This window comes from Rhizobium sp. CNPSo 3670 (genome assembly GCF_057784555.1).
This window is the reverse complement of record NZ_JBXSOL010000004.1, coordinates 109756-221932: the sequence shown is the minus strand read 5'-3', so window position 1 is coordinate 221932 and position 112177 is coordinate 109756. Positions and strand designations below refer to the sequence as shown.

At 61.3% G+C, this 112177-nt stretch carries 105 protein-coding genes and 1 pseudogene (2 of these 106 running past the window's edge); 54 read left to right on the top strand and 52 right to left on the bottom strand.

Annotation, left to right across the window (positions count from 1 at the left end; all coding sequences use genetic code 11):
- Positions 1-438, top strand: the 3' portion of a protein-coding gene (locus AC13QO_RS05800; protein WP_488540126.1) for a ribonuclease H family protein. 90 nt of this gene lie to the left of the window's left edge; 438 of the gene's 528 nt are visible here — the last part of the coding sequence; its start codon lies beyond the left edge, outside the window; it ends in the stop codon at positions 436-438.
- Between the two features lie 172 nt (positions 439-610).
- Here the strand turns inward: AC13QO_RS05800 and AC13QO_RS05795 are convergent, their stop codons facing one another.
- Positions 611-1252, bottom strand: coding sequence for a GntR family transcriptional regulator (locus AC13QO_RS05795; RefSeq protein WP_488540125.1), 642 nt, complete (start codon positions 1250-1252; stop codon positions 611-613).
- Positions 1253-1427: 175 nt separating this feature from the next.
- Here AC13QO_RS05795 and AC13QO_RS05790 point away from each other — a divergent pair, with 175 nt between their 5' ends.
- From AC13QO_RS05790 to AC13QO_RS05760, 7 genes are all read left to right on the top strand, one after another.
- Entirely contained in the window at positions 1428-2852 is a 1425-nt protein-coding gene (locus AC13QO_RS05790; protein WP_488540124.1) for a M20 family metallopeptidase, read from the top strand.
- Positions 2845-4521, top strand: coding sequence for a M28 family metallopeptidase (locus AC13QO_RS05785; RefSeq protein WP_488540123.1), 1677 nt, complete (start codon positions 2845-2847; stop codon positions 4519-4521). The genes AC13QO_RS05790 and AC13QO_RS05785 overlap by 8 nt, the downstream gene beginning before the upstream one ends.
- A 58-nt stretch (positions 4522-4579) precedes the next feature.
- On the top strand, positions 4580-5434 hold the full coding sequence (locus tag AC13QO_RS05780; protein ID WP_488540122.1) for a transporter substrate-binding domain-containing protein: 855 nt from the start codon (positions 4580-4582) through the stop codon (positions 5432-5434).
- A gap of 81 nt (positions 5435-5515) precedes the next feature.
- Positions 5516-6238, top strand: a complete 723-nt coding sequence (locus tag AC13QO_RS05775; protein ID WP_488540121.1) for an ABC transporter permease — start codon at positions 5516-5518, stop codon at positions 6236-6238.
- A complete protein-coding gene (locus AC13QO_RS05770; RefSeq protein ID WP_488540120.1) occupies positions 6238-6978 on the top strand; it encodes an ABC transporter permease in 741 nt (246 codons plus the stop codon). The genes AC13QO_RS05775 and AC13QO_RS05770 overlap by 1 nt, the downstream gene beginning before the upstream one ends.
- Entirely contained in the window at positions 6975-7742 is a 768-nt protein-coding gene (locus AC13QO_RS05765; RefSeq protein ID WP_488540119.1) for an ABC transporter ATP-binding protein, read from the top strand. The genes AC13QO_RS05770 and AC13QO_RS05765 overlap by 4 nt, the downstream gene beginning before the upstream one ends.
- Before the next feature lie 33 nt (positions 7743-7775).
- Positions 7776-8633 carry a transporter substrate-binding domain-containing protein gene (locus tag AC13QO_RS05760; RefSeq protein ID WP_488540118.1) on the top strand — a complete coding sequence of 286 codons (858 nt, stop codon included), beginning with the start codon at positions 7776-7778 and terminating at the stop codon, positions 8631-8633.
- A 79-nt stretch (positions 8634-8712) separates the two neighbouring features.
- Here the strand turns inward: AC13QO_RS05760 and AC13QO_RS05755 are convergent, their stop codons facing one another.
- Positions 8713-11025, bottom strand: coding sequence for an NADP-dependent malic enzyme (locus tag AC13QO_RS05755; RefSeq protein ID WP_488540117.1), 2313 nt, complete (start codon positions 11023-11025; stop codon positions 8713-8715).
- A 225-nt stretch (positions 11026-11250) separates the two neighbouring features.
- Here AC13QO_RS05755 and AC13QO_RS05750 point away from each other — a divergent pair, with 225 nt between their 5' ends.
- The gene (locus tag AC13QO_RS05750; RefSeq protein ID WP_488540116.1) at positions 11251-12690 is read left to right on the top strand and encodes an FAD-binding oxidoreductase; all 1440 of its coding nucleotides are present in this window, start codon (positions 11251-11253) and stop codon (positions 12688-12690) included.
- A gap of 65 nt (positions 12691-12755) precedes the next feature.
- Here the strand turns inward: AC13QO_RS05750 and AC13QO_RS05745 are convergent, their stop codons facing one another.
- Together AC13QO_RS05745 and AC13QO_RS05740 are read right to left on the bottom strand one after the other, a co-directional pair.
- The gene (locus AC13QO_RS05745) at positions 12756-13505 is read right to left on the bottom strand and encodes a histidine phosphatase family protein (RefSeq protein ID WP_488540183.1); all 750 of its coding nucleotides are present in this window, start codon (positions 13503-13505) and stop codon (positions 12756-12758) included.
- A gap of 182 nt (positions 13506-13687) precedes the next feature.
- Positions 13688-14020: a hypothetical protein gene (locus tag AC13QO_RS05740; protein ID WP_085780089.1), complete on the bottom strand. Its 333-nt coding sequence runs from the start codon at positions 14018-14020 to the stop codon at positions 13688-13690.
- 267 nt (positions 14021-14287) lie between these two features.
- Between AC13QO_RS05740 and AC13QO_RS05735 the strand changes: the two genes are divergently transcribed.
- Positions 14288-15100, top strand: coding sequence for a UDP-2,3-diacylglucosamine diphosphatase (locus tag AC13QO_RS05735; RefSeq protein WP_488540115.1), 813 nt, complete (start codon positions 14288-14290; stop codon positions 15098-15100).
- Between the two features lie 165 nt (positions 15101-15265).
- On the top strand, positions 15266-16483 hold the full coding sequence (locus AC13QO_RS05730) for an MFS transporter (RefSeq protein WP_285193823.1): 1218 nt from the start codon (positions 15266-15268) through the stop codon (positions 16481-16483).
- On the opposite strand, the gene dgcA is transcribed toward AC13QO_RS05730, so the two are convergent.
- Positions 16435-17418, bottom strand: a complete 984-nt coding sequence (gene dgcA / locus AC13QO_RS05725) for an N-acetyl-D-Glu racemase DgcA (RefSeq protein ID WP_285193822.1) — start codon at positions 17416-17418, stop codon at positions 16435-16437. The two genes, AC13QO_RS05730 and dgcA, sit on opposite strands and share 49 nt — an antisense overlap.
- Before the next feature lie 97 nt (positions 17419-17515).
- Here dgcA and AC13QO_RS05720 point away from each other — a divergent pair, with 97 nt between their 5' ends.
- From AC13QO_RS05720 to AC13QO_RS05700, 5 genes are all read left to right on the top strand, one after another.
- Positions 17516-18685, top strand: a complete 1170-nt coding sequence (locus AC13QO_RS05720; RefSeq protein ID WP_285193821.1) for an MlaE family lipid ABC transporter permease subunit — start codon at positions 17516-17518, stop codon at positions 18683-18685.
- 1 nt (position 18686) lies between these two features.
- Positions 18687-19532, top strand: a complete 846-nt coding sequence (locus AC13QO_RS05715; RefSeq protein WP_085778360.1) for an ABC transporter ATP-binding protein — start codon at positions 18687-18689, stop codon at positions 19530-19532.
- Positions 19533-19540: 8 nt separating this feature from the next.
- Entirely contained in the window at positions 19541-20911 is a 1371-nt protein-coding gene (locus AC13QO_RS05710) for an MlaD family protein (protein WP_488540114.1), read from the top strand.
- Positions 20912-20936: 25 nt separating this feature from the next.
- On the top strand, positions 20937-21548 hold the full coding sequence (locus tag AC13QO_RS05705) for an ABC-type transport auxiliary lipoprotein family protein (protein ID WP_488540113.1): 612 nt from the start codon (positions 20937-20939) through the stop codon (positions 21546-21548).
- 148 nt (positions 21549-21696) lie between these two features.
- Entirely contained in the window at positions 21697-22950 is a 1254-nt protein-coding gene (locus AC13QO_RS05700) for a sensor domain-containing diguanylate cyclase (protein ID WP_488540112.1), read from the top strand.
- A 36-nt stretch (positions 22951-22986) separates the two neighbouring features.
- On the opposite strand, the gene AC13QO_RS05695 is transcribed toward AC13QO_RS05700, so the two are convergent.
- From AC13QO_RS05695 to AC13QO_RS05685, 3 genes are all read right to left on the bottom strand, one after another.
- Positions 22987-23862: a D-alanyl-D-alanine carboxypeptidase family protein gene (locus tag AC13QO_RS05695; protein ID WP_488540111.1), complete on the bottom strand. Its 876-nt coding sequence runs from the start codon at positions 23860-23862 to the stop codon at positions 22987-22989.
- Positions 23863-24145: 283 nt separating this feature from the next.
- Entirely contained in the window at positions 24146-24706 is a 561-nt protein-coding gene (locus AC13QO_RS05690) for a cysteine hydrolase family protein (RefSeq protein WP_488540110.1), read from the bottom strand.
- Positions 24707-24808: 102 nt separating this feature from the next.
- A complete protein-coding gene (locus tag AC13QO_RS05685) occupies positions 24809-31915 on the bottom strand; it encodes an apolipoprotein A-IV repeat region-like domain-containing protein (RefSeq protein ID WP_488540109.1) in 7107 nt (2368 codons plus the stop codon).
- A gap of 464 nt (positions 31916-32379) precedes the next feature.
- Here AC13QO_RS05685 and AC13QO_RS05680 point away from each other — a divergent pair, with 464 nt between their 5' ends.
- Positions 32380-32763: an Hpt domain-containing protein gene (locus tag AC13QO_RS05680; protein WP_488540108.1), complete on the top strand. Its 384-nt coding sequence runs from the start codon at positions 32380-32382 to the stop codon at positions 32761-32763.
- Between the two features lie 206 nt (positions 32764-32969).
- A complete protein-coding gene (locus tag AC13QO_RS05675; RefSeq protein ID WP_011425597.1) occupies positions 32970-33290 on the top strand; it encodes a 2Fe-2S iron-sulfur cluster-binding protein in 321 nt (106 codons plus the stop codon).
- A gap of 351 nt (positions 33291-33641) precedes the next feature.
- On the opposite strand, the gene AC13QO_RS05670 is transcribed toward AC13QO_RS05675, so the two are convergent.
- Positions 33642-34268 (bottom strand): DUF922 domain-containing Zn-dependent protease, encoded by a 627-nt coding sequence (locus tag AC13QO_RS05670; protein ID WP_488540107.1) that lies wholly within the window; start codon positions 34266-34268, stop codon positions 33642-33644.
- A 102-nt stretch (positions 34269-34370) separates the two neighbouring features.
- Between AC13QO_RS05670 and folP the strand changes: the two genes are divergently transcribed.
- The 3 genes from folP to folK are packed head-to-tail and all read left to right on the top strand — an operon-like array spanning position 34371 to position 36113.
- Complete coding sequence (gene folP, locus AC13QO_RS05665) at positions 34371-35240, top strand: dihydropteroate synthase (RefSeq protein ID WP_488540106.1); 870 nt, start codon at positions 34371-34373, stop codon at positions 35238-35240.
- The gene (gene folB / locus AC13QO_RS05660) at positions 35237-35602 is read left to right on the top strand and encodes a dihydroneopterin aldolase (RefSeq protein ID WP_008525873.1); all 366 of its coding nucleotides are present in this window, start codon (positions 35237-35239) and stop codon (positions 35600-35602) included. The genes folP and folB overlap by 4 nt, the downstream gene beginning before the upstream one ends.
- Positions 35595-36113: a 2-amino-4-hydroxy-6-hydroxymethyldihydropteridine diphosphokinase gene (folK, locus tag AC13QO_RS05655; protein ID WP_488540182.1), complete on the top strand. Its 519-nt coding sequence runs from the start codon at positions 35595-35597 to the stop codon at positions 36111-36113. The genes folB and folK overlap by 8 nt, the downstream gene beginning before the upstream one ends.
- A 66-nt stretch (positions 36114-36179) precedes the next feature.
- On the opposite strand, the gene AC13QO_RS05650 is transcribed toward folK, so the two are convergent.
- From AC13QO_RS05650 to AC13QO_RS05635, 4 genes are all read right to left on the bottom strand, one after another.
- On the bottom strand, positions 36180-36731 hold the full coding sequence (locus tag AC13QO_RS05650) for a hypothetical protein (protein WP_085778351.1): 552 nt from the start codon (positions 36729-36731) through the stop codon (positions 36180-36182).
- 209 nt (positions 36732-36940) lie between these two features.
- Positions 36941-38020 (bottom strand): YcjF family protein, encoded by a 1080-nt coding sequence (locus tag AC13QO_RS05645; protein WP_488540105.1) that lies wholly within the window; start codon positions 38018-38020, stop codon positions 36941-36943.
- Positions 38017-39492, bottom strand: a complete 1476-nt coding sequence (locus tag AC13QO_RS05640; protein WP_488540104.1) for a YcjX family GTP-binding protein — start codon at positions 39490-39492, stop codon at positions 38017-38019. The genes AC13QO_RS05645 and AC13QO_RS05640 overlap by 4 nt, the downstream gene beginning before the upstream one ends.
- Before the next feature lie 75 nt (positions 39493-39567).
- A complete protein-coding gene (locus AC13QO_RS05635; RefSeq protein WP_488540103.1) occupies positions 39568-40062 on the bottom strand; it encodes a SixA phosphatase family protein in 495 nt (164 codons plus the stop codon).
- Between the two features lie 275 nt (positions 40063-40337).
- Between AC13QO_RS05635 and dksA the strand changes: the two genes are divergently transcribed.
- Positions 40338-40757 (top strand): RNA polymerase-binding protein DksA, encoded by a 420-nt coding sequence (gene dksA, locus AC13QO_RS05630; RefSeq protein WP_008525884.1) that lies wholly within the window; start codon positions 40338-40340, stop codon positions 40755-40757.
- 91 nt (positions 40758-40848) lie between these two features.
- Here the strand turns inward: dksA and AC13QO_RS05625 are convergent, their stop codons facing one another.
- Together AC13QO_RS05625 and AC13QO_RS05620 are read right to left on the bottom strand one after the other, a co-directional pair.
- Positions 40849-41484 (bottom strand): DUF1062 domain-containing protein, encoded by a 636-nt coding sequence (locus tag AC13QO_RS05625; protein ID WP_488540181.1) that lies wholly within the window; start codon positions 41482-41484, stop codon positions 40849-40851.
- A gap of 382 nt (positions 41485-41866) precedes the next feature.
- Positions 41867-42886: a flagellar biosynthetic protein FliO gene (locus AC13QO_RS05620; RefSeq protein ID WP_488540102.1), complete on the bottom strand. Its 1020-nt coding sequence runs from the start codon at positions 42884-42886 to the stop codon at positions 41867-41869.
- 304 nt (positions 42887-43190) lie between these two features.
- Here AC13QO_RS05620 and cckA point away from each other — a divergent pair, with 304 nt between their 5' ends.
- Positions 43191-45791: a cell cycle histidine kinase CckA gene (cckA, locus tag AC13QO_RS05615; protein WP_488540101.1), complete on the top strand. Its 2601-nt coding sequence runs from the start codon at positions 43191-43193 to the stop codon at positions 45789-45791.
- A 270-nt stretch (positions 45792-46061) separates the two neighbouring features.
- Here cckA and AC13QO_RS05610 read toward each other — a convergent pair whose 3' ends face one another.
- Complete coding sequence (locus AC13QO_RS05610) at positions 46062-46988, bottom strand: pseudouridine-5'-phosphate glycosidase (protein ID WP_488540100.1); 927 nt, start codon at positions 46986-46988, stop codon at positions 46062-46064.
- Positions 46989-47077: 89 nt separating this feature from the next.
- Complete coding sequence (locus tag AC13QO_RS05605; RefSeq protein ID WP_285193804.1) at positions 47078-48022, bottom strand: carbohydrate kinase family protein; 945 nt, start codon at positions 48020-48022, stop codon at positions 47078-47080.
- A gap of 229 nt (positions 48023-48251) precedes the next feature.
- On the opposite strand from AC13QO_RS05605, the gene recA reads away from it, so the two are divergent.
- The 3 genes from recA to AC13QO_RS05590 all read left to right on the top strand — a co-directional run bounded on the left by recA (position 48252) and on the right by AC13QO_RS05590 (position 53140).
- Positions 48252-49340: a recombinase RecA gene (gene recA / locus AC13QO_RS05600; protein ID WP_085780083.1), complete on the top strand. Its 1089-nt coding sequence runs from the start codon at positions 48252-48254 to the stop codon at positions 49338-49340.
- Positions 49341-49495: 155 nt separating this feature from the next.
- Entirely contained in the window at positions 49496-52150 is a 2655-nt protein-coding gene (gene alaS / locus AC13QO_RS05595) for an alanine--tRNA ligase (protein ID WP_488540099.1), read from the top strand.
- 138 nt (positions 52151-52288) lie between these two features.
- Positions 52289-53140, top strand: a complete 852-nt coding sequence (locus AC13QO_RS05590) for an AraC family transcriptional regulator (RefSeq protein ID WP_488540098.1) — start codon at positions 52289-52291, stop codon at positions 53138-53140.
- A 47-nt stretch (positions 53141-53187) separates the two neighbouring features.
- Here AC13QO_RS05590 and AC13QO_RS05585 read toward each other — a convergent pair whose 3' ends face one another.
- The 3 genes from AC13QO_RS05585 to AC13QO_RS05575 all read right to left on the bottom strand — a co-directional run bounded on the left by AC13QO_RS05585 (position 53188) and on the right by AC13QO_RS05575 (position 55605).
- Positions 53188-53814 carry a glutathione S-transferase family protein gene (locus tag AC13QO_RS05585; protein WP_488540097.1) on the bottom strand — a complete coding sequence of 209 codons (627 nt, stop codon included), beginning with the start codon at positions 53812-53814 and terminating at the stop codon, positions 53188-53190.
- 67 nt (positions 53815-53881) lie between these two features.
- Positions 53882-54328 carry a GNAT family N-acetyltransferase gene (locus tag AC13QO_RS05580; protein WP_085778341.1) on the bottom strand — a complete coding sequence of 149 codons (447 nt, stop codon included), beginning with the start codon at positions 54326-54328 and terminating at the stop codon, positions 53882-53884.
- Positions 54329-54393: 65 nt separating this feature from the next.
- Complete coding sequence (locus tag AC13QO_RS05575; RefSeq protein WP_285193799.1) at positions 54394-55605, bottom strand: NADP-dependent isocitrate dehydrogenase; 1212 nt, start codon at positions 55603-55605, stop codon at positions 54394-54396.
- A 188-nt stretch (positions 55606-55793) separates the two neighbouring features.
- Between AC13QO_RS05575 and AC13QO_RS05570 the strand changes: the two genes are divergently transcribed.
- The 10 genes from AC13QO_RS05570 to AC13QO_RS05525 all read left to right on the top strand — a co-directional run bounded on the left by AC13QO_RS05570 (position 55794) and on the right by AC13QO_RS05525 (position 66207).
- Positions 55794-56336, top strand: a complete 543-nt coding sequence (locus tag AC13QO_RS05570) for a hypothetical protein (protein ID WP_488540096.1) — start codon at positions 55794-55796, stop codon at positions 56334-56336.
- 74 nt (positions 56337-56410) lie between these two features.
- On the top strand, positions 56411-58444 hold the full coding sequence (locus AC13QO_RS05565; protein ID WP_488540095.1) for an FUSC family protein: 2034 nt from the start codon (positions 56411-56413) through the stop codon (positions 58442-58444).
- Positions 58445-58448: 4 nt separating this feature from the next.
- Entirely contained in the window at positions 58449-59279 is an 831-nt protein-coding gene (locus AC13QO_RS05560; RefSeq protein WP_488540094.1) for an RNA methyltransferase, read from the top strand.
- A complete protein-coding gene (murI, locus tag AC13QO_RS05555; RefSeq protein ID WP_488540093.1) occupies positions 59260-60060 on the top strand; it encodes a glutamate racemase in 801 nt (266 codons plus the stop codon). Before AC13QO_RS05560 ends, murI begins: the two co-directional genes overlap by 20 nt.
- A 128-nt stretch (positions 60061-60188) precedes the next feature.
- Positions 60189-61700 (top strand): helicase HerA domain-containing protein, encoded by a 1512-nt coding sequence (locus tag AC13QO_RS05550; RefSeq protein ID WP_488540092.1) that lies wholly within the window; start codon positions 60189-60191, stop codon positions 61698-61700.
- A gap of 225 nt (positions 61701-61925) precedes the next feature.
- Complete coding sequence (rpsD, locus tag AC13QO_RS05545; protein WP_064685423.1) at positions 61926-62543, top strand: 30S ribosomal protein S4; 618 nt, start codon at positions 61926-61928, stop codon at positions 62541-62543.
- A 69-nt stretch (positions 62544-62612) separates the two neighbouring features.
- Positions 62613-63542, top strand: coding sequence for a glutaminase (locus tag AC13QO_RS05540; RefSeq protein WP_488540091.1), 930 nt, complete (start codon positions 62613-62615; stop codon positions 63540-63542).
- 58 nt (positions 63543-63600) lie between these two features.
- Entirely contained in the window at positions 63601-64473 is an 873-nt protein-coding gene (ttcA, locus tag AC13QO_RS05535; RefSeq protein ID WP_285193792.1) for a tRNA 2-thiocytidine(32) synthetase TtcA, read from the top strand.
- A gap of 48 nt (positions 64474-64521) precedes the next feature.
- Entirely contained in the window at positions 64522-65349 is an 828-nt protein-coding gene (locus AC13QO_RS05530; RefSeq protein ID WP_488540090.1) for an inositol monophosphatase family protein, read from the top strand.
- Between the two features lie 33 nt (positions 65350-65382).
- Positions 65383-66207, top strand: coding sequence for an inositol monophosphatase family protein (locus AC13QO_RS05525; protein ID WP_285193790.1), 825 nt, complete (start codon positions 65383-65385; stop codon positions 66205-66207).
- A gap of 43 nt (positions 66208-66250) precedes the next feature.
- Here the strand turns inward: AC13QO_RS05525 and AC13QO_RS05520 are convergent, their stop codons facing one another.
- The 5 genes from AC13QO_RS05520 to AC13QO_RS05500 form a co-directional block, all read right to left on the bottom strand.
- Entirely contained in the window at positions 66251-66724 is a 474-nt protein-coding gene (locus tag AC13QO_RS05520) for a GNAT family N-acetyltransferase (RefSeq protein ID WP_488540089.1), read from the bottom strand.
- A gap of 34 nt (positions 66725-66758) precedes the next feature.
- Positions 66759-68036: a multidrug effflux MFS transporter gene (locus AC13QO_RS05515; RefSeq protein ID WP_488540088.1), complete on the bottom strand. Its 1278-nt coding sequence runs from the start codon at positions 68034-68036 to the stop codon at positions 66759-66761.
- A gap of 35 nt (positions 68037-68071) precedes the next feature.
- A complete protein-coding gene (locus AC13QO_RS05510) occupies positions 68072-69277 on the bottom strand; it encodes a multidrug effflux MFS transporter (protein ID WP_097599235.1) in 1206 nt (401 codons plus the stop codon).
- Between the two features lie 137 nt (positions 69278-69414).
- Complete coding sequence (gene grxD, locus AC13QO_RS05505; protein WP_011425564.1) at positions 69415-69750, bottom strand: Grx4 family monothiol glutaredoxin; 336 nt, start codon at positions 69748-69750, stop codon at positions 69415-69417.
- A 170-nt stretch (positions 69751-69920) separates the two neighbouring features.
- The gene (locus tag AC13QO_RS05500) at positions 69921-70145 is read right to left on the bottom strand and encodes a hypothetical protein (protein WP_085778329.1); all 225 of its coding nucleotides are present in this window, start codon (positions 70143-70145) and stop codon (positions 69921-69923) included.
- A gap of 162 nt (positions 70146-70307) precedes the next feature.
- Between AC13QO_RS05500 and AC13QO_RS05495 the strand changes: the two genes are divergently transcribed.
- On the top strand, positions 70308-71498 hold the full coding sequence (locus AC13QO_RS05495; protein ID WP_488540087.1) for a hypothetical protein: 1191 nt from the start codon (positions 70308-70310) through the stop codon (positions 71496-71498).
- 90 nt (positions 71499-71588) lie between these two features.
- On the opposite strand, the gene AC13QO_RS05490 is transcribed toward AC13QO_RS05495, so the two are convergent.
- Genes AC13QO_RS05490 through AC13QO_RS05475 form a run of 4 tightly spaced genes read right to left on the bottom strand, consistent with a single transcriptional unit; the run spans position 71589 to position 74750 of the window.
- A complete protein-coding gene (locus AC13QO_RS05490; protein WP_488540086.1) occupies positions 71589-72269 on the bottom strand; it encodes a transporter substrate-binding domain-containing protein in 681 nt (226 codons plus the stop codon).
- Positions 72270-72281: 12 nt separating this feature from the next.
- Positions 72282-73046 carry a 4-hydroxy-2-oxoheptanedioate aldolase gene (hpaI, locus tag AC13QO_RS05485; protein ID WP_430959456.1) on the bottom strand — a complete coding sequence of 255 codons (765 nt, stop codon included), beginning with the start codon at positions 73044-73046 and terminating at the stop codon, positions 72282-72284.
- A 7-nt stretch (positions 73047-73053) separates the two neighbouring features.
- Complete coding sequence (hpaH, locus tag AC13QO_RS05480) at positions 73054-73836, bottom strand: 2-oxo-hept-4-ene-1,7-dioate hydratase (RefSeq protein WP_488540085.1); 783 nt, start codon at positions 73834-73836, stop codon at positions 73054-73056.
- A gap of 20 nt (positions 73837-73856) precedes the next feature.
- On the bottom strand, positions 73857-74750 hold the full coding sequence (locus tag AC13QO_RS05475) for an intradiol ring-cleavage dioxygenase (RefSeq protein WP_488540084.1): 894 nt from the start codon (positions 74748-74750) through the stop codon (positions 73857-73859).
- A 254-nt stretch (positions 74751-75004) separates the two neighbouring features.
- On the opposite strand from AC13QO_RS05475, the gene AC13QO_RS05470 reads away from it, so the two are divergent.
- From AC13QO_RS05470 to AC13QO_RS05425, 10 genes are read left to right on the top strand one after another with little or no spacing between them, the layout of a single operon-like run.
- Positions 75005-75739 (top strand): GntR family transcriptional regulator, encoded by a 735-nt coding sequence (locus AC13QO_RS05470; protein ID WP_488540180.1) that lies wholly within the window; start codon positions 75005-75007, stop codon positions 75737-75739.
- The gene (locus tag AC13QO_RS05465; RefSeq protein ID WP_488540083.1) at positions 75739-76560 is read left to right on the top strand and encodes a sugar phosphate isomerase/epimerase family protein; all 822 of its coding nucleotides are present in this window, start codon (positions 75739-75741) and stop codon (positions 76558-76560) included. Before AC13QO_RS05470 ends, AC13QO_RS05465 begins: the two co-directional genes overlap by 1 nt.
- 46 nt (positions 76561-76606) lie before the next feature.
- Entirely contained in the window at positions 76607-77275 is a 669-nt protein-coding gene (locus AC13QO_RS05460; RefSeq protein WP_097599244.1) for an amino acid ABC transporter permease, read from the top strand.
- A gap of 9 nt (positions 77276-77284) precedes the next feature.
- Positions 77285-77935, top strand: a complete 651-nt coding sequence (locus AC13QO_RS05455) for an amino acid ABC transporter permease (RefSeq protein WP_085778320.1) — start codon at positions 77285-77287, stop codon at positions 77933-77935.
- A 44-nt stretch (positions 77936-77979) separates the two neighbouring features.
- On the top strand, positions 77980-78804 hold the full coding sequence (locus AC13QO_RS05450; protein ID WP_488540082.1) for a transporter substrate-binding domain-containing protein: 825 nt from the start codon (positions 77980-77982) through the stop codon (positions 78802-78804).
- Positions 78805-78811: 7 nt separating this feature from the next.
- Complete coding sequence (locus tag AC13QO_RS05445) at positions 78812-79585, top strand: amino acid ABC transporter ATP-binding protein (RefSeq protein WP_285193776.1); 774 nt, start codon at positions 78812-78814, stop codon at positions 79583-79585.
- A gap of 18 nt (positions 79586-79603) precedes the next feature.
- A complete protein-coding gene (locus AC13QO_RS05440) occupies positions 79604-80464 on the top strand; it encodes a shikimate dehydrogenase (RefSeq protein WP_488540081.1) in 861 nt (286 codons plus the stop codon).
- 15 nt (positions 80465-80479) lie between these two features.
- Positions 80480-80848, top strand: a complete 369-nt coding sequence (locus AC13QO_RS05435; RefSeq protein WP_285193774.1) for a 5-carboxymethyl-2-hydroxymuconate Delta-isomerase — start codon at positions 80480-80482, stop codon at positions 80846-80848.
- Positions 80849-80879: 31 nt separating this feature from the next.
- Positions 80880-81329, top strand: coding sequence for a type II 3-dehydroquinate dehydratase (gene aroQ / locus AC13QO_RS05430; RefSeq protein ID WP_085778317.1), 450 nt, complete (start codon positions 80880-80882; stop codon positions 81327-81329).
- A gap of 3 nt (positions 81330-81332) precedes the next feature.
- Positions 81333-82370 carry a Gfo/Idh/MocA family protein gene (locus AC13QO_RS05425; protein WP_488540080.1) on the top strand — a complete coding sequence of 346 codons (1038 nt, stop codon included), beginning with the start codon at positions 81333-81335 and terminating at the stop codon, positions 82368-82370.
- Positions 82371-82624: 254 nt separating this feature from the next.
- Here AC13QO_RS05425 and AC13QO_RS05420 read toward each other — a convergent pair whose 3' ends face one another.
- From AC13QO_RS05420 to AC13QO_RS05405, 4 genes are all read right to left on the bottom strand, one after another.
- Complete coding sequence (locus tag AC13QO_RS05420; RefSeq protein ID WP_004676237.1) at positions 82625-82858, bottom strand: BolA/IbaG family iron-sulfur metabolism protein; 234 nt, start codon at positions 82856-82858, stop codon at positions 82625-82627.
- Positions 82859-82877: 19 nt separating this feature from the next.
- The gene (gene purL / locus AC13QO_RS05415) at positions 82878-85109 is read right to left on the bottom strand and encodes a phosphoribosylformylglycinamidine synthase subunit PurL (protein ID WP_085778315.1); all 2232 of its coding nucleotides are present in this window, start codon (positions 85107-85109) and stop codon (positions 82878-82880) included.
- 120 nt (positions 85110-85229) lie between these two features.
- Positions 85230-85808 carry an acyloxyacyl hydrolase gene (locus AC13QO_RS05410; protein ID WP_488540079.1) on the bottom strand — a complete coding sequence of 193 codons (579 nt, stop codon included), beginning with the start codon at positions 85806-85808 and terminating at the stop codon, positions 85230-85232.
- Between the two features lie 122 nt (positions 85809-85930).
- The gene (locus AC13QO_RS05405) at positions 85931-87349 is read right to left on the bottom strand and encodes an aminotransferase-like domain-containing protein (protein WP_488540078.1); all 1419 of its coding nucleotides are present in this window, start codon (positions 87347-87349) and stop codon (positions 85931-85933) included.
- A gap of 81 nt (positions 87350-87430) precedes the next feature.
- Here AC13QO_RS05405 and AC13QO_RS05400 point away from each other — a divergent pair, with 81 nt between their 5' ends.
- The gene (locus AC13QO_RS05400) at positions 87431-87685 is read left to right on the top strand and encodes a DUF1127 domain-containing protein (RefSeq protein WP_488540077.1); all 255 of its coding nucleotides are present in this window, start codon (positions 87431-87433) and stop codon (positions 87683-87685) included.
- A 21-nt stretch (positions 87686-87706) separates the two neighbouring features.
- Here the strand turns inward: AC13QO_RS05400 and AC13QO_RS05395 are convergent, their stop codons facing one another.
- From AC13QO_RS05395 to AC13QO_RS05365, 7 genes and pseudogenes are all read right to left on the bottom strand, one after another.
- The gene (locus AC13QO_RS05395) at positions 87707-88105 is read right to left on the bottom strand and encodes a hypothetical protein (protein WP_285193768.1); all 399 of its coding nucleotides are present in this window, start codon (positions 88103-88105) and stop codon (positions 87707-87709) included.
- 89 nt (positions 88106-88194) lie between these two features.
- Positions 88195-88866, bottom strand: a complete 672-nt coding sequence (gene purQ, locus AC13QO_RS05390) for a phosphoribosylformylglycinamidine synthase subunit PurQ (protein ID WP_183700288.1) — start codon at positions 88864-88866, stop codon at positions 88195-88197.
- A 16-nt stretch (positions 88867-88882) separates the two neighbouring features.
- Positions 88883-89416, bottom strand: a pseudogene (locus AC13QO_RS05385) (RNA 2'-phosphotransferase); the annotation flags it as partial.
- Between the two features lie 46 nt (positions 89417-89462).
- A complete protein-coding gene (purS, locus tag AC13QO_RS05380) occupies positions 89463-89705 on the bottom strand; it encodes a phosphoribosylformylglycinamidine synthase subunit PurS (protein WP_085778308.1) in 243 nt (80 codons plus the stop codon).
- A 34-nt stretch (positions 89706-89739) separates the two neighbouring features.
- Entirely contained in the window at positions 89740-90504 is a 765-nt protein-coding gene (gene purC, locus AC13QO_RS05375) for a phosphoribosylaminoimidazolesuccinocarboxamide synthase (RefSeq protein ID WP_085780082.1), read from the bottom strand.
- Between the two features lie 271 nt (positions 90505-90775).
- The gene (locus AC13QO_RS05370; protein ID WP_488540076.1) at positions 90776-93067 is read right to left on the bottom strand and encodes a putative bifunctional diguanylate cyclase/phosphodiesterase; all 2292 of its coding nucleotides are present in this window, start codon (positions 93065-93067) and stop codon (positions 90776-90778) included.
- Positions 93068-93161: 94 nt separating this feature from the next.
- Positions 93162-93716 carry an RBBP9/YdeN family alpha/beta hydrolase gene (locus tag AC13QO_RS05365; protein ID WP_085778306.1) on the bottom strand — a complete coding sequence of 185 codons (555 nt, stop codon included), beginning with the start codon at positions 93714-93716 and terminating at the stop codon, positions 93162-93164.
- 177 nt (positions 93717-93893) lie between these two features.
- Between AC13QO_RS05365 and AC13QO_RS05360 the strand changes: the two genes are divergently transcribed.
- Both AC13QO_RS05360 and AC13QO_RS05355 read left to right on the top strand, forming a co-directional pair.
- Positions 93894-94697: a DUF2189 domain-containing protein gene (locus AC13QO_RS05360; RefSeq protein WP_085778305.1), complete on the top strand. Its 804-nt coding sequence runs from the start codon at positions 93894-93896 to the stop codon at positions 94695-94697.
- A 110-nt stretch (positions 94698-94807) separates the two neighbouring features.
- Positions 94808-95290, top strand: coding sequence for a low affinity iron permease family protein (locus AC13QO_RS05355; protein ID WP_097599372.1), 483 nt, complete (start codon positions 94808-94810; stop codon positions 95288-95290).
- Positions 95291-95572: 282 nt separating this feature from the next.
- Here AC13QO_RS05355 and purB read toward each other — a convergent pair whose 3' ends face one another.
- The 5 genes from purB to AC13QO_RS05330 all read right to left on the bottom strand — a co-directional run bounded on the left by purB (position 95573) and on the right by AC13QO_RS05330 (position 100001).
- The gene (purB, locus tag AC13QO_RS05350; RefSeq protein WP_097599261.1) at positions 95573-96880 is read right to left on the bottom strand and encodes an adenylosuccinate lyase; all 1308 of its coding nucleotides are present in this window, start codon (positions 96878-96880) and stop codon (positions 95573-95575) included.
- Between the two features lie 72 nt (positions 96881-96952).
- A complete protein-coding gene (locus tag AC13QO_RS05345) occupies positions 96953-97438 on the bottom strand; it encodes a hypothetical protein (protein WP_285193762.1) in 486 nt (161 codons plus the stop codon).
- A 17-nt stretch (positions 97439-97455) separates the two neighbouring features.
- On the bottom strand, positions 97456-98181 hold the full coding sequence (locus tag AC13QO_RS05340) for a DUF2259 domain-containing protein (RefSeq protein ID WP_488540075.1): 726 nt from the start codon (positions 98179-98181) through the stop codon (positions 97456-97458).
- A complete protein-coding gene (gene rpe / locus AC13QO_RS05335; protein ID WP_285193760.1) occupies positions 98178-98855 on the bottom strand; it encodes a ribulose-phosphate 3-epimerase in 678 nt (225 codons plus the stop codon). The genes AC13QO_RS05340 and rpe overlap by 4 nt, the downstream gene beginning before the upstream one ends.
- 63 nt (positions 98856-98918) lie before the next feature.
- The gene (locus tag AC13QO_RS05330) at positions 98919-100001 is read right to left on the bottom strand and encodes an ABC transporter substrate-binding protein (RefSeq protein WP_285193759.1); all 1083 of its coding nucleotides are present in this window, start codon (positions 99999-100001) and stop codon (positions 98919-98921) included.
- Positions 100002-100278: 277 nt separating this feature from the next.
- Here AC13QO_RS05330 and AC13QO_RS05325 point away from each other — a divergent pair, with 277 nt between their 5' ends.
- Both AC13QO_RS05325 and AC13QO_RS05320 read left to right on the top strand, forming a co-directional pair.
- Positions 100279-100773: a flavin reductase gene (locus AC13QO_RS05325; RefSeq protein ID WP_085778299.1), complete on the top strand. Its 495-nt coding sequence runs from the start codon at positions 100279-100281 to the stop codon at positions 100771-100773.
- 27 nt (positions 100774-100800) lie between these two features.
- Entirely contained in the window at positions 100801-101121 is a 321-nt protein-coding gene (locus AC13QO_RS05320) for a TfoX/Sxy family protein (protein WP_064705086.1), read from the top strand.
- Here the strand turns inward: AC13QO_RS05320 and AC13QO_RS05315 are convergent.
- The 5 genes from AC13QO_RS05315 to AC13QO_RS05295 all read right to left on the bottom strand — a co-directional run bounded on the left by AC13QO_RS05315 (position 101091) and on the right by AC13QO_RS05295 (position 105911).
- Positions 101091-101531, bottom strand: a complete 441-nt coding sequence (locus AC13QO_RS05315; RefSeq protein ID WP_285193758.1) for an NUDIX domain-containing protein — start codon at positions 101529-101531, stop codon at positions 101091-101093. The genes AC13QO_RS05320 and AC13QO_RS05315 overlap by 31 nt on opposite strands.
- Positions 101532-101537: 6 nt before the next feature.
- Positions 101538-103037, bottom strand: coding sequence for a DEAD/DEAH box helicase (locus AC13QO_RS05310; protein ID WP_097599269.1), 1500 nt, complete (start codon positions 103035-103037; stop codon positions 101538-101540).
- 157 nt (positions 103038-103194) lie between these two features.
- Positions 103195-104508, bottom strand: a complete 1314-nt coding sequence (locus AC13QO_RS05305) for a peptidoglycan DD-metalloendopeptidase family protein (protein ID WP_488540074.1) — start codon at positions 104506-104508, stop codon at positions 103195-103197.
- Positions 104509-104613: 105 nt separating this feature from the next.
- The gene (locus AC13QO_RS05300) at positions 104614-105441 is read right to left on the bottom strand and encodes a ferritin-like domain-containing protein (RefSeq protein WP_097599271.1); all 828 of its coding nucleotides are present in this window, start codon (positions 105439-105441) and stop codon (positions 104614-104616) included.
- Positions 105438-105911: a peroxiredoxin gene (locus AC13QO_RS05295; protein ID WP_183700307.1), complete on the bottom strand. Its 474-nt coding sequence runs from the start codon at positions 105909-105911 to the stop codon at positions 105438-105440. Before AC13QO_RS05295 ends, AC13QO_RS05300 begins: the two co-directional genes overlap by 4 nt.
- 125 nt (positions 105912-106036) lie before the next feature.
- On the opposite strand from AC13QO_RS05295, the gene AC13QO_RS05290 reads away from it, so the two are divergent.
- Positions 106037-109435: a hypothetical protein gene (locus AC13QO_RS05290; RefSeq protein ID WP_488540073.1), complete on the top strand. Its 3399-nt coding sequence runs from the start codon at positions 106037-106039 to the stop codon at positions 109433-109435.
- Between the two features lie 13 nt (positions 109436-109448).
- Here AC13QO_RS05290 and AC13QO_RS05285 read toward each other — a convergent pair whose 3' ends face one another.
- Positions 109449-111110: an alpha-amylase family protein gene (locus AC13QO_RS05285; protein WP_085780080.1), complete on the bottom strand. Its 1662-nt coding sequence runs from the start codon at positions 111108-111110 to the stop codon at positions 109449-109451.
- Positions 111111-111292: 182 nt separating this feature from the next.
- Between AC13QO_RS05285 and AC13QO_RS05280 the strand changes: the two genes are divergently transcribed.
- The gene (locus tag AC13QO_RS05280) at positions 111293-111589 is read left to right on the top strand and encodes a hypothetical protein (protein WP_285193851.1); all 297 of its coding nucleotides are present in this window, start codon (positions 111293-111295) and stop codon (positions 111587-111589) included.
- A gap of 62 nt (positions 111590-111651) precedes the next feature.
- On the opposite strand, the gene tyrS is transcribed toward AC13QO_RS05280, so the two are convergent.
- Positions 111652-112177: the end of a tyrosine--tRNA ligase gene (gene tyrS, locus AC13QO_RS05275; protein WP_488540072.1), read on the bottom strand. Its footprint extends 731 nt past the window's final position; the window shows 526 of its 1257 coding nt (coding positions 732-1257); its start codon lies beyond the right edge, outside the window — the gene reads right to left on this strand; its stop codon occupies positions 111652-111654.

Genomic DNA, 112177 nt, shown 5'->3' with positions numbered 1-112177 from the left:
GACCCCGGTTCCGGGCACGGAGGCTGGGCCTTTGTCGCCTATCGCGATTCTGTGGAAATCGCGTCCAGCTTCGGCGGTGTGCGTGATTCCGCCAATAATTCGATGGAATTGACCGCCGTCTTGCAGGCAGTCATGTGGATCAATAGCGAAGCAACGGGCGAAGCCGCGACCATCTGGTCGGATTCGATCTATGCCGTCAAAGGCTGCAACGACAGGCGGCACATTTGGAAGAATAACGGCTGGAAGAAAAACAATCCGAATGGGAACGCCCGCAGCCGGGCGATCGCTAATGCGGAACTCTGGAAAGCGGTCGATCTTCAGCTATCCCGGAACGCCCTCGTAACCATTGCCTGGTGCAAGGGCCATTCCGCCATATCAGGCAACGAACGCGCGGATGAGCTTGCGGATGGAGGACGGCTGTCGATACGGGGCGCGTGATATGGGGATATCCACTGGCTGCGGATGCCTGGGATGGCACGGCGTCAAAACTCCACGCGGCGCCATTGCATCAGGGCACAAGGCCGCCGCCAGAGATGGCATAAATGCGCCCTTCAGCGATTTCCGGTTATGTCCAAGTTTCAGCATCAGCTAACGGCGTCATCGAGGCCGATCAGGCTTGAAGAATGTGCCTGCGCGTCAGCTCCATCAGACCATCGGTATCGCGTCGCTCTATCGCATCGACCATCTGCTGATGTTCGCGGCCGGATTGCTCGATGCGGGCGCGCGTTCGCCACTGCGACACCGGCGCGGAGGATGTCCGCTGCCGAATTTCCGTGATCAGTTCCACGAGTTCCTGGTTGCCTGCGAGAGCAAGCAGATGGCGGTGGAAGGCGAGATTGGCTTCGTAAAGTTCGAGCGTGGTGCCGTTCAACACCAGATCGTCGAATCGTGAAGCCAGAACCCGCAACTTCGCAATATCTGCCTCGCTCGCATTCGCGACGATACGGTCGCTGACGGCGACTTCGAGGATGACGCGAATGTCGCTGACCTCCCGGGCGCGGCGCCCGTCTTGCTTATGGACGTGGTAACCACGATTGGGGACATGCTCCACCAGTCGCTTCTGCACCAATCTGTCGAGAGCTCTGCGTACCTCGGGTCGCGTACAGTTATACCGCCTTTCGAGATCGATCTGCTTCAGCCAGGTTCCGGGCGGGAGACGGCCGGCAAGTATGTCCTGGAGGATCAGTTCGGTCACATCGGAGGTTTGCGGCTCTTGTGCTTGCGCCGTCGCTCCGCTTTCCAGCGAATTCATGCAATTCTCCCCAGCCCGATTTCGGCGATGACTATCATAGCTCTCCCTCGGCCAACAACGAGGCCGATTGACAGCGTCGAAAAATATTCCAGCTCATGGCTTGCGTGCCCGATTTAATTGGAGCATAAAATTGGCGCCAATTTGATTACCATTATGCGAGGCGGGTTGTAAATCCATGCAGAACTCCGATGCGGTCTGGGAAATCGTCGAGAGAAAGCGCGCGGCGTTCTTTGAGTTGAGTGACCGCATCTGGGATATTCCCGAGACCAATTACCTCGAACATCAATCTGCCGAAGAGCACGCCCGCATGCTGGAAAGAGAGGGCTTTCGTGTCGAGCGCGGCATTGCCGGGTTGCCGACGGCGGTCATGGGAGAGGCGGGCGAGGGTGGCCCGGTCATCGCAATCCTTGGCGAGTTCGATGCGCTGCCGGGATTGAGCCAGGAAGCCGGTATTGCCGAGCAGCGGCCCTTGGTCGACGGCGGCAATGGTCACGGCTGCGGCCATAATATGCTGGGCGCCGGATCCATGCTCGCTGCCGCTGCGATGAAGGATTTCCTTGCCGAAAGCGGCTTGATGGGAAGGGTGCGCTATTATGGCTGCCCCGCGGAGGAAGGCGGCTCTTCGAAGGGTTTCATGGTGCGCGCCGGCGTTTTCGACGACGTGGATATCGCGATCTCCTGGCATCCGGCAGCCTTTGCCGGCGTCAACAATCCCATCTCGCTCGCCTGCAATGAGATCAACTTCCATTTTTCGGGGCGGGCGTCGCATGCTTCCGCGACGCCGCATCTCGGCCGCAGCGCTCTCGATGCAGTGGAACTGATGAATGTAGGCGTCAATTATATGCGCGAGCACATGCCTTCCACCGCGCGTATCCACTATGCCATCACTGACGCGGGCGGTGGGGCGCCTAACGTCGTGCAGGCACGCGCGACGGTACGCTATCTCGTCCGTGCAAGGACCCTGCCGGAACTCCTGTCTCTGGTTGCCCGCGTCAAGAAAGTTGCCGAAGGTGCTGCCCTGATGACCGAGACGACGGTCCGGAGTGAAATTGTCAGCGGGGATGCCAATCTCGTTGGCAATACACCACTCGAAGAGTGCATGTTTGCCCATCTGCAGCGGCTTGGCCCACCAGTGTTTGACGATGCCGACCGAGAAACGGCCCGCAAGTTCCAGCAGACCTTCAACGCAGAGGATATCGCCGCGTCTTATGGTCGTTTCGGACTGAAACCGAAAGACGACCAGCCGCTCTGTGAGGAGATTTTTCCGTTGAATGCCGGTGACGGCACTCTGGTCGGCTCCACCGATGTCGGGACGGTCAGCTGGGTGGTGCCGACCGTGCAGATGCGAGGGGCTACCTACGCTGTCGGTACGCCCGGACACTCCTGGCAGCTGGTTGCGCAAGGGAAACTGCCGGCTGCCCACAAGGGAACCGAACACGCCGCCAAGGTGATGGCGAGCACGGCCGCCGATCTCATCGGTAACCCCGCATTGATCGAAGCTGCCAAGGCCGATCACAGGGCGCGTCTGGAGCGTACGCCTTTCGTCAATCCGATACCGGATGACGTTAAGCCGCCATTGCCGGAGAAGGCTGATGCCTAACCCCGACCTGCTGCCCGACCGTGAACGCCTGATGGCGCATATCCGCGAGTTTGCCCGTCGGGTGAAATTGTCCGGAACGCCGGAGGAGCTCGAGAGCTTTCATTATCTTCAGGCGCAGATGGAGAGCTACGGATACGGAACGCAGCTGCTGTCACATGATGCATTCATCAGCCTGCCCGGCCCGGCGAAGGTCGGGGTCGAAGGCGAAGACCTCCGTTGCATTACCCATTCGATGTCGGTTTCGACGGCTGCAGCGGGCATCAGCGGAGACCTTGAATATGTCGGCGACGGCAAGGGAGCCGATTTCGTCGGCAAGGACTTGGCCGGCAAGATCGTCCTGGTCGACGGGATTGCGACGGAGGAAGTCGCCGCGTTGGCAAGCGCGGCCGGCGCCCTCGGCGAAATCCATGTCAGCCCGAATGAGCATCTCTACGAAATGTGCGTGTCGCCGGTCTGGGGCAGCCCGTCGCAACACACGCGCGCCCATCTGCCGAAAACAGTGATCTGCACCATCGCGCGGGAAGATGGAGTGCGCCTGCGCGACTGGCTCGCGCGCGGCCAGAAGGTCCGTGCGACGCTCACGGCAGAGGTCGACACCGGCTGGCGCAGGACGCCGCTGCTTGTTGCAGAGCTTCAGCCGGCAGGCGAGGACAAACCGTTCGTACTGTTTTCGGGCCATCATGACACCTGGCATTTTGGCGTCATGGACAATGGCGGCGCGAACGCGACTATGCTGGAGGCGGCACGCTTGCTTGCCCTTCATGCGAGTGATTGGCGACGCGGCCTGCGCATCTGCTTCTGGTCAGGCCATTCGCAAGGTCGCTATTCCGGCTCGGCCTGGTATGCGGACGAATTTTTCGACGAGCTCGATCGCCGCTGCGCCGTGCATGTCAATGTCGATTCCACGGGCGGCGAGGGCGCAACCGTCCTCACCAATTCCGGTGTCATCGATGAGTTGAAGCCGCTGGCGCTTGAGGTGATCGAGAACGTCACCGGACAAAGGCATGCCGGCAGGCGGCATGGCAGAGCCGCGGATCATTCATTCTGGGGTGTCGGCATCCCCTCGATGTTCGGCAGCCTCAGCCATCAGCCGCCGGGGCCTGTCAAAACGCTGACAGCGCTCGGTTGGTGGTGGCACACGCCGCACGACACGGCAGAGCACATTGATCTTGAGAATCTGAGCCGGGACACGCTGATCGTGACGAAGACACTTTGGAGCCTGCTGACTTCGCCGGTCCTGCCACTTGACTATACCGTTTACGCCACCGCCCTCGGCGAACAACTCGCGCAACTGCAGGCTGAGCTTTCTGGGCGTATCGACATTTCGGCTCTCGCAAACGCAGTCGACGAGTTGGGGAGCTACGCGAAAGCCGTATTGGAGACGAAGGACCTGTCTCCGGCAAAGGCGGCGCGCGTCGACGCATCGCTGATGCGCGCCGGCCGCCATCTCGTGCCGCTGAACTATACGAGCGGCGAGCGCTTTCATCATGATTCCGCCCTCCCGCACCCGGCCTGGCCGTCACTTGAGGGGCTGCGAGCCTTGGCCGCGCAGCCCGTCGGATCGCCAGACATGCCTTTCTATGCTGTTCATGCCCGCCAGACGAGAAATCGCCTGGTCCATGCACTGAGGGAAGCCAACGCGGCTTTGTGCGCGGCCCTGGTGGACTGACGCAGCCATACTGCAGAACTAACAAGCGGCCATTTGGCCGCCAAAAGGGGAACAGAAAATGAAAAATGGAATTCTGCCTACCGTTTTGTTCGGCGCCATTGCCTTCCTGACTTCATTCGCTGCCGGCGCCAAGGACTGGACGCATGTCAAGGTCGGCATCGAAGGGGCTTTCCCGCCCTGGAACCTCATGGATTCCAGCGGCAAGCTGGCCGGCTTCGACGTCGACCTCATCAATGACCTGTGCAAACGCGCCAAAGCCGACTGCGAACTCATCGCAGGCGATTGGAATGCGATGATCCCCAGCCTCAATGCTGGAAAATTCGATCTGGTGATGACTCTCGGCATCAACGAGAAGCGGAAGCAGGTGGTCGATTTCACCGTGCCCTACGCGAGCGGGGTCGCGAGCTTCCTGCTTCTGAAGGACGGGCCGGTGTCCCCTCTGCCGATGGCCGGCGAGCGGCTGAATTTGAACGACAAGTCCAAGGCAGATCCGGTGATGGCCGCAATCGGCCAAGCCCTCAAAGGCAAGACCGTCGGCGTCGTCCAGTCGACCAGCCAGGAGCAGTTGATCAACGCCTATTTCGGCTCCGACGTAACAGTGCGCGCCTACAAGAATTCCGGCGAGCGCGACCTCGATCTGAAGGCCGGGCGCATCGATGCAGGCTTCGATAGCGGCGTTTATGAAACCTCCGTGCTCGGCAAGCCCGGCAATGACGATCTGATGATGTCCGGCCCGCTGGTGAAAGGCGCGATGTTGGCTACCGAAGTCGCACTCGGCATGCGCAAGGGCGAGACCGATCTGAAGGCCAAATTTGATGACGCAATCAGGCAAGCCGCCAAGGATGGCACGATCAGGCAGCTCTCGGAAAAATGGAGCAAGATCGACCTGACACCGACCTTTGACGCTCCCTAAGCGCCTTTTCGGTGCATCATGCTCAGCAGAGGCTATGACAATGTCAGTTGCTGCAAAAACATGCTCTTCCGGAGCAGCATCATGAGCCAGCCTGGTTTTTTTGAGCTTGCCGGCTTCGGTGCGGATGGCTGGGGCCATGCTCTTCTGGCCGGAGCCTGGATGACCATCCTTGTTGCAATCGCCGGCTATGCCGTCGGCGCCTGCATCGGGACCCTTGGGGCATGGGCCAAGATTGCCGGCAACGGTTTTGCTCGCGCGGCCGCCGATGCTTATACGACGGTGCTGCGGGGCATTCCCGATCTGCTGGTCATCTACCTCTTCTATTTCGGCGGCAGCGCCGTGGTTACGGCGGTCGGCCGGCTTTTCGGCGCCGAAGGTTTCCTCGGCTTTCCGGGCTTTCTTGCCGGCTCCCTCGCCGTGGGCGTCACCTCCGGCGCTCAGTTCACGGAAGTGCTGCGAGGTGGATTCAGGGCGGTCCATCCGGGTGAGATCGAGGCGGCTATTGCCTGCGGCATGCGGCGCTGGCTTCGCCTGCGGCGGATCGTTGCGCCGCTGACCCTGCGTCACGCGCTTCCCGGTCTCGGTAATGTCTGGCAGGTCGTCCTGAAGGAGTCGGCACTGGTATCGATCACCGGTGTTGCCGAACTCCTGCGCCAGGCGCAGGTCGGCGCTGGATCGACCGGGCTGCCATTCGATTTCTACCTGATGGCCGGCGCGATCTATCTGATGATCTCGACTGTTTCGAGCATCCTTCTCCAGCAGGCGGAGCGGCGCCTGTCGCGCGGCGTGGGGAGGAGCGGATGATGGATTGGCAGTTTCTCAACGAAACATTTGTGAGCCTGGTCGCCGCAATTCCGCTGACGATCGAGCTTGCCGTGACTTCGATCTGCCTTGGTGCCATTCTGGCCCTGTTGCTGGCGCTTGCCCGCCTCTCCGGCGTTGCCGCGCTCGATTGGTTCGCGCGGCTCTATGTCTTCATCTTCCGCGGCACGCCCCTGTTGGTGCAGATATTTCTTATCTATTACGGTCTCGGCCAGTTTCCAGCCGTGCGGCACAGCGTCTTCTGGCCGTTTCTCCGCGATCCTTACTGGTGCGCGGTGCTGGCGCTGACCTTGAATACAGCCGCCTACGCCAGCGAGATCATTCGCGGCGGCCTGCTCTCGGTACCACACGGTCAAATTGAGGCTGCCCGCGCTTGCGGCATGCATCGCTTCCTGTTGTTTCGCCGGATCGTCCTGCCGCTGGCAATCCGGCAGGCATTGCCCGGATACGGCAACGAGATGATATCGATGGTCAAGGCGACGTCACTTGCCTCGATCATTACGCTGATGGAGGTAACCGGAGTCGCCGCCAAGATCATCTCCGAGACCTACCGGGCAATCGAGGTCTTCGTCGTCTCCGGGGCCATCTACCTCGCCCTCAATTTCTTGCTGACGCGTCTCATTCAATTCGCCGAGTACAGACTTAGCTCGCATTTGCGCGCTCCCGGTCCCGTCAGCCGAGAGAGCAGCACCATAGCGACCCCTGCAGGAGAGCATCGATGACGGCCACACAAATCGCACTCAGCGTGCGCGACATGCACAAGAGCTTCGGACCTCTCCAGGTCATCAGAGGCATCTCGCTTGATGCTCTGGAAGGCGATGTCGTTTCCATTATCGGCTCGTCGGGTTCCGGGAAATCGACGTTCCTGCGTTGCATTAATCTGCTGGAAACGCCGGATTCGGGTGAAGTGACTGTCGCCGGCGAAACGATCTCGATGCAGCGCAACGCCGGCGGTGTGCATCGCCCGGCGGATCGAAAGCAGGTCGATCGTATCCGCTCTCGGCTCGGAATGGTGTTCCAGAGTTTCAATCTCTGGTCTCACAAGACGGTCCTCGAAAACCTTATCGAGGCACCGATCCATGTTCAGCGGCGTTCACGCGCCGAATGCATCGACGAAGCTGAAGCGTTGCTGGCCAAAGTCGGCATCGCCGATAAACGCAATTTCTATCCCGCTCATCTTTCCGGCGGTCAGCAGCAGCGCGCCGCCATTGCCCGCGCCCTCGCCATGCATCCAAAGGTGATGCTCTTCGATGAACCGACATCGGCGCTCGATCCGGAGCTTGTAGGAGAGGTCCTACGCGTCATGCGCGCCTTGGCGGAAGAAGGACGCACCATGCTGGTCGTCACACATGAGATGGGATTTGCGCGCGACGTTTCCAGCCGCGTCGTCTTTTTACACAAGGGCGTGGTCGAGGAAGAGGGCAAACCTCAGGATGTCTTCTCGAATTCGAAGTCGGAGCGCTTCCGCCAGTTCATCAATCAATAGTTCATCAAGCTCAATCAAGAAGGGGAACTTAGTATGAAATACCTGACCGCAATCATGGCCGCGATCACTATGGTCGCCAGCTTAGCCGTTTCGACGGCGGCACGCGCCGAGGAGAAGAACTGGACGCATGTGACGATTGCGACCGAGGGAGCGTTTCGGCCGTGGAACTTCACCAAGGCAGACGGTAGCCTTGACGGGTACGAAATCGAGCTGATCAAGTATTTTTGCGCTCATATGAAGGTCGAATGCACGACCGTGATCCAGCCTTTTGACGGCATGATCCCGGCTCTCAACGCTGGAAAGTTCGACGCAATCATTTCGGGGATGTCTGCAACCGCCAAGCGCGAGGAGGTCATTGCCTTCAGCGATTCCTACGGCACGACGGGTCAGACCTTTGCGACATTGAAAGACTCGCCGCTTGCCAATCTGCCTTTGAAGGGCGAGGTATTTTCGCTCGCCACCGATGAGGCCGGCGCTGTGGCCGCGCTGAAGCAGATCGAGCCGTTGCTCAAGGGTAAGACAATCGGCGTGCAGACTGCATCGATCGCCGCGACCTTCCTCGACAAATATTTGAAGGGCGTCGTTGATGTCCGTGAGTACAAGACGACCGAACAGCACGATCTCGATCTTAAGGCCGGTCGCGTCGACCTCGTCATGGCCTCCATGGCATATCTTTCGACAGCGGCGGCAAAGCCGGGCAACGAGGATTTGATCGTCACTGGCCCTCGTTTCCAGGGCGGCATGCTCGGCCGAGGCAGCTCAGTTGGTCTGCGTAAGGAGGATACGAAACTCAAAGCTATGTTCAACGATGCGATCGCAGCAGCCAAGGCAGACGGCACGATCGTCAAGCTATCGCAGAAGTGGTTCGGCTTCGACGTAACGCCGAGGTAAAACGCGGCTGGATGCCAGCACTTGCGAAATATCTCGGCGAGTGTTGGTTATCCGTGAATCTCCTGGTCGCAATGCCGGCTTATGCCGGCTGCGATGCCTCGACGACGGCGAGCGCTGCCATGTTGACGACGCCGCGCGAGGTGACAGAGGGCGCGAGGATGTGCGCGGGCATGGCGGCGCCGAGCAGAATCGGGCCAACATGCAGGCCGTCGGTCATCGACTTGACCACACCGAGCGTGATGTTGGCGGCGTCGAGGTTGGGGAAGACGAGCAGGTTTGCCTCGTCGTGCAGCGTGGTGTGCGGCATGACGCGCTTGCGCAGCGCTTCGGTGATCGCGCTCTCGCCGTGCATTTCGCCGTCGACTTCGAGATCCGGGGCAGCATCGCGCACGAGCTGCAGGGCATTGCGCATTTTCGTGGCGCTTTCGGATTCGCGTGAGCCGAAGTTGGAATGCGAGACGAGGGCGGCGCGCGGGGTGATGCCGAAGCGGCGGATTTCCTCGGCAGCCATGACAGTCGCCTCTGCGATCTCTTCGGCGCTCGGATTGAAGGTGACGTAGGTGTCCGTGAAGAAGGTGGCGCCGCGCTGTGAGATCATCAGGCTGAGGGCTGAGAAATCGCGGACATCCTTGCGCTTGCCGATGATCTGGCGCACGTCGCGCAGGTGTTTCTCGTAACGGCCTTCGAGGCCGCAGATCAGCGCATCGGCCTCGCCGCGCCTCAGCGCCAGCGCGCCGATGACGGTCGTGTTGGTGCGCACGATGGTGCGGGCGGCCTCGGGGATGACACCACGCCGGCCGACGAGCGAGAAATAGAGATCGACATATTCGCGGAAGCGCGGATCGTCTTCCGGATTGATGACTTCGAAATCCTGCAACGGCCGGATGCGCAGACCGTAGCGCTTGAGGCGTGTCTCGATGACCTGCGGGCGGCCGATCAGGATCGGTTTGGCCAAGCCTTCCTCAAGCAGCACCTGGGCGGCGCGCAGCACGCGCTCGTCCTCGCCTTCTGAGAATATGACGCGCTTGTGTTCGGCGGCCTTTGCCGCCGTGAAGATCGGCTTCATGACGAAGCCGGAACGGAAGACGAAACGGTTCAGCTGATCGAGATAGGCGTCGAAATCCTGGATCGGGCGGCGTGCGACGCCGCTCTGTTCGGCGGCCTTGGCGACGGCAGGGGCGATGCGCAGGATGAGGCGCGGATCGAAAGGGGAAGGGATCAGATAGTCGGCCCCGAAGACCGGGGTCTCGCCGGAATAGGCGCGCGCAGCGACGTCGGAGGGTTCTTCGCGGGCAAGCGCTGCGATGGCGCGCACGGCCGCCATCTTCATTTCCTCATTGATCGTCTCGGCGCCGCAATCGAGCGCGCCGCGGAAGATGTAGGGGAAGCAGAGGACGTTGTTGACCTGGTTGGCAAAGTCCGAGCGGCCGGTGCAGATCATCGCATCGGGACGGGCGGCGCGGGCGAGATCCGGCATGATCTCCGGAGTCGGATTGGCGAGCGCCATGATCAGCGGCTTGTCGGCCATTTGCGCCAGCAGCTCCGGTTTCAGGACGCCGGCGGCCGAGAGACCCAAGAAGACATCAGCGCCGCCGATATTTTCGGCGAGCGTGCGGGTGTCGCTCTTCTGGGCATAGACGGACTTCCATTCGTCCATCAGTTCGGTGCGGCCCTCATAGACGAGGCCTTCGATATCGTGGACCCAGATGTTTTCGCGCTTGGCGCCGAGGGTCACCAGCAAATTGAGGCAGGCAAGGGCGGCAGCACCCGCGCCCGAGGCAACGATCTTGACGTTCTCGATGGCTTTGCCGGCGAGTTCCAGCCCGTTCAGGATAGCGGCGGCGACAATGATCGCCGTGCCGTGCTGGTCGTCGTGGAAGACCGGGATCTTCATCTTCTCGCGCAGGCGCCGCTCGACCTCGAAACATTCCGGCGCCTTGATGTCTTCCAGGTTGATGCCGCCGAAGGTCGGCTCCAGCGATGAGACGGTCGAAACCATCTGCTCGACGCTCGCCGCATCGATCTCGATGTCGAAAACGTCGATGCCGGCGAATTTCTTGAAGAGCACGGCCTTGCCCTCCATGACAGGCTTGGAAGCGAGCGGGCCGATATTCCCGAGTCCGAGCACGGCGGTGCCGTTGGAAATGACGGCGACGAGATTGGCGCGCGAGGTATATTCGGCCGCCATTTCAGGGTTGTCACGGATGGCGAGGCAGGGAGCGGCAACGCCCGGCGAATAGGCAAGCGCCAGGTCGCGCTGGTTGCCGAGCGGCTTGGTCGCCTGGATCTCCAGCTTGCCGGGGCGGGGGTAGCGGTGGAAAAATAGCGCCTGTTCGTCGAGATCGCCGCCCGGTGCGTTCTTGTCCGTCTTGGATTTATCCTGGTGATCCATTGCCGCCTCCGTGCACGTCTTTTTCTGGAGTTCCCTCCATACATCAATCGGATACAGGCGACAGTATGGAAATGAGGGATGGGAGAAGTTTTCGCGAGACGGCGTTTCCTACTATGTCATGGGCAATCGCCGGTACTAATCCTTTTGGAAAACTTGTTTGACGCCTCGTGCGAGCGCAAGATGCGGCCCGCGACGGTGCGGGGCGCCGGTCGCATGGAGGAAATCATGGACAATTTGAACCTCACGACCCTGCAACGGGGTCAGACGACGGTCAACGACGTGGCCATGGATGCGTTTGCCGCCGGTTTTCGCGGCAGTCTCCTGACCAGCAAAGACATGAATTACGGCGAGGCGCGGGCGATCTGGAATGCGATGATCGATCGCCGGCCGGGTCTGATTGCGCGCTGCGCAGGGGCGGCTGATGTTGTGCGCGCAGTGCGCCTTGCACGCGATAACAATCTGCTGGTTTCAGTGCGCGGCGGCGGGCACGGCATTGCCGGCAACGCGGTCTGCGAAGGTGGTGTCGTCATTGATCTGTCGCCGATGAAGTCCGTGCGGGTCGATCCCGAGACGCGCCGGGCCAGGATCGAGCCGGGCGCGACGCTCGGCGACGTCGACAAGGAAACGCTGGCATTCGGACTGGTACTGCCAACCGGCATTAATTCCACGACCGGCATAGCCGGCCTGACGCTCGGCGGTGGTTTCGGCTGGCTCACGCGGAAATTCGGGCTGACCCTCGACAATCTGATTTCGGTCGATGTGGTGACGGCCAACGGCGAACTGGTGAAGGCGAGCGAGACGGAGCGGCCGGACCTGTTCTGGGCGCTGCGCGGCGGCGGCGGCAATTTCGGCGTCGTGACCTCCTTCGAATTCCAGCTCAACCCGCTCCAGCCCGAAGTTTTCGCCGGACTGGTCGTGCATCCCTTCGCCGATGCGGAAAACGTTCTCAGGGAATATCGCGAGGCGCTGGAAACAGCACCCGACGAGCTGACCTGCTGGGTGGTAATGCGCCAGGCGCCGCCGCTGCCGTTCCTGCCGGCCGATTGGCACGGCAAGGAAATCGTCGTGCTTGCTATGTGCTATTGCGGGGACATGGCGGCGGGCGAAAAGGCGGCGGCGAGGTTGCGCGGGATCGGAAAGCCGATCGCCGACATTGTCGGCCCGATGCCGTTCATCGGCTGGCAGCAGGCATTCGACCCGCTTCTAACGCCCGGCGCCCGTAACTATTGGAAGAGCCAGGATTTCGCCTCCCTTTCCGATGCGGCGATCGAGATTCTCATCAATGCCGTGCGGAAGCTGCCAGGGCCGGAATGCGAAATATTCATCGGCCATGTCGGCGGCGCCGCCGGCCGCGTGCCGACCGAAGCCACGGCATTTCCACAGCGCAGTTCGCATTTCGTCATGAATGTCCATGCACGCTGGCGGGAAACCGAGATGGACGGAAACTGCATCGGCTGGGCGCGCGAACTTTTCGAGGCAACCAAGCCGCATGCTGTGGGCACTGCCTACATCAACTTCATGCCTGAGGACGAGACCGACCGGGTCGAAATGGCCTACGGTGCTAATTATGCGCGCCTTTCGGAAATCAAGCTGCGCTATGATCCGAACAATTTGTTCCGGATGAATCAGAATGTGAAGCCGATGGCGGCGGTGCGAGCTGCTTGAATAGATGAAGCGTAGAAGACCCCGCCCAAAACCGCTCCCCACAAGGGTCCCTCGTGGGGAGCGGTTTACCCACCGCGCTTCGGCGTCATCGTCACGTCAGCGCCATAGGCATCGCGCAGCTTGTTCTCCTGTCCCGGCTGCCGGTCGGCGGCCTGGTGCAGCGGTATCGTGTCGTAGCCCTGCAAACGCGTTCCCTCGATCAGCGTAACGTCGGAATTCCCAGGATTGTCGGAGCGCTCGAACCAGTCGACGGAGTGGTGCAGGAGATTCATTTCGACCGCCCGGTTGGTGACGCCGTGGCCGACGATCGCGACGTTGTGGTCGCCGTTTTCGGCCTCGCGCATGACGGTCTGAAGGAAGAGACGCACCCGCTGCGCCACGTCCGCCCGGCTTTCGCCGTCCGGCGGCCGCGCATAGAACTTGCCGCTATTGTTGCGCAGCCTCGCCCATTTTTCGAACTCTTCGGGGAATTTCTGCTTCTGCTCGGCACGGTCGTAGATTTCGGTGAAGAGGCCGAAATCCTGCTCGCGCAGAAGATAATCTTCCCTGACATCGCCGACGAAGTTTTCCGGCAGCGCTTCGAGCAGCGCATCCTTGCTCTGGCGCGTGCGCAGAAAGGGCGAATACCAGATATGCAGCTTCTGGAATCCCTGGCTCGGCAGCCCTTTGAGGTACGAAGCGATGACAGCGCCTGCCTCAGCCGCCTGGCGATAGCCCCATTCAGTCAGCGGCACATTATGATCGCCGAATTGGCGGTAGGCCTGTTCGTTGATGTTGCCGAGGGATTCGCCGTGGCGAACGAGAAAGAGACGCATCGGCCATCCCGCTTTGTCGGACATGGAATCGTTGTCATCATGAACGCGCTCGATCGGCAGGGCAATATTGCCGGCCGAAAAGGGGCGTAGCGTCTGGTCGCCGCTTGCCCCCAATCCGCTTGGCCCGTCGATCTTGTTCACTCGGTTCCAAATCGAGAAGCGAGAGAGCGTCTTCCGGGCTATCAGCGGCCCTGGAAGATCTTGATGAGTTTTGGCGTAAACCGGTGAGCCTTGATGTCGAGCAGATCCTGATACGTAGCGCGACCGGAGATCGCGGCCGTCAGATATCGCTGGCAGGCGATCCTCGGAGCGTCATTGTCGGAGACGTTTGTCACGATCCCCGCGGCGCGCCGCGCATTTGCATCGAAATCCTTTGTGCACACTTTGACGAACTCGTTTCTCGCTCTCGCGCTGCCTTGAAGTAGCGTGACTGTCGCATCATAGTCCTGCTGCGTCGGTGCACAGCCGGCAAGCAGTGCCATAGAAATCATTATTGTCGCGGTTCGGGCGCGCATCATCAATATCCCCCAGGTTACGCCTTGATCGGCAGCTGCTGTAAATTTGATTCTCGGCATGCGGGAAAGATCCAGGACCTCGCGGCGAGAAATTAGGATAATCGGATTTCCGATATCGCTTGCGAGCTTCGATGGGATCTGCGTTTACCATCCAGACGGAACGGCGGGTTTGCAGGGCTTTTCCCCATCTTGTCATCTTCCTGAAACACGAGTCTGGTTTTGGAAGGCTAGATGAAAGATGGGGCACGAGCACTGTTCGTGACAGACATGATGGAACCCAGACATTTCCGCACGCTCTTCATTTCCGATGTGCATCTCGGCTCGAAGGCCGCGAAGGCTGATTTCCTGCTGGATTTCCTGCGCTACCACGAAGCCGATACGATCGTGCTCGTCGGCGACATCGTCGACGGCTGGCGCCTGAAGCGCAGCTGGTACTGGCCGCAGGTCTGCAACGACGTCGTCCAGAAACTGCTGCGTAAGGCGCGCAAGGGCACGCGCGTCGTCTACATCCCCGGCAATCACGACGAATTCTTGCGCGACTTCCCGGGCATGCATTTCGGCGGCATCGAGGTCGTCGAGCACATGATGCATGACGGCGCGGACGGCAAGAAATACCTGATCCTGCACGGCGACGAGTTCGACGTCGTTGTCCGCAACGCCCGCCTGCTCGCCTATCTCGGTGACTGGGCCTATGATACGGCAATCCGCATCAACATCTTGCTCGCCGCCGTACGCCGTCGCCTTGGCATGCCATATTGGTCGTTTTCCGCCTGGGCGAAGCTGCAGGTCAAGCATGCGGTCAATTTCATCGGCGAGTTCGAACGCGTCGTGGCTGAAGAGGCGCGCAAGAGCGGAGCCGACGGGGTGATCTGCGGCCACATCCACCACGCCGTCATCCAGGAGATGGACGGCATCCGTTACATCAACACTGGCGACTGGGTGGAAAGCTGCACAGCGGTTGCAGAGCATGAGGACGGCACGTTCGAACTGATCACCTGGCGAGCGCTTGCTAGCGCAGTGCCGGCGCTTACCGCAGTCGAGCGTCTCGAAGAGGCGGAACTCGCCGCGCAGGCAGCGTGATTTTACAGCCGGCGCAGTCGCGGCGGCTCGCCAGCAATTTAGCCGTTACCGCGAGGTAACAGGCCCAATTTATTTTCTAAAACGTTTCCGGACGGCTATTTCTCGCAATGGTCGCCCCCCGCGGTGGTGTGTTAGGAAAACATCTAGTTTCCTTCAGGTCCACCGATGATTCCCGCTCAACATTCTCCGGGTGAGGGAGCGCCGCCGCGCTTCCGGCTGCTCAGCGCGCTGTCCTATTGCGCGCCGCTGCTCGTCAATGGCGTCGTGCTGCCATTTTTCCCGGTCTGGCTGCAAACCCATAGTTTCAGTGACCGTGAAATCGGCATTATTCTCGCCATACCGATGGTGGTTCGAGTCTTGGTGGCACCTGTCGTCGCCATGGTGGCCGACCGCATGAAGGAGCGCGCCACCGTGCTGCTCTGGTCGGGTGGCCTGTCGCTGCTGACGGCGATCGCGCTTTACTGGACGACCAGCTTTTGGCCGGTGACAATCGTCTTCGCGCTGCAGGGCGCCACCTTTGCGCCCTATGTGCCCGTGGTCGAATCGATCGTCATTTCAGGCGTGCGCCGCTGGGGGCTCGATTATGGGTCGATGCGCGTATGGGGCTCGATTGCCTTCATCGTCTCGACGCTCCTCGGCGGTCAGCTGATCGGCCGGGGGGGCGGCGGCATGGTGCTCGTCGTCATGGTGTTCGGCTTCACGATGACGGTGGCGATGGCGATCTTCTGTCCGCGGATCGGGCCCACACGGCGGCGCGGCCAGCCGATCGACCTGCCGGCCGCCACCGGCAGCGGGTTGCGCGAGCCACATTTGCTGCTGCTCCTGATCGGAGTTGCCATCCAGCAGTCGAGCCACGCGGTGCTCAATGCTTTTTCCTCGATTTATTGGCATCAGCTCGGCTTTTCCGGCACCGAGGTCGGCTTGCTCTGGAGCGCCGGCGTTGCTTCGGAGGTGACGGTGTTCTTTCTGTCGAAGCGTCTCAATCGGCGCTTCAATGCCTGGACATTGATCCGCTTCGGCTGCGCCATCAGCGTCTGCCGCTGGATCCTGTTTCCCATGAATGCCGGCTTTGCCGGCTTCTTCCTGCTGCAATGTTTCCATGGCTTCACCTATGCCTTCGTGCATACCGGCGTGCAGCGGAGAATCGTGGCGACGGTGCAGGAAACGCAGGAGGCCTCGGCGCAGGGCGCCTATTTCTTCTATGTGGGCATGGCGATGGGGTTGATGACCATCGCTTCGGGCTACCTCTACGCCTGGCTCGGCCTTGTCAGCTATTACGTCATGGCGCTCGTCGCGCTTTCCGGCCTCGGGCTGGTCATCTCAGCCTACTATCTTCAGCCCCAGAGGGTGCTTTCCGGCGGAAAGACCAGGGAAGCGGCGTAGCGCAGGCCGGGTTGGCGGTCGCGGGCAAGCAGCAGCGGGCCGTCGAGATCGACGAAATCGGCATCCTGCGCGAGCAGCATGGCTGGCGCCATCGCAAGCGAAGTGCCGACCATGCAACCGATCATGATCGAAAAGCCGAGCCTCTCCGCTTCGGCCTTCATCGCCAAGGCCTCGGTGAGGCCGCCTGTCTTGTCGAGCTTGATATTGATCGCATCATAACGGTCGGCAAGGCTTGCGAGGTCTCCGGTGTGATGCACACTCTCGTCGGCGCAGACGAGCAGCGGGCGGCGGATTTCGGCAAGCAGCGCATCGCGGCCTGCCGGCAACGGTTGCTCGACGAGGGCAACGCCCGCCTCCGCGGCGATCTGCAGATGACGTTCCAGCACCGCCTCCGGCCAGCCCTCATTGGCGTCGAGAATGATCGCAGCATCGGGTGCGGCCGCGCGGACTGCGCGGATGCGGCTTTCATCGTCGCTGGTTCCCACCTTGACCTTGAGCAGAGCGCGACCGGCATGTTCGCGCGCCTGCGCGGCCATCACTTCCGGCTCGCCGAGCGAGATGGTGTAGGCTGTCGTGAGCGGTTTGAGCGCCGTGAGGCCGAGGCGGGCGGCGACCGTTTGGCCCGTCCGTTTTGCTTCGAGATCCCAGAGAGCGCAATCCACGGCGTTGCGTGCGGCACCCGGCGGCATCGCCGACAAGAGGTCGTCGCGCGAAATGCCGGATTCGATCAGCGGGCGCGCTGCCTCGATCTGGGCCAAGACGCTCTCCATGGTCTCGCCGTAGCGGCGGTAGGGCACGCATTCGCCGTGCCCTTGCGCGCATTCTTCCGTGACTTCGCAGCTAATGACCTCGGCCTTAGTCTTTGCGCCGCGCGAGATGGTGAAGGTCCCGGCAATCGGAAAGGAATTCATCTGGATATCGAGGGTGCGCGGCATTATTGCTATCCTGCGAGCATGGAAATTGGACGTTGCTTCTGTATATTGACGCGCCGGCGGCGATCCGCTTCGCGAGTCGGCAATGTCGCCGTAAGCCTTGAAAGACACAAGTATCTTGAACGCCGAGAATCGCAACGCCGCCTCACTGCAAGTGGACGACCGGCCAGATGGTTCGGGGCAGCATGTTCGTCTCAGCGGCAATTGGCGCAGCGCCTATGTGCATCTTGTGCTGCGCGACTTCGAAAAGCTTCGGCGAGAGAAGACCGGCAATCTGACGCTCGACCTCTCTGATATATCGGAGATCGATACCGCCGGCATCTGGCTTCTTTGCCGGCTAAAGAAGGAGGAGGAAGCAGCCGGGCGCACGGTGCGCTTCGTCGGCACCAATCCGCATATCGATGAAATGCTGGAGATGTTTTCCGAGGAACCGGCCAAACCGGAGCCGGAACAGAAGGAGAAGGTCTCGCTTGCCGCGCGCATCTTGGCGCCGATCGGCAAGATGACTTACGATATCTGGGATAATCTCGCTGCCTCGATGTATATCCTGGGTTCGGCGGTGCGCGGCGCTCAGATGAAGCTCGGCCGCGGCAGTGGCGTCTCGCCGGCCTCCATCGTCAACCAGATCGATCATATGGGGGTTCGCGCCGTTCCGATCATCCTGCTGATGTCGTTTCTGATCGGCGCGATCATCGCCCAGCAGGGCGCTTTCCAGCTGCGTTATTTCGGGGCGGAGGTTTTCGTCGTCGATCTGGTCGGCATTCTGCAGCTGCGCGAAATCGGCGTGCTGCTGACTTCGATCATGATCGCCGGGCGCTCCGGCAGCGCGATCACGGCTGAAATCGGCTCGATGAAGATGCGCGAGGAAATCGACGCGCTGAAGGTGATGGGGCTTAACCCGATCGGCGTATTGATCTTCCCGCGGCTGGTGGCGCTGACCATCGCGCTGCCGCTTTTGACGGTATTGGCGAATTTCGCTTCGCTGGCGGGGGCTGCGGTCGTCGCCTGGGGCTATTCCGGTATCACCTTCGCCAATTTCCTGGCGCGACTGCACGAGGCGATTACGCTGTCGACCGTGCTGTCGGGTATGATCAAGGCGCCATTCATGGCGCTCGTCATCGGCATCGTCGCCGCCGTCGAAGGGCTGAAGGTCGGTGGCAGTGCGGAGTCGCTCGGCCAGCACGTGACGGCCTCGGTGGTGAAGGCGATTTTCGTCGTCATCCTGATGGACGGGCTTTTTGCGATGTTCTATGCAGCAATCAACTTCTAGTATGGCGGGCAGGGTGGACGAGCAGCCGATCGAAAGCGAAGGACGGGGCAGGGATGTCGTGCTTTCGGCGCGCGACGTCACCGTCGCCTTTGGCTCCAAGGTGGTGCTCGACAAACTGAATCTCGATATTTATCGCGGTGAGATCCTCGGCTTCGTCGGTGCTTCGGGCACCGGCAAATCGGTGCTGATGCGAACGGTGCTGCGGCTGCTGCCGCGCCGCTCCGGCACGATCAAGATCCTGGGCCAGGACTTCGACGAGCTCAACGAGCCGCAGCGCAACGCGCTCGACATGCGGCTCGGCGTGCTCTTCCAGCAGGGCGCATTGTTTTCGTCGCTGACTGTCAAGGAAAACATCCAGGTGCCGATGCGCGAATATCTCGATCTGCCGCACTCGCTAATGGATGAGCTGGCGCATCTGAAGATTCGCATGGTGGGCCTCGCGGCCGATGCCGCCGACAAATACCCGTCCGAACTCTCAGGGGGCATGATCAAGCGCGCAGCTCTTGCCCGCGCGCTGGCGCTCGATCCGGAGCTCGTCTTCCTGGACGAGCCGACCTCCGGTCTCGACCCAATCGGCGCAGCCGAATTCGACGAACTGATCGCCAACCTGCGCGATAGTCTCGGACTGACCGTCTATATGGTGACGCACGATCTCGACAGCCTGTTTTCGGTTTGTGACCGTATTGCCGTGCTCGGAAAGAAGCGAGTAATGGTGGAAGGCACGATCGACGACATGCTGGCCTATGACGATCCGTGGGTGCAGGCCTATTTTAGAGGTAAGCGAGCACGGTCGATCGTGCCGCAGGACAATGGCGCGCGGCACGGCAACGGCAGCGGCGGGAAGTGACCGGATAGATGGAAACCAAAGCCAATTACACGATTGTCGGTTTTTTCACGGTGCTGGTGATCGCGGCCGCCTTCGGCTTCGTCTACTGGATGGCCGAATATGGCCGTGGCGGCCCGATGACGGAGCTGATCGTGCGTATTCCCGGCTCGGCGAACGGGCTCAGCGTCGGCTCGCCGGTGCGCTTCAACGGTATCCAGGTGGGCTCGGTGCAGACGCTGTCGATCGATGCCGACGATCCGCAATATTCGCTGGCCTTCACCCAGGTGCGCACGGACGCACCGATCTACCCTTCCACCAAGGCCGCGCTCGAAATTCAGGGCCTGACGGGGGCCGCCTATATCGAACTGTCGGGCGGCCGCAAGGGTGAGGAGAGTATCCTTAAACATGCGATCGAAAACGGCAAACGCGCCGTTATCGTCGCCGACCAGTCGAGCGTCACCAATCTCCTGGCGACCGCTGATAAGATCCTTGATCGCGCCAATGACGCGGTTGGCGAACTTCAGGGTTTCATCGAAGATTCGCGTGCTCCGCTGACCCAGACGTTCAAGAATGCCGAAACCTTTTCGGATGCGCTGGCCAAGAATTCCGGCAATATCGACGCCTTCCTGCAGAGCGTCGGTGAGCTCTCCAACACGGTGAAGGCGGTTTCCGGGCGTGTCGATTCGACGCTTCAGGCCGTGGAATCGCTGGTCAGGGCCGTCGACGCGCAGAAGGTCGACAATATCGTCTCCAATGCCGAGAAGATCACCGCCAATGTCGCCGATGCCTCAGGCGATCTCAAGGGCGCGATCAAGAAGTTCGACGAGACGGCCACCACCTTCAACGATTTCGGCAAGCAGGCGCAGGCAACGCTCGACCAGGTCGATACGCTCGTCGCGCAGATCGACCCGGCGAAGATCAAGGGTTCGGTCGACGATATTTCGCAAGCCACAAAGGATGCGCGTGCGGCAGTCGCCTCGATCCGCGACGTCGCCAATACGGTTTCGTTGCGCCAGAAAGATATCGACCAGACGATCCAGGACGTGTCGCAGCTTGCCAACAAGCTGAATTCGGCTTCGACACGCATCGACGGCATTCTCATCAAGGTCGATGCGCTGCTTGGAACCGACAACACGCAATCGCTGTTCGCCGAGGCGCGCGATACGCTGGAATCCTTCAAGAAGGTGGCCGATAATCTGAACTCGCGAATCGGTCCGATCGCCGATAATCTTCAGAAATTCTCGAGCGGCGGCTTGCGCGACGTGCAGACCCTCATCAACGACATGCGCGGAACCGTGAGCAATCTCAACGATACGATCAGCAACTTCGACCGCAATCCGCAACGCCTGATCTTCGGCGGGGACACGGTCAAACAGTATGACGGCCGGACGCGGCGTTAACAGGGAAAGTCAGGGGTAGCCCAGTATGGTCGCATCGCATCTGTTGTCGCGCCGTTCGTGGATCAGGGGAACGGCGATCGCGCTGCCGCTGACTGCGTTGATCCTGTCGGGCTGTGGCACTTCAGCCAAGAACGATACCTATGATCTCTCTGCGGCCGTCGATGGCGATGGACCTGCTGCCAAATCCCGCCAGATCCTGATTGCCGGCCCGACGGCACTCAGATCGCTCGACAGCGATCAGATCGTTATCCGCGTCTCGCCGTCGGAAATCCAGTATCTGTCGCGGGCGCAGTGGGGCGACAAGCTGCCGCGCATCGTGCAATCGAAACTGGTCGAGGCCTTCGAGAATTCCGGAAAGCTCGGCGGCGTCGGCATGCCGGGGCAGGGGTTGGCGATCGATTACCAGATCGTCACCGATATCCGCGCATTCGAAATCGACGCCTCGAGCGGCAACCAGGCGGTGGTCGAAATCTCCGCCAAGATTCTCAACGACCGAAACGGCTCGGTACGCGACCAGAAGGTGTTCCGCGCCATGACGCCGGCCGGCGGCGACAACGTGGGCTTCGTCAAGGGTCTCGACCGCGCCTTTTCGACGGTGGTGTCGGAGATCGTCGGCTGGACGCTGCGCGCAATCTGAGATTGCGTTTTCGCGGGTGCAGCTTGGAAATCAAGGGTTGCCGATACGGAAAAAATATTGGTGCCACGAGGTTGAGGCGTTCAACGTATTAAATTTATTCATGAATTTGTGGAAAGCGTCGTGTTAGCGCTGTCAGGAGGCATGCTGCATGGTGGTCGCACGAGTATTCGGAAAGTCGTCATCTGAAGCGGTTCAGCGAGAAAAGGAACGGCTGGCAGCGTTGCAGCAACTCGATCTGCTCGACACGCCCAAGGACGAAGGCTTCGAGCGAATCGTCCGCCTTATAAAGCAGGTATTTTCCGCCGACATCGGCATCGTGTCGCTGATCGATGCGCACCGGCAATGGTACAAGGCCTGTTCCGGCATGTCGGGCGACGAGGTCTCGCTCGAAGACACATTCTGCCGCTACGTGGTGGACTGTGACGAGCCTGTCATCGTTCCTGATGCCAGCAAGGATTTGCGCTTTGCAACGCATCCTGCTGTCACGGGCGCGGACCATATCCGCTTTTATGCCGGCGTTCCACTCAGAACGAAGGCCGGCCACATGATTGGAACCGTGTGCGCCATCGATCGCCGGCCCAGATCGTTCGGCAGCAAAGATCTTTGTATTCTCGAGGAATTGGCGGGAGCAGCGATGGACCGCCTCGAACTCATGCAGTCTGCCGCTACCGACAGCCTGACCGAGGCCATGACGCGGCGAGCTTTCAAGCAGGAAGCCGATCAGCTGATTTCCCTCGCGCTGCGGCATCAGCATGACCTGTCCTGCATCGTTTTCGACATCGATCATTTCAAGAAGGTGAACGATGGGTACGGGCATGCCGCAGGTGACGCGGTTCTCAAGTCGGTCGCATCGATCTGCAGGGCGACCCTTCGCGCCGGTGATTTGTTCGGCCGTATCGGGGGTGAGGAATTTGCCGTCGTTCTGCCGCATGTCGATCGGGAGAGAGCGGCCGCCGTCGCCGAAAAACTCAGAACCGCCATCGCCTCGCAGGTCATTTTCGGCGATCACGGCTCGCTGACCGTCACGGCAAGCCTCGGAACTTCGGCGCTATCTATCGTCAGCAGAGACATCGAAACACTGCTCGCTCAAGCTGATGCGGCGATGTATCAGGCAAAACAGGGCGGGCGCAATCGCTGCGTCTCATGGAGTTCCATTCACGCCGATCACGCCATTGGCGCGCGGCGGCGCGTGCTGAAGGCAGGTTCGATCCTATTTAACGACCGGCGCTCGACTATCGACTGCACCGTCAAATCGATCGGCGCGGAGAGCGCCGGTATTTCGGTTTCGAATACGGCGGGCATCCCCTCGGAATTCATTCTTGCCATCAAGGGCGAAGGTTTCGAAACCAATTGCCGAGTGATCGCGCAAGATCGGCAAAACCTGGAAGTGGCTTTTCGGTAGCAAAACGTGTCGCCATCCTTCAATGTCGCATGCCGGTTACTTCGTCGGCTGCGCATCCGTCATCGTCGCTGCAGGCTGGCTGCCTGGCGTGGCGGAGGCGGTGGCGGTGGGCGATGACGGCAGCGTGCTGTCGAGGAGGCTCGCCATCTTGTCGTCGCGCAGGCTTGCAGTCTTTTCACCCATTACGACGCCGACGACGCGGCGGCCATCTTTCAGCGCCGAGGTTACGACATTGTAGCCTGAGGCATCGGTATAGCCCGTCTTGATGCCATCGACGCCGTCATAGCGGTACATCAGATTGTTGTGGCCGCGCAGTTTCATGCCCCGGAACTTAAAGCCGCGCATGGAGAAGAGCTTGAACTCCTCGGGGAAGTCCCGCATCAGCGAGACGCCCAGGGTCGCCATATCACGCGCCGTGGTGACCTGCTCCGGATCAGGCAGGCCCGAAGGGTTCTTGAAAACCGTATCATTCATGCCGAGTTGGTGCGCCTTGTCGGTCATCGTTCTGGCGAAGGTCTGTTCGGAGCCGCTGAGATGTTCGGCGATCGCCACGGCAGAATCGTTGGCGGACAATACCACGATGCTTTCGACAGCTTCACGCAGCGTCACCTGGCGGCCGGCGCCAATAGCGAGTTTGAAGGGCTCCTTGCTCTCGGCATTTTCCGACATGGTGAGCTTCTGGTCCCAGCTGAGACGTCCCTCGTGCAGCGCCTCAAAGGCGAGATAAAGCGTCATCATCTTGGTCAGCGACGCGGGATAGTTGAGATCGTCCTGGTTGGAGGCTTCAAGGACCTGACCGGATTGCGCATCAATCACAAAGCTTGCCTGACCGGCCTCAGCCGAGATGAAAGCGCCCATCAGAAGGGTGGACGAAAGCGCGATGGCAAGAAGCCGGGATGTCGTCGTGGTCATCGGTATTGCTGTCTCTTTCGTTGCGCGGCCGAGGAGCCGTTGGCTTTAAACGCAAGCGGATCGAAAAAGTTTGTGACGGAATGAAGGAAGGCGGGCAATAAAAAAGGCCTATCCACAGATGATACCTTTTGTCTCGGCCCCTGGATATATGGCGACTGGGGCAGAGGCCGATCATGGTCGATACGGCTGCGAGGGATGTGCCTGAGATCTACTAGGCTTTGGTCGTCACGTTTAGGACCGAGCGCTTGCTTCCGATTTGATGTCAGGTGTTGTGGCCAGACCTTTATGAAAAGCAAATATCGACGGCGGGGCGGACCTTCACCGTCGCGTCGCCCGCATCGAAACCGTCAAGCGTTTCGTTGTGGTGGGCGACAATCTCGGAGAAGGTGAGGGTCGCCGTGTCGCCGGTTGTGTGGCCGTCGGCAACCAAGGTTACGTCATAGCCGAGCGAAACGGCCCGCCTGACGGTCGTGTCGACGCAGAATTGCGACATGCAGCCGCCGACTATGAGATGTGTAATCGAACGTTCTTGCAAGCGGTCGGCAAGATTGGTCCCGAAGAAGGAGTCGGCGCTTTTCTTGCGCACGACGATCTCACCTTTTTGCGGCGCAATCTCCCGACGCAGCGCCCATCCCGGCGTGCCCACGGCCAATCGATGACCGCTGTCGCCATCATACTGCACCAGCACGACCGGCACGCCGGCCTGTCGCGCTTTTTCCTTGAGCAACGCCAGCCGAGCAACGGTCTCATCAAGTGCGGAATCAACCTCGGCCTGGCGCTCCGGCGTTGCCTTTCCGAAGAGAATTGCGTTCTGTACGTCGATAATCAGAAGGGCCTTGGTCATTTCGTTCGCGGTTTCGGCTGGGGAGCAGATCATACCCCGTCATCAGTGAAAGCCGCCTGACACATGTTCAGACGGCTTCAGCTCCACGACATCGGCCAGACTCTATTTCAGCCTGCCCGCTGCGTGGGCGAGCATGGTGTAAACCTTGCCCGTATCCGACGTCAGATAGGACTGCGTGACTGTCTGGTTCGGGTCGGTGCGGGCGACGTCGGCGAGCAGCTTTTCGAAATCACCAATATAGCGATCGACGGCGGTTCGGAATTCCGGTTCGCGGTCGTATTTGCGCTTGATCTCGTCGAAGGTCTGCTGGCCTTTCAGCGTATAGAGGCGTCGGGTGAAGACGTCGCGCTCGCCGCGCTGGTAGCGGCGCCAGAGATCGACCGAGGCATCGTGATCGATGGCGCGGGCGATATCGACGGAGAGCGAATTCAGCGATTCCACGACATGGCGCGGATTGCGGCTGTCGTTGCTGCGTGCGGCCGGTGCGGCGGTTTCCGCAGAGCGGGCGGAAGCACGGGCCGGCGCTTGGTCCGCGGCCTCTTCACGGGATGCGCCCCGCAGAAGATCGCTAATCCAGCCGCCGCTTTCCCGGGCCGGTTCCTGGCGGCCCAATTCCTGGCGAGTGGGGGCTGGCTGCTGAGCGGCCCGCTGAGGAGCGGCGGCCGAAGCGGACGGCGTAATCGTTCCGCGCAGACCTGCCGCTTCGATCGGCGCAGGCGCTGCCGGCTGCGGCGGCTGGGCTGCGATCGGCTGAGCCGGGCGCGGAGCCGGCTGCGCCTGGGCAAGCGAGCGGGCGGCGGGTTCGGAGATTTCGAGCTGCTGGCTGGAGCGGCCGACAAGCTGCGAGATATCCTGCAGGGCCTTGATCTGTTCGGCGACGGCGCGGCGCATGGCCGAGGCGCTTTCCTTGGCTTCCTCGGGCAGGTCGAAGGCGCCGCGCTTCAGTTCGGCGCGGGTGGCGTCGAGCTCGTTGCGGATGTCGGCAGCGGAGCGGCGGATGTCCTCGGTAGCGCCGGAGAAGCGGCCGACGGCATCTTCGATCGCCTCGCGCAGCGATTCCCGCATGTGCTGGGCAGCACCGTCGGAGGCGCGGCCGGCTTCGCCGAGCATGCGCTCGACTTCCGACAAGGAGGCGGTGAGGCCGCCGCGAATGCGATTGGAGAGATCGCCGGAACGGCGTTCGACATTGGCGAAGGTGCTGTCGATCGTCGTATTGGCCTCGTCGCCGGCGCGGGTGATCGCCTCGCGCATCGTCTCGGCGGCCTCCTGAGCGCGCTTCTCGGTGTCCGTCAGAACGCGGCCAATATCGGCGAAGGAAGATTGTACGCCCTGGCGCAGGTTGCCGGTGACCTGGTTGGAGCGTTGCTCGGCCCGCTCGAACACTGTTTCGATCATGTCGCCGAGGCCACGCATGGTCTTTTCGATCTCATCGGAGCGCTGGACCAGGCTGACGGAGAGGGCCTGCAGCGCGCCTTCACGCTCCTCGAGCGTCGAGGCGAGGTTGGACTGGGCGGCACCCAGAAGCTGCGAGGCCTGGGTCAGAACCTTGGAATGTTCGTCGAAGCGGCCGATGATGCTGCCGACCTGGGCCAGCGTCTGGCCAGAGATGTCGGAGAGGCGGTCGACCTTGCCTTCGAGAAGCCTGGTCGATGCGTTGACCATTTCGGCCGCCTTCGTGGCGGAGTCGGCAAAGCGGGTCGTGGTTTCGCCGAGACGCCCGTCGACGCTCGTCAACTGTTCGGCGGCGCGGTTCATCATCATCGCCATCGCCGCGCTGCTTTCCGACATGCGCTGAACCAGGCCGTTGACGTTGCCGACCAAGCTATTCTCGATGGCGCTGACGGCGTTGGCGACATTCTCGGTGCGGGCGGCAACGGCGCTGGCGAGCGCTTCGTTCTCGGCGCGCAGACGGTCGGCGCTGAGATTGGCTGCGGCGGTAATGCGGGCAGCCGCCTGTTCGCCGGCATCGGTGTAGCGATCGATGATCGGGCGGGCGGTTTCGTCAAGGATGCGGGTCAATTCGACAGAGCGGCCTGACAGCATCGAATTGAGGTCGCGGGTGCGTTCCTCAAGCGTCGAGCGGATCGAGTTGCCGCGCGCTTCAAGCGCCCGGTCGACGTCGGAGAGAGAGGTATCGATCTCGCGGGCGCGCTCCTCGAGATTGGAGCGGATGGCGCTGCTGCGCGCTTCGAGCGCCCGCTCGACATCCGCCATGGTGGCGGAAATCTCGCTGCCGGCCCCCGACAGGGTCGTGCGGATGGCATTGCCGCGCGCCTCGAGAGACTGGCCGGCGTCCGACAGGGCCCTGGAAATGGCATTGACCTGCGTGCCGACAACGGTCTCCGCCTCGGCGACCTTGTTGACGATGGCATTGCCGGCTTCCGAGAAGGTCTGGGCGACGGCAGCGGCCTGGGTTGCCAGGCGGTTCTGAGCTTCGGCAACCCGCGTGACGATCTGCGAAGAGCGCTCATCCATGGTGCGGGTGAATTCGTCGCTTTTCGCATTGAGATCCTCGGCGAACTGCTGGCCGGTCTTGCCGAGCAGTTCCGTCGTTCTCGTCGCTTCGCCTTCCATTCCCTGGGCTGCTTCGGCCACCGCGCTGCGCAGCGTCGAGGCGAGGCCGGCGGCCTTGCCCTCGATGGTGCGGTTGACGGCGTCGAGGCCGACGGTTAACGCGCGATCCATAGTGGAGAGGCGTTCCTCGATGCGTGCGTTGCCGCGGTCCAGGGTTTCGCCGAGACTTGCCGTGCGGCCCTCGATGGCGCCTGCAAGCGTGGTCGTGCGGCTGTCCAACGTCTCGGCGAGATTGGCGGTGCGGCTGTCGATTGCCTGTGTAAGATTGGAAGCGCTGCCTTCGAGCGTCGCCGAGATGCGTCGGGTGGCGTCGTCACCGAGCGCGCCGAGGCGGGAAATGCCTTCGGCAAGCACGCCGGAGAGCTGGCTGCTGGCGGCTTCGACCTTTTCGGCAACGCCGCCGACGCCGTCGCGGATGCGGGTCTCGATCGCCGTAAGGCCGGCCTCCATACGAGAACCGGTTTCTTCAAGACGTCCCGCAAGGTTCTCAACCGACTGGTCGAGATGGGCGGAAAGGCCTTGGGCGGAGCTCGAAATCGTGTTCGCCGCCTCCTGGAAGCGGCCGGCGATCTGGCCGGCGCCGGCGCGCATGCGATCTTCCAATGTCTGGGCGCCGGCATCGATCGCCTGGCGGATCGAGGCTTCACGGTCTTCCAGCGACATTTCGAGCATGCTGACGCTCGTCGCCACCGAAGTGCCGATGCTGGTCGCCTGTTCAGTGAGCGTATCGCTGATCTGCGCATGCGCCTGGCTCAGCGACAGCTCGATGGCATTGCCGCGATCCTCAAGCGTCGTGCGGATGCGCTCATGGGCGGAAGCGAGCCCGCCTTCGATGCGCGCCGCGGCCTCCTCGGCCAGGCTCCCGAGCCGCGCATGGGCATCGCTGAGGCGGCCTTCGATGCGGCCGGTCAAGCCGCCGACGAGACCTTCAAAGCGAGCACCGCCCGCATCGAGAACCCCCGAAATCACCGCACTGTGCTCGGAGAGCGCGGATTCAAGCCGCCGCTGATTATCGGCATAGGCGTTATGGATGGCGTCCGTCTTGTCGGCAAAGGCGCCGGCGACGCGGGCCTCGGCGCTGGTGACAGCCTCCATGATTGCATTGCTGCGGGCTTCGAGGGCGCTGTCGAATCGGCTCTGGTTGTCATCGAGTGAAATAGCGAGCGCCATGGTCTTTTCGTCGAGCGCATCGGTGAGCCGATCATGGCTTGCCGTTACGGCACCGACGAGCGCGGCTGCGCGGTGTCCCAGGGCTTCCTCGAGGCGGATCTGCCCTTCGCTTAGCGAGGCGGCCAGCGCGCTGGCCTTCTGGTCGAGCACGCCATTCAGGCGTTCATGTGTGCCGGAGACCGCATTGGTGATCGCATCGGCGCCGGATGTCAGCGTCTCCTCGAGACGGCTCTGGCTCTCGTTCAGCGAAATGGCAAGGGCCATCGCCCGATCGTCGAGCGTCTCGGACAGGCGGTCATGGGTGGCGGAAACTGCATTGAGGAAGGATTCCGAGCGGCTCTCCAGCGTGTCCTGCAGACGGCTCTGGCCTTCGTTCAAGGAGGCGGTAAGTGCCGATGCCTTCTCCTCGAGGGTCGCGGCGATACGCTCATGCGTACCGGAGACGGCCTTGAGGAAAGCCTCGGAACGGGATTCCAGCGTGTCTTCGATCCGCGTCTGGTTCTCGTTGAGAGAGATTGCGAGCGCCATCGCCTTCTCGTCCAGCGTTTCCGACAGGCGGTCATGCGTGCCTGAAACGGCATTCAGCAGCGCCGCCGACCGGGTCTGCAGCGTGCCCTCGATGCGAGCCTGGCCTTCGGTCAGTGAGATGGCAAGCGCCATCGCCTTTTCATCGAGGGTCTCCGAGAGACGCTCATGAGTGCCGGATACGGCATTCAGCAGGGCAGCGGAGCGGGTTTCGAGCGTATCTTCGATACGTGCCTGAGTTTCGTTCAGCGAGTTGGCAAAAGCTGCCGCCTTACCTTGCAGCGTCTCGGCAAACCGGTCATGCGTGCCGGAGACGGCGTTCAGCAGGCCTGCGGAACCATTTTCGAGCGTTTCCTCGATGCGGGCCTGGCTCTCGTTCAAGGAAATAGCAAGCGCCATCGCCTTTTCATCAAGGGTCTCGGCAAGTCGGTCGCTCGTGCCGGACACGCTGTTCAACAAGGCTTCGGCGCGGGTTCCGAGCGCGTCCTCGATGCGGGCATGGCGCTCGTCGAGCGAGGTCGCCAGGGCCGCAGCCTTGGTATCCAGTGTTTCCGACAGCCGATCATGCGTGCCTGAGACGGCGTTGAGGAAGGCTGCGGAACGGGTCTCCAACGTGTCTTCGATGCGGCTCTGGCTCTCGTTCAAAGAGATGGCGAGCGCCATTGCCTTTTCGTCGAGCGTTTCGGAGAGGCGGTCATGCGTGCCGGAAACGGCGTTAAGCAGCGCCTCGGAGCGGGTTTCGAGCGTATCCTCAATGCGGGCCTGGCTCTCGTTCAAAGAGATGGCGAGCGCCATCGCCTTTTCGTCGAGCGTTTCCGCAAGACGGTCATGGGTGCCGGAAACCGCGTTGATAATGGCGTCGGAGCGGGTCGTCAGCGCTTCCTCGAAGCGGCCGTGATGGGTGGTCAGCGCATCGATCAGCGCTCCGCCGCGCTCCGCCATGACGCTGTCGATACGCTCATGGGCTGTGCCAACCGCGTCCCGGATTTCTGCTGCGCGCGCTGTCAATACGCTGGTGAGTTCCTCGGCGCGGCCGCCGAAGGCCGTCGTGACCTGCTCGGTGCCGGCGGCAACGGCGGCGGTCAAGTCGGCAGTGGTCGTGCGCAGCGTATCGCGGAATTCGGCTGAGCGGGCCTGAAGATTGTTGTGCAGGTCGGAGGTACCGGATGCCAGCGCCAGCGCGATGTCCGAGGTGGCGCTCTGCAGCGCCGAGGTCAGCTCGCCGGTGCGGCTGGTGAGTGCGGTGGTGATTTCTTCGGTGCGGCTATTGAGCGTGCTCTCCAGCACTTCATGGCCGGTTGCGAGCGCCGTCGCAAGCGCCAGCGACTGGTCGGTCATCGACGAGCCGAGCCGGTCGATATTGGAGCTCAAAATGCCCTCGATCGAATCCGAACCGCCGGTCAGCGTTTCGTTGATGCGGGCAAGGCTCTCCATCAGCTTGGTGTCGAGTGACCCGGTGCGCTTGTCGAAAGCGCTGGTGAATTCGGCAACACGCTCGTCGAAGGCGGTCGACAGCTGGGCAACGGTCGTCTGCAGGCGCTCTTCGAAGAAGCCGGAGCGCAGATCAAGATCCATGACGGCGTCGTCGGCGGTGCTCTGCAGGCTCTGGCGGAAGCTTGCGCCCTTCTCATCGAGCGCGCTGTTCAGCTTCGAGAGCACGTCGTCGAGCGTGCCGCTGATGGTGCGTTCGCCCGATGTCAGGCTCTCGTTGATCTCGCGGGTGCGGGCGATCAGGATTTCATTGAGCTGATGCGTGCGCTCGTTTAGCGCCGCGTTCAGCTTCTCGGTGCTGCTGTCCATGGTCGAGGCGCGCGTCTCGAACTGGCTGAGCAGTTTTTCGCCGTGTTCATTGAGGTTGACGGAGAGAGCCTCGAGGCGGTTGTCGAATTCGGTGGCGAGCGCAAAACCGGAGGCGTTGAGGGTCTGGAGCAGGCTGTCGGTCTTGGCGGCGAGCAGGCTGCCCATCGACTGCAGAGCGCTGTCCGATTTTTCCAGGATCGTCGCCGCGCGCGTGTCGATCAGCGAGGCGAAGGCTTCGCCCGACGTGGCGAGCCGCACGGCGATTTCTTCGGTCGCCAGCGACAGTTCTTCCTTCAGCTGGTCGTGGACGCTGCCGATCGAGGTGCGGATGCGGTCGGCATGGTTGACGATCGCCTCCCGCTCCGAACCGAGTTCATGGACGAGGCCGCGCACGCGCAACTCGTTGTCCGCATAGGAGCGTTCCAGCGCGTTGACCTCGGAATGGACCAGCGTTTCCAGCTCGGAAGCGCGCGCGATGGTGCGCTCGATGCCTTCGTTCATGGCCGAGACCTCGCGACGCACCGCCTGGCCAACGGTCATGATGCGTTCGGAGGCAATGGTTTCCGGCTCCGCCAGGCGCAAAGCCACCTCTGCCATGGAGCGGGCGGCGTTCCGCATGTCCTGAGCGCGGGAGATCATGATGGCGAAAGCATAGAACATCATCACCGGAATGATGATGCCGACGAGGCCGGCAATAACGCCGGGCAGGGCAACCAGATCGGCGATCGAGCGGATCTGCCAGATCTGCGGCGCATAAATCAGCGACATCAGGCCGAGGCCCGCCATGACCCAAAGCACGGAAAACAAGGTAGCGGTGCGCACTGCTGAGCGGCTGGAGGCGCCGTCGAAGGATTTTAGGATCGAGGCGGGCGTATTGCGGCTGGCATCATTGGCGGGCGCGAAGGCCGGCGCCCGGGAGGCCTGCTCGGCCCCGGCGCCGCGGCGGTTGCGGCGCTGCGCTTCTTCCGGGGCCTGCTGATTGCGCGCATTCGATGGATCAGACACATTTCCCTCCGGCGCCTGAGGCGCGTCGCCGCGGCGAGACGGCACGTTATCCTTGCCGAAGTCGATCTGGAGCGCCTCGTCCAACGCCTTGAACGCCTTGTCCTCGATCGACTCATTGTATTTGTTATTCGCCATTCGATTACGCCTCGTTACTGTCGGCCGGCCCGGGTAGTGCATCCCCGGTTTCCGCCTGCCCGGGAACAACTTTGCCGTTACGGCTCTCCATCCCAATCGCGGACGGATAAGCATGTCATTTCAGAGTAGATAGCCGCTTTTTCAAACGGAAGGTATCAAAACACTACCATTATCCACTCACTCGGCAAAGGCGCGTACCATAAACCCGCTCCACCAGTATCGTAGTGACACATCTGGGCTCAGCACACAATTAATGAAGGCTTGCGATTCACGACTTGTTAACTTGTTGTTAACACCTTTGAATCCGAAGCCCTGCTTAAAAACCAATAATTTAGGGATGTTTAACGGATGTTAACCATACGGTGAGATTTCGGTGCCCGATGTGCCGGAATTTAACGCGATGGCCACCCTCCTGACGCAGAACTGTAGCAAGTGCGGACGATGTGAGACGGGAGATGTGGCAAATGGCAGGCCAGCTGGCAGCATTGAAAATCGTATTCGAGGCGTCTGAGAATGGACAAGGGCCGTGCCCCTCGAAGGTACGGCCGATCGATCTCGTCCATCTCGCGAAACAGACAATGGGCGACAAGTCTCTGGAAATCGAAGTCCTTCAGATGTTTGCGCGCCAAGCGCGGGCGTGCCTCCAGGATATGGCAAGCGGCGAAACCGTGCGTGTCGGCGCGGCTGCGCACCGGCTGAAAGGTGCGGCGAGTTCGGTCGGCGCATTCCGCGTTTCGCAGACGGCTGAGGTCGTCGAGGAAACCGGCGGCGATGCCGGCGCAATGGCGGCGCTCGGCGCTGCCGTCCTCGACGCCGAGAATTTCATTCTCAAGCTCTGCCGCGGCTGACCTCCAACTCTTCTTTCGTTGATCGAACGGGGCCCGTTGTTTCATTGCGGAACCACGGGTCTTTTTGCGACGTCCCAGATGACGCTTTGAAGACGGCGGTCGAAGGCCCGATCTGCGAGGTTAGGGCGGATTTCCGAATGTTGACTGACGCGTCGATTTGTCGGAAGAAACTCCGCCCACCCATTTGAAGACCGGAAATAGTCCTGATGCCCAAACTTACCATCGTCGCCTTCGACGGTACGCGCTTCGACCTCGACGTCGACCAAGGCTCCACCGTGATGGAGAATGCCGTGCGCAACTCGGTGCCCGGCATCGAGGCAGAGTGCGGCGGTGCTTGCGCCTGCGCCACCTGTCACGTCTATGTTGACGAGGAATGGACGGAGAAGGTCGGCCAGCCGGAAGCGATGGAAGAGGATATGCTCGACTTCGCCTTCGACGTACGCCCGACCTCGCGGCTCTCCTGCCAGATCCGGATGAAGGCGGCCTATGACGGGCTTGTCGTGCACGTGCCCGAACGCCAGGCCTGAGATATCGCTGCCAGCACATTGTCCCGAAAATCGGAGTCCGATCTTCGGAGGCAAATATCCGCCAATCATAACCACAAAAAAGACGCCTCGCGCGCTGGTGCGAGCGAGGCGAGGCGGGCGCATTACCAACGGATGAGGGAGGAACATCCGCGGCTTCGGAACGCGCCAGGAGAACCCAGCGAGGAAAGTCCAGATGCCGTACCTGAACTTTCGAATGTGTTCATATTAACGCGTTCCGGTTGAGTCTGCCAGGATGAAAAATGACCATTAAAACGCTGGGAAAGGCGTAAGTTTCGCACAAGTTTCGTTGCGCAGCTAAGTTTTTCTGCTCGTCACCAGCTCGAAAAAGCCTTATTTTCCGCCGGCTCGACCGTTGATTCGATTTTTCAGCAATCTCAGCATGCGCTTCTGGAAGTTGACCGCCTCAACCCGGTCGAATCGCGCCTGCAGCCGATCGTGCTCCTCTATGCCGCGAGTTGATTCGTTGGAGACGAGCTCCTGCATGGCCTCGCAGCTGCGCTGCTGCGGCAATGCGCGGATGGCGCGCTCCATGGCGCGGGCCTGATCTCTGGCGATCTCGGCATGACGCTCCTCGTGGCGCTTGATGTCACTCGACAATGCGTCCCATATCATCGACAGCTCCTTGGTGGCGCCTCTGCGGCTGTTCCAGCGCGGCAGGATGATCTGGGTGTGAACCGTGACCTTGACATTGCCGACGCGGCATCGGCCGTCATCCTGGATGTAGGTGGCCTCGCCGCCGAAGCGAATCTTGGTGGCGCCGGGATGGCGTGCCGACGAACCGCTCGCCGTCGGGCCGCGGCGGCTGAGTTCCCGGTCTAGCTCATCGGCGGTTTTGCCGCGGATGTCGAAATAGGAATAACTTTTCGATGCGATCACTTCAGCTGCCGCTGGACTGCTGAGGGAAAGAGCAATGGAAAAGGCGACAGGAAGGCACATATAGCGCATTGCAAGCGGCATTCTGAACGCAACCCATGTTGAAATCGGCAGGAGCTTGGGGCATAGCCACCGTAAGCGCAATATCGGATGGCGGCTTTTTTCGTCATCAATAGGACAAGTCTGGTGACAGGGCTCGAAGGCAGTTTCTGGCGTGTCGGCCATGGCCGGGAAATCGAACTCGGCCGTCGTTCGGCGATCATGGCGATCATCAATGTGACGCCGGACTCCTTCTCCGACGGCGGACGTTTTGAAACCGTCGATGCCGCCGTCGAACACGCATTGCAGGCGGTCAGCGACGGTGCTGCGATCGTCGATATCGGTGGCGAATCGACTCGGCCGGGTGCGGCGTCGGTCAGCCCTTCGGAAGAGCAGGCGCGGGTGTTGCCCGTGATCGAGACGCTGCGCGGTCGTACCGAGGCGCTGATCTCGATCGATACGTACCGTGCCGAGACGGCGCGGCTGGCGGTCGGCGCCGGCGCCCATATTGTCAACGACGTCTTCGGACTACAGAAAGATGCAGGTATCGCGGATGTGGCCGCGGCCACCGGGGCGGGGCTCTGCATCATGCATACCGGCCGCGACAGGGTCAAACTTGCCGATGTGATTGCCGACCAGACGTATTTCCTCGAACGGTCGCTGGCGATCGCCGCCGCGGCCGGAGTTACCAGCGACCGGATCGTGCTCGATCCGGGATTCGGCTTCGCCAAGGAGACGGTGGAGGAAAACCTGGAGCTAATGGCGCGGTTTTCCGAACTGTCGCGCTTCGGTCTGCCGCTGCTTGCCGGCACGTCACGCAAGCGCTTCCTCGGTGCGGTGACGGGGCGCGAGGCGCCGGAGAGGGACGCAGCGACGGCCGCATCAAGCGCGCTGCTCAGGCTTCAAGGGGCTGCGGTTTTCCGGGTGCACAATGTCGCAATCAACAGGGATGCGCTTGCTATCGCCGATGCTATGCTGAATGCGCGCCAGGAATTCGAGAGGAAGCGGCCGACATGACCACCTACACGATCACGCTGCAGAACTGCGCCTTCTTCGCGCGCCACGGTGTGCATGACGAGGAGGAATTCCTCGGTCAGCGCTTCTTCGTCGATGCCGAGCTCGATGTCGTCGCGGGCGAGGCGCTGGAAAGCGATTCGATCAACGACACCGTCAATTACGGCATTGCCTTTACGGTGATCGAGGAGATCGTCACCGGCAAGCGACGCTATCTCATCGAAGCCCTGGCGCTCGATATCGCCAAGGGCCTCTGTCAGACGTTCCCGCAGGTGCGGCGGGCGAAGATCACAGTGCGCAAGCCCAATGCGCCGGTGCCCGGCGTGCTCGATTTCGTGCAGGTGAGTGTTGAGCATTTTGCCTGAGGCTGCATCGCAATCGGCCACACTCGGCCTCGGCGGCAATATCGGCGATCCGGTAAAGGCGATGGCCACGGCGCTGCAGAGACTGGACGGGCGCGACGACTGTCGTGTCACCGCCGTGTCGCGGCTCTATCGCACGCCGCCGTGGGGTAAAACGGACCAATCGTTCTTCTTCAATGCCTGCGCTGCGGTCGAAACCCGGCTCCCTCCAGAGGCGTTGCTCGACGTTTGCCTGTCGATCGAGCGCGAGATGAAACGCGAGCGTATCGAGCGCTGGGGACCGCGTACGCTCGACATCGACGTGCTGACCTATGGCAATGTCGTCCAGCAGGCGCCGCGGCTGGAGTTGCCGCATCACCGTATGACCGACCGCGGTTTCGTCCTGATGCCGCTTGCTGATATCGCCCCAGACCTTCTCGTCAGGGGAAGGCCGGTCAGCGATTGGCTGCTCGAGGCGGACGTGACCGGCATCGAGGTCGCCGATGACAGCGGCGACTGGTGGCGGAGCGCCTGAAGCACGGATCCTAATACGCGACACGGCGGGAAACCCACCGCTTCAGGAAAATCCGTCATGCACCGTCTACTGGATGGAGCCGACGGCCATTTCGTCGACCTGACGAGTCAATGTCAGGCCGATAACCGGGATCATCTGGCTTTCGACCTTGACCGACACGGTGACGTTCATCGTCTTGTCGTCACGCACGCGGGCGATCATTGCGCCGTTCAGTTTGGCGCGGTTGATTCCGACCACGACGGTATCCTCGGTGACGGCGCCGGAGACAACGTCAAGACCCTTTCCGGCGGCGCCGTCGAGGAATTTGCCCTTGTAGGTGGAGCCCGACTGCGAGATGACGGCGGACATCGGCTGCTTGAAGACGCCGACGCGGCAGGTGCCGTCGAGCTTGATGCCGGCAGTGCCGTCGCCGGTGGGTTCACCGGTCAGGTTGCAGGTGAATTTCGTGCCCTTGTACTTGCCGGCGACGATCTCGCCGGGGCCCTTCCACGAGCCGGTGACGGATTCGAAGAAGGCCTTGTCGCGTGTTGCGGCCGTGGCTGCCGGAGCGACGTCTGCGACAGGAGACAATGCCGCGGCGGCGAGGCCGCATAAGAAGAGAAACTGGCGCGAATACATGGATTTTCCTTGGCAAACACCACTCACGAACTGGTGCCAAGTTTTGCCGAAGAATGGTTAATCCTTCCTTTCGATTGTGCCGAAATGCGAGGGATTGGATTTCTGTCATGCCGCGTGGATTTTAGGATCCGGCGGCTACAGTGTTGAATCTACTTAACTTCGCCAACTTCACCCAAGGGAAGGAGAGAGCTGCGGAATCGCCTCGTCGGTTAAGGATTGTTGCCGCGCGGCGACATTGAAGGTGTGAGATCGCCGATAAAATCGCCGATTCCCGGTCGCTTTACCGCGCGAAAGGCAAGTGGACGACAAAGATCCATCGCCGCGATTCCGATGCGAGCAGTCATCAGACCGTTGATCACGCCCTCGCCGAGTCGGGCCGATAGCTTTGAGGCCAGCCCGTGGCCGAGCACCTGCTGGACGAGACTGTCGCCGACAGCGATCGAGCCGGTGACGGCGAGGTGGGCCAGCACGTCACGCAGGAGGCGGAACATGCCGAGCGTGCCGGGGCGGCCTCCGTAGAGCTCGGCCATGGCGCGGATGAGGCGCACGGACTCGTAGAGCACATAAAGCAGATCGACGATCGCGCGCGGGCTGACGGCGGTGACGATCGAGACACGCTTGGAGGCGTTGACGATGAGGGCCCGCGCTTTGCGGTCGAGTGGGGCCAGCAGCTCGCGTTCGGCCAGGGCGATCAGATGCGGGGGGTCGATGACCTCACCCTCGGTCGCCTTCAGCGTCGCGCGGCCCTTCGATGTCTCGGGATTGGCCGCAAGAAGCGTAGTGAGGCGCGCAACGACGGCGCGCGCTTTCGCCGGCCGTGTTTCGAGGATCGCCGCCTCTGCTTCCGCCTTGATCGCCTGAACAGCGGCAAGGCGCATCATGCCCGCGGTCTCGCGGATGACAAGGGCAAGCACGGCGAGGACGCCGATCGCCAGCACGCCAAGAGCTGCATAACCCAGCCAGTCGGCGCGGGTGAAGAGATCGCGGATCAGCCGGTCGGTCCAGAGGCCGATGCCGAGCGACAGCAGGATCCCGAAGGCGCCTAGTGCGATCTTACCGAAGGAGGAGCGCCGCTTGCGCGGTGTTGCCACCGGCACTGCGCTCGCATCCCTGTCCGGATTGATGAAGGGATCGTCCTCGTCGGGCGTCAAGACGATGTCGTCCGAGAAGCTTTCCGGTCTGCGTCGGCCTTGCTGTTGCCGGCCGTTGTCGCGCGGCACGGCAGCCCCATCCTCATAGGTGAAGGCGGCGGGTGGGCGGCGCGGCAAATCGGAGGGGGGCTTACTCATGCGAGACGGTCTCCGAACAGGAACTGCATGGCGCGGTCAAGGCGGATATGCGGCACAGACAGCTTGATGCCGCCGCCGGTCTCCTCGAGATGGGGTGGGCGGAATCTGACGACGTTAACGTCGGGCAGGATATCGGCGGTCTCGCCGGAAGCGATGCGGTCGAACAGGCTTTCCGGATCCCGCGGCAGGTCTCCGGGGAAGATCGCGGTCTTTCTCTGGCCGTCGAATCGTTCGCCGGCAATGGTTTCGCCCTCCATCGGCGTGCCGACGATGACAGGCAGCTCGTGGCCGTCGCGTTTGACCGATGCCTCGCGCGTGGCGCGCACGGAGGCGAGCGCCATCACGTCGATGCCGGCTCCGGCCATGCCGATGCGGGCGATGGCGCGATCGACGAGGCGGCGGGTCAGCGCATCGAGCCGATCATGGCTCTCATGATGGAGATGGTCGGCCTTGGTTGCGGCGACCAGCACACGGTCGATGCGGCGCCCCAGCAGCGACGAGAGCAGCGAATTGGTGCCCGGGCGGAAACAGGCGAGCACGTCGGTCAGCGCGCGCTCCAGATCCTGGACGGCTTCGGGGCCGCGGTTCATGGCCTGCAGCGCGTCGACCAGCACGATCTGGCGGTCGAGCCGGGCGAAATGCTCGCGGAAAAATGGTTTGACGACGACGGATTTATAGGCCTCGTAACGTCGCTCCATCATCGTCCAGAGCGAGCCGCGATCGGGACGTGTGTTCGGTGGCAGGACGAGCGGGGCGAAAGTCAGCGCCGGCGAGCCGTCGAGATCGCCGGGTAGAAGCAGCCGCCCGGGCGGCAAGGTGGAGAGCGAGCGCTCGTCGGCCTTGCAGGCCTTGAGGTAATCCGCAAAGGCGGTGGCAAGCGCGCGGGCAGCCATCTCGTCGGCGCCGGCATTTATATCGGCGGCACGGGTCAGCGCCAACCATTGCCGCGACAGTTCGGAGCGCACGCCGATTTGCGCGAGCGCGATCGTTTCCTCGCTGAAGGTGCGGTAATCCTTGCCGAGCAGCGGCAGGTCGAGCAGCCATTCGCCTGGATAATCGACGATATCTATCGACAGCCGGCCGGGCGAGAACAGGCGGTTCCAGCCGCTGGCGCTCTGATAATCGAGCGTGATGCGCAGTTCGGAAATGGCGCGTGTCGAATCCGGCCAGACGCGATCCTTCACCAGCGCCCGGATATGATCCTCATATTGGAAACGGGGCACAGCGTCATCCGGCTGCGGCTCCAGCCGCACGGCTGAAACGCGCCCCGACTGCACCGGCTCGAACAGCGGCAGCCGGCCGCCATGCAGGAGATTGTGAACAAGCGAGGAGATGAAGACCGTCTTGCCGGAACGGGAGAGGCCGGTGACGCCGAGCCGCACGGTCGGATTGACGAGGCCGCTTGCCCTGTCGGCGAGATTATCAAACGCGATGCGGGCGTCGTCGGCGAGGGATGTCAGGCGTGGCGGCAAGGCGCAATTCCGGTTGATGACTGCCGGCAATATAGGAAGACTGCGTCGCCCGAAAAAGAAGCGCAGCGAAAGACTTCAGACGACGAGGAAATCGATAAGACGCCAGCCGCTTTCGGAAGCGTCAAAATCGACAACGGCGAGGCCCGCCGTCGGAAAGCCGGCGGGAAGTGCGTTCACCATAGCCTCGTGGCCGATCAGCGCCTCAAGCGCCTGCTCGATCGTCGGGTTGTGGCCGATCAGCATGACGGCGGCCTTATCCTGCGCATCGACGATCTCGACATAGGTATCGACCGTGGCGTTGTAGAGCGAGTCGATGTAATTCACGTCCAGTGCCACACCCATCGCCCGATGGACGGCATCGGCGGTGTCGCGGCAGCGCAGCGCCGTCGAACTGATCAGAAGATCGGGACGGTAGCCCTTGTCGGCGGCTTTGTCGGCGATAACCTCGGCATCGCCGTAACCTTTTTCGTTGAGCGGCCGGTCGAAATCGCGCTGTCCGGGTTCGGCCCAGGCGGCCTCGGCATGACGCAGGAGATAGATGCGATTGGGCGGAGGCAGCGGTACGGTCATGGGCAAATCCAGGATCGGCGGGTCTTTTCAGTAGCGGTTGCGATCCTCCGCCGTCAACCGCCAGCCATGCCGCAACGCCCCAAAACGTGGCCGAAAACACGGCGTTTTGAAGACGAGACGAAAATTGCGGCCGCGAATAATCATGAGAAAATAGTCCGTTAGCTGAAAATTGTAACAGATTTAAAAATCTGTTTAGCTGTCGTATTTGGCTTGAATCGCGGCTAGCGCTTGGGATATACACCCCGCCAGATGAGATGTTCTTCAGGAGAATCGCGTTGAGTGAGAAGATCGATCTTAGCAATTACGTTCCCTCGGAAGAGGAAGAATTCATGAACGTAAACCAGCGTGCCTACTTCAGGGCAAAGCTGGTCGCCTGGAAAAACGATATCCTTAGAGAAGCGCGCGAAACACTCGACCATCTGGCCGAGGAAAGCGCAAACCATCCCGATCTCGCCGACAGGGCGTCGTCGGAAACCGACCGGGCGATCGAACTTCGCGCCCGCGACCGGCAGAGAAAATTGATCTCCAAGATCGACGCGGCGCTGCAGCGCATCGAAGACGGCACCTACGGCTATTGCGAGGAAACCGGCGAACCGATCGGTCTCAAGCGTCTCGACGCCCGCCCGATCGCGACGCTGTCGATCGAGGCGCAGGAGCGCCACGAACGTCGCGAAAAGGTCTACCGCGACGAATGACCATCCCCATGCAGAGATGAGACAAATTCAGCGCCGCGATCCGATCGCGGCGCTTTTTGTTGAGTCATCTCCCGGCGTGTCGAAGAAGAGGTTACGGGCAAGCGTCGGTCGCCAGAGCTTTCCAGATTGGTTCCCGCTCCGCCTGCGTGGGGAGATCGATTGTGACGAGGGTGCCATTCATGATCCGCCGTCGCATGATGTCGGCCCGGTCGGGCTCTGTTCGACAGAGGCCCCGATCGTGAAGAGCCTGGAGGCGGGAGCGTGACATTTTCAACTCGCCGGCCAGCAGCCGATCCAGGCGTATGCTCGTTGGAAACGGAGCCGCCAGTTCGATTTCCAGGCTCGTCCAGCCTCCGGTCTTGTGCCGGATCTCCTTGGCGATGTCGAAATCGGCGAACTCGTCCACACGCTGTGACTTGCGCCGCAGCGCATCAAGATTGAAGGTTTCCGCCCGAATCCAGTCCGGGTCGTTGGACTGCAGCGCGTCGAGAATCATCGGATCGACGTCTCGAATATTCCGGCGTTCGAAGATCGGGCGGTTCCATGTCCTTTCGTAGATCAGGCATTTGTAAATCAGCCAGGCGTCGAGCTTGCGACCGTTGGCATTGAGCCGGACCTTGCCGCTGGATCGGAAAGCTCTGAGGCCCCCGCATCCACCGCAGGCAATCCATGGCTGGGGCGCCGTTTTGGGAGTGATGGTCCATCGGACCCGAAGTGTCTTGCACATATCGTCTTGGTCTTCCGTTCGGAAGTCCACCAAGATGGTGCATGAGAAAACCCTTGCGGGCGCGGTATGGCGATGTTGTGGGCGGCTGAAGAGCTGAGACAGCGGAGCTGCACATGGCACATTGTAACAATGCCAAACCGGTCTCTCGCCACCACCCGATGAACATGTTCGCAAGCCGCCAGCGCATCACTTGCGGCTACACGGGTGAAACTGGGGTGAGACCGGTATTTACTTTGGCAAAGTCTACCTCGGATGCGCCAATGCTCTTCAACCTGACCGATAGCAAATGATCGGCGTGATAGGGAGTCCCCAAGGCGTCGGCGAGGTTTATGCAACTTAATGACGAAGCTAACGGATGACAACCGAGATGTAAGCGTTTGTCTTACTTGTCGCGATTGACGCTCATTTCGCCGAAGATGCGGGCGACTTCTTTCTGCAGGTCGGTGTCGGCACCGGTGATGGGGGCAAGCTCGGGATCACGGCGCGGCTGGTTGGCCGGCTGCGGTGCGGCCTGGCGAGGGGCCTGATTTGCCGGGGCCGGCACGATCCGCTCGGCCGTCAGATTGTTCGACATTTCCTCTTCCAACACCCGTTGGAAATCACGGCGGATCGCCGCTGCCGATTGCGCAGCCGCATCATCCTCGGCGGCAGCGGTGCGCGGCGCCGGCATATCCGGGGCGGAGACCTCGGGCTCGATGCGCTGTTGCGGCAGCACGCGCTGTCGGGCGGCATCCAGGATTTCGGCGGCGCTTGCGGTATCCCGGAACGATGCCGGTTGCGTGCTGGCGGGAGCAGAGGGGCGCTCCGGGGTGCGCGGCTGGGGCGAGGCAGCGCGCAGGGGTTGGTCGCGTTCGGCCGATAGAGGTGCCGTCGCCGGTTCTGGCGGAAGAGGGCTGGTGGCAACCGGCGGCGGTATGGTGGGCAGGGCCGATGGTTCGGGGCGGGGCCGCGGCTCCGACGCGGGCGCAGCGAAGGCGGGCTCGGCGGCCGGCTCGGCGCCGGGGGTGACCGGCGCACGGGCGGTGGAAACAGGCGGTGTTTCCGACCGGGGGACTGCGATCGGCCGCTCGGCGGCAGGCTCCGGGCGTGAGAGGCTTTCCGGCTGTTCGGACTTCTCCGGCAGGATGCGGCTTTCAATGACGATATCGGTCGGGCCACCGATCATGATAAGATGCTCGACATCATCTCGGCGCACCAGCACCAGCCGGCGGCGGGCGTCGACGGCTGCCGCATCCAGCACCTGCAGGCGGGGCTGACGGTTGCGGCCGCCGCGTACGAAGGGCGAAGGGGCGCGACCTCGCATCAGCCAGAGTGCAAGAATGAGCAAGAGGAGCGCCAGGCCGACGCCACCGGCCGCAAGCAGGAAACGGCTGCCATAGGCTGCGACAAGATCATCGAACATGGTCACTCACTCCATTTCACATTCGGCACATATTGACGACTTTTCCGTTCCTTAGGCAAGGGCAGCCGGTCCTGTCCAGCCATGCACGAACGCGATTTCGTGTTATGCCGAATTGCAGCTGCCGGCTTCGGGCGGGACGCTGCCGCAGGTATCCGGCGCAGATGGCGCTCTTGCCTGTGAATTCAAGCGGTCTTGCCGGCGACCGGTGTTTTTGCCGGCGTGGCAAATTGCTAAGAAGGAAAGAGCGCCTGATTCCCGCTTCTTGTTCGTGCTACGAGGTGGGAAAGGCTTATGCGAGGAATATATGACGAAACCGCGTCAGGTCGACGACTATAACGCACCGCTTGTGGATCGTGGGGGGCGTTCTGGCACGGTTTTGCGCATTCTTCTCCTGGCGCTCGTGCTGATCGCGGCCGCAGGGGCTTTTGTCGTCTTCAAGCGATCGCTCGACAACGAGATGGTGCTCGGCGGTCTCGGCGTTCTCGCCATGGTCGGCATCTTCTTCCTGGTATCTTCCGTTATCGGCTTCATCGAGGTGATGCCGCAGCGCCAGTCCGACAGCTTGGCGCGCGCCTTCCTCAACAGCCACCCGGACGGCACGCTGATCACCGACGAAAAGGGCCGGATCATCTATGCCAACGCCGCCTATGGCGCGCTCACCGGCGCGCGCAAGGCAACAGAAGTGCAGACGCTGGAAACGCTGCTGTCGCGGCACCGCGAATCCAACGAGGCGCTCTACCGGCTGATCAATGGTCTGCGCGAGGGCAAGGAGGGCCGGGAGGAATTCCGCCTGCTGCGCGCCGTCGGGCCCGGCAGCAACAGCTCGGGCGCGCATTGGTACCGGCTGAAGGTACGGCTGCTGCAGCCGGAGGATGGTGGCGGCAAGCCGCTGCAGATCTGGCAGATCACTGACATCACCGCCGAACGCGACGATCAGGAGCGCTTCTTCAAGGAGCTGCAGAATGCGATCGATTATCTCGACCACGCGCCGGCCGGCTTCTTCTCCGCCGGCAGGAAGGGCGAGATCTTCTACCTGAACGCGACGCTTGCAGAGTGGCTGGGCCTCGACCTAACCAAGTTCCTGCCGGGTTCGATGTCGATCGGCGACCTGGTGGCGGGCGAGGGGCTGGCGCTGATCCAATCGGTGCAGGCCGAGCCCGGCCTGAAAAAAACCGTGACGCTGGATCTCGATCTGCGCAAGACCAACGGCCAGAGCCTGCCGGTGCAGATCATCCATAGCGTCACCTCAATGCGCGACGGGGCGCCCGGTGAAAGCCGGACGATCGTGCTGGCGCGCGAAAAGAGCAGCGAGAGCGGCCAGTCGGCTTCGGCGGCCGCCATGCGCTTTACCCGCTTTTTCAACAATACACCGATGGCAATCGCCTCGGTCGACGGCGACGGACGCATCCTGCGCACCAACGCGCCGTTCCTCAAGCTGTTCTCCGGCATCGTCTCGCGCGACGACCTGGAAAAGGCGCCATATCTGGAAACGATCGTGCAGGAGAGCGATCGGCCGCAACTAGCCGCGGCGCTGACGGCCGCCAAGGACCGGCAGAGCGACATCCCGCCGCTCGACACCCGCACGCCGACAGACGAGGCGCGCTATTTCCGCTTTTATGTCAACGCCGTTATCGACCAGAGCGACGAGGCGCCGGAAGAGGCGGCGATCGTCTATGCCGTCGAGGTGACCGAGCAGAAGGCGCTGGAAGCGCAGATGGCGCAGACGCAGAAGATGAACGCTGTCGGAACGCTGGCCGGCGGTATCGCGCATGATTTCAATAACGTCCTGACGGCGATCCTGCTTTCTTCCGATCACCTGCTGCTGCAGGCGCGTCCTTCCGATGCAAGCTTCGCCGATCTGATGGAGATCAAGCGTAACGCCAACCGCGCCGCGGTGCTGGTGCGCCAGTTGCTCGCCTTCTCACGCAAGCAGACAATGCGGCCTTCGGTGCTGAACCTCACCGATGTCGTCGGCGACCTGCGCATGCTGGTCGACCGACTGCTCTCCGGCACCAATGTCAAGCTCGATGTGCAATATGGCCGCGATCTCTGGCCCGTCAAAACAGACCTTTCGCAATTCGAGCAGGTGCTGATCAATCTCTGCGTCAATGCGCGCGACGCCATGCCTGACGGCGGCACGCTGACGCTGCGCACCCGCAATTTGACCGCAGCCGAGGTTGCGGCCTTCAATTACTCCTACATGCCGGCCGAGGACATGGTGCTGGTCGAAGTCGCCGATACTGGTACAGGCATCGCGCCGGAGATCATGGACAAGATTTTCGAGCCCTTCTTCACCACCAAGGATGTCGGCAAGGGCACCGGGCTTGGTCTCGCCATGGTCTACGGCATCGTCAAGCAATCGGGCGGCTACATCCAGCCGGAATCCGAAGTCGGCAAAGGCACGACCTTCCGGGTCTTCCTGCCGCGCCACATCCCAGAACCGGCGATTGCCGCGGAGGCGGGTTCGATCGACAACGCCATCAATGAAGTCCCAGCCGCGCCGGCGGTGGCCGCGCAGCAGCCGGAGGACCTGACCGGCTCGGCCGTCGTCCTTCTCGTAGAAGACGAGGAAGCGGTGCGCCGCGGCGGCAAGCGCATGCTGGAAACGCGCGGCTACACCGTGCATGAGGCTGGCTCGGGCGTCGAGGCGCTGAGCATCATGGAGGACCTCGAGGGCAAGGTCGACATCGTCGTTTCCGACGTGGTGATGCCTGAAATGGACGGCCCGACGCTGCTGCGCGAGTTGCGTAAGAACTATCCCGACCTGAAATTCATCTTCGTTTCCGGCTATGCCGAGGACGCCTTCGCCCGCAATCTGCCGCCGGATGCGAAATTCGGATTTTTGCCGAAGCCGTTCTCGCTGAAGCAGCTTGCCGTGGTGGTGAAGGAAACGTTGGATAGCTGATTACGGCTTAATGGTTTGCGGAGAGGCACACTATGTGGCACCCCGCTCTGCCCTGTCGGGCATCTCCCCCACAGGTGGGGAGATCGGCTGGGCGCGATGGATTCCTCAAACAACTGCCGTATGATTGTTCCGCTACTGTAGCGAGGGAACGATGGTCCGGCCTCTTGCCGATCTCCACCCTAGTGGGGGAGATGTCCGGCAGGACAGAGGGGGGTGCCACACGGCCAACCCTCTCTGAAAATCCTCAAGCCGATAAAACGAACCCACCAATTACTCACCCAACGCCACGGCAATCTCTGCCGCAAGCCGCGCATTGTTTTCCACCAGCGCGATATTCGTCTTCAGGCTCTGGCCGTCCGTCAGGTCGAAAATGGTCGAGAGTAGATAGGGCGTCACCGCCTTGCCGTTGATTTCGTCGCGTTCGGCACTATCAAGCGCCCGCTCGATATAGATCTCCATCTCCTCACGCGCGATTTCGTCGGCTTCCGGCACCGGATTGGCGACGAGCATGCCGCCGTCGATGCCGAGCTGTTCGCGCACCGTCTGGAAATTGGCGATGGCCGCCGGGCTGTTCAGCGAGAGCGGGCTGCGGATACCTGATGAACGCGACCAGAAGGCGGGGAATTCTTCGCTCTCATAGGTGACGACAGGTACGCCGCGGGTCTCCAGCACTTCAAGCGTCTTTGGAATGTCAAGGATCGCCTTGGCGCCGGCGCAGACGACGATAACGCCGGTGCGCGCCAATTCCTCAAGATCGGCTGATATATCGAAGCTTTCCTCAGCGCCGCGATGCACGCCGCCGATGCCGCCTGTGGCAAAGACACGAATGCCGGCGCGGGCCGCCGCGATCATCGTCGCAGCAACCGTCGTTGCGCCCGTGCGCCGTTCGGCGATTGCGAAGGCGAGATCGGCGCGTGACACCTTCATGACCTCCTTTGCCTTGGCAAGCTGCTCCAGTTGCGCAGCTTCAAGGCCGATATGAAGGGTGCCGTGGATGACCGCGATCGTCGCCGGCACCGCGCCCTGTTCGCGAATGATCGTCTCGACGCTGCGCGCCATTTCGATATTGCCGGGATAGGGCATGCCATGGGTGATGATGGTCGATTCCAGCGCCACCAGTGGTGCGCCGCGCTGCTTGGCGCTGGCGACGTCCTTCGAATAGGCGATCGGCAGAAGAGGGGAGATGGGCTTGGTCATGGTCTTATCCTGTGATCGGCAGAGCATGATACCAAAAGCGTGGGCGGCTTTCGAAACGGCATCTTGCTCAACTCTTTAATTCAGCCGCTTCAATGCAGAATTCTGACCTTGGGAACAAGGGCAAGCGCCTCATTCAAGAGATTCGGAGTCAGATTTTCGTTGACGGCGTGCCGTGACTGCACCGTGAGCGCTGCCGCCGCCGCGCCGTAGCGAACGGCCTCCTCAAGCGGCAGGCCTGATATCAAGGCGGCGAGCGTGCCGGCGGCAAGGGAATCGCCGGCGCCGGTAACATCGGCGACGGTTTCGGCGATTGGCGGCTGCAGCGCCACGGCGCGGTCTTTGCAAATCGCAACGAGCTCGCGCCGTCCGCGGGTGACGACGGCGTTTCTGATGCCGATCTCATTCAGGAGCGGCGGCCAACCGCCCGAATCCTCCGGCTGCAAGCCGGTAACGGCGGCGGCTTCGGCCTCGTTCAGGAACAGATAATCGATATCCCTAATGCAGGGTTTCAGCCGGACCACCTTGGCCGGCGAGATGGCGATGGCCGCAACGGGTTTGGCCAGGGAGTTCGCCTTGGCGACGATCGCCGCGATTGTCTCTTCCGGCAGATTGGCGTCGACGAGAATGAAATCATGGGCGGCGAAGGCCTCGCGCACCCAGCGGATGGACAGGCGCCGCGGCACGAAGAAACGGTAGAGATCCATGTCGGCAAGGGCGATCACGAGGTCGCCGTTCTTCTCGATGATCGCCGTATAGCTCGGTGTCTTGCGGTCGAGGAAGACGAAGGGCCGGTCGTCGATTCCGGCGAAATCGGCAGCTTCGCCGACCATTTCGCCGATGGGATCGCCGCCGCGCGGCGAGATCATCGTCACGTGAAAACCCAGTCTTGCAAGGTTACGCGCTGCGTTGAAACCGCCGCCGCCCGGCTCCTCGAACCAGGTGCCGGGATTGCTGGCGCCTGGCGCCGTTTCGCCGGAGATGCGGCCACGCCTGTCGATATGGGCACCGCCGAGAACGAGAATCTTTTTCATCAACTTACCCGGGATCATAAAGTGCGAAGGGCGAATCGATGCTCATTGCCCGGCCGCAGCAAAGCTTGCGCAGAGGGTCTAAGCCGTTGCTTTGCATCGATAAAACAAATGTAGAACACGGACCGTTTTACCTTTTTCTTTCAAATGTTTGTGCGCCTATTGCGGGAATGGAACAAATAGGGTACAAACTCGACATTGCTTGAGCGGCTTCAATAACCTAAAGGTGGATCGGATGTCTCAGAATACATTGCGGCTGGTAGAGGACAAATCGGTGGACAAAAGCAAGGCGCTTGAAGCGGCACTCTCACAGATAGAGCGGTCGTTCGGCAAGGGCTCGATCATGAAACTCGGCTCCAACGAGAACGTCGTCGAGATCGAGACGGTTTCGACGGGCTCGCTTGGTCTCGATATCGCGCTCGGAATTGGCGGCTTGCCGAAGGGCCGCATCATTGAAATCTATGGGCCGGAAAGCTCGGGCAAAACAACGCTTGCGCTGCAGACCATTGCGGAATCGCAGAAGAAGGGCGGCATCTGCGCCTTCGTCGATGCCGAACACGCGCTCGATCCAGTCTATGCCCGTAAGCTTGGCGTCGATCTGCAGAATCTGCTGATCTCGCAGCCAGATACCGGAGAGCAGGCGCTCGAAATCACCGACACGCTGGTGCGCTCCGGCGCCGTCGACGTTCTCGTCGTCGACTCGGTCGCCGCGCTGACGCCACGCGCCGAAATCGAAGGCGAGATGGGCGACAGCCTGCCGGGCATGCAGGCTCGCCTGATGAGCCAGGCGCTGCGCAAGCTGACCGCGTCGATCTCCAAGTCGAACTGCATGGTGATCTTCATCAACCAGATTCGCATGAAGATCGGCGTCATGTTCGGTTCTCCGGAAACGACGACCGGCGGCAATGCGCTGAAATTCTATGCCTCCGTGCGCCTCGACATTCGCCGCATCGGCTCGGTCAAGGAGCGCGAAGAGGTGGTCGGCAACCAGACCCGCGTCAAGGTAGTCAAGAACAAGATGGCGCCCCCCTTCAAGCAGGTCGAGTTCGACATCATGTACGGCGAAGGCGTGTCGAAGACGGGCGAGCTCGTCGACCTCGGCGTCAAGGCCGGCATCGTCGAGAAGTCGGGCGCCTGGTTCTCCTATAACAGCCAGCGTCTCGGCCAGGGTCGCGAAAACGCCAAGACCTTCCTGCGTGACAATCCGGATCTCGCCCGCGAGATCGAGCTGGCGCTGCGCCAGAATGCCGGCCTAATCGCCGATCGTTTCCTGCAGAATGGTGGTCCGGATGCCGATGACGGCGATGCTGCCGCTGAGATGTAATTTTCGCGCTTGAACTTGATTTGAAATCTCAGCCGGCCGCATTCCCTCATCAGAATGCGGCCGGTTTTGTTTGTCGGCTGGACAGTGGCGGAGGCGAACGTTAAAAGCCGATGGATTTGAATTTATCTGCCTACGGCAGCATTGAAGGGCATAGAATGAGCGGCGTAAACGACATCCGGTCGACCTTCCTCGACTATTTCAAGAAGAACGGCCACGAGATCGTTCCGTCCAGTCCGCTCGTGCCGCGCAACGACCCGACGCTGATGTTCACCAATGCCGGCATGGTGCAGTTCAAGAACGTCTTCACCGGCTTGGAAAAACGTCCTTATGCAACCGCGACAACCTCGCAGAAATGCGTGCGCGCCGGCGGCAAGCATAACGACCTCGACAATGTCGGCTATACCGCGCGTCACCTGACCTTCTTCGAGATGCTCGGCAATTTCTCCTTCGGCGACTATTTCAAGGAGAATGCGATCGAGCTGGCCTGGAAGCTCGTGACCGAAGGCTTTGACCTGCCGAAACATCGCCTGCTGGTGACCGTCTATTCCGAAGACGAGGAAGCAGCGGCTTTGTGGAAGAAGATCGCCGGTTTCTCCGACGACAAGATCATCCGCATCCCGACCTCCGACAATTTCTGGCAGATGGGCGATACCGGACCCTGCGGACCCTGCTCGGAAATCTTCATCGACCAGGGCGAGAATGTCTGGGGCGGCCCTCCCGGTTCGCCTGAGGAAGACGGCGACCGGTTCCTGGAATTCTGGAACCTGGTTTTCATGCAGTTCGAGCAGACCGAGCCGGGGGTTCGCAATCCGCTGCCGCGTCCGTCGATCGACACCGGCATGGGTCTGGAACGCATGGCCTGCATCCTTCAGGGCGTTCAGAGCGTCTTCGATACAGATCTTTTCCGCACGCTGACCGGCACAATCGAGGATACGATAGGAGTCAAGGCGGAAGGCAGCGCCAGCCACCGCGTCATCGCCGACCATCTGCGTTCCTCGGCCTTCCTGATTGCCGATGGCGTGCTGCCGTCGAATGAGGGCCGCGGCTATGTGCTGCGCCGTATCATGCGTCGCGCCATGCGGCACGCCCAGCTTCTCGGCGCCAAGGAGCCGCTGATGTATAAGCTGCTGCCGACGCTGGTGCAGGAGATGGGCCGCGCCTATCCGGAGCTCGTGCGGGCCGAGGCGCTGATCTCGGAGACGCTGAAGCTCGAAGAAGGTCGCTTCCGCAAGACGCTGGAGCGCGGCCTGTCGCTGCTGTCGGATGCGACCGCTGATCTCGGCAAGGGCGACATGCTGGATGGCGAGACCGCCTTCAAGCTTTACGACACCTACGGCTTCCCGCTCGACCTGACGCAAGACGCCCTGCGCGCTCGCGAGATCGGCGTCGACATAGCTGGTTTCACCGATGCCATGGAGCGCCAGAAGGCCGAAGCCCGGTCGCACTGGGCCGGCTCCGGCGAGAAGGCGACCGAAACCGTCTGGTTCGAGCTCAAGGAAAAGTATGGTGCAACCGAGTTCCTCGGTTATGACACAGAGAGCGCTGAAGGCGTGGTGCAGGCGATCGTCAAAGCCAGTGCCGTGGCCGACGAAGCCAAGGCCGGCGACAAGGTGCAGATCGTCGTCAACCAGACGCCTTTCTATGGAGAATCCGGTGGTCAGATGGGCGATACGGGCGTCATCTCCTCTGACCACGGCAAGATCGAGATATCGGACACACAGAAGAAGGGGGAGGGCCTCTTCGTGCATTCCGGCACGGTCGTCGAAGGTGCATTCAAGACCGGCGATGCTGTCGTTCTGACTGTCGACCATGCCCGCCGTTCGCGCCTGCGCGCCAACCATTCGGCGACCCACCTGCTGCACGAGGCGCTGCGCGAAGTGCTCGGCACCCATGTCGCGCAGAAGGGCTCGCTGGTTGCGCCCGAGCGTCTGCGCTTCGACGTTTCGCACCCCAAGCCGATGTCGGCCGAGGAGTTGAAGGTCGTCGAGGACATGGCAAACGAGATCGTTCTGCAGAATGCCCCCGTCACGACCCGCCTGATGAGCGTTGATGACGCGATCGCCGAAGGCGCAATGGCGCTCTTCGGCGAGAAATACGGCGATGAGGTGCGCGTCGTTTCGATGGGCACGGGTCTGCACGGCGCGAAGACCGACAAGCCTTACTCGGTCGAACTCTGCGGTGGTACGCATGTGTTGGCCACCGGCCAGATCGGGCTCGTCCGTATCCTCGGCGAAAGTGCAGTCGGCGCCGGCGTCCGTCGTATCGAAGCCGTGACCGGTGAAACGGCGCGTGAATATCTTGCCGAGCAGGACGAGCGCGTAAAGACGCTCGCGGCGTCGCTCAAGGTGCAGCCGTCGGAAGTCCTGTCGCGCGTCGAGGCGCTTATCGACGAGCGCCGCAAGCTCGAGAAGGAATTGGCCGACGCCAAGCGTAAACTCGCCATGGGCGGCGGGCAGGGCAACTCGGCCGATGCCGTGCGCGAAGTTGCCGGCGTCAAGTTCCTCGGCAAGGCTATATCGGGCGTCGACCCCAAGGATCTGAAGGGCCTCGCCGACGACGGCAAGACCAGCATCGGCTCCGGCGTCGTCGCCCTCGTCGGCGTGTCCGACGACGGCAAGGCGAGCGCAGTGGTTGCGGTGACGTCGGATCTCGTTCAGCGCTACAGCGCTGTCGACCTCGTCCGCATCGCCTCGGCTGCTCTCGGCGGCAAGGGGGGCGGCGGCCGCCCCGACATGGCCCAGGCCGGCGGCCCCGACGGATCGAAGGCTGATGACGCCATAGAGGCCGTGGCTTTGGCGCTCGCCGGCTGATCATCAGATCTGCGGATTTTCAAACGGCGGAGGCTCGGCTTCCGCCTTTTTTCGCTTCAGCTTCCGCAGCAGGTCCGCAGGATTTGTCAATTCGATATATGGTTGTCTGTGGTCGTTCGGTTTGCATAAGGCTTTGACATGAACGGCGGCACGGCATGGGCGCTTTACGAGACCCGTCTAAGACGGGTTTCGGCCTACATTCACGACCATCTCGATGAAGAGCTGGATATGGAACGTCTGGCCGAGATCGCCTGTTTGTCGAGCTATCACTGGCACAGGATTTACCGGGCGATCTATGGCGAGACGCTGGCGGCCACCGTCAAGCGGCTCAGGCTGCATCGCGCCGCGGGCGAGATCGTCCGCACGGAGCTTGCCGTCAGTGATATTGCGAAGCGATCAGGCTATCCCAATCTCCAATCTTTCAACCGCATCTTCAAATCGGTCTATGGCATGCCGCCGGCGCGCTACCGGAAAGAGGGAAGCCATGCAGCGTTCCAACCCTCACCTGACGGAAAGTCCAAAGCCATGTTTGATGTTACCTTGCGGCAGATCGAGCCGATCGAGCTGATCGGCGTCGCCCACACCGGTTCCTACATGCAGATCGGCAAAGGCTTCGAAACATTGTTCGGCACGCTTTATGCCCGCGGCCTTGCCAAGCCGGATATGCGGATGATCGGCGTCTATCTCGACGATCCCGACATCGTGCCGGCCGAAAAACTGCGCTCCATCGCCTGCGTCACCAGCACCCCAGGAGTTCCCACCGAAGCGCCGTTCGAGCGACATAAGATCGAGGGTGGCAACTATGCCGTCCTGCGCCATAAGGGTCCTTATGCGGACATGTATAAGGCCTATCAGTGGCTTTATTCCGAATGGCTGCCGAACTCGGGACGACAGTTGAAGGACAGTGTCATGTTCGAGGAATATCTCAACAATCCGCGCGATGTGCCGCCGACAGAACTGATGACGGATATTCACATGCCGCTTGCCTGACGGCTGGATCCCGGCGCGGCGTTCCGGACGTCGCGCCGGATCGACAGTCAGGCAGCCTGCATCGTCTTGCCGGCCTCGTCGTCCAATGCGTTCGCGCGTTTGTAGGCCTCGCGCTCGCTGATGCGGCCGAAATAGTCGATGAAGGCCTGGCGCTTCTCGATGCTGCCGAAACCCAGACCCCAGCCGATATGCGCACCGACATAGACGTCGGCGGCGGTAAAGCGCTCGCCGGTGACGTAGGTCGATTGGGAGACCGCCATCTCAAGTGTATTCATGACGTCACCGAAACCGCCGCAACCGGCCATGCGTAGGCGTTCCGCAGGGATTTCGAAGCCGAGCGCCTTCATCGTCACCGCCGATTCCAGGGGGCCGGCAGCAAAGAACATCCAGCGGTAATAGCGGGCGCGTTCCTCCGGCCTCGGCCCCAGGCTCTTTTCCGGGAAAGTTTCTGCCAGATAGGCGCAGATCGCTGCACATTCGGTGACGACGGTGTCGCCGTGGCGGATTGCCGGCACTTTGCCCATTGGATTGACCCGAAGATATTCCGGCGCCTTCATGGTTTCGCCGAAAGTCAGCAGCTCGGCACGATAGGGCTGGCCGATCTCCTCCAGCATCCAACGCGCGATGCGGCCGCGCGACATCGGGTTCGTATAGAATACCAGCTCTTCGCTCATGACGTCCTCCTCGTGACGCTGTTGTGCGGAATCAATAGCGCGGCGAAGTCTTTGTGCAAGCCCGGAGCTAGAGCGCTTTGCGGTACTGGATGAAACCCGAGCGCTCGGCGATCCTGTCGTAGAGGCGCCGCGCGGTCGCATTGCTTTCATGAGTCATCCAGTAAAGCCTGCCGGCACCCGTTGAGCGGGCAAGCTCGGCGACGCCTTCGATCAGTGCGGCTCCGGTGCCGAGCCCGCGTTGACTGTTTTCGACATAGAGATCCTGCAGATAGCAGGTCCATTGCGGCAGCCAGCAGGAGCGATGGAAGATGGCATGCACGATGCCGACGAGGCGGCCGTCTTCGTCGAAGGCGCCAAGCGCATGCATGGGTTCGTCGGGATCGTGGAAGCGAGCCCAGGTAAGATCGGTCGTCTCGGCCGGGATAACCACTTCGTAGAACCGCTGGTAAGCTGCCCATAAGGGCTCCCAGGCGGCACGATCTGAAGGTTTGAGCGGGTGCACGGTCACCGTCATTTTCTCTCCCAAATGAAAACGGCGGGGAAATCCCCGCCGTTCAATGCTATTGCGAAAAGACGGGCTTACGCCATTGCCTTCTGCAGGTTCTGGTCGATCTTGTCGAGGAAAGCGGTGGTCGAGAGCCACGGCTGATCGGGGCCGATCAGCAGCGCCAGGTCCTTGGTCATGAAGCCGGATTCGACGGTGTCGACGCAGACCTTTTCCAGCGTAGAGGCGAACTTGGCGAGTTCGGCATTGTCGTCGAGCTTGGCGCGGTGGGCGAGGCCTCGGGTCCAGGCGAAGATCGACGCGATCGAATTCGTCGAGGTTTCCTGGCCCTTCTGGTGCTGGCGGTAGTGGCGGGTGACCGTGCCATGAGCCGCTTCGGCTTCGACCGTCTTGCCGTCCGGCGTCAGCAGAACCGAGGTCATCAGGCCGAGCGAGCCGAAGCCCTGGGCGACGGTATCGGACTGAACATCGCCGTCATAATTCTTGCAGGCCCAGACATAACCGCCGGACCACTTCAGGGCCGAAGCGACCATGTCGTCGATCAGGCGGTGTTCGTAGGTGATGCGGGCTTCCTTGAACTGATCCTTGAATTCGGTCTCGTAGACTTCCTCGAAGATGTCCTTGAAGCGGCCGTCATAGGCCTTGAGGATGGTGTTCTTGGTCGAAAGATAGACCGGCCACTTGCGCATCAGGCCGTACATCATCGAGGCGCGGGCGAATTCGCGGATCGATTCATCAAGGTTGTACATGGCCATGGCAACCCCGGCGCCCGGCGCGTTGAAGACTTCCTTTTCGATGACGGTGCCGTCTTCGCCGACGAACTTAATCGTCAGCTTACCCTTGCCGGGGAATTTGAAGTCGGTGGCGCGATACTGGTCGCCGAATGCATGGCGGCCGACGACGATCGGCTGCGTCCAGCCGGGAACGAGGCGCGGTACGTTGCGGCAAATGATCGGCTCGCGGAAGATGACGCCGCCGAGGATGTTGCGGATCGTGCCGTTCGGGCTCTTCCACATTTCCTTGAGGTTGAATTCCTTCACGCGGGCTTCATCAGGCGTAATGGTCGCGCACTTGATGCCGACACCGTACTTCTTGATGGCGTTGGCGGCGTCGACCGTGACCTGGTCGTTGGTGGCGTCGCGATTTTCGACCGAGAGGTCGTAATAGTCGATGTCGAGGTCGAGATACGGATGGATCAGCTTATCCTTGATGAGCTGCCAGATGATGCGCGTCATTTCATCGCCGTCGAGATCGGCGACGGGATTAGCGACCTTGATCTTCTTCATGTATCTGCCTCGTTAAGCTTGGAAGGGGATATTGTCCCGGCTGGGTGATGTAATCCGGAGCGCTATAGCATTGTGAGCCGGGAACGCAAAGCTGCAACGGGCAGGGACATGACGTTTTTGCCTCCATTGCCAAGTGTTGGAAAATGGCTACCCTCCGCCGCCTGAGCCCCGAGTCCCGGACATTTACCATGAAGAAGATCGCCGTTCTGTTCGCCGGCTTGCTTGCCGCCGGGTCTGCCGCACCTGGCCTCTCGCTTGCAGCTGACGCGGCTGCGCCGGTGAAGGAAATCATGAAGGACACGCAGACGAACTGGGCGAGCGACGCCAGCGACTGGATCGATGTCTTCGAGGAAAGCATGCTCGGCCGGCTCTACAGCAAGGATTTCAGCGAAAAGTACAAAGCAGCCGCTCAGAACCCCGCTGCGGACGAGGATGGCATTTCTCCCTTCGACTATGACGTGATCGTCAACGGGCAGGATGCCTGCCCGCTGCAGGATCTCTCTATCGAAAACGGCCAGCCGGCAAACGGCACGACAGAGGTGACCGTGAAATTCAAGGCAGCGACTTGCCTGGAAGGCGCCCCCAACAGAGATGACTTTACGACGGTGCGTTTCGAGGTAATCGAGGAGAATGGCAAATCCGTCGTCGACGACATCATGGTTCAGGGTGAGGAGGGGCAGGGGCCGATCTCGCTCAAGGCTACCATGGCGCAGATTGCCAACGGCCAGTAAGCGAGACATTCGAGCGGCGGTTTGATTTCCGCTCCCGCGGCGGTATCTTTCGATCGTCATGGCATGAGGGGCTCATGCATTTGTCTTCCAAGTTTCAGTTCCGCGACTGGCTGCTTGCCAACGATCCGGCGCTGTCACGCCTTCGCATGGCGACGCGGGTGACATTGACGATCGTCCTCTCGGTCTTGATCCTGCTTGCCATCCAGGCGCTGATCGCACCACTGCCGAGGGCCGCCTTCGGCCTCGGTATCGTTCTGTCGATCGAGGGCGGGGTGGCTGTGCGCGACAAGGGCAATTCGCGCCAACTGGTGACGCGGCTTCTCGGTTGTGGCGCAAGCATTGCAGTTGTGGGCATCGCGGCCGGGCTGGAGGATCACCGATTTTTCTCCGATCTCGTCTTTCTGGCAGTGATCGCGCTGGCGTCAGCCGCACGGGTGTTCGGGCCCCGCGGCTTTGCGATCGGCATGTTCGCTTTCACCTCCTATTTCATGGGCGCCTATTTCCAGCCATCGTTTGCCGAGCTGCCTGAAGTGGCGTTCGGTCCTATTGTCGCGGTGCTTGTCGGCCATGTGGTGAGGGCGGTGCTGCTGCCGGACGATTGGCGGCGCGATCTGCTGCGCTCGCTCGAAAGCGTCCGAGGCCGGATCAACCACATCCTCTTCAAGCTTGCTGCCCTTGCCGGCGGCGATGTCGGCGACGACGACCGGCAGGAGCTGCGCCAACTGGAAGATCGGCTGAAGGAGGCGGTGCTGATGGCCGAGACCTTCATCCCGCGTCCGCCCGGGGGCGTGTTCGACGGCGCCGCAGATCCGGCTGCGGAGCTGGCGATCCGGCTCTTCGATGCCCATCTTGCCGCTGAAAGCGCAATCGTGCTGAGCGTTCAGAGCCCGCCGCCCTTTGCACTCGTCCACGCAGTGATCGAAGCGGATACGGCGGAGCTGGCAAGATATGAGGGTATGGCCGAAGCCATCAAGGATCAGCCGCAGGGTGAAACCATGCGGGCGCTTCTCTGGCTCGGTGAGGCGCGGCAGCAACTGAGCGAAGTGATCAACCAGGGTCAGGCCCAGTTTTTTTCCAGTATCGATGCGGCCGAGGACACCGGACAATCCCCGGTGGTCGATTTTTCGTTGGCCAACCCGCTGCTGAGAGCAGCGTTGCAGATCACGATCGCCGCGGCGATCGCCATGAGTTTCGGCCTGCTTTTGTCGCGCGAGCGTTGGTTCTGGGCAGTGCTTGCCTCCTTTCTGGTCTTCACCAATACCAATTCGCGTGGTGATACGGCGATGAAGGCGCTGTCGCGTTCACTCGGCACCGTGCTCGGAATTGCCATGGGCCTCGTGCTTGCAACGCTCATTTCAGGCCAGTCGGCGATCGCCATTCCAGTCGCGGTCATCTGCATCTTCCTCGCCTTTTATTTCCTGCAGGTTTCCTACGCGACGATGACCTTCTTCATCTCGATCGTGCTATGTCTGGTCTACGGCATGACCGGCGTGCTGACGCTCGATCTCCTGAAGTTGCGTATCGGCGAGACCATGATCGGGGCGGCGGCCGGAACGGCGGTCGCTTTCCTCGTTTTCCCCACCCGCACGCGCGGCGCGCTCGATACGGCGCTCGACCGCTGGTTCCTGGCGCTGCGCGCCCTGCTCGATGCGATCGGCGAGGGCAAGAGCGGCTTCGAGCTGATCGCTCTGTCGCAGAGGATCGATGCCTGCTACCGCGATGTGACGGTGGCAGCCCGCCCGCTCGGCTCCTCCTGGTCGGTGGTGACGCGGCCGGGCCAAATCCGCCAAACGCTGGCGATCTTCCTCTCCTGCACCTATTGGGCACGCATCCTGGCGAAGAATTACGAAGCGACGGCTGTCACTGATCAGGAGAAGCTGATCGCTGCGGATCTGGCGCTGATCGCTGATGCGGCGCCACGCGGCTCTGCTTGTTTCTTCATCAAGCGCAAGGCGTCGCGAACGACGGGAAGGCATTTGCCGGTGTCGCGCGAGGGCGCCAGGGTGGGGCTCGAAATGATCGGTTCGGCGCTGGAGAGGCTCTATCCGCAGCCTGACGTCTTGCCGTTTGCGCCGGGCGAGGCTATTGCGCGCTCGAAACAGGGATAAGAGCATGGCAGGCACGAACAGCGAGCGTCAACTTTTGGCCGAGGGACCGGCCATCATTCTGGTCGAGCCGCAGATGGGCGAAAATATCGGCATGGTTGCGCGCGCCATGGCGAACTTCGGCCTTGCGGAACTGCGCCTCGTCAATCCGCGCGACGGCTGGCCAAACGAGAAGGCGCAGGCGACTGCCTCCAAGGCCGATCACGTGATAGAAGCGACGAAGGTCTATGACACGCTGGAGCAAGCGATCGCCGACCTCAATTTCGTGTATGCGACGACGGCGCGCAGCCGCGACAACTACAAGCCTGTGCGCTCACCGGTTTTTGCCGCGCAGACGCTGCGCACAAGGTTCCGGGCGGGCGAGGCAACAGGTATTCTCTTCGGCCGCGAGCGTTGGGGGCTGACCAATGAAGAAGTAGCACTGGCGGACGAGATCGTGACCTTTCCGGTCAATCCCGCCTTTGCCTCGCTGAATATTGCTCAGGCCGTGCTTCTGATGTCCTATGAATGGATGAAGTCCGGCATGGAAGATCTGGAGGCGGTGCCGTTCCAGGCGCTCGAGCAGCGGCCTTCCACCAAGGAGCAGCTCTTCGGCCTGTTCGACCAGCTGGAAGAAGCGCTCGATTCACGCAACTATTTCCATCCGCCCTCGAAAAAGCCGAAAATGGTCGACAACCTCCGCGCTGTTCTCTCCCGCCGGGCCTTCACCGAACAGGAAATCAGCGTGCTGCGCGGCGTCATCTCCTCCCTCGATCGCTTTTCGCGAAACAGTCCGCGCAAAGGCGGTTCCACCAGATCCGGCAAGGAAGCGCCAACCGATGACAGCGCCGACCAATGAGCTGAAACCCGTCCTGGTCTTCGATTCGGGCATAGGCGGGCTGACCGTGCTGCGCGAGGCGCGCGTGCTGATGCCGGAGCGGGGCTTCATCTATGTCGCCGACGATGCCGGCTTTCCCTATGGTGGTTGGGAAGAACAGGCGCTGAAGGAGCGCATCATCGGGCTCTTCGGCAAGCTGCTTCAGGAGCACGATCCCGAAGTCTGCATCATAGCCTGCAACACCGCCTTCACGCTCGTCGGCGCCGACCTGCGCGCCGCCTTTCCTCAGATGACCTTCGTCGGCACCGTGCCGGCGATCAAACCGGCGGCGGAGCGGACGCGTTCGGGCCTGGTCTCGGTGCTGGCAACCCCGGGTACCGTGAAGCGAGCCTATACGCGCGACCTCATTCAATCCTTCGCGCAGCAATGCCATGTGCGTCTTGTCGGCTCGGAAAACCTTGCGCGCATGGCCGAAGCCTATATTCGCGGCGACGCGGTCTCCGACGAGGCCGTGCTTGCCGAGATCGACCAGTGCTTCGTCGAGAAAGAGGGACAAAAGACCGACATCGTGGTGCTTGCGTGCACGCACTATCCGTTCATGGCCAACCTCTTCCGCCGTCTTGCGCCTTGGCCGGTCGACTGGCTCGATCCGGCCGAGGCAATCGCGCGGCGCGCCCGCACGCTGGTGCCGCTGCTTGCCGATGCCGTGCATCCGGATAATTTCGACTTTGCACTCTTCACATCAGGCAATCCCGATTTTGCCACGCGGCGGCTGATGCAGGGATTCGGCCTGAGGGCATGAGCGGAATTGTCCTGTGGGTTGGCAAAATTCGGCCCTGAAAATCAGCAGATTCTTTGATAGACGGGGCGCTGCCGTTTCGGAAGAATGGCGCTTCATTCATGTGAGTCTCTTCGCCGCGAGGATCAGCATTGCAGGTTGGCATCGATATGGGATTGGCGTCCGGCGCTCCGGCGACGCTCGATATCGAGGAGCTGCTGGCGACCCGTCTGCTCGTGCAAGGCAATTCAGGCTCCGGCAAATCGCATCTCCTGCGCCGCCTGCTCGAGCAATCCGCCCAATGGGTGCAGCAGGTCATCATCGATCCCGAGGGTGATTTCGTCACGCTTTCAGACAAGTTCGGTCATATCGTCGTCGACGGCGAACGCACCGAGGCGGAACTGGCAGGCATCGCCAACCGCATCCGCCAGCATCGCGTGTCCTGCGTTCTGACGCTCGAAGGTCTCGATATCGAGCAGCAGATGCGCGCTGCCGCCGCCTTCCTCAACGGCATGTTCGATGCCGATCGCGAATATTGGTATCCCGTCCTCGTCGTCGTGGACGAGGCGCAGATGTTTGCGCCGTCCGTCGGCGGCGATGTTTCGGAAGATGCGCGCAAGATGTCCTTGGGCGCGATGACCAATCTGATGTGCCGCGGCCGCAAGCGCGGACTTGCCGGCGTCATCGCCACGCAGCGGCTTGCGAAGCTCGCAAAGAACGTCGCAGCCGAAGCCTCGAACTTCCTGATGGGCCGCACCTTCCTCGATATCGACATGGCGCGCGCAGCCGACCTGCTCGGCATGGACCGGCGCCAGGCGGAAATGTTCCGGGATCTGAAGCGCGGCAATTTCGTCGCCCTCGGGCCGGCCCTGTCGCGCCGGCCGCTGCCGATCCAGATCGGCGCGGTGGAGACCTCGGCGCGCTCATCGAGCCCCAAGCTGATGCCGTTGCCCGATGCGCCGCAGGATGTCGAAGACCTGATCTTCACGCCCGACCCGGAAGAGTTCCAGCGTCCTCTCATGCGCCGCGCGCCGCCGGCGCCGCGACCGACGACCGATATCCTGGCCGAACTCTCGCGCTCGACGCCGGCCGCATCCCCAGTGCCGGTGGAGGCGAGGGCGAGCCAGGTGGAGATCTCCCCCGAGGAACGGGAGGAGCGCCTGGCCGGCGTGCTTGCCGAAATTCTTGACGATCCCGCATCCGGCTTTCGCACCGCCTCCGTACTCTACCAGGATTTTCTCGTCCGGCTGCGCATGCGCCGCGTGCCGGGGCCGCCGATCGCGCTGCCGGATTTCCGCCGGCGCGTGGCGATCTCGCGCTCCGGAGTCGATGCGGCGACGGCCGGAACGGAGGCCTGGGCAACGGCACTGTCGCTATCGGCGCGAGTCACCGACGACCTGCAGGGCGTCTTCCTGATGCTCGCCAAGGCCGCGGTCTGCGATGAGCCGTGCCCGTCGGACGCACGCATCGCCCGCGCCTATGGCACCCATTCCGCACGCCGCGCCCGCCGTTTGCTCGGCTATTTCGAGGAGCAGGGCATCGTCGTCGTGCATACGGATTTTTCCGGCAAGCGCATCGTCGCTTTCCCCGACATGAACTGCCAGACGGCACCTGGCGACGCAAACGCGCCGGATACGGGCGATCAGCCTCTGGCTGCGGAATAGTAGCCTAACCGCGCTTCGGCGCTGTTGACATTTTCATGACGGGCCTCTAAAGACCGCCCCAAGCACCGGGCAGCAATGTCCGGTGTTTCATTTGACATGTCCCGTGGATCGTTTCTGTTCGCGTAACCGAAACATCCTGTCAGGCCTCGGAAGAGGTCAGAGGAGGGCGTGTTTCCTTCGCGCGGTTTGGCAACAAGCCGGCATAAACCTTTGAAAGGAAATACGATGAGCAAGCGCGAATCGTCCAAGTATAAAATTGACCGCCGTATGGGCGAAAACATCTGGGGTCGTCCGAAGTCACCGGTGAACCGCCGCGAATACGGCCCGGGCCAGCACGGCCAGCGCCGCAAGGGCAAGCTGTCGGACTTCGGTGTGCAGCTGCGCGCCAAGCAGAAGCTCAAGGGTTACTACGGTGACCTGCGCGAGAAGCAGTTCCGCGCGATCTTCGCCGAAGCCGCCCGCCGCAAGGGCGACACCTCGGAAAACCTGATCGGTCTGCTGGAATCCCGCCTCGACGCGATCGTCTATCGCGCCAAGTTCGTTCCGACGGTCTTTGCTGCCCGTCAGTTCGTCAACCATGGCCACGTGACCGTCAACGGCGTCCGCGTCAACATCGGCTCATACCGTTGCAAGGCCGGCGACGTCATCGAAGTTCGCGAAAAGTCGAAGCAGCTGGTGACCGTTCTGGAAGCCGTCAGCCTCGCCGAGCGCGACGTTCCCGACTATATCGAAGTCGATCACAACAAGATGGTCGCCACTTACGGCCGCGTTCCGACCCTCAGCGACGTTCCGTTCCCGGTCGTCATGGAACCGCATCTGGTCGTCGAATTCTATTCGCGTTAAGAAACCAGGCGTTTCGCATATGGAAAAGCCGCTCTTTCGGGCGGCTTTTTTGTTATCCGGAGAGAAGCGATGGCGGATTTGCAGGCGACCCTCGACAGCATCTACAGCGATATCCTACCACGGGTCGGCGAGGGTAAGGTCGCTGACTATATTCCTGAGCTAGCCAAAGTCGATCCACGGCAGTTCGGCATGGCGATCGTTACAGTCGACGGCAAGGTCTACCGCGTCGGCGATGCAGACATCTCCTTCTCGATCCAGAGCATATCGAAGGTCTTCATGCTGACCTTGGCGCTTGGCAAGGTCGGCGAGGGACTATGGAAGCGCGTCGGGCGCGAGCCATCGGGGTCGGCCTTCAATTCGATCGTGCAGCTCGAACACGAGAGCGGCATTCCCCGCAATCCCTTCATCAATGCTGGCGCGATCGCCGTCACCGACGTTGTCATGGCCGGCCATGCGCCGCGCGAGGCGATCGGCGAGCTGCTGCGTTTCGTGCGTTATCTTGCCGATGACGAGTCGATCACCATCGATGACAAGGTGGCGCGGTCGGAGACGCAGACCGGATACCGAAACGTTGCGCTTGCCAATTTCATGCGCGCCTATCGCAATCTCGACCATCCCGTCGACCACGTGCTCGGCGTCTATTTCCACCAATGCGCTCTGTCGATGAACTGCGAGCAACTGGCGCGGGCGGGGCTTTTCCTGGCGGCGCGCGGCAGCAATCCGATGACCGGTCACTCCGTGGTCTCGCCGAAGCGGGCGCGGCGCATCAATGCGCTGATGCTGACCTGCGGCCATTATGACGGCTCGGGCGACTTTGCCTATCATGTCGGCCTGCCCGGCAAGAGCGGCGTCGGTGGCGGCATTTTTGCGGTGGCGCCCGGCATTGCCTCGATCGCGGTATGGTCGCCGGGGCTGAACAAGGTCGGCAATTCACAGCTTGGCGCCGTGGCGCTTGAGATGCTTGCGGCCCGCACCGGCTGGTCGGTTTTCGGCGATTGAGGCTGTGTTGCCGGATGACTTTCTGCTAAGGCAGGCAGATCTTCGATAGGACGGAGCAATGAATATCGCAGCCAACATCGCTGATGATCCGGAGACTGGCGAAATCGACGACGGCGCCGGCCCTGCACTCTTTGCCGATGCGCCACGTTCGGTCTCCTTCAACAAGCTGCGCAAGCGCCTGCTCAGGCAAGTACGTCAGGCTTTCGATGACTTCGACATGCTGAAGGGGCAGAAGCGCTGGCTTGTCGGCCTTTCCGGCGGCAAGGATTCCTACGGTCTCTTGGCGCTGCTGCTTGATCTCAAATGGCGCGGGCTGCTGCCCGTCGAGCTCGTCGCCTGCAATCTCGACCAGGGACAGCCAAACTTTCCAAAGCATGTGCTGCCGGACTATCTGACCAAGATCGGCGTCCGGCATCGCATCGAATATCGCGACACCTATTCTATCGTGAAGGAGAAGGTGCCCGAAGGCGCCACCTATTGCTCGCTCTGTTCGCGGCTGCGGCGCGGCAATCTCTACCGCATCGCGCGGGAGGAGGGCTGCGACGCCTTGGTGCTCGGCCATCACCGTGAGGACATTCTCGAAACCTTCTTCATGAATTTCTTCCACGGCGGGCGGCTTGCGTCGATGCCGGCAAAACTTCTGAACGACGAGGGCGACCTGATGGTGCTTCGGCCGCTCGCCTATGCCGCCGAGGACGATCTTGCCAGGTTTGCCATCGCCATGCAGTTCCCGATCATCCCCTGCGATCTCTGCGGCTCCCAGGACGGGCTGCAGCGCAATGCCATGAAGGACATGCTCGCCGATATCGAACGGCGCATGCCTGGACGCAAGGACACGATGCTGCGGGCGCTTTCGCATGTGAACCCGTCGCACCTGCTCGATCCGAAACTCTTCGACTTTTCCAGCCTTGGTGTCACCGCTCCTTCATGAAAGGCCGGCTAAGCAGGCTGGCTCTTTGCATGAAGGACAGCAATTCGCATGACTATTTCAGATCAGGATATTCTCTTTCTCGGCGAATGCGTGAGCGAGGCGGCGCGCGCGGAAATCATGCCGCGTTTTCGCAACCTCGGCGATACGGATGTTTCTGAAAAGACCTCGGCAACCGATCTGGTGACGCAGGCGGATCTGCTTGCCGAACACCGGATCACCGCGGCTCTGAAAGAGCGTTTTCCCTCAGCGCTTGTCGTCGGCGAGGAAGCCTATGACGCCGACAGATCGGTGGTGCCGGCGCTTGCCGATGCCGAGCTTGCCTTTGTCATCGATCCTGTCGACGGCACGTTCAATTTCGCCGCCGGGCTTCCCGTTTTCGGAACGATGCTTGCGGTTACCGTCAGGGGCGAGACCGTCGCCGGCATCATTCACGATCCCGCTCTTGGCGACACGGTGACCGCGATCAAGGGGGCGGGCGCCTTTCTGGATCGCCAGGATGGACAATCGAGCAGGCTGAAGGTGGCTGAGCCTGCCGCCTTGAACCAGATGGTCGGCGGCATGTCGTGGGGCCATATGGAAGAGCCCGATCGCTCGCGCATCTGCGCCAACATGGCAAAGGCGCGGATGACCTTCGCTTTCAACTGCTCGGCCTACGAATATTGGATGGTCGCGTCCGGCAAGATGCACTTCATCGGACATGCGAAGCTGATGCCCTGGGATCACCTGGCCGGCGTGCTCGCGCACCAGGAGGCGGGCGGCCACACGGCGAAATTCGATGGCACGCCCTATCGTCCGGGCGAGACAGTCGGCGGCATCATCTCTGCGCCCGATGAAGAAAGCTGGCAGCTGATCCGGCGCGAAATCGTCGGCATCTGAGTTGGGGCTTCGGCCGCAGTGAGAGGATTTGATATGACAACGAGTATTGACGTGACTGTTCTTGCCGATCTCTTGCGCCGCGCGGCAAAGGCCGAGATCCTGCCGCGCTTCCGCCGGCTCGGCCGGGACGAGGTGCGTGCCAAGAGCGAGGCGACCGATCTTGTCACCGAGGCCGACGAGCGGGCCGAGCGGATGATCAAGGCGGAAGCGCAACAGCTCTGGCCGGACGCGCTGTTCCTCGGGGAAGAGTCGGTCGCGGCCGACCCGGCGCTGCTTGGGAGGCTTGCCGATGCCGATTTCGCGATCGTGGTCGATCCGGTGGACGGAACGTTCAACTTCGCCGCCGGCATCCCGGCCTTCGGTGTCATGGCCTCGGTCATATCAGTCGGCGAAACCATTGCCGGCATGATCTACGACCCGATGGGCGACGACTGGGTGATGGCGGAGAAGGGCGGCGGCGCCTGGCTGCGCAGGCCGGATGGCGAGGCGCAGCGATTGCGTGCAGCCGAGCCTGTTGCGCTCGACCAGATGGTCGGCATGGCTTCGACCGGCTACCTGCCGGTGGAGAAACGCGCCGAGGTGCTTGGCAATCTCGCCAAAGTGCGGTTTCTCACCAACTACCGCTGTGCTGCCCACGAATACCGCACCCTTGCCGGCGGGCACGTCCATTACCTGATGTACAACAAGCTGATGCCTTGGGATCATCTTGCCGGCACGCTGATCTCGCAGGAGGCCGGCGCCTATGCGGCCCGCTTCGATGGCTCGCCCTACCTGCCGCAGCATCTCGACGGCGGACTACTGATTGCGCCGGACAAGGCATCCTGGGACACGCTGCGGCGGGAGGTCGTTACCGTCTAAACCTAGGCGACCGGCCGTCGCAAGCCGGTCGCAAAATGACAATTCAGGCGCAGAATTTTTCCATCAAAAAGTTCTCCAGGTCCTGTCCGCGCTTTTTGACGATTTGCCGGGTTATCACGCGAAATCCTTTGCGTTCAAAAAACGGGCGAGCTGTTCTGCTTGCTTCTGTATATATTCGGCGAAACCCTAGCGTGAGAGCCTCTTCTTCGACTCTGCCCAATAGGCGGGTTGCTACGCCGATCCCTTGATAGCCAGGGCGCACGAACATCATGTCGAGGCACCCGTCGCTGGTGAGATCCGAAAAACCCACGCGGTTTCCGGCAATCTCTGCCATCCAGGCCGGCCTGCTCATCCTTCGTTCCGCCCACAGGCGGCGATCCTCCACCTTTGCCCAAGCTTCGATCTCGGCGGCGGAATAGTCTTTTGAGGAGACTTCTCGGATGGAGCGCAGAAATATCTCGACCGTGGCGTCCACGTCACTTGGCGCATAAGGCCTGATCAGAATTCGTTCGTCCATCGAGGATGCCTTGAATTGACCGGGTTCACCTGCCTCAGAAATGGGCGGCGCCCGGATCGAGTTGCGGACTGTCGCCCGGATGGGTGAAGAGCTTGCCGTTCTCAGCCCATAGCGTGGCTGCGATCGTCAGCAGACCGAACAGCGCGAATCCGCCGAAGAGTGGCTGCACCGTGCCGTTGAACATCTGCCCGACCAGACCGCCGAGGATGGCGCCGAAGGTCGTCGAGACAAAGCCGGTGATGGCGGTCGCAGTGCCGGCGAGATTGCCCATCGGCTCAAGGCTGATGGCGGTGAAATTGGTGGCGATCACCGCAAACATCATCAGAACAATTGTGAAGATGCTGTAGGCGGTGGCGAAATCCGGCTTGCCCGCCAACGCGGTGACGAAGCCGAGTGCCGACAGCGCCGTGAAGATCAGCAGCGCCGCGTGCGAGATCCGACGCATGCCGAATTTGCGGACGAAGAAGCCGTTGGCGAAATTGGCGACGGCAATGCCGCCGGCGGTCGCCGCAAAGGCAATCGGCAGCCAATCCCCAAGGCCATAGACTTCGCCGAAAACCTGCTGCACGGAAATCACATAGGCGCTGATGACGCCGGTGAACATGGTCAGACCGATCATGTAGCCGCAGGTGATGCGGTTGGTGAGCACGGTCTTGAAGCCGTCCGCGACAGAGCCGACCGACAAAGGCAGGCGTTCTGCCGGGGGAAGCGATTCCTTCAGCCTGAGAAGAGCCCAGACGAACAGGATGCTGGCGACGGCGCCGAGCAGCATGAAGATCCAGTGCCAGTTGGCATAGAGGATGATGAGCTGGCCGACCGAAGGAGCAACGATCGGCACGATCATGAAGACGATCATGACATAGGACATGACGCGGGCCATTTCGCGGCCGCCGAAGCAGTCGCGGACGATGGCCATGGTGGTAATGCGCACGGCCGCGCCGCCCACGCCCTGAATGAAGCGCATAAGGAGCAGCATTTCGAAGCTACCGGTTGCGGCAGCGGCAAACATTGCGACCACATAGCAGGCGAGGCCGCCGAGCAGGATATTGCGGCGGCCGAACGTGTCTGAAAGGCTGCCGAAGAATATCTGCGAGACGCCGAAGCCGAGGAAGAACACGGCGATGATGAGCTGGGCGTCGTTGGTATTGGTGACGCCGAGGGAATGGCCGATATTGGGCAATGCCGGCAGCATGCTGTCGATCGCCATGGCAATGCTGGCGGTCATGACGGCGATGGTGACGACGAATTCGCCGAAGCCCATGCCGATGCGGCGGGACCCCTGGTTTTCCTGGTGCGGTTTGTGCGGCGTCATGCGGTGAAATCCTGGATGCGGAAGGGACCGGCCGTTCAAACGGCCGGATTATGCTGATGGAAGAGCCGGCCCTTCTCGGCGATCAGCACGAAGATAAGGCCGATGATCGACACGATGAAATAACCGGCGACCATCGGCAGTGCCGTGCCGTCGAAAGCCTGGCCGATGCCGGCGCCGATAAGGGCGCCGCCGACCGTGCTCATGAAGCCGAGAACGGAGGAAGCGGTGCCGGCGACGTGTCCCAGCGGCTCCATGGCCAGCGAATTGAAGTTCGAGCCGATCCAGCCGAACTGGAACATGGCAAGCCCGAAGAAGGAGATGAACAGTGCAAACGGCATCGGTTCGGAGCTTGCCATCTGGACGATCAGCCAGATGGTGTTGATGGCGATGAAGCCGAGGAGCGAGCCGTGTGACAGGCGGCGCATGCCGAGCTTGCCGACAAAACGGGAATTGAAGAAGGACGACAGCGACATGAAGATCGCCACGCCGGCAAAGGCGAACGGGAAATAAACGCCGAGGCCGTAGATGCCGACATAGATCTGCTGGGCGGAGTTGATGAAGCCGAACAGCGCACCGAAGATGAAGGTGCTGGCGATGGTATAGCAGAGCGCCACGCGGTTGGTCAGCACCAGCTTAAAGGCGCCGAAGATCGAGCGGGCGGTGAAGGGGCGGACATTCCGTGGATGCAGGGTTTCCGGCAGGCGGACATAGGCCCAAACGCCAATCGCCGTCGCCATTGTGGCGATGAAGAGGAAGATCAGGTGCCAGTTGCCGAAGAACATGACGACCTGGCCGGTGCCGGGCGCAATCACCGGCACGATCATGAAGACCATCATGATGAGCGACATGACCTCGGCCATCTGTCGGCCGCCATAGATGTCGCGGACGATGGAGATGGTGATGACGCGGGTGGCGGCCGAGCCGACGCCCTGGATGAAGCGCAGCACCAGCAGGCCTGCGAAGGAGGGAACGAAAACGATTCCGATGGCGGACGTGATATAGACGACGAGGCCGATCAGCAGCGGCGTGCGGCGGCCGAAGCGGTCGGAGAGCGGACCGTAGAAAAGCTGGGCGCAGCCGAAACCGAGCAGATAGGAGGAGACGACGAATTGCCGGTGATTCTCGCTTTCGACTCCGAGGCTCGCGCCGATCTGCTGCAGCGCCGGGAGCATGATGTCTATGGCAAGTGAGTTGATGGCCATCAGGAAGGCGGCAAGCGCGATGAACTCACGCTTGCCCATGGGCAGGCGGCCCGCGGACACGGCTTGTGATGAATCTGTCACAATGAAATTCCCATAAACAGGCCAAGGCGCTGCTCACCGCAGCGCCTCGGACTCGAGAAACAGATTTGGAAACCGGGCGGACGTCCGGTGACCGGTCAGGCGGCGCCGCGAACGGTGACGCCGTTTTCCTGGAGATGCTGCTGCAGTTCACCGGCCTGGAACATTTCCCGGACAATGTCGCAGCCGCCGATGAACTCGCCCTTTATGTAAAGCTGCGGAATCGTCGGCCAGTTGGAATAATCCTTGATGCCCTGGCGGATTTCCGAATCGGCGAGCACATTGATGCCCTTGTAGTCGACGCCGATGTAATCGAGAATCTGCACGACCTGGCCGGAGAACCCGCACTGCGGAAACTGCGGCGTGCCCTTCATGAAGAGGACGACGTCGTTGCTCTTGATTTCGTTGTCGATGAATTCGTGAATGCCGCTCATGGGATCTGATCCTTTCAACAGGCGAGTTAAAGGCCCGCCGTTTCAATCGTTTCCCTTAGATAGCATGTGACAACAGGAATTCCAGCCGCCCGATCCAAAAAAAGACCAATGTGGTCAGACCACTTTGGGATTGTTGCCGTTGCGTTACGGCCGAAGTGTTGCCGCGCGTCTTAGACCCGACGCTGACGGCTGCGGCCAGCGGCGGTACGGCGCTTGCTGATCTGTTTGCGGGCGGGCTTGCGCTTCGGCGTCTTGCGGGCAGCCGTCGTGGTTGCGGCAGGGCGCGCCTTGCGCCTCCTGCGCTTCGTCGTGACCCGGCCGGTGGTTTTCTTCAGAATTTCCTTCAGTACGCTATCGACGACGCCCGATATCAATTCTTTGACAAGATCAGCCACAAAACCCCTCCATTCGCCGCGAAAACAACGTGGCTGCTATTGAATTCCAGAAGAGTTCGGTTAGCAAGGCGCCTTTGAGATCATGCCTGCTTTTTGGCGATATCAGTGACCGGCAGCCGGATCGCAGCAACAGACCGGTCTTTGGCCGGGCGGAACAGCGAAATGAAATTGATAAAGAAGCGGGTCGTCCTGCATTTCCCAGGCTTCGAGCCGCTCGACGGCCTTGCCCACCGAGCGCGGTACGAACGCTCAGCCAGACAGAGTGCTGCCGTCTGGGGCTACTCGGTTGAAACAGGCGCGCCGGAGGCGGGAAGCGATCCTCTCAGCTTCGAGGTCACGACCGGCAGCGCGGGAGCCTACGAGGCGGCGCCTGCGGCGCAGACCAGTTCCGCCGGCTGGCGGACGAAGAGCCGGATCCACATGGTTGATCACGACATGCTCGTGCGCGGGCTGCGCATCCGCAATACGCTGAGCCGGATCATTGCAGGCTTTCGAAGCTGCGCCGAGATCATGCTGGAAGGTGGCATGCGGGGATATTTCAGGCATGCGTGGCGTTTCGGCCTGTTCTTCCTTTTTCCGTTCCTGCTGACGGCGCTGGCAATCGTGCTGACGGCCGAGATCGTTATACTGCCCTATAGTCTCGGCTTTTCCGCCTGGCACGTGCTCTGGAGCGGGCCACTGGCGCTTTGCTTCTTCATCTTCGCCTTCCTGCCTTTTTCCGAGCGTTTCCATACGCTGCATCTTTTTGCCGATTGGGAAATGGCAGTGGCGCTCGGCCGTATGGATCGGGCCGACTTCAACGACTGGCTGGAAGAGCGGGCGACGGCGGTGCGCAAGGCGCTTGCCGAGCAGGCGGACGAGTACGTGATCTCCTCGCATAGCATGGGATCGAGCGTCGCCGCCCATGTGATCGGCATATTGCTTGAAAGGGAGCCGGAGATCTTCAAGGGCAGGCGCGTCGTGTTTGCCACACTCGGCAGCGCCATTCTGCAATGCGCCCTGCTGTCATCGGCAAGCCTGCTTCGCGCCCGCGTTGGCCTCATCGCCCGCTGTCCGGAGATCTTCTGGCTTGACGTGCAATGCCTGACGGATTCGATCAATTTCTACAAGGTGCCGGTCGTTGCCGTCGCGGGCCATGCAGATGCGCCGCCGGCAAAGATCCTTCTTATCCGCGTCAAGCAGATGCTGACGGGCGAACATTACCGGAAGATTCGCAAGGACCAGCTGCGGGTCCATCGGCAATATGTGCTAGGCCCAGATCTCAAGGCGTCCTTTGATTTCACCCTGATGACGTCAGGGCCGATGCCGGCCTCTGTCTTTGCCTCTCCGGAACAGAATAAGCTGCCGGCTTGAAGGCTGGCCTCCAGCGCTGTTGGCTGGTTACGATATTGCCGATCTGATCCCGCCACAGCCAGCACGCGTCCAAGAGCCGAGGACGTTACTTTACGGCGCTCCAGCGCTTGCATTCAGACGGTGTACGAAATCCGCAAAGAAGGCTGAGGCATGAATGGCTCTTCGGTGGACGGCGATCGTCTGGGGAATTTCAGAGAACGCTCCCTCCACCAGCCGGAAGCCGGTAATTCGCTCCAAACTCTGAACGAGGAATTCGGTCAATCCTGCAGCCGCGTCGCACTGCGATCTGACAAGACGATCGATTGCAGCTGCCGGACTGTCAGTATGCGAGACAGTAGCTTTTTCAAGAATACGCTCGAGCTGCTTCGTATAGGCGGCGCTTTTTGCGGAGGCTATCCGCACTCCTTCAGCATCGAGGTCTCCGACGGTTAGAAATGCCGAGCCCTCCGGCACCAAATAGGTCGCTCTGACGGAAATGTAGGGAGGTGAAAAGGAGAACCGATCGGCTCTCGAGGGGTCCGAGGCAATAAAAGCAATGTCCCACTCGCCGCGATCCGCAGCGGCGAGGATGTCGGCGGCCGAGCCGTACTGGATCAACGACAGGCCGCAATCCAGTTGCTCGGCAATCTCGTGACCGATCTGAGCGCTTGGGCCGACCAAGGCGCCGGCCTGATCGTCCCAACGGACCAACGCTGCATTCGACATGTTAACGGCGGCCCGGATTATGCCCGCCGGTGCTATCTCGGACAGAACTTTCTCGCGCGTCGACATCGGCGCGAACTCCTAAGATGCAAAGCGGGCTGCGAGCGCCTCCGATCCTCTTGCAAGGAGGGCGACGTCTACGCCAACGGCGGTGAACAACGTCCCGAGCGAAATGCAGCGGGCGGCGAAAGTCTCGTCCGGCGTGAGGATGCCTGCCGGCTTTCCGAGAATTTTCAGGCGTCCGATCGCATCTTCGATCGCCGCGACCACCTCGGGGTGTCCCGGTTGTCCAGGATGGCCAAAGCTGGCCGCCAGATCGGCGGGACCGATGAAGACACCGTCGACGCCTTCGACCGCTGCGATCGCCTCCAGCCGACCGAGTGCCTCTCGGGTCTCGACCTGCAGAAGCAGGCAGATCTCCTGTTCGGCAACCCGCGCGTAGTTCGGCACGCGCCCGAAGCGGGTGGCGCGCGTCAAGGCGGAGACCCCGCGAACCCCGTGCGGCGGATACCGTATGGCGGCGACCGCTGCCTTCGCTTCCTCCTCGTTCTGCACATAGGGAATGAGGAGCGTCTGGACGCCGATGTCCAGAAAGCGCTTGATCAGCACGGGATCGTTGAATGCCGGGCGTACGACTGGGGAAACGTCGTAAGGCGCGACCGCCTGCAATTGCGGCAGGACGGTAAGGACGTCGCTTGGAGAGTGCTCGGTATCGAACAGCACCCAGTCGAAGCCCGACGGCGCGACGATTTCTGCCGCGTAGCTTCCGGGAAGGCCGCACCAGAGACCGATCTGGCTCTGACCGGCTCTCAATTTTCGTTTGAAGTGATTGATAGGAAGTTCCATCGGCGCCTCACACGAACGAGACGCCGATCGAGCCGACCGGACCATAGTCGGCTTGGATGACATCGCCCTTGGCTATGTCCACCGGGCGAGTAAACGAGCCTGCAAGAACGATCTGGCCCTTCTTCAACCCGGCTCCGACGGCGTGAAGCTTGTTCACAAGCCAGGCGACACCCGCGGCCGGATGCCCCATGATAGCTGCTGAAACACCCGATTCCTCGATGATGCCGTTTTTTGAAAGGGTCGCGCCAACCCAGCGGATGTCAATATCCATTGGTCGGATGATACGACCACCAACGACGATCGCTCCAAAAGCAGCGTTGTCGGCGATCGTATCGGTGATCGCTCTGGGCACCTCGGTTCGGTAGTCGATGATCTCAAGCGCAGGGACGACAAACTCCGTCGCGCGCATGACATCATAGATCCGAGTGCCCGGCCCCTCGAGATCCTCACCCATTACGAAAGCGAGTTCGACTTCGAGGCGAGGCTTGATAAAGAGCTCCGCTTTGATCTGCGCTCCGTCGTTAAAAAGGGCGTCGTCGAGAATGACGCCGTAGTCGGGCTCCGTCATTTTCGAGGCCATCTGCATCGCCCGCGATGTCAGTCCGATCTTGTGACCCGCGATTCGCGCCCCCTTTGCAATCCGGGCCTGCGCCCAGAGTGCTTGGATCTCGTAAGCGTCTTCAAGTTCCAAATTCGGATATGTCCTGCTCGGCTGGACGATCGGCTTGCGTTCGGTTTCTGCCTTCAGCAGTGCGTCGGCTGTCGCCTGGCGTTCCTTTTCGGTAATCATGATGTGGCTCTGCTGTTTCGTTATTTGATCGGGGGACGCGGCAGGACGGCCTCGCCCGGCTCCATGACGTAGGTGTAGTCGAGCGAGAACCAGGGCCCACTGACGTCCGGGTCGGATGGGTGCGGCTCGTCATGACGGACAAAGTCGCCTGTCAAAGCCGCAGTGACGCCGAACTGCACATCGGAATCAATATTCGGATCGCTCGGGTCGAAGACCTGGGAGATTAGGGTTTTGTATCCCTCTTTGAAGATCAGGGCGTGCAAATGCGCCGGTCGGTAAGGGTGGCGGCCTTGCGCTTGGAGAAGCCGACCTACGACCCCGTCGACAGGGATGGGATAGCCCACCATCTTCACCGTTCTAAACCAGAACCGACCCTCGTCATCCGTGGTGAACTTGCCGCGCAGGTTCATTTCCGCCTGATCAGGATCCTGGTTCTCGTAAAGGCCGACAGGAGAGGCGTGCCATACGTCGATCTCGGCGCCCTGGATGGGCTTGCCTCCCCGATCAACCACCTTCGCGTGGACGAACAGGGGTGTTCCCGGCGTTTCCGAGCGGATGATGGTTCCGCCGTTCTCGACCCGCGGTGAGTTGAGGCGCCAAAAGGGCCCGAGCAGCGACTGTGACGTCTCGGTCTGCCCGTTGTCGCCGTTGTTGAGCAGGCACACGAGCGACGAGACGCCAAGCGATCCAGCCATGAGCACGAACTCATTGTGGCTGTCGGTCTGCAGTTGCCCAATTTCGTTGAGGATGGCGGTCGCTTCGCGAAACTCGACTTCCGACAGCCTGACCTCCCGCACGAATGCGTGGAGGTGCTTTACCATTGCAACGAGTATCTCCCGGAGCCGTGGATCCGCGGTGCGGTTCATCACGGCGAGAACGGCAGGCGTCAACTCGCTTTCGGTTCTAATTACCATAAGGCTACCTCCCAATGAGGTTCGACTATCAGAATAATCGATTATTTGTCAACCGATGAGCGAGCGCTCAATGCCAGGTGCGGAGAAGAAGGCGTGGACTCTGGTTAATTACTTCGTTGAAATCAATTACTAAATTCTCTTTGATCTGGGAGTTAACGTAGACATTTAGTGGTTTCTTGCGTATTCAAGTTGACATCAATAATCGTTTATCATATCGATTATCGAAACTTTGGCAGGTTGCTTTGGGAGGAAGGATGAATTCGGCCGACGACAGCTTTCTTGCGCCGTTGACAGAAGACGGGCCGTCAGCCGGCTTCCTCGACGATGGCAAGAACACCATCGGCAGCCAGCTCGCATCGCGCCTTCGGGAGGCGATCATATCAGGTGAACTGGAAGCGGGCAGCAAGATCAATCTCGACAAGGCGCGGAAGACTTTCAACGTCAGCCTGAGCCCGTTGCGGGAGGGCTTGGCCAGACTTATTTCAGACGGCCTGGTCGAGTTTCAGGACAACAGAGGCTATCGCGTCGCGCCGATCTCGCTGGCTAATCTCGAGGAGGTCACCAGCCTGCGCGAGGAACTCGAAGTTTTCGCGCTAAGTGAATCCATGCGTCTCGGAGACGTCGATTGGGAGGGCAACGTCATGCGTGCACTTCATCGTCTAAACCGCACGGAGCGTGACGCCGCGCATCCTGAAACGCTGGAGCACTGGGAGGCGCTTCACCGCGAATTCCACCTCACCTTGATTTCGGGCTGTGGCAAACCTCTGCTACTTCACTTCTGCAGTCTTCTGCTGAATCTCAACGACCGATATCGCCGCGTTTTCCTGATCCGTACGTCGGGGGACCGCAATGTAGGGCAGGAGCACAGCGAGATTGCCCAGGGAGCGGTCGCGCGTGATGTCGACTATGCCTGCGAGAAGCTCCGCCAGCACATCCATCGCACCGGCACCAATCTTCGCAACCACCTCGCGACGAAGGGAATCGTGTGATGGCTGCCGTAACATCGAAATCGGCGCCCAAAATTGGCGTCGCTCACTTCTCATCGATACTGCTGCCTCCTGTGGAGTTTGCGAAGGCCGCTGCACGCGCGGGATTCTCCAGGATTGGGCTCAGGCTGCATCCGGCGTTCCCTGGTGCGCCCTATTACGAGCTGCCTGTCGGAGGTTCGGTTGCGGGCGAGCTGAAATCCGTTCTTGCCGGTGAGGGCGTCGAGGTTTTCGATATCGAGTTCTTCGTAATCGACCCCGCTTTCGACGCGTCGTCGTTGGAGGCCACAGTCGCCGCGGCTGCGGACATTGGAGCACGCCGGCTCAGTGTCTGCGGAGACGATCCTGATCAATCCAGATTGGTCTCGAACTTCGCGGATCTCTGCCGCCTTTCGGACCGCTACGGCTTGGCTGTCGATGTCGAGAACATGGGTTGGCGGGTGACCAGAACCTTCCGGGACAGCGTCAGTCTTGTGAAGGCGAGTGATGCCCGCAATGCCGGCGCCCTTGTCGACGGAGTACATTTCTTCAGGAATGGCGGCACGCTCGCCTCGCTCCGGACCGAGATGCGCTGGGTAGGGCACGTTCAGTTGTGCGATGTCGCTGGACCGGCGCCGGTGACGCCAGAGGAGATGATCGCTGAAGCCAGAGGCGGGCGGTTCGCGCCGGGAGAGGGCGAACTACCGTTGAAGGAACTCGTCGCAGCGATCGGCAGCTCGGCGGCGATCTCAGTGGAAGTCCCACTCGCAGGGTCTGCCTCGCCTGAGACGCATTTGAAGCATCTGTACGACAAGGCCGAGGGATTATTCGGGCCGGATCGCTGATCCGGCGCCGGCGGGGCGTGAGCCGCGTCGGAGGGAGGAAGTTAACATGGGTTATACGTTCGATTTTGGTGCGGTCTTCGACCGCGCCCCGGAATTGTTTTGGGGTTCGCTTGGGACGCTCGGTCTTGCCGTTGCCGGAATGATCCTTGCGCTCGCGATCGGTATTCTCGGCGTCGCTGCAAGAACATCCAGGAACAAGCTCGTTCGATCTCCGGTGATTGCCTTCGTCGAGATTGTCCGAAACACACCATTCCTGGTGCAGATTTTCTTCATCTACTTCGCCCTTCCACTCATGGGCATCCGTCTGAACCCTACCGCTACCGCTGTCATCGCGCTGGGGATCAATGGCGGCGCTTATGCGATCGAGATCATTCGAGGCGGCGTGGAAAGCGTGAGCAAGGGCCAGGTCGAGGCAGGTTTCGCTTTGGGTTTGCATAAGGCCGATGTGTTCCGGCTGATCGTTCTGAAGCCGGCTCTGCGGGCGATCTATCCGTCCCTGACCAGCCAGTTCGTGATGCTGACCTTGACGACTTCAGTGTGCACTTCGATCGCCGCTTACGAGTTGACCTCGGCGGCCCAACGGATCGAATCCGACACTTTCCGAAGCTTCGAGGTCTATTTCAGCGTGACCGCAATCTACCTGGTCATCTCGAGCCTGATGATGGGCATCTTCGCCATTATCTCCCGTTCCTACTTCAACTACCCGACCCGATAGGAGGCGTTCATGGGTCCCATCGGCGAAAACGAGCTGTTCTTCCTCTTGCAGGGTTTGAAGTGGACCGTGCTGCTGGCCATCATCGGCTTTGTCGGCGGAGGCATATTCGGAATCCTGATCGCTCTGGTGCGCACGTCGCAGAACCGTGTCGCACGTTTCGTATCGTCGGGCTACATCGCGCTCTTCCAGGGCACGCCGCTGCTGATGCAGCTCTTCGTCGTCTACTACGGCGTCGCGCTTTTGGGCGTCGACGTCAATGCGTGGATCGCTGTGGCAATCGCGTTCACGCTCCATGCAAGCGCCTTCCTGGGCGAGATCTGGCGCGGCTCGATCGAAGCCGTTCCGAAGGGCCAGACCGAAGCCGCGAACGCACTCGGGCTGCATTACATCTCCCGAATGAAGGACGTTGTCCTCCCACAGGCGCTGAAGATTTCGATGCCCGCAACCATCGGATTTCTCGTTCAGCTCATCAAGGGCACATCGCTTGCAGCAATCGTCGGCTTCATCGAGCTGACCCGTGCCGGACAAATCATTTCGAACCAGACTTACCGCCCACTGCTCGTCTTTGGAATCGTCGGAATGGTCTACTTCATCATTTGTTGGCCTCTCTCCCACATCGGGAGCGGCCTCGAAAAACGGATGGCGAAAGCCGCCCGCTAACCTTGCTTCGCCCGAAGCAAAGACCACAGAGGAGGAGAATGGAAATGCATAACAATCGCAGACAATTTCTTGGAATGGCCCTGGCCACGGCCGCCTTCGCCACAGTAGGCGCCGCAGCGGCTTCCGCGGCGACAGTCGAGGAGATCAAGGCCAAGGGCACGATCGTCGTCGGCATTCAGGGCGATAATGCGCCATGGGGCTTCGTCAACACGAGCGGCAAGCAGGACGGGTTCGATGCCGATGTCGCGACACTCTTCGCTAGAGAACTCGGAGTTAAGGTCCAGTTCCAGCCGCTCGCCGTCGCCAATCGCATTCCGGCCCTGACCACTGGCAAGGTCGATATCCTGTTCGCCACGATGGCGATGACGGAAGAGCGCGCCAAATCAATCCAGTACAGCAAACCATACGCGGCGAACACGATCTCGCTCTATGCGGCAAAGGCCGATACCGCGAAAACGCCTGCCGATATTGCCGGCTGGGAAATCGGCGTGCCGAAGTCCAGCTCTCAGGACAAGGCCATTACCGACGCTGTTGGATCGACGGCGACCGTCCGCCGCTTCGACGACGACGCCTCGACCATTCAGGCGCTGGTCTCCGGACAGGTCAAGGCCGTCGGAGGCAACATGTTCTACGGACAGCGGCTCGATGCCGCCAGCCCCGGCACCTACGAGCGCAAGATCGACTTCCTGACGACTTACAATGGCGTCGGAACGCGACTGGGCGAGAAGGACTGGAACGAGGCCGTCAATGCCTTCCTCGACAAGATCAAGGGGAATGGCGAACTTGCAGCCATCACCAAGAAGTGGATGAACATCGATCTGCCGAAGTTCCCGGAATCCATCCCCAACATCCCGTTCACTGTCAAGTAAAGCATACATGGAGGGCGCCGTGCTCAGTTCCGCTAATGATCAGTCGACATTGATATCCCTTGAAAAGGTTCAGAAATGGTACGGCTCCTTCCATGCGTTGAAAAACATCAGCCTGTCGGTTCGCAAAGGTGAGAAGATCGTCCTTTGCGGGCCTTCGGGTTCCGGCAAGTCGACCTTGATCCGCTGCATCAACGCTCTCGAGTTGATCCAGGAAGGCAGGATCGTCGTCGACGGACAGTCGCTCGATGGCACGAGCAAGGCGGTCGACGCCATTCGGCGCGAAGTCGGGATGGTGTTCCAGAACTTCAATTTGTTCCCCCACATGACCGTTCTGCAGAACTGCGCGCTTGCGCCTATGAGGGTCCGCGGAACCAGCCGGGCCGACGCCGAGAGGCTGGCGAGAAAGTACCTCGAACGGGTCCGAATCCTTGATCAGGCGGAGAAGTATCCCGCGCAGCTCAGCGGTGGCCAGCAGCAGCGTGTTGCTATTGCCAGGGCGCTTTGCATGGAGCCCAAGGCGATGCTGTTCGACGAACCCACATCGGCGCTCGATCCGGAAATGGTCAAGGAAGTGCTGGACACGATGATCGGCCTCGCACGCGACGGAATGACCATGATCTGCGTGACCCATGAAATGGGTTTTGCCCGTCAAGTTGCAGACCGGGTCATCTTCATGGCTTCCGGCGAGATCATAGAGGAGGCCGAGCCCGAGGTCTTCTTCAAGTCTCCGACGCATGAGCGCACCAAGTCTTTCCTTGGCGAGATCCTCGCACATCACTGAGCCGATTGGGTTATCGAAATGAACAACAACACATTCCTCGTCGGTCTCATCGGGGCCGACATCCAGATGTCGAAGTCCCCCGCGCTCCATGAAACCGAGGCGCGGCACCTGAAGCTGGATTACCGTTACGAGCTCGTCGACCTCGCCGAGCGCAGTTTACCCGCTTCTGCGCTGCCTGAATTGCTCGTAGAACTCGAAGACCGCGGCTTCGCAGGAAGCAACATCACGCATCCATGCAAGCAGACGGTCATCGCTCATCTTACGAGCCTGTCCGAGGACGCCGAGATGCTCGGAGCGGTCAACACAGTCGTGCTTCGGGACGGAAAGCGGATCGGGCACAATACGGATTGGTATGGCTTCTATAAGAATTTCGAGCGGGGCATGCCCGGTGTCGCCAAAACACATGCCGTCCTGCTCGGCGCAGGCGGCGCAGGAGTCGCCGTCGCGCACGCGGCCATCAAGCTCGGTATCGAGATGCTCTCGATCTTCGACCAGGACACAAATCGCGCAGCCGCGCTTGCCGATCAGCTCAACCGGCGCTTTTCAAGAACCTGCGCGCAGCCGATCAGAGACGTCGGCGCGGCGCTCGATTCTGCGGATGGGCTGATCCACGCTACCCCGACCGGCATGCGAAGTCACCCGGGTCTCCCGATCGACCCGGAATGGCTTCACCCACATCACTGGGTCGCCGATATCGTCTACATGCCGCTCGTGACCGAACTTCTGGCCCTGGCGGAGGAGAAGGGGTGCAAGACCTTGCCGGGCGGCGGCATGACCGTGTTCCAGGCCGCGGCGGCCTTTGAACAGTTCACGGGTGTAAAACCGGATGCGGAACGCATGTCGCGCCACTTCGAAGAACTGTGTCGAGCTCCAGCCTGACCAGGAGGACATGTCTTGCCGCACATCATCATCGACTATAGCCGGGGTGCTGCCGAAAGGGTGGCGATCGATGAATTGACCAGAGCCGTCCACTATCGGGTGCGCGACGGAGGCCTGGTGAAGCCCACTGCCGTGCGGACCTTCGCCAGGGAGGCGACCTTCTCCTGCGTCGGCGACGAGCATCCGGAAAATCACTTCATCCAGATAATTGTGCGCATGGCGCCTGGCCGGCCGGCAGAAACGAAGCGAGAGTTGTTGAAGGCGGTCCTCGAAGCTGCGCGCGATGTCGCAGCCCCCGCGCTGCAAGCAGGGCGGCTGGGGCTGCGGGCCGATCTTTACGAGTCCGATCCGAATTTCGCATTCCAGGAAATAGCGTTCGCCTAAGCTTGGCAACGCCCTCACAAGGAGAATTACAATGAGCCTGATCTACGTTCTGAATGGCCCAAATCTCAATTTGCTCGGCAAGCGTCAGCCTCACATCTATGGTCACGAGACGCTGGCCGATGTCGAGGCAGACTGCCGGAAAGTGGCCTCAGAACTCGGCCACGAGATCCGTTTCCACCAGAGCAACCGTGAATATGAAATCATCGACTGGATTCACGAAGCGCGCGAAGACGGAGGCGGCATCGTCATTAATCCGGCCGCATTCACGCACACGTCGCTTGCGATCCTCGATGCCTTGAACACGTTCGAAGGTCCCGTCATAGAGATCCATATCTCCAACATGTATAAGCGCGAAAGCTTCCGTCATCATTCCTTCGTTTCCCACCGCGCCGACGGCATCATCACCGGTCTTGGTACGGAGGGCTATCCGCTCGGAATCCGCCGCGTCGCGACGATGCTTACGGCACCCAAGAAGGACTGACAAATGACTCCTCCGGTCAAACTGGCGGTCCTCGGCGCGGGGCTTATCGGGAAACGCCACATCAAACACGTGCTGGACGAACCGATGGCGGAGCTTGTCGCTATCGTCGACCCGAGCCCGGTTGGAAAGGGGATCGCCAGCGAGGTTGGCGTCAAATGGTTTTCGACCTTTGCTGAGATGGTCGCCGCAGCGCGTCCTGACGGCGTTATCATCGCGACGCCCAACCAGATCCATGTCAGAAACGGTTTTGAGGCCCTCGAGGCCGGCATCCCGGCATTGATCGAGAAGCCCATCGTCGACGATATTGCTGCTGGCGAGAGGCTCGTTGAGATGGCCGAGGCCAAAGGCGTTCCGCTGCTGACCGGACATCATCGCCGACATAATCCGATGATGCAAAAAGCTAAACAGATTATCGAAAGCGGAAAGCTCGGACGAATACTGGTCGTGAATGCCATGTTCTGGCTATTCAAACCGGAGGAATACTTCGACACTTCCTGGCGGCGCGAACGCGGCGCGGGACCAGTCTTTCTCAATCTGATCCACGACATCGACAACCTTCGCTACCTATTCGGGGATGTCACGGCGGTCCAGGCGCTCGAATCCAACGCAGTTCGCGGAAACGCCGTTGAGGAGACCGCGGTGATCCTCATCGAGTTCAAGAACGGAATTCTCGGGACTGCTTCCGTTTCGGATTCCGTCGTCGCGCCATGGAGTTGGGAGATGACGACCGGCGAAAACCCCGCTTACCCTAAAACCGAGGAGGCTTGCTACATGATCGGCGGCACCCACGGGTCGCTGTCGGTGCCGCCGCTCAACATGTGGAGCAATCCGGACAAAAGGAGCTGGATGGAACCGTTCGAATGTCATCGCGCCGAAATCGAGAACGAGGATCCGCTCGTCCTGCAGATACGCCAGCTTTGCAGGGTCATCAGAGGGGAAGAAGCGCCGCTGGTCAGCGGACGTGAGGGACTAGAAACCTTAAAGGTTATCGACGCCGTGAAGCGATCCGCCGCGGCGGGCAAGCGTATCAGCCTGACCTAAATCGTTCGCGCCAGGTTACGGCGGTCGGGGAGCATTAAGTCATTCACCGAGCTGAAGCGCGGTGGCGGCATTCCTGAGATGTCCCTTGGGTCAAGCCCGAGGACAGGAATGAGGGAGTTTGAAGTACGGCGCATGCGAGGCCGGATACCGTTGTCATGCAGAACCGCTTTGCAGAGAACTAAAGACCCGGAAGGAAAGAATCCTTCCGCCCGGGCCTCTTTATTTCAAAGCTTCGGCCGGCCGAAGCCGGCATGTCAATCCGGCGCGGAGGTCTGCAGGGCGAGAGCGTGCAATACGCCGCCCATGTTTCCCTTCAGCGCCTCGTAGACCATCTGGTGCTGCTGTACGCGGCTCTTGCCGCGGAAGGCTTCAGCGACGACTTCGGCGGCGTAGTGATCGCCGTCGCCCGCCAGATCGCGGATCGTCACCTTGGCACCGGGAATCCCAGCCTTGATCATGTCTTCGATATCGCCGGGTTTCATGGCCATGATCGTTACTCCTTGCGCATCATTCCGCGGCAAGCTCGCCGCGGCCTTCCATGAAGTCAGGGAACCACGATTCATGGGCATCGCGCAATTGCTGAATCGGCAGTGAAATAAGATCGCCGACATCAAGTGTATCGCCCCCGACCGTGCCGAGGCGACGGAAGGGAACGCCGGCGCCTTCCGCATTGACGCAGACGAAATCGGCGACATCGGCCGGCACAGTCAGCACGTAACGGGCCTGGTCTTCGCCGAAGAGCAGCGCATGCGCAGCACCCTTGCCTTCGCCGAGATCGATCTTCATGCCTTTGTCCGAGGCCATGGCCATTTCGGCGAGCGCGACGGCCAGACCGCCCGAGGATATGTCGTGGCAGGCGGTCGCCTGGCCGTTGCGGATGACGGAGCGGACGAAATCGCCGTTGCGGCGCTCGGCGAAGAGATCGACTTCTGGCGCCGGCCCTTCACGACTGGAGAGCAGGTCTCTGAGATAGACGGACTGACCGAGATGGCTGCCGTCGACGCCGATCATGATCACCTTGTCGCCGTCATTGGCGCTGCCGATGCGGACCATCTTGCGCCAGTCCGGCAGCAGGCCGACGCCTGCAATCGTCGGCGTCGGCAGGATGGCGACGCCATTGGTCTCGTTGTAGAGCGAGACGTTGCCGGAGACAATCGGAAAGTCGAGCGCGCGGCATGCTTCGCCGATGCCCTTCACCGCCTGCACGAACTGGCCCATGATCTCGGGCTTTTCGGGGTTGCCGAAGTTCAAATTGTCGGTGGCGGCAAGCGGCTCGGCGCCGGTCGCGGTGATGTTGCGCCAGCATTCGGCGACCGCCTGCTTGCCGCCCTCGAAGGGATCGGCCTCGACATAACGCGGCGTCACGTCGGAGGAGAAGGCAAGCGCCTTGCTCTTGTGGCCATCGACGCGCACGACGCCGGCGTCGCCGCCGGGGAGCTGCAGCGAGTTGCCCTGGATCAGCGTGTCATACTGCTCATAGACCCAGCGGCGGCTCGACTGATTGGCGGAGCCGACGAGCTGGAGCAGCGCCTGGCCGTAATCCTTAGGCGCCGCGACGAGATTGGCGGGCAGGGGCGCAGGCTTGCCGGATTCACGCCAGGGGCGGTCATATTCCGGCGCCTGGTCGCCGAGATCCTTGATCGGCAGGTTGGCGACTTCTTCGCCCTGATGCATGACGCGGAAGCGCAGGTCGTCGGTCGTCCTGCCGACGATGGCGAAGTCGAGGCCCCATTTGACGAAGATCGCCTTGGCCTGCTCTTCTTTTTCCGGCTGCAGCACCATGAGCATGCGCTCCTGGCTTTCCGACAGCATCATCTCATAGGCGGTCATCCGCTCTTCACGGACCGGCACCTTGTCGAGTTCCAGCAGAATGCCGAGATCGCCCTTGGCGCCCATTTCGACGGCCGAGCAGGTGAGGCCGGCCGCACCCATGTCCTGGATGGCGATGACGGCGCCGGTCTGCATCAACTCGAGGCAGGCTTCGAGCAGGCATTTTTCGGTGAAGGGGTCGCCGACCTGAACTGTCGGGCGCTTTTCTTCGATCGATTCGTCGAATTCGGCCGATGCCATTGTCGCGCCGCCGACGCCGTCGCGGCCGGTCTTAGCGCCGAGATAGACGACCGGAAGACCGACGCCCTTGGCTTCGGAGAGGAAGATGGCGTTGGATTTGGCGATACCAGCGGCAAAGGCGTTGACGAGTATGTTGCCGTTATAACGCGCATCGAACTCGACTTCGCCACCGACCGTGGGAACGCCGAAGGAATTGCCGTAACCGCCGACTCCGGAAACGACGCCGGAGACGAGATGGCGGGTCTTCGGATGATCCGGTTCGCCAAAACGCAGCGCGTTCATCGCGGCGATCGGGCGCGCGCCCATGGTGAAGACGTCGCGAAGGATGCCGCCGACGCCGGTCGCAGCACCCTGGTATGGCTCGATATAGGAGGGGTGGTTGTGGCTCTCCATCTTGAAGACGACGCAATCCCCGTCATCGATATCGACGACGCCGGCATTCTCGCCAGGCCCCTGGATGACGCGTGGCCCCTTGGTCGGCAGCGTGCGCAGCCATTTCTTCGAGGATTTGTAGGAGCAGTGCTCGTTCCACATGGCCGAGAAGATGCCGAGCTCGGTGAAGGTCGGCTCGCGGCCGATCAGATCCAGGATGCGCTGGTACTCGTCCGGCTTCAGGCCGTGGCTTGCAATGAGTTCCGGCGTGATCGGGATGGTGTTTGGAATGGTCATGAGCGGAAAGTCCCTGGCGCGTTTTGCGCTGTCTTTAGCTTATGTAGCGGCGACGCGCGACAGAAAAAAGCCCGCCGTCAACAGAGGGCGGGAGGCTTTTCTCGTAAAGGCGCCAATCGCTCAGAACTTGTAGCCGATCTGGATGCCGGCGCGCGTCATTCCGTCATTCGGGCCGTCGCAGAGATCGGCATGAGAGGAGTGGGCGATCTGGGCCATCACGTTCCAATTGCGGGTTAAACGGTAACCGGCGCCGACATATTCGTGGAACAGGACGCGGCAGCCGAGTTCCGGGCCGTCATCATTGTCGTCCAGCTCGCCGGTATGGATGACGCCGCCTAATCCGGCTTCGGCAAAGAGTTTTTCATTGAGATCGACTGTCCAGGTGAAGCCCGTGAAGAATTGGGTTGCTTCACCCGAAGTGCCGATCGACGTGCCGAGATGGACACGAGGATGCAACAGCTGTTGCTGCCAGCCGACAGCCTCCTCATATCCGAAAGGATCGAAGAGAGCGGTAATCTCCGGAAAGACGCCATCTTCCCCGGCACGACCCGATTGCACCGAGGCGGAGGCCCCAAAACGCAATTCATCGAATATCTGCTCGCCGGCATTGACCGAACCCGCCATCGAGGTGACGGCTACGGCCGCCACGGATGCCAGCCCCAAGAAGCGTAACGCCATCTTTCCGAACTCGACCCTCATCTGCCGTCCTTTGATTCGCACCAAGCGTGAACAACAAAGAGGTAGCATGGGGGTCGCAGTGGTAAAGCGCTCTCGTCAGGCGTGTGCGTTTTTTCGGAATTATGGCGTGTATTTGCAACAGGTCATATTTCGCCGTCATAGGCGGATCCGCCATTTTCCAGCAGCCGGCGCAGGATCATCAGGCCTGCGGTCAATTCCTGGCCCGTTTTGGGTGAGGAGAAGCCGATGCGAATGCGGTAATAGGTTTTCTCGCTGCGAGCCGCCTTGAATTCGTCTTCGTCATCGACCAGCACGCCGTCGCGAAAGGCTGCATTCTTGAAGGTGCCAGACATCCAGGGCTCCGGCAGTTTCAGCCAGAGGAAGGGCGCATGCGGGTGCGACGCGAAGTCGAAACCCTGCAGATGCTCGCGGGCGATATAGGCGCGCCGGGAGAGTTCTCCGATAACTTCCTTGCGGATCTCGTGCGCCCGGCCGCTTTCGACCAGGCGGGCACAGGTCTCCGCCAGAATGAAAGGCAGGCCACCCGTGACCATCCTGTGCGTCACCTTGATGCGCTGGGCAAAGTGTGGCGGGCAGGCGACCCAGCCGCCGCGCACACCGGCGGCGACCGATTTCGACAGGCCGTTGACCAGGAAGGTGCGGTCGGGCGCAAGCGCGGCGATGAGCGGCGTCTCATCGTCGGCCATGCCGCCGTAGAGGTCGTCCTCGATTAGCCAGACGCTGTGCTTTCTGGCAATTGCAGCAATCGCTGCGCGCCGCTCGTAGGGCATGATCGTCACTGTCGGATTATGCACGGTCGGCATCAGGAAGGCGATCTTCGGATGCTGCTGCTGGCAGAGCCGTTCGAAATCGTCGGGAATGAAGCCGAATTCGTCGGAGTCGACCGTCACCGTGCGGCGGCCGAGAAGGCGGGCGCTGCGGCTGACCTGGGTGTAGGTCAGATTTTCGAAGACGATCTTGTCGCCCGGCGCCGAGACAGCGGCAATAACGGCGACCGCCGCGGCATGGGCGCCGAGCGTCGGTACGATGTTTTCGACCTCCGGTGTCCAGCCGCTGCGGGCAAGCCAGCGGCGGCCGGCGTCGAACCAGTTGCGCGGAAAACTACGGGAATAGGAGGAAATCTCGGTGAGATGCTGTTCGCCGATCTCGGCGAGGATGGCTGAGATGATCTTGCCCTGGCCGAGGTCTGGGGCGGCTGTCGTATCGAAACGGATCTTGTCGGCGGGCGCGTCCTGAAAGCGAGTGCCGCCGAGCGAGACGGCCAGTGCATCGGTTTGTTCGCTGGGCGGCGTCTCGGCGCGGTTCAGCACATAAGTGCCGCGGCCCACCTCGCCGGCAACCAGGCCGCGCTCGTGCACCAGCGCATAGGCGCGGCCGATCGTGCCGATCGTCACGCCGATATCATAGGCAAGATTGCGCTGCGGCGGCAATTTGCTACCGGCGGGCAGGGCGCCGCTCGCAATGGCGGATTCGATGCTGTCTGCAAGCCGGAGATAGACCGGCCCGGAGCCGCGGGAAAGATCAGGAAGCCAATTTGTCATGGTGACAATTGCTTATATTGTCACCCCGTACCTGTCAAGATTAAGAGTCAATCCCAAGGATGAGCCGAGAGGATCGCTGAAATGTCTGCATTGCCCGAAATCAACACGCCCATTGTACCTATTGTCTCTTATGGGGACAGGCGCGTCATCCTTCCCAGCCCGCCTGCCGAAGCGACGACGCATCTGGGACGGATCTGGGCCGCCATTCGTCTCTGGCATCAGAAGCGGGAGGGCCGGCGCGCGCTCAGGGAGCTTACTGCGGCAGGACTCAAGGATATCGGGGTTTCGCAGTCCGAAGCCGCACGCGAAATCAGCAAGTCATTTTTCTGGGACTGATGCTGCGGGCGACCGCAGCGATCATTTGCAGGCCCTGTTGCCGCCGGACCAACGATTGACATCGGCGGCGATGCGGCCGGCGACAGGCTCCTGCATCATCGGACCAAAGGTCTGCAGATGGGCAGGGCTTCCCTCGGCCTGGACGACGAGCAGCGGCCGGCTTTCCGGGCTGCCCTTGTGGACGAGCAGGATGCGCGGCCGACCGGAGAAGGAATTGAGTTCCGGAGCGAGCTTATAGGCTGCAAAGGCCGGATCGCCAGATTTGAACCAGCAGGCATTGGCGCCGAGCGCTACGCGCTCCATCGTCGGCAACGCCGCCCGGTTTGGGCCTGCCGCCGGTGCCGGCGACTGGCAGGCCGCGACAACGGTTGCCAGAGCGGTCAACAAAGCGGCGTTTGCGACGGTGAGGCGAGGGCGCATTGATCTTGCTCCAGTGATCCGGATGAAAGTCTTCTCGGCTGCATGCCGTTGCCCGCGGTAGGCCTGCGGGCGGCAAGGCTGAGGTGAGGTCAGGCGGCGACGACGTCGAGCGCCGAGGCGAAGAGGCCCCGGCCATCCGAACCGCCATGGGCGGCCTCGATCAGGTTTTCCGGATGCGGCATCATGCCGAGCACATTGCCCTTTTCGTTCATCACGCCGGCAATGTCGTTGATCGAACCGTTCGGATTGGTGCCCTCGGCATAACGGAACAGAACCTGACCATTGCCCTCGATCTTCGCCAGCGTCGCTTCGTCGGCAAAATAATTGCCATCGTGATGGGCGACCGGGCAACGGATGACCTGTCCTTGCGCGTAGGCGCGGGTGAAATCCGTCTCGGCATTGACGACTTCGAGCTTGATCTCGCGGCAGACGAATTTCAGCGAGGCGTTGCGCATCAGCGCGCCCGGCAGCAGGCCCGCTTCGACGAGGATCTGGAAGCCGTTGCAGACGCCGAGCACCTTCACGCCCTTTGCAGCCTTGTCGATGATCGCCTGCATGACCGGCATTCGGGCGGCGATCGCGCCGCAGCGCAGATAATCGCCATAGGAGAAGCCGCCGGGGATGACGATCAGGTCAACGTCGGGGATTTCCGTCTCCGTTTGCCAGATCGTCACCGGCTGGTGACCCGAGATCTTGGTGAGAGCGGCGATCATGTCGCGATCGCGGTTGAGGCCCGGAAGTTGAACAACGGCTGATTTCATAGAGTCCCCGCATTCGCGAAAGATATTGGACTGGAACGCTCTCGGCGAGCCATACTCCATTGTCCGCGACAAAGAAAGAATGGCCTTCTGAAAACATGGCGGCTGCGTCGACACGCAGAATGATATAGTCGCCCTTGCGGCGCACGGCGACAATTTTCGCCGTTTCGATGTCGATCGACAGATGGACGTGGTGCCGCTCCATCTTCTTCAGGCCTTCGCGCTCGATCAACGGCCAGTTCGTGAGTGACGTGGCGTGAAAGAGAACTGCCGGCGGTTCAGCCGGGGCTAACGCCAGATCGACCGCGACACTGTGACCTTGATTGGCGCGGATCCTGTTATCGACAAGCGTGAAGCGTTTCTTCGGACTGTTGTCGATGATCTCGACGATATCGGCGCGGGAGACGCCGTATTTCGACGTCAGCACCTTTTCGAGATCATCGAACGACACCCAACCCTCGGCATCAAGCGTCAAGCCTGCGGCATCCGGCGCATGGCGCAAAACATAGCTCATGAATTTCGAGACTTCCGTCTCCAGCTTTGCCTTCAGCATGACGCTCAATCCATAAGACCTGCCGGTTGACGGGCAGGTCTGCAGGTCAGTCGATCGCGATCGCGTAATTCTCGATGACAGTGTTGGCGAGCAGTTTTTCGCACATCGCCTTGAGGTCTGCCTCGGCGCTGGCCTTGTCGGCGCCTTCGAGCTCGAGGTCGAAGACCTTGCCCTGCCTTACATGGCCGACGCCCGAAAAGCCGAGGGCGCTGAGCGCCCCTTCAATGGCCTTGCCCTGCGGATCGAGAACGCCGTTTTTCAGCGTGACGGTGACACGAGCCTTGATCACTTTGTCTTTCCTGCCTTACTTGACCAGACGATCTTTACTTAACCAAAACGGGGCCGGTGCCGCGCACAGGCTCGTTTTCATTGATGATGCCGAGACGGCGAGCGACTTCGGAGTAGGCTTCAAGCAAGCCGCCGAGGTCGCGGCGGAAGCGGTCCTTATCCATCTTCTCGCGGGTTTCGATATCCCAAAGCCGGCAGCTGTCCGGCGAGATCTCGTCGGCGAGGATGATGCGCATCAGATCGCCTTCGAAGAGGCGGCCGCATTCGATCTTGAAATCGACAAGCTGGATGCCGACGCCGAGGAAGAGACCGGTCATGAAATCATTGACGCGGATGGCGAGCGCCATGATGTCGTCGAGCTCGGCCGGATTAGCCCAGCCGAAGGCGGTGATGTGCTCTTCGGAGACCATCGGATCGTCGAGCGCATCGGACTTGTAATAGAACTCGATGATCGAGCGGGGCAGCACGACGCCTTCCTCGATACCGAGGCGCTTGGCGAGAGAACCGGCAGCGACGTTGCGCACGACGATCTCCAGCGGGATCATCTCCACTTCCCTGATCAGCTGCTCGCGCATATTGAGCCGGCGGATGAAATGGGTGGGGATGCCGATCTTGTTCAGGTGGCTGAAGATATATTCGGAAATGCGGTTGTTGAGGACGCCCTTGCCGTCGATGACTTCGTGTTTCTTCTTGTTGAAGGCGGTGGCATCGTCCTTGAAGAACTGGATCAAAGTGCCCGGCTCCGGACCCTCATACAGAATCTTTGCCTTGCCCTCGTAGATACGGCGGCGACGGTTCATCTTGGTCATTCTCTGTTGTTGGCGCTCTTGGGATAGCGCGAGTGGATCGATCTCGTGGCGTCCCCTTAAAGGAAAAGAGAGTGTTTCACAATCCGCCTGTCGCTCCTTCCCCGGTTTCCGGATTTCGTGGCCGCGGTTCCCGGATTTGGTGGCCCTATTTCCGGATTTTACGGAATAGCGCCAAGAGAATCGAATGAATTCGCTTTACGAGTCTAGCGGCTTTTCCTCTACGGTGGAATGAAGGCGAAATGGCGGGCCGCTTATACAGGTTTTATTTGACTCTTCTGCTTGGCAGCGCGCGGCGAAGATGCGTCTGCAGGCCGCGCGCGGCGGTCAGCCCGAGGCGCCAGCATCCGGCGCGAATGAAGGAGGGGATCTGCATGGCCGGCATCGGCCGGGCGAGCGCATAGCCCTGCAGCGTGTCGCAGCCGAGTTGCTCCAGAATGCGGACATGATCCGCCGTCTCCACGCCCTCGGCAATGACGAGTATATTGAGCGAGCGCCCGATATCGATGATCGCGCCGACGAGCTTACGCTGCTCGGCCGAGTGCGGCAGCATGCGGATCAGCTCGCGATCAATCTTCAGCGTGTTCGGGCTCAGGCGCAGAAGGCTGACGATCGAGGCGTGGCCGGTGCCGAAGTCGTCGATATGGATGTCGATGCCGAGCTTGCGCAGCTTTTTCAAATTGGCGGCCACCGCCTCGTCGCAATCGTCGAGCGAGATCGATTCCAGCAGTTCGAAGGCGATGGCGCCGGGTTCGATCTTCAGGGCGCGGAGCTTTTTGCCGAGGTCGGGATCGGTCAGCCGCCGGGCGGAAACGTTGACCGATATTTTGGGGATCGACAGCCCATCCTTGATCCAGGCACGCCGGTCTGCCAGCGCGCGCTCCAGGATCAGGGCGTCGATCGTCGAGACGACGTCGAGATCCTCGGCGATATCGAGAAAGCGATCCGGCGTCAGCAGGCCGTGCACGGGGTGTTGCCACCGTGCGAGCGTCTCGATGCCTGTGACATCGAGCGTGCGGGCGTCGAACTGCAACTGATAGAACGGCACGAATTCATCGCGCTCCAGGCCGATGAGGATTTCATCGGCGAGCTGCTTGGCGGAGACGATATCGTTGCGGGCCGATGCCGAGAAGAATTCGAAGCGGTTTCGGCCAAGCCCCTTGGCGCGATAGAGCGCAATGTCGGCGTCGAGCAGCGTCTGCTTCGCGTCGAGCTTGGCGCCGCCATCGACCGCGATGCCGATGCTGGCGCCGAAACGGCAGTCATGCCCCTCATATCTGACGGGCCGGCGCAGTTCGCGGATCAGGCGTTCGGCCAGGCTGGCGATCTTCTTCGATGCAGCGTCGACGGCGCAGAGGATGACAAATTCGTCACCGCCGATACGCGCGACGAAATCAGCGGCGCGAACGGAATGTCTGAGCACATTTGCGGTGTGTTGCAGCATGGCGTCGCCCGCCCGATGGCCGAGGGTATCGTTGATCTGCTTGAAGCGGTCGAGATCGATATGCAGAACCGCCAAAGCGAGGCCGTTAGCCCGGCATTCCGCCGCGCGGTCGTCCAGCATCTTGTCGAGATAACGGCGGTTCGGCAGACCAGTGAGATAATCGTGCAAGGCCAGATGCTCGATGCTCTCCTTGGCGGCTTCGAGTTCGCGGTTACGGGCTTCCGCCAGTTCCTTGGCGCGCTGCAGCTCGTTGCGAAGCGCGACCTCCTCGGTGACGTCCCAATTGGCGCCGATCAGTTTGCGTTGGCCATTGCCGTCGACGAAGAAGGCCGAGCGGGCACGGATGATTCGTTCGACTCCGTCGCCGCGGATGATGCGGTATTCCTGCTGAAAATCGCTGCCGCTTTCGACGCTGCGATCGGCGAGGCCGAGCACGCGTTCACGGTCATCCGGATGCAGGCTCTTGGCCCAGGCGTCACCGCCGATCTTGCGTGCCGCACCCTGCAAGCCGTAGATGGCAATCAGGCGATCATCCCATTCGACGACGTCGTTTTCGATATCGGCCTCGAAGACGCCGATGCGGGAAACTTCCAGCGCCAGGTCGAGTCGGCGCGACAGGCGCGACAGCGTCTCCTCGGCTTCCTTGCGGGCGGTGATATCGGTATCCGTTCCAACGACGCGCGTCGGTACGCCATTCTCATCCCACTCGACGCAGGCCCCACGGCAGTCGATCCAGACCCAGTGGCCGTCCCTGTGGCGTTCACGATATTGGAAGATCTGATAATCCGGATCGCCGGCATTCTGCCGCTCGATCGCATGGGCGACGAAGTCGCGGTCGTCGGGATGGACGAGTTGCAGCCAAGCCTCGTAGTCGCCGGCGACGTCCTCGTCCGGCGCCATTCCGCGGATGGTTTTCCACGTCGGTGAATAATATTTCCGGTTTAGACGGTAATTGTGGTCCCATACGCCGAGGCCGGAACCAACAAGCGCATGGTTCCAGCGGCTCTCGCGCTCAGCCAGATCAGAATCGTCGGTCGACCCATCGCCGGCCTCAGCCGCTGTAGGATCGCCATGCGCTTCATGGGCCCCTGAATGGGCTTTCCTCACGGGCATTCTCGCTGATTTCATCTCGGCGCAGTCTGCGGCACTTCTATTAAGAAAGCCTTAGAAAGTAGTCGCTGAAATGACGAGCGCCGGGTCTCCCAAATCAGACAGAGAGGCGGCTGAGGAACTGGGCGAAGACCATTGTTCCTTCCGGCCAGGGGCCGTGCCCGGATTCAGCGCTGATATGTCCCGCCTCGCCGGCATCGACGAGGAAGGAACCCCAGCAACTGGCGATATCGTCGGCATGCTCGTAGCTGCCGAACGGATCATTGCGGCTGGCGACGGTGATGGAAGGGAAGGGCAGTGGGTCGCGCGGATAGGGCCCGAAGGTCATCAGGTGCTTGGGGCGGATATCCGGATTGGTGACTTCAGGCGGAGCGACGAGGAAAGCGCCTGCCACCCGCTTGCGGAAATGCGGGATGGCATGGATTGCCGAGGGCACGCCGAGCGAATGGGCGACGAGCACAACGGGGCGGGTCGAGGCGTTCACCTCTTCGGCGATACGGGCGATCCAGTCCTCGCGGACCGGCTTCGTCCATTCGGCCTGTTCGACGCGCCGCGCCGTGCTGAGCTTCGCCTCCCAGCGGCTCTGCCAATGGCCGGGGCCGGAATTGGTATAGCCGGGGATGATAAGGATATCTGCGTCTGAGGCTTTCATAGTGCCGCCGATGTGAGAAAGCCCGCCCAAGATGTCAAGAGGGGGCGGCAAGGGAGAGAGCGACACGGGCGATGAATTTTGTTATGTTGCTCCAGTGCCGGTTGCGGATTTCGTATCGGCTTGCCCGCCGATGCGTATCCGCGGCCGACCAAAGTCTCGGCTGAGGAGGAGAAAGCCATGGCGGCATTTCATGTCATGACGGGTGCCAGTGAAAACCTGGCGCGGCCCGTGGTCAATCGTATCAGTATCGCCGATGTCTTCGACGCGCTGAAGCGCGGGCTCGACGATTTCAGTGAAAAGCCTTCCCACTATGTGTTCTTGTGCCTGATGTATCCAATCGCCGGCGTCTTCCTGACGCTGTGGACCTCCGGCGCCAACCTGCTGCCGATGGTATTCCCGCTGATGTCCGGTTTCGTGCTGATCGGTCCGATTGCGGCGATCGGTCTTTATGAGATCAGCCGCCGACGCGAGGAAGGCCTCGATACGTCATGGACGCATGCGCTTGAGGTGCGCCATTCGCCGGCGCTGCCATCGATCATCGCCGTCGGACTGATGCTCTTTGCCCTTTTCGTCGTCTGGCTGGTGACGGCACAGACGCTATACGCCAATCTTCTCGGTGATGTGTTTCCGCGCACCATGACGGACTTCACCCGCCAGGTCTTCGGCACGGCCCAGGGCCTGCAGCTGATCATCTGGGGCAATCTCATCGGTTTTGTCTTCGCGCTCGTCGTGCTGGCCATATCGGTCATCACCTTTCCGCTTCTGCTCGACCGCGACGTCGGAGCGGTTGCCGCCGTCGTGACCTCGATTCGTGCGACGATCGCCAATCCGGTACCGGTGCTGCTCTGGGGCCTGATCGTCGCCGGACTTCTCGTCGTCGGCACCATCCCGGTCTTTGCCGGACTCGCACTCGTTATCCCGATCCTCGGCCACGCGACCTGGCATCTCTACCGCAAGCTGATTGCGCGGGAGGCTGTGTAGCTTCGGTCCTGCCCGCGGGAAAACCTTGATACCGTGGGATCCCCGATTTTCGGGAACCTCGAACCTGCCTCGGAGTTTTTTTACTCCGAGGAGAGATTTCAGAGGTGATGATGACGCATCTGTTTGCCCGCTTCGCAAGCAAGACATCGGAATGGGCGGGTAAGCCCGTCATCTTCATCCTGGCACTGTGCGTCGTTATTATCTGGGCCTTGCTCGGACCTTTCTTCGACTATTCGGAAACCTGGCAGCTCATCATCAACACGGGAACGACCATCATCACCTTCCTGATGGTCTTCGTCCTGCAGAACGCCCAGACGCGCGACACCCGGGCAATCCAAGCCAAACTCAACGAAATCATTTTGACAAGCCATGCGGAGAACCGCTTTATCGGCATCGAAAATCTCGACGAGGAAGAGCTGAAACATCTCGACGAACTGGTCGCCAAGGCCGCCAAGGGCAGGGGGCAGACGGAGGCCTGCCAAACGACCGAGATTGAGCTAGCGATGCCACCACCGAAAAAGGCGCAGGCGCGCAAACGCTCTGCGAATGCCAAAGCATCGAAGCAGAAACAACGGCCACTTGAGAAAAGCTAACCATCATCCATTCTGCAATCACAAAAAGAAAAAGACAGAAATGAAAACGGCGCCTGCGAAGTCCCCGTCAGTCTGTTAAAAAAGTCTCGTCCGTCATGCTCGGCCTTGTGCCGAGCATCTAACCACTGCAGTTTCTTACAGGAAAACATCTATTTCAGTCACTTAATTGGGTCGGCGCAGATCCTCGGCACAACAAAGCCGAGGATGACGTCGCGGCTTTCGCAGTAGTTTGTCAACAGTCGGACGGCGGCTACAAGACGCCGTCACATCGTTGCAGTCCGCTCAAGCGTTGCCGAAGACGCGGCGGAAGATCGTATCGACATGCTTGGTGTGATATCCAAGGTCGAACTTCTCCCGAATATCCTCCTCGGACAAGGCAGCCCTGACCTCAGCGTCAGCCAGCAGCTCTTCCAGAAAATCCTTGCCCTGTTCCCAGACCTTCATGGCATTGCGCTGCACCAGCCGGTAGGCGTCTTCGCGGGAGGTGCCGGCCTGGGTCAGCGCCAGGAGGACGCGCTGGGAGTGGACGAGGCCGCGGAACTTGTTGAGGTTCTTCTCCATGTTCTCGGGATAGACAAGCAGCTTTTCGACGACGCCGGCCAGACGCGACAGGGCGAAATCGAGGGTGACTGTGGCGTCCGGGCCGATCATGCGTTCGACCGAGGAATGGGAGATATCGCGCTCGTGCCAGAGGGCGACGTTTTCCATGGCCGGCATGGCGTAGGAGCGGACCATGCGGGCAAGGCCGGTAAGGTTTTCGGTCAGCACCGGGTTACGCTTGTGCGGCATGGCCGAGGAGCCCTTCTGGCCGGGCGAGAAGTATTCTTCCGCCTCCAGCACTTCGGTGCGCTGCAGATGGCGGATTTCGGTCGCGAGCCGCTCGATCGACGAGGCGACAACACCGAGGGTCGCGAAATACATGGCGTGGCGGTCGCGCGGGATGACCTGGGTCGAGACTGGCTCGGCCTTCAGGCCGAGTGCTTCGGCGACATGTTCCTCGACGCGCGGATCGATATTGGCGAAGGTGCCGACGGCGCCCGAGATAGCGCAGGTCGCGACTTCCTCGCGGGCAGCGACGAGACGCTGGCGGCAGCGCTCGAATTCGGCATAGGCAAGCGCCAGCTTGACGCCGAAGGTTGTCGGCTCGGCATGGATGCCGTGCGAGCGGCCGATGGTGACCGTGTCCTTGTGTTCGAAGGCGCGGGTTTTCAGCGCTGCGAGGAGCCGGTCGAGATCGGCGATGAGGATATCAGTGGCACGCACCAGCTGGACGTTGAAGCAGGTGTCGAGCACGTCTGATGAGGTCATGCCCTGGTGGACGAAGCGCGCATCCGGGCCGACGATTTCGGCGAGGTGAGTCAGGAAGGCGATGACGTCATGCTTGGTGACCGCCTCGATTTCGTCGATGCGGGCGACGTCGAAGGTGGCCGCACCCCCTTTTTCCCAGATCGTCCTTGCCGCCGATTTCGGGATGACGCCGAGTTCGGCCAGCGCGTCGCAGGCATGTGCCTCGATCTCGAACCAGATGCGGAACTTGGTTTCGGGAGACCAGATGGCGACCATTTCGGGCCGGGAGTAACGCGGGATCATGGGCGGCTGCCTTCACTTCGAGAGGTTTGCTTCATTGAGTTAGCGCCCCTGTAGCAAAGACCGGCGGCAATCTCAACGCATGCGTTTGGTGAGATGATAGCTGCTGACGACAAGGCAGACGAGGCCGAGCGGCAGGAAAAGGCGAAGGCCGATCACCAGGAACTGGTAGACGGCACTGATGCCGGTGAAGACGAACTGGAAGGCCCAGGCGACGCTGCCGAAGGGCGCGTGCCAGCGCGAATAGAAGATCCGGTATTCCATGGCGAAGAGGAGGGCGGTCATCAGGATCGTGGCTGCCGTCAGCGTCACGAAAAAGGCGGCGAAGCGCGCTTCCGGTGGCCTGTTATAGGCAAAAAACCGAGCGACCGGCAGGGCGAAGGGCCAGGAGAGCAGGCCGCCGAGAAAATAGAGTGCCGCCACCTCGGCGAGCCGGCTCGTCTCGAGGCCGTTGCGGAGGTAAAGGCCGAGCATGGCGGCGGCCAGCATCTGCACGCCCCAGAGCAATGCGCCGGCAAAGAGATCGGAGGAGGGCGGCTTTGCCGCCCTTAGGCGATCCATCCTGGGGCGATCCATGCTCAGGGATGGACCGGGACGGCGATCCAGCGTCCGTTCCTCTCAGCATCGAAGGCGAGAACCAGCGCAATGTGAATTTGATTTCCGTCTTCAGGCTGGTAGACCACCGCGCCGCCGATCCTGAATTCGACCGAGCATGTGCGCTCGGCCGGAACAGCCGTTGCCTGCCGCGCAGCCTGACGGTTCGGGACACCTTCCTTCTCGATCATCTGCAGGCTGAAACCAAGGACACGCTTGTCGACCGTTGCGCATTCCTTCGGCGTCGGCACCGGCGTCTCGCCGAGTGAGAGCGTATAGGGCGTCTTCGGTGGCCCATCGATCGCAAGTGTGGTGTAGCGAAGTGTCTTCGAGGGCGAGCCGAGCTCGGTTGGCGGGTTGAAGGCGGCAATCAGACCCGGATTTGTCAGAAGGTCGTACTTATCCATCTGGCTGCGCGCCGCCGTTAAGTTCTGCCGGCGGGCCTTGGAAAGATTGGCGTCCTTATCCGTCAGTTCGGTGCGAAAGGGGGTGCCTTCGAGATATTGGCCGCCGTCGGTATTGATGAAGTAGGTTTCCGAATAGGGAGTCTTGCTGTTTTCTTTGATGCCGAATTCCTGAAATGCGAAGACCTTGCCGTCAGCGGAAAAGCCGATCGGCTGGATGCTGGCAATGTCTCCGGCCAGCGACAAGCCGGGCAGGCCGGCCAATGCGGCTGCAATCATGCCACCAAAGATCAGACGCTTCCTCATGCTCGTGCCCCTTCGGCTGCCTGACGCAATTCGGCGACGGTCTTACGATAGCTGTCGACCGTACCGCCCTTGAAAATTGCCGAGCCGGCGACGAGCACGTTGCCGCCGGCGCGCGCGATATCGGGCGCCGTTTCCACGGTGACGCCGCCGTCGACCTCGAGTTCGATCGGCCGGTCACCGATCAGAGACTTTGCCGCTGCGATCTTGGCCGTCATCGCCGGAATGAATTTCTGTCCGCCGAAACCGGGATTGACCGACATGATGAGGATGAGGTCGACGTCTTCGACCACGTTCTCGATGGCGCTCAGCGGCGTCGCCGGATTGATCGTCACGCCGACCTTCTTGCCAAGATTGCGGATGGTTTGCAGTGAGCGGTGCAGATGTGGCCCGGACTCGGCATGCACGGTGATGCGGTCGCAGCCCGCCTTGGCAAAGGCTTCGAGGTAGTCATCGGCCGGAGAGATCATCAGATGGCAGTCGAAAGTGGCATTCGTATAGGAACGCAGCGACTTGATGACATCGGGACCGAAGGAGATGTTCGGCACGAAATGCCCATCCATCACGTCAAGGTGGATCCAGTCGGCGCCGGCGGCCGTTACGTCGCGCACCTCCTCGCCGAGCCTGGCGAAATCCGCCGCGAGGATCGAAGGGGCAATGCGAATGGGCAGCGTCATCAAGTCTTACTCCCGTATGGGCGCCATCTGCGCACGGCGCCGGAATTCAGGGCTGGCGGCCGCTCATTGCGTCGGCGCAGCAGGTGGAAAAAAGCCATTGCCCCGCCATTCAAGCAGGCGGTAGGGGTTTTGCGAAAGCTCGTGCGCGCCGGTGAAGGCGACCGCGCCGATCGGTGTCTGGAACGTCGTGCCGACAAGGGTCTCCCGCAGCGGCTTGCCGGCGGCAGCGGCGGCTTCGGCCGCCTGGCCGGCAATCAGGGCCGCCGCCAGGGATGGCAGGACATAACCTTCAGGCTCGGTGCCCTTGGCGCGCAAAGCGCCGGCCGCCGGCGCGCCTTCTGGCAAAAGCGCATATTCGGGCAGGGCGACGGCACGCACGCCGGGGGCGAGAGGCAGCGGCTGATCGGCGGCGCGCATGGCGTCGCCGCCGAGGATCGACAGCGGAATGTTTTCCGCCTTGGCGTCGCGGGCCATGACGGCGACATCGTTGCGATCGCCGCCAACGAAGACCCTTGTGGCGCCGGCCCGTTTCAGGCGGCGGACGAGGGCGATCTGCTGCTCCTGTCCCGGCCGGTAGGTATCGGTGAAAACTGGCTTCAGGCCGTTCTGCTCCAGCGCATTGCGCACAGCTTCCGTCAGTTCGCGGCCATGAATGGTGCCGTCCTCGATCAGCGCGATCGGGTCGGCTGCCCAGTCCTTGAGGATCACCTCGATGATCTTTGCCGCCTCAGTGCCGTCGGCCGGTGCCAAGCGGAAGAGCGGCCAGCCGTTTTTCAGCGCATCCTCCATCAGGATGCGCGAACGTGCCGAAACGGTGATCGCGGGAATATTGGCGTCCTTCAGCTTCGGCAGTGCGCCTTCCAGCGTCTCACTGCAGAGAAAACCAACGGCAATCTGCACCTTGGCACTCACGAGCGCATCGGCGACCGCCGCGCCGCTATTGTCCTCGCAGGTCTCGTTGACGGCGACGAGCGTATTGCCTGATTGCTGGATCTCGAAACCGGCGCCGGCGGCGATCTGCGCGCCGAGCAGGCCGAGCGGCCCGCCCTGCGGGGCGACGACGCCGATCGTCACGCCGGCCGCATGACCTTGCGCCGCCGTTCCGAGCAGCGTCAGAAAGGCTGCTATGCCACGCAGGTTGATCATGAAAGGCGAAGATCCCTAGCCATCGTCCATGCCCTTTTATCCGTAAGGCCGCAATCGTCAAAGAAAAACAAGCGGAACCCAGCGCTTTTCACCGGACCTATTGTAGAAAAGGTAACCGATGCTCGCCATATTGGCGCGATAGCAAGTCGAACTACGGTGCCGGACCTCATTTCAGTCGCGCAAAGGACACTGTAGCATTTTGAATTGCTGCATAGTTCTCCTAAATCGATCCCGATTTAAGGAACGACGCAGGCAGAAGAGCACGCGGGAGAAGCACGTGTTGAACAGGCAGCATATCGACCCCGGCCTTTATCGCGATGCCATGAGCCGTTATGCCGGTCATGTGCAGCTTGTGACGACGGCAATGGAAGGTCTGCGCCGCGGCGTCACCATCACCGCCGCCTGCTCGGTCTCGGACAACCCGGCTTCGGTGCTGATCTGCCTCAACAATACCAATCCGAAGAACGAGATCTTTTTCCGTAGCGGCATCTTCGTGCTCAACACGCTCGGCGCCCACCACCAGGCCGTCGCCGATGCTTTCTCCGGGCGCACCGCGATTGCCAATGACGAGCGCTTCGCCAGCGGCCGTTTCGACACGCTCGTCACCGGCGCCCCCGTTCTTGCCGATGCGCTCGCCGCCTTCGACTGCCGGGTGACCGACATCAAGGAAATGCCGACACACAATGTCATCTTCGGTGAGGTTGCCGCCGTCCGCTTCAGCGAGAAGCACCCGGCGCTCATCTATATGAACCGGGATTATCACACGCTGTAATGCGGCTGGCGGGTAAGGAAACAGAGAATGGATAATGCCGGGATCGAGGAAATGTTTCAGGGGCTCGGCCCCGTCACGATCAAGCGGATGTTCGGAGGCAAGGGCATCTATCATCTCGGGCGCATCGTCGCCGTCGAAGTGCGCGACGAGATGCTACTGAAAGCCGATGAGACGAGCGCCCCGGAATTTGCTGCCGCCGGCGCCACGCAATGGGCCTATGAAGGCAAAAAGGGCAAGCCGGTGAAAATGCCCTACTGGTCGATTCCCGAAGAGGCTTACGACGATCCCGATCTGATGGCGAAGTGGGTGCGGCTCGCCTATGAGGCGGCGCTTCGCGCCGAAAGTTGAGCGGGTGGCAAGGCTGCGATCGCCGCCTTGGTGAAGGCTGACAGCGGTTCCGGCAAATCCGTCAAGGGAAACCAGCCGAAATCCGAAAGCTTGTCCGGCTCGGTCAATTGCGGCTCGCCATCGACGTCGCGCGCGAGATAAAGGATGGAGATCCAGTGCTGGCGGTCGGCATAGATGATCTGTTCGGTCATGCCGATGCGCTCGATCCGGCCGATCCTGAGGCCGGTTTCTTCCTCGGCCTCGCGGCGCGCAGCTTCTTCAGCCGGCTCCATGTGATCGACCTTGCCGCCGACGATGTTCCAGTAGCCGGCTTCAGGTGGGCGTATGCGCTTGTAGAGGAGGATCCTGCCTTGGCGTAGGATCACCAAGCCGACGCCAAGGCCCGGGAAGTCGACGCCAGGCTTGCCCAATGGATGTTAGACCTTGGCGCTGCCGGCGATCAGCATGAAGGCGGGGATATCGTCGCCGAAACCGACCGGAGTCGGGCCGTCATCGTGATCACGATGACGGCGGCGGTCGCGGCTGTCGTCATTTGCCGGATAAGGCCGATTGTTGCGCGCATTGTTTTGCGGCTTCTGCTCTGCTTTGCGCTCGTTCTTCACGACTTCGGCCTTTGCTGGTGCTGCTGTGATCACTTGGACGTCATTATCCTGTATGTCGTTATCAGATTTATGACTCGCAGCACTGTGCCTGCCGCGTCCGCGCCCGCGATCCTTGTCGCCACGTTCGCGTCCGTTGCGGCGAGGACGGTCGCTATCCTTGCCTTCTTCCGCCGGTGGCAGCGAGTTCAGGTCGCCATTCAGCCATTCGACATTTTCGCCGATCAGCTTCTCGATGGCGTCAACGAATTTCGTGTCGCGCTTGGTGACGAGAGTGAAGGCGGCGCCGGATCGGCCGGCGCGGCCGGTGCGGCCGATGCGGTGGACATAGTCCTCGGAGTGGATCGGCACGTCGAAATTGAAGACGTGGCTGACATCGGGAATGTCGAGACCGCGAGCGGCAACGTCGGAGGCCACCAGCAGCTGGAGGTTACCGTCACGGAAGTTCTGCAGCATCGTCGTGCGGGAACGTTGGTCCATGTCGCCATGCAACGCACCGACGGAGAAGCCGTGGCGTTCCAACGAACGGAAGAGATCGGCGACATCCTTCTTGCGGTTGCAGAAGATGATCGCGTTCTTGAGTTCGGTCTGGGCGCGGACCAGCTCACGTAAAACCGCGCGCTTCTCGTAATCCTTGCTGTGCGAGGCGACGAAGCGCTGCGTCACGGTCTTTGCGGCCGAAGCGGGCTTTGCCACCTCGATACGCTCGGGGTTCTGCAGGAACCGGTCGGCGAGCTTCTGGATCTCCGGCGGCATGGTGGCCGAGAAGAACAGCGTCTGGCGGGTGAAGGGGATGAGCTTGGCGATGCGCTCGATATCGGGAATGAAGCCCATGTCGAGCATGCGGTCGGCTTCGTCGATGACGAGGATTTCGACGCCGCTCATCAAGAGCTTGCCGCGCTCGAAATGGTCGAGCAAGCGGCCGGGCGTGCAAATCAGCACGTCGGCGCCGCGCTCGAGCTTGCGATCCTGGTCCTCGAAGGAAACGCCGCCAATCAGAAGGGCGACATTGAGGCGGTGGTTCTTGCCATACTTCTCGAAATTCTCGGCGACCTGAGCGGCGAGTTCGCGCGTCGGCTCGAGGATCAGCGTGCGGGGCATGCGGGCGCGGGCGCGGCCCTTTTCCAGAAGCGACAGCATCGGCAGGACAAAGGATGCCGTCTTGCCGGTGCCGGTCTGCGCGATGCCGCAAATATCGCGGCGTTCAAGCGCAAAAGGAATGGCTCCCGCCTGAATAGGCGTGGGGGTCGAATAGCCCGCATCGGCAACGGCCGATAGCACTTTTTGGCTCAAGCCAAGGTCAGCGAATGTCGTCAAAGGGAAAACTGTTTCCGTTCCGGTTCGGCCGAGCTCTGAACGAGTCGGCGGGATTGCATGCCGCAATGCAGCGCGACATAGCTCCGAATGGCCGGCAAGTCAAGAAATAGAGAGGCCGCACCCTGTGCAGAGTGAAGCTTTGGTTACCGGGCGGGTATTACTTGATATAGGTGGCGAGTTTAAGGCCCGCATTCATGAAATATACTGGATCGACCGCATGGCCGTTCTGGCGCACTTCATAATGCAAATGGGTACCGGTCGAGCGGCCGGTGCTGCCGGCAAGGCCGATGACGTCGTTGCGGTCGACCGTATCGCCGGCCGTGACCAGAACCTGGGACATGTGGCCATAACGCGTCGAGATGCCGTTGCCGTGATCGATCTCGACCATATTGCCGTAACCGCCTGTCCAGCCGGCTGATATCACCTTGCCGGGCGCTGTCGGGCGGATCTTTTCGCCCGGCGAAAATCGGAAGTCTACGCCGGAATGCAGCGCCAGGCGGCCCAGGAAAGGATCGCGCCGGTTGCCGAAGGGGCTGGTCATTTCCTTGCCGACAGCGGGATTGCGGAAGGGCAGGGATTCGGCCGTGCTGCGCACGGCTTCCAGCCTTGTCAGCGCGCCGTCGAGAGCGGCCAGCGAATTGTTGAAATCGTCACTGCTCTCCGGCTCGACGAACGGGCCGCCAACGGCGCTGTCATCCCAGTCCTGCTTGGTTGCGGTCTCGGGCATCGGAATCTTGAACCGGGTCAGCACGCTCTCGATGGCATTGGTGGCATTGCCGGCGTCGCTCGTCAGTTGCTCGATGCGGTTGCGCTGGTCCTGTTCGACATCCTTCAGCGACAGCGTCACCTTGGAGAAGATGCGGTCGGCGCGATCGCCGACCGTCTCTGTGGCCGGCACATAGGCAAGAGTCGTATTGTCGGGAGTGGCGTCGGCTGGTGCGCCGCCTGCGAGCTGTTTCTCGATAGCCTCGATGCCGCTTCCGCCGAGCGAAGCGCGCTTGTCCTTAATGGCCGGGGCATAGGATTGCGCAGGCGAAGACGGCGCGCTGTCCTTATCTGTGAGCCCGGAGCTTTCGGCACGATCGAGCAAGTTGTCGAGCTTGCCGTGGCGCGAGGTGAGCGCCATCTGCTGCTCCATCAGCTTGTCGACTTTGTCTTCCACCACCTGCTGGTCAAGAAGCTGCCGGGAGGTGATGCGGTCGACCTGGGCGCGAAGGGCGGCGATACGGTCCTCATAGTCGTGCTGCATGCGGGCCTGGCGCGCCATAGTGGCGCCGATCAGGTCGTCGCGCAGGACGAGATAGGAGGTCGCCAGGAGATAGCCGATTGAAAAGACGCCGAGGAAGCAGAAGGCGAGAGCGGCCATCCACGGCCGAACCGTCATGTGGCGGACTTTGTCACCGCTTGCCAGGATCAGAATATGTTCCTGCGACCGCTTGCCGAATACCCGGTGCTGATGTCCGCCGTTCACGCAGGCTCTCCCGATTGATGCTCTACGCCTCTTTCGGAAAATTAAACACGTTTATGGTTAATGAATGCTTTCGTCGTCGCGGTTTACGTTAGAAAATCGATCAGCTCAAGCATGGCTGATCGATGCCAGGGAGCGGTAGAAGGATGGCGTCAGCCCGGCTTCGGCGCGAGCGAGATCGTTGAAAGGCGGCTTCAGCGGCCCCCGGAAATTGGCGCGCACCAGCTCCTGAAAGGCCTTTGCCGGGTCGCGTTTCTCCCGCGCGCAGAGGAAGCGGAACCATTTGGCGCCAACGGCGACGTGACCTTTCTCGTCGTTGTAGATGACATCGAGCACCGCTGCGCTTTCGAGATCGCCGGTCTCACGCATCTTCGCCTGCAGCGAAGGGGTGACGTCGAGACCGCGGGCTTCCAGAATGAGCGGCACGACGGCGAGTCTCGCCGTGAGATCATTGCGCGTCGAATGAGCCGCCTGCCACAACCCGTCATGGGCGGGAAGATCGCCGTAATCGGCGCCGAGATCGTTGAGGCGGGCGCGCACCATGCGGAAATGCTTCGCTTCCTCGAAGGCGACCTGCATCCAGCCGTCGAAGAAGGAATTGGGCACAGGCTCGGTCGCGAATCGTGCGACGATATCGAGCGCCAGATCGACGGCGTTGAGCTCGATATGAGCAATGGCATGGAGAAGGGCGATCCGGCCTTTCAGCGTGTGCAGCGAGCGCCTTTCCACCTGGGTCGGCGGCGTCAGTACCGGTTTCTCGGGGCGACCAGGCCTCTCCGGCAGGGCTGCGTCGAGCGGTGAGCGCAGCGACACCCGGCGGGCGAACCAGCGGGTGGCGCTTTCCTGCGCAAGGGCGGTCTTGCGGTCGAGATCGGCTGAGCGGATGGCGTCGATAGCGCCGCCGCGCAGCGAGCTTATCGCGAGATCACCGGTCACGCGGCCAGGTTCCTGACGGCTTCGAGGACGGTCTCGGCATGGCCCTGCACCTTCACCTTCTGCCAGATCGTCGCGATCGTGCCGTCCTGGCGGATGAGGAAAGTCGTGCGCTCCACGCCCATGAAGTTGCGGCCGTACATACTCTTTTCCTTCCAGACACCGTAGGCCTGGAGCGTCGTCTTCTCTTCGTCGGAGGCGAGCGCCACCGAAAGACGGTGCTTTTTGATGAACTTGTCATGGCAGGCTGCCGAATCGGGTGACATGCCGATAACGGCAGCACCTGCTGCTTCAAACTCCGGCGCCAGCGCTGTGAAAGCCAGCGATTCAGCCGTGCAGCCTGTCGTGTCGTCCTTGGGGTAGAAGAAGATAACGAGAGGCCGGCCGTGAAAATCGGAAAGCGAGACACGGCCGCCGCCATCGCGGGGGAGGTTGAAGTCGGGGGCCAGGGCACCGATGCCGGGAACCGCCATTGGGAAAACCTTTCTTTTGCCGGGTTTATGGATGACACTCTCTGTCCCCGAATTATATATTGGACGGAAACCCGTCCAGCATGGCCGGGTTCAATTCTTCGATTTAAGGGAGAGCCCGAGGGCGCATGTCAGCCATCCGCGGCGAAAAGGTCACGTTTCGCAAGAAGGATATCGTTGCGCTGGACCGCTTGCCGTCCGCTCAGGCCGAGGATCCGATCATCGTTCATTGCCCGCCGCCGCGTTCGCCGATGCGCCGGACGGCGAAGCTGACGTCAGTTTTTCTAGGACTGATTCTCCTTATCCTTGCCGCCATCGTGTTCACCATCGAAGGCGGCATGTTCGACAAGCCGCTGTCTCAGCAGGCGCAGGCGGCGCTTGATGGCGTGGCGGGACCGCGTTACCGCGCCGAAGTCGGCTCCACCGTCATTCGGTTCACCTCCGACTTCCGACTGGCGCTGGAAGCGCGCAACGTCAATATGATCGACCAGAAGAGCGGCCAGCACCTGTCGACGACGGGTTCGGTGCGCCTGGGTCTCGATCCGCTGCAGCTTTTCCGCGGCCGCATCGCCGTTGCGGATATCGAAGCAGAGGATATCGCACTCGACACCGCGCTTCTGCCCTCCGGCAACCCGGTCAAGCTTGACGATCTGCGCCTCGACGCCATGCCGGCGGCGATGGAGACGATCTTCGCGCAACTCGACGTGTTCGACAGCATCGTGACGCGCGGCTCGACGAATTCCGTGCGCATCTCCGGCATCGACATTAAGCTTGCCGATACCGCGAACGGCCCGCTGTCGCTCGTCGTCGACAATCTGGTGATTGCTCTTGGCGGGCCATCCTCGCTGCAATTGAGAGGCGAGGTGGCGCTTAACGGCGAGGTGGCGGAACTCGACGTGCTGGCCGAGAAGGAAGACGGCCAAGTGTCGAAGGTGACGGCGACGCTCAAGCATGCGAACCTGACGCCGTTTACGCTGAAGCGCAACGATCAGGGCGTGATACGGCAGGGACTTAACACTTTTGCCGATCTGACGGTGTCGGCCACCAGGGCGCGCGATGGCGTCGAGCCGGCGCTCGCGGCGACGATCGACGTCGATCCCGGTCTGATCTATGCCGACGGCGATCCGCAGGAACTGTCGGGCGGGCAAATCAATCTGGCCTATGACTTCGTCAAGCAGACAGTCGAGATCGCTAAATCGAATCTCCGGTTCGGCGCAACCACGCTGCCCCTCAACGGCGCGCTGATCGATCTCGACAAACTCGATCCTAAAGCCGGCAAGGGCTTCGGCATCGATCTGCTCGTCAGCGGCGGCACTGCCGCCCCGAGCGGCTCCGGCGAAGAGCCTGTTGCCTTCGACGTCCAGGCGACCGGACGCTATATGGTCGCCGGCCGGGAATTCCTGTTTCCCAATATGACTGTCTCCAGCCCGCTCGGCGCGCTCTACGGTGCGTTGCACATCAGGCTCGGTGACAAATCGCCGGAAATCAGCTTTGCCGGCCAGTCCAGAGAGCTGCAGACGACGGCGATCAAGCAGCTCTGGCCGTTCTGGATGGCGCCCAAGGTGCGCACTTGGGTGCATGGCAATCTCTTCGGCGGCACCGTGACCGATGCCTCGATTTCAGTCTTCATTCCCTTCGGTCGGCTTGACGAGGCAGCCGGCGGCAAAGGATTGAAGCTCGACACCAATCAGATCCGCATCGGCTTCGATATTGCAGGCGCGCGGATGAACGTCGCCGGCGACATTCCGCCGGTCCGTGATACGGCGGCGCATTTCGATCTGACCGGTCCCGTTGCAACGATTTCGATCAAGAGCGGCATGTCCTATTTTCCCTCCGGCCGGTCCGTCGGCCTCGGGCAGGGAACGTTCGTCATACCGTCCGCCTACGATAAACCGCTGATGGCCGATATCGATCTTGCGGTCTCGGGCGCGGCGGACGCCATAGGCGAGCTCCTCACCTATAAGCCGATCCGGGTGCTGCAGCGCGCCGGCTTTACGCCCGACGATTTCAAGGGGCATATCGACGCGAATGTGAAGGCGCATTTCGGACTACTGTCGTCACAAAACCCGCCGCCGGCCGAGTGGAAGGCCGCCATGAAGCTCGCTGACGTCGATCTTGCCAAGCCGTTTTCCGGCCGCACGATCAGCAATGTCAGCGGCATTCTGAACGGCGATCCGAAGCAGATCACGCTCGACGCCAAAGGCGAGATCGACGGCATTCCTGCCGATATCGATCTGACCGAGCCGGTCGAGCCGTCGTCTGGTGTGCAGCGGCAGCGCGTGATTACGGCGACGCTCTCCGATGAGCAGCGCAGCAAGGTGATGCCCGGGCTTTCCGATATCGTCAGGGGCAACCTGAAGATGGTGCTGACGCGGATCGACGATGACCGGCAAGACGTTCAGCTCGACCTCACCAAATCGATGCTCGACCTACCCTGGATCGGCTGGTCGAAAGGCAGCGGCATTGCCGCCTCCGCGGAATTCGAAATGTCCGGCCCGCCCGAGAATACCGAGATCAAGAATTTCCGGCTGAAGGGTGACGGCTTCGGCGCCAGCGGATCGCTTGTTGTCGGCAAGACCGGCCTTATCTCGGCGGATTTCGACAGCGTCAGGCTCTCCTCGCTCGACGATTTCGCTCTGTCGGTCAAACGCAGCAAGGGCAATTTCGACGTCTCCGTTTTCGGCGACAGCGCCGATGCGCGGCCGATCATCGCCCGATTAAAATCGGGCTCGGAGGGCGGCGAAGACGGCGATGGCGACAACACCGGCGTATCGGTGCGCGCCAAGCTGAAAAACGTCGTCGGCTTCAATGACGAGAAGGTCGGCAATTTCCAGGCGCAGGTGTCACTGCGCGGCGACAAGCTGCAGACGCTGAATTTTTCCGGCATCACGGACAGCGGCGAGGCCGTTGTCAGCCAGATGAAGGACGGCGGTGTCATCAATATCACCAGCGGCGACGCCGGTGCGGTATCGCGTTTTGCCGATCTCTATCAGCACATACAGGGCGGCCTGCTCAACCTGGCTATCCGGCTTTCGCCGCAGGGTGGATGGGACGGCTCGCTGGATGTGCGCCGCTTCTCGATCGTCAACGAACAGCGCCTGCATTCGATCGTCTCGACACCTGTCGGAAACGAGCAGCGAAGCCTCAATGAGGCGGTCAAACGCGACATCGACACCTCTTCGCAACGCTTCCAGCGCGGCTTTGCCCGCGTCATCTCGCGCAATGGCATGGTCGGTATCGAGAACGGCGTGCTGCGCGGCGACCAGATCGGCGCGACTTTCCAGGGCGTGGTGCGCGACCGCAAGGGCAATATGGATATGACCGGCACCTTCATGCCGGCCTATGGCCTCAACCGCCTCTTTGCCGAATTGCCGCTGATCGGCGTCATCCTCGGCAATGGCAGCGACCGCGGCCTGATCGGCATTACCTTCAAGCTCACCGGCAAGTTCGACCAGCCGAACCTGCAGATCAATCCGCTATCGATCATCGCGCCTGGTGTTTTCCGGCAGATTTTCGAATTCCAGTGAGGAAAAGCGAGACTTAGATATCTTTCCGCCTGAGGAGATAGTCGAGACCGCCGACCCGATACCAGCGGTAGCCATAGGCATCGAGCATGACCGTATGGCGCCCTTTGTCGTCGGCTTCGCTGCTTGCCCCATCGGCAATATCGATCAGCAATCGCCCGAGTTCACCAACATCAGGATCGAAGGTCACTTCCGTCGGGTGCGGATGCAAGTTATGCAGGATCAGCACCGAATTGCCGCGCCAGTCATAACGCAGCGCCAGCACGCCGTCGTCACCTGTGTCGACCGTTGAGAAATCGCCCCAGCCGATCTCGGGAGCCTCCTTGCGCATCCGGATCATCCGCTCGGTCCAGTTCAAGAGCGAATTCGGATCGCGCCGCTGGACGGCGACATTGATATGTTCGAAACCGTAGGGGCCGTCCTTGATAACAGGCGAAACGGACTTCGCGCTTTTGGTGAAACCGCCTTCCGGCTCCGTCGACCATTGCATCGGCGTGCGCGCGCAGCTGCGCTCCGGCAGGCACAAATCGTCGCCCATGCCGATTTCATCGCCGTAGCGGATGACTGGCGTTCCGGGCAGCGAGAACAGCAGGCTGTAGGCCAGCTCGATCCTGCGACGATCGCCGCCGAGCATGGGCGCGAGGCGCCGGCGAATGCCCCTGTCGTAGAGCTGCATGCCCTTTTCGGGGCCAAACGCGGCGAATACTGCGTCGCGCTGCTTATCCGTCAGGCGACCGAGATCGAGTTCATCGTGATTGCGAAGAAACAGCCCCCATTGCGCGGTCGCCGGGCGCGGCTTGGTGACCTCCATCGCCTTCTTCAGAGGCCGCGTGTCGGCGGTCGCGAGCGCATAAAACAGCGTCTGATTGACTTGGAAATTGAACATCATCTGCATGCGGTCGCCATCGTCGCCGAAATATTCGAAATTGTCCTTCGGCAGGATATTGGCCTCCGCCAGCACGATGGAGTCTCCCAGGCGCCATTGCAGGAATTCGCGAAACTTCCTCAGCATGTCAAACTGCTCGACCGGCTTGGTGACCTCGGCGCCCTTCGTGGCAATGATGAAAGGGGCAGCGTCCATTCGGAAGCCCGAGACGCCGAGCTGAATCCAGAAGCCCATTATCTTGAGGATCTCCGCCTGCACCTCAGGATTGGAGGTGTTGAGATCAGGCTGGTGATCGTAGAAGCGGTGGAAATAATATGCCCTGGCTTTTTCGTCATAGGTCCAGGTCGTCTTCTGGACACCCGGGAAGACCATGCCCTGATCAGCGTTTGCAGGCTTTTTGTCTGACCAGACGTACCAATCGCGATAGCGTGACTGTGGATCGCTTCTGGCGTCTTCGAACCAGGGATGATCCTTCGAGGTGTGATTGATCACCAGATCGATCAACACCCGGATGCCCCGCTGTTTGGCACCATGGGTGAACTCGACGAAGTCGCCAAGCGACCCATAGCGCGGGTCTACATTATAGTAATCCGAAACGTCGTAGCCGTCGTCGCGACCGGGCGAAGTCTGGAACGGCATGAGCCAGATTGCCGTCACGCCGAGGCCGGAGAGATAGTCGAGACGGCGCATCAGGCCTTGAAAATCACCGACGCCGTCGCCGTTCGCATCCATGAAGGTCTCGACGGACAGGCAGTAGATGACGGCGTTCTTATACCAGAGGTCGTTGATCATGACGGCGCTCCAAATGCATCTGGTCGCAAATCCCGTCGGGCGGAAAAGGTTCCGGAAGGCGATATCGTGGCGCGGCCGGTTGGATAATTGCGATCTATAGCGACAGGCTGGTCATTGATGCTTTGCTTATTTTAGGTAAGTCTGATGTAGTGTTGGTGCCAGCTGCAGCAGCGGCTGGCGCAATGTCGGAGAATGCCATGCAGTGCGCCCGGACAGTCTCTTTCCTATCGGCCACCATGATGGCCGTGACAGTCGGTGAGGCTTCGAATTCTGCAGAAAAGGGCGCACGGCTGAAGCCGGTGAAGAGCATCCCCTCCGAGCATGTCCTGCTGGTTCCGCTCGACGCAAAGATGACGCCGCCGATCTTCTCGATCGGCTGGTGGTCGCGCGTACGACCCGCTTCGGAGGTCAATCCGCCCGGACCTCTCCTTCGAGAGACGAAACAAGACGAAGCGGAATACCGATGGCGGGCCGACTGATCCCGCGCCAAAGGAAAGCCGGCGTGGCGGCCGGCTTCAAGGTCCGTCTAATTCGAAGCCAGCTACGCCGCGCGGCGGATCAGGATGTGCTTCTTCTTGCCGAGCGAGAGCTTGATGACGCCATCGGCGGTGATTTCGCCGCTGCCGATCAGGCGACGTTCGTCGCTGACAGCCTCATCATTGATGCGCACTGCGCCGCCCTGGACGTGGCGACGAGCCTCGCCGTTGGAGCCGGCCAGGCCGGCGCGGACCATCAGCGAGAGCAGGCCGATGCCGCCGTCAAGCTCGGTGGCCGGGATCTCGACCGAAGGCAGATTTTCGGCAACGCGGCCTTCCTCAAAGGTGGTGCGCGCCGTTTCGGCGGACGCCTCGGCTGCCTCACGACCGTGGACGATCGCGGTCGCTTCCGTGGCGAGAATCTTCTTCGCCTCGTTGATTTCGGCGCCGCCGAGCGCCTCGAGTCTGGCGATCTCGGCCAGCGGCAGGCGGGTGAAGATCTTCAGGAAGCGGCCGACATCGGCATCCTCGGTGTTGCGCCAGTACTGCCAGAAATCATAGGGGCTGAAGACGTCCTCGTTCAGCCAGACG

What these genes read in the sequence shown, in the direction of transcription:
- AC13QO_RS05795 (WP_488540125.1), bottom strand. Translation starts at nt 1,252, where the DNA reads ATGAATTCGCTGGAAAGCGGAGCGACGGCGCAAGCACAAGAGCCGCAA.
- AC13QO_RS05790 (WP_488540124.1), top strand. Translation starts at nt 1,428, where the DNA reads ATGCAGAACTCCGATGCGGTCTGGGAAATCGTCGAGAGAAAGCGCGCG.
- AC13QO_RS05785 (WP_488540123.1), top strand. Translation starts at nt 2,845, where the DNA reads ATGCCTAACCCCGACCTGCTGCCCGACCGTGAACGCCTGATGGCGCAT.
- AC13QO_RS05780 (WP_488540122.1), top strand. Translation starts at nt 4,580, where the DNA reads ATGAAAAATGGAATTCTGCCTACCGTTTTGTTCGGCGCCATTGCCTTC.
- AC13QO_RS05775 (WP_488540121.1), top strand. Translation starts at nt 5,516, where the DNA reads ATGAGCCAGCCTGGTTTTTTTGAGCTTGCCGGCTTCGGTGCGGATGGC.
- AC13QO_RS05770 (WP_488540120.1), top strand. Translation starts at nt 6,238, where the DNA reads ATGGATTGGCAGTTTCTCAACGAAACATTTGTGAGCCTGGTCGCCGCA.
- AC13QO_RS05765 (WP_488540119.1), top strand. Translation starts at nt 6,975, where the DNA reads ATGACGGCCACACAAATCGCACTCAGCGTGCGCGACATGCACAAGAGC.
- AC13QO_RS05760 (WP_488540118.1), top strand. Translation starts at nt 7,776, where the DNA reads ATGAAATACCTGACCGCAATCATGGCCGCGATCACTATGGTCGCCAGC.
- AC13QO_RS05755 (WP_488540117.1), bottom strand. Translation starts at nt 11,025, where the DNA reads ATGGATCACCAGGATAAATCCAAGACGGACAAGAACGCACCGGGCGGC.
- AC13QO_RS05750 (WP_488540116.1), top strand. Translation starts at nt 11,251, where the DNA reads ATGGACAATTTGAACCTCACGACCCTGCAACGGGGTCAGACGACGGTC.
- AC13QO_RS05745 (WP_488540183.1), bottom strand. Translation starts at nt 13,505, where the DNA reads ATGCGTCTCTTTCTCGTTCGCCACGGCGAATCCCTCGGCAACATCAAC.
- AC13QO_RS05740 (WP_085780089.1), bottom strand. Translation starts at nt 14,020, where the DNA reads ATGCGCGCCCGAACCGCGACAATAATGATTTCTATGGCACTGCTTGCC.
- AC13QO_RS05735 (WP_488540115.1), top strand. Translation starts at nt 14,288, where the DNA reads ATGATGGAACCCAGACATTTCCGCACGCTCTTCATTTCCGATGTGCAT.
- AC13QO_RS05730 (WP_285193823.1), top strand. Translation starts at nt 15,266, where the DNA reads ATGATTCCCGCTCAACATTCTCCGGGTGAGGGAGCGCCGCCGCGCTTC.
- dgcA (WP_285193822.1), bottom strand. Translation starts at nt 17,418, where the DNA reads ATGCCGCGCACCCTCGATATCCAGATGAATTCCTTTCCGATTGCCGGG.
- AC13QO_RS05715 (WP_085778360.1), top strand. Translation starts at nt 18,687, where the DNA reads ATGGCGGGCAGGGTGGACGAGCAGCCGATCGAAAGCGAAGGACGGGGC.
- AC13QO_RS05710 (WP_488540114.1), top strand. Translation starts at nt 19,541, where the DNA reads ATGGAAACCAAAGCCAATTACACGATTGTCGGTTTTTTCACGGTGCTG.
- AC13QO_RS05705 (WP_488540113.1), top strand. Translation starts at nt 20,937, where the DNA reads ATGGTCGCATCGCATCTGTTGTCGCGCCGTTCGTGGATCAGGGGAACG.
- AC13QO_RS05700 (WP_488540112.1), top strand. Translation starts at nt 21,697, where the DNA reads ATGGTGGTCGCACGAGTATTCGGAAAGTCGTCATCTGAAGCGGTTCAG.
- AC13QO_RS05695 (WP_488540111.1), bottom strand. Translation starts at nt 23,862, where the DNA reads ATGACCACGACGACATCCCGGCTTCTTGCCATCGCGCTTTCGTCCACC.
- AC13QO_RS05690 (WP_488540110.1), bottom strand. Translation starts at nt 24,706, where the DNA reads ATGACCAAGGCCCTTCTGATTATCGACGTACAGAACGCAATTCTCTTC.
- AC13QO_RS05685 (WP_488540109.1), bottom strand. Translation starts at nt 31,915, where the DNA reads ATGGCGAATAACAAATACAATGAGTCGATCGAGGACAAGGCGTTCAAG.
- AC13QO_RS05680 (WP_488540108.1), top strand. Translation starts at nt 32,380, where the DNA reads ATGGCAGGCCAGCTGGCAGCATTGAAAATCGTATTCGAGGCGTCTGAG.
- AC13QO_RS05675 (WP_011425597.1), top strand. Translation starts at nt 32,970, where the DNA reads ATGCCCAAACTTACCATCGTCGCCTTCGACGGTACGCGCTTCGACCTC.
- AC13QO_RS05670 (WP_488540107.1), bottom strand. Translation starts at nt 34,268, where the DNA reads ATGCCGCTTGCAATGCGCTATATGTGCCTTCCTGTCGCCTTTTCCATT.
- folB (WP_008525873.1), top strand. Translation starts at nt 35,237, where the DNA reads ATGACCACCTACACGATCACGCTGCAGAACTGCGCCTTCTTCGCGCGC.
- AC13QO_RS05650 (WP_085778351.1), bottom strand. Translation starts at nt 36,731, where the DNA reads ATGTATTCGCGCCAGTTTCTCTTCTTATGCGGCCTCGCCGCCGCGGCA.
- AC13QO_RS05645 (WP_488540105.1), bottom strand. Translation starts at nt 38,020, where the DNA reads ATGAGTAAGCCCCCCTCCGATTTGCCGCGCCGCCCACCCGCCGCCTTC.
- AC13QO_RS05635 (WP_488540103.1), bottom strand. Translation starts at nt 40,062, where the DNA reads ATGACCGTACCGCTGCCTCCGCCCAATCGCATCTATCTCCTGCGTCAT.
- AC13QO_RS05625 (WP_488540181.1), bottom strand. Translation starts at nt 41,484, where the DNA reads ATGTGCAAGACACTTCGGGTCCGATGGACCATCACTCCCAAAACGGCG.
- AC13QO_RS05620 (WP_488540102.1), bottom strand. Translation starts at nt 42,886, where the DNA reads ATGTTCGATGATCTTGTCGCAGCCTATGGCAGCCGTTTCCTGCTTGCG.
- cckA (WP_488540101.1), top strand. Translation starts at nt 43,191, where the DNA reads ATGACGAAACCGCGTCAGGTCGACGACTATAACGCACCGCTTGTGGAT.
- AC13QO_RS05610 (WP_488540100.1), bottom strand. Translation starts at nt 46,988, where the DNA reads ATGACCAAGCCCATCTCCCCTCTTCTGCCGATCGCCTATTCGAAGGAC.
- recA (WP_085780083.1), top strand. Translation starts at nt 48,252, where the DNA reads ATGTCTCAGAATACATTGCGGCTGGTAGAGGACAAATCGGTGGACAAA.
- alaS (WP_488540099.1), top strand. Translation starts at nt 49,496, where the DNA reads ATGAGCGGCGTAAACGACATCCGGTCGACCTTCCTCGACTATTTCAAG.
- AC13QO_RS05590 (WP_488540098.1), top strand. Translation starts at nt 52,289, where the DNA reads ATGAACGGCGGCACGGCATGGGCGCTTTACGAGACCCGTCTAAGACGG.
- AC13QO_RS05585 (WP_488540097.1), bottom strand. Translation starts at nt 53,814, where the DNA reads ATGAGCGAAGAGCTGGTATTCTATACGAACCCGATGTCGCGCGGCCGC.
- AC13QO_RS05580 (WP_085778341.1), bottom strand. Translation starts at nt 54,328, where the DNA reads ATGACGGTGACCGTGCACCCGCTCAAACCTTCAGATCGTGCCGCCTGG.
- AC13QO_RS05575 (WP_285193799.1), bottom strand. Translation starts at nt 55,605, where the DNA reads ATGAAGAAGATCAAGGTCGCTAATCCCGTCGCCGATCTCGACGGCGAT.
- AC13QO_RS05570 (WP_488540096.1), top strand. Translation starts at nt 55,794, where the DNA reads ATGAAGAAGATCGCCGTTCTGTTCGCCGGCTTGCTTGCCGCCGGGTCT.
- AC13QO_RS05565 (WP_488540095.1), top strand. Translation starts at nt 56,411, where the DNA reads ATGCATTTGTCTTCCAAGTTTCAGTTCCGCGACTGGCTGCTTGCCAAC.
- AC13QO_RS05560 (WP_488540094.1), top strand. Translation starts at nt 58,449, where the DNA reads ATGGCAGGCACGAACAGCGAGCGTCAACTTTTGGCCGAGGGACCGGCC.
- murI (WP_488540093.1), top strand. Translation starts at nt 59,260, where the DNA reads ATGACAGCGCCGACCAATGAGCTGAAACCCGTCCTGGTCTTCGATTCG.
- rpsD (WP_064685423.1), top strand. Translation starts at nt 61,926, where the DNA reads ATGAGCAAGCGCGAATCGTCCAAGTATAAAATTGACCGCCGTATGGGC.
- AC13QO_RS05540 (WP_488540091.1), top strand. Translation starts at nt 62,613, where the DNA reads ATGGCGGATTTGCAGGCGACCCTCGACAGCATCTACAGCGATATCCTA.
- ttcA (WP_285193792.1), top strand. Translation starts at nt 63,601, where the DNA reads ATGAATATCGCAGCCAACATCGCTGATGATCCGGAGACTGGCGAAATC.
- AC13QO_RS05530 (WP_488540090.1), top strand. Translation starts at nt 64,522, where the DNA reads ATGACTATTTCAGATCAGGATATTCTCTTTCTCGGCGAATGCGTGAGC.
- AC13QO_RS05525 (WP_285193790.1), top strand. Translation starts at nt 65,383, where the DNA reads ATGACAACGAGTATTGACGTGACTGTTCTTGCCGATCTCTTGCGCCGC.
- AC13QO_RS05520 (WP_488540089.1), bottom strand. Translation starts at nt 66,724, where the DNA reads ATGGACGAACGAATTCTGATCAGGCCTTATGCGCCAAGTGACGTGGAC.
- AC13QO_RS05515 (WP_488540088.1), bottom strand. Translation starts at nt 68,036, where the DNA reads ATGACGCCGCACAAACCGCACCAGGAAAACCAGGGGTCCCGCCGCATC.
- AC13QO_RS05510 (WP_097599235.1), bottom strand. Translation starts at nt 69,277, where the DNA reads ATGGGCAAGCGTGAGTTCATCGCGCTTGCCGCCTTCCTGATGGCCATC.
- grxD (WP_011425564.1), bottom strand. Translation starts at nt 69,750, where the DNA reads ATGAGCGGCATTCACGAATTCATCGACAACGAAATCAAGAGCAACGAC.
- AC13QO_RS05495 (WP_488540087.1), top strand. Translation starts at nt 70,308, where the DNA reads ATGAAATTGATAAAGAAGCGGGTCGTCCTGCATTTCCCAGGCTTCGAG.
- AC13QO_RS05490 (WP_488540086.1), bottom strand. Translation starts at nt 72,269, where the DNA reads ATGTCGACGCGCGAGAAAGTTCTGTCCGAGATAGCACCGGCGGGCATA.
- hpaI (WP_430959456.1), bottom strand. Translation starts at nt 73,046, where the DNA reads ATGGAACTTCCTATCAATCACTTCAAACGAAAATTGAGAGCCGGTCAG.
- hpaH (WP_488540085.1), bottom strand. Translation starts at nt 73,836, where the DNA reads ATGATTACCGAAAAGGAACGCCAGGCGACAGCCGACGCACTGCTGAAG.
- AC13QO_RS05475 (WP_488540084.1), bottom strand. Translation starts at nt 74,750, where the DNA reads ATGGTAATTAGAACCGAAAGCGAGTTGACGCCTGCCGTTCTCGCCGTG.
- AC13QO_RS05470 (WP_488540180.1), top strand. Translation starts at nt 75,005, where the DNA reads ATGAATTCGGCCGACGACAGCTTTCTTGCGCCGTTGACAGAAGACGGG.
- AC13QO_RS05465 (WP_488540083.1), top strand. Translation starts at nt 75,739, where the DNA reads ATGGCTGCCGTAACATCGAAATCGGCGCCCAAAATTGGCGTCGCTCAC.
- AC13QO_RS05460 (WP_097599244.1), top strand. Translation starts at nt 76,607, where the DNA reads ATGGGTTATACGTTCGATTTTGGTGCGGTCTTCGACCGCGCCCCGGAA.
- AC13QO_RS05455 (WP_085778320.1), top strand. Translation starts at nt 77,285, where the DNA reads ATGGGTCCCATCGGCGAAAACGAGCTGTTCTTCCTCTTGCAGGGTTTG.
- AC13QO_RS05450 (WP_488540082.1), top strand. Translation starts at nt 77,980, where the DNA reads ATGCATAACAATCGCAGACAATTTCTTGGAATGGCCCTGGCCACGGCC.
- AC13QO_RS05445 (WP_285193776.1), top strand. Translation starts at nt 78,812, where the DNA reads ATGGAGGGCGCCGTGCTCAGTTCCGCTAATGATCAGTCGACATTGATA.
- AC13QO_RS05440 (WP_488540081.1), top strand. Translation starts at nt 79,604, where the DNA reads ATGAACAACAACACATTCCTCGTCGGTCTCATCGGGGCCGACATCCAG.
- aroQ (WP_085778317.1), top strand. Translation starts at nt 80,880, where the DNA reads ATGAGCCTGATCTACGTTCTGAATGGCCCAAATCTCAATTTGCTCGGC.
- AC13QO_RS05425 (WP_488540080.1), top strand. Translation starts at nt 81,333, where the DNA reads ATGACTCCTCCGGTCAAACTGGCGGTCCTCGGCGCGGGGCTTATCGGG.
- AC13QO_RS05420 (WP_004676237.1), bottom strand. Translation starts at nt 82,858, where the DNA reads ATGGCCATGAAACCCGGCGATATCGAAGACATGATCAAGGCTGGGATT.
- purL (WP_085778315.1), bottom strand. Translation starts at nt 85,109, where the DNA reads ATGACCATTCCAAACACCATCCCGATCACGCCGGAACTCATTGCAAGC.
- AC13QO_RS05410 (WP_488540079.1), bottom strand. Translation starts at nt 85,808, where the DNA reads ATGAGGGTCGAGTTCGGAAAGATGGCGTTACGCTTCTTGGGGCTGGCA.
- AC13QO_RS05405 (WP_488540078.1), bottom strand. Translation starts at nt 87,349, where the DNA reads ATGACAAATTGGCTTCCTGATCTTTCCCGCGGCTCCGGGCCGGTCTAT.
- AC13QO_RS05400 (WP_488540077.1), top strand. Translation starts at nt 87,431, where the DNA reads ATGTCTGCATTGCCCGAAATCAACACGCCCATTGTACCTATTGTCTCT.
- AC13QO_RS05395 (WP_285193768.1), bottom strand. Translation starts at nt 88,105, where the DNA reads ATGCGCCCTCGCCTCACCGTCGCAAACGCCGCTTTGTTGACCGCTCTG.
- purQ (WP_183700288.1), bottom strand. Translation starts at nt 88,866, where the DNA reads ATGAAATCAGCCGTTGTTCAACTTCCGGGCCTCAACCGCGATCGCGAC.
- purC (WP_085780082.1), bottom strand. Translation starts at nt 90,504, where the DNA reads ATGAACCGTCGCCGCCGTATCTACGAGGGCAAGGCAAAGATTCTGTAT.
- AC13QO_RS05370 (WP_488540076.1), bottom strand. Translation starts at nt 93,067, where the DNA reads ATGCCCGTGAGGAAAGCCCATTCAGGGGCCCATGAAGCGCATGGCGAT.
- AC13QO_RS05365 (WP_085778306.1), bottom strand. Translation starts at nt 93,716, where the DNA reads ATGAAAGCCTCAGACGCAGATATCCTTATCATCCCCGGCTATACCAAT.
- AC13QO_RS05360 (WP_085778305.1), top strand. Translation starts at nt 93,894, where the DNA reads ATGGCGGCATTTCATGTCATGACGGGTGCCAGTGAAAACCTGGCGCGG.
- AC13QO_RS05355 (WP_097599372.1), top strand. Translation starts at nt 94,808, where the DNA reads ATGACGCATCTGTTTGCCCGCTTCGCAAGCAAGACATCGGAATGGGCG.
- purB (WP_097599261.1), bottom strand. Translation starts at nt 96,880, where the DNA reads ATGATCCCGCGTTACTCCCGGCCCGAAATGGTCGCCATCTGGTCTCCC.
- AC13QO_RS05345 (WP_285193762.1), bottom strand. Translation starts at nt 97,438, where the DNA reads ATGGATCGCCTAAGGGCGGCAAAGCCGCCCTCCTCCGATCTCTTTGCC.
- AC13QO_RS05340 (WP_488540075.1), bottom strand. Translation starts at nt 98,181, where the DNA reads ATGAGGAAGCGTCTGATCTTTGGTGGCATGATTGCAGCCGCATTGGCC.
- rpe (WP_285193760.1), bottom strand. Translation starts at nt 98,855, where the DNA reads ATGACGCTGCCCATTCGCATTGCCCCTTCGATCCTCGCGGCGGATTTC.
- AC13QO_RS05330 (WP_285193759.1), bottom strand. Translation starts at nt 100,001, where the DNA reads ATGATCAACCTGCGTGGCATAGCAGCCTTTCTGACGCTGCTCGGAACG.
- AC13QO_RS05320 (WP_064705086.1), top strand. Translation starts at nt 100,801, where the DNA reads ATGGATAATGCCGGGATCGAGGAAATGTTTCAGGGGCTCGGCCCCGTC.
- AC13QO_RS05295 (WP_183700307.1), bottom strand. Translation starts at nt 105,911, where the DNA reads ATGGCGGTTCCCGGCATCGGTGCCCTGGCCCCCGACTTCAACCTCCCC.
- AC13QO_RS05290 (WP_488540073.1), top strand. Translation starts at nt 106,037, where the DNA reads ATGTCAGCCATCCGCGGCGAAAAGGTCACGTTTCGCAAGAAGGATATC.
- AC13QO_RS05285 (WP_085780080.1), bottom strand. Translation starts at nt 111,110, where the DNA reads ATGATCAACGACCTCTGGTATAAGAACGCCGTCATCTACTGCCTGTCC.
- AC13QO_RS05280 (WP_285193851.1), top strand. Translation starts at nt 111,293, where the DNA reads ATGTCGGAGAATGCCATGCAGTGCGCCCGGACAGTCTCTTTCCTATCG.